Below are 115343 nucleotides of genomic sequence, written 5' to 3'. Positions count from 1 at the left end.
CCTGCAGCTCGCTGCCGTAGTGTGGCCGCTGTGACGACAGGCGTTCGGCAATCCTGGCGGTGGTGACTGTCTGCGCCCATGCGAAGTTGGCGGCTATGTCCCGGGTCTTGTTCGACTGGATCCGGCCGATGAAGTGCCACTGCATGTCGCGATGTCCGGCGGCGATCTTTGGCAAGGCCTCGCGCAGGTAGTTTTCGCCAAACGCCGTCACGCCGGCAGCCCAGGCATCCTGTATGGTCGCCAGATCATGCCCCTTGCTCACGGCCAGCAGGGAGACTGCCTCTGCCGTGCGTCCGGCACGGGTGGCCGCACGGGTGATGCGCGTCCGTATTTCGCCCAGATGATCCGTGAATGCCGTCACGACCCTGCTACCAAGCTGGCTGTACTATGTTCATCGCCGGATCCGGTTATGGAAACCTTGGGCGCCATGCCCGGCTCCGTAATTGCAGATATTTTTTGCCGTTCGCTTGCGGCTGTTCAGGGCGCTGGGGAAACAGATGGCTGTCGATATTGCGCAACTGCTGGCCTTTGCGGTCAAGAGCAAGGCTTCCGACCTGCATTTGTCGGCAGGTGTCCCACCCATGATCCGGGTGGACGGCGACGTCAAGCGTATCAATATGCCGGCGCTCGCCCACAAGGATGTGCATAGCATGGTCTATGACATCATGAACGACAAGCAGCGCAAGGACTACGAAGAATTCCTGGAGACCGATTTTTCCTTCGAGATACCCAAGCTCGCCCGGTTTCGCGTCAACGCCTACAACCAGATGCGCGGTGCCGGTGCGGTGTTCCGTACCATTCCGTCGATCATCCAGACGCTGGAAGACCTGAAAGCGCCGCCGATCTTCCGCGATATCTCCATGTATCCGCGCGGTATCGTGCTGGTGACCGGCCCGACGGGCTCGGGCAAGTCCACCACGCTCGCGGCGATGATCGACTACATCAACGACAACAAGCCCGATCACATTCTCACCATCGAAGATCCCATCGAGTTCGTGCATGAAAGCAAGCGCTGCCTGATCAATCAGCGCGAGGTGCACAGGGACACGCTCGGTTTCAGTGAGGCGCTGCGCTCGGCCTTGCGTGAAGACCCTGACGTGATTCTGGTCGGCGAAATGCGCGACCTGGAAACCATCCGCCTCGCGCTGACGGCGGCAGAAACCGGCCATCTGGTGTTCGGCACCCTGCATACCAGCTCGGCGGCCAAGACCATGGACCGCATCATCGACGTGTTCCCGGCGCAGGAAAAGGAGATGGTCCGCGCGATGCTGTCGGAGTCCCTGCGTGCGGTCATCTCCCAGGCGCTGCTGAAGCGTGTTGGCGGCGGCCGGATCGCGGCGCACGAGATCATGATCGGCACCCCTGCGATCCGCAACCTGATCCGCGAGGGCAAGGTGGCGCAGATGTATTCGGCGATCCAGACCGGTGTGAAGGAGGGCATGCAGACGCTCGACCAGTGCCTGCAGGAACTGCTGTCGAAAGGCGCGATCAGCAAGGAAGAAGCCCGCTTCAAGGCGCAAAACAAGGACGCTTTCTAGTTCTGCGGAACCGGAGACCGTCCCGCAAGGAGATTCGGCAATGGAACGCGATCAGGCGACGAAGCTGGTACACAGCCTTCTGAAGAAGATGGTGGACAAGAACGGCTCCGACCTGTTCATTACCTCGGGCTTTCCGCCAGCCATCAAGATCGATGGCGAGATTCATCGTGCCGCCGAGCAGCCGCTCAGCGGAGATGACAGCGCGATCATCGTGCGTTCGCTCATGAACGACCGGCAGGCCCGTGATTTCGACGCCACCAAGGAATGCAATTTTGCGATTGGCCCGCAGGGTATCGGTCGTTTCCGTGTCAGCGCCTTCATACAGCGTGGCGGGGTGGGTGCGGTCCTGCGGCGGATCGTCACGAAGATCCCGACCCTCGAGGAGCTGGAGCTGCCACCGATCATGCAGGAGATCGCGCTCACCAAGCGTGGACTGGTGATCGTGGTCGGTGCGACCGGTTCAGGCAAGTCCACGACGCTGGCGGCGATGGTCAACCACCGCAACACGAATACGCGCGGCCACATCGTGACCATCGAGGACCCGGTCGAGTATCTGCATCCGCATGGTCGCTGCGTCGTCACCCAGCGCGAAGTGGGGGTGGATACCGAAAACTGGCATGCCGCGCTCAAGAACACCCTGCGTCAGGCCCCGGACGTGATCATGATCGGCGAGATCCGCGAGCGTGAAACCATGGAGTACGGCATCCAGTTTGCCGAGACCGGCCATCTCTGCCTGGCGACCCTGCACGCCAACAGCGCCAACCAGGCGCTCGACCGCATCATCAATTTTTTCCCCGAGGAGAAGCGTCAGCAGGTGCTGATGGACCTGTCGCTCAACATCAAGGGGCTGATCTCGCAACGGCTGATTCCGCGTCTGACCGGAGTCGGGCGCATTGCCGCGATGGAAGTGATGTTGCAGTCGCCGCTGATTTCAGACCTGATCTTCAAGGGCGAAGTGACGCGTATCAAGGAGATCATGGCCAAGTCCACACGCATCGGCATGCAGACCTTCGACCAGGATCTTTTCCAGTTGTACGAGAACGGCAAGATTTCCTACGAAGAGGCGATTCGCAATGCCGATTCGAAGAACGAGCTGCGTCTGCGCATCAAGCTGGAGAGCAAGCGTGACAAGCCGGCCGTGGTCGATGATTCGGGCGGCCTGCAGGTAGTCGAAGAGAAAGAACGGACCATGCGGCGCTAGGCGAACCGGCTCATGAACGTCCAGCCACTCTTCAATCTGATGGTCGAAAAACGGGCTTCCGACCTGTTTCTCACCTGCTTTGCACCGGTCAAGATCAAGATCGACGGCAAGATCATGCCCGTCAACAAGCTCGAACTGACCCCGCAGATGGTGCGCCAGGCGGCGATGGAGCTGATGACCGGTGAACAGCTCGAGGAATTCAACCGTGAACTGGAGATCGACTTCGCGATTTCCAAGCCCGGTCTCGGGCGGTTCCGCGTCAATATTTTTCATCAGCGCAGCAATGTGGCGATCGTCATGCGCTACATCACCCACGACCTGCCTGACCTCGACATACTCGGCATGCCGCCGATCCTCAAGGACCTGATCATGTTCCGGCGCGGGCTGGTGCTGATGGTCGGCGCCACCGGTTCGGGCAAGTCGACCACGCTGGCCGGCATGATCAACTACCGCAACGAGAAGACGGCCTCGCACATCATCACGATCGAGGATCCGATCGAGTATCTGCATTCCAACAAGAAGTCCATCGTCAACCAGCGTGAGGTCGGTGTGGACACCTTGTCCTATGCGCGCGCACTGAAGAGCGCGATGCGTGAAGCACCGGATGTGATCCTGATCGGTGAGGTGCGTGACCGCGAGACCATGCAGGCAGCGATCGACCTGGCGGGTACCGGTCATCTGGCGGTAGCCACCATTCACTCGAACAATGCGCCCGAGACGCTGGACCGGATGATCAACATGTTCCCGGAAGAGCAGCACAGCCAGGTGTTCATGGATCTCTCGCAGTATCTGCGGGCAATCATCTCGCAGCGGCTGGTGCGCGGTACTGAAGGCCAGCGCGTTGCCGCCGTGGAAGTCATGCTGAATACGCCGCGTATCGCCGAACTCGTGCAGCGGGGAGATATCAGCAAGGTCAAGGAATCCTTTGCCGACAGTACCGAACAGGGCATGCAGTCCTTCGATCAGGCGCTGCTCAAGCTGTACAAGGACGGCAAGATTTCAATGGAGGAGGCGCTGGCGAACGCCGATTCCCGCTCGAACCTCGAGGCGCAGATTCACTTCGCGTAAATTGCGGCGCCGTCGAATACCGGGCCGTCTACACATACCCGTTTCATCTGACGCTTGCCGTCGACCATCACCGGTACGACACAGCCGGCGCATCCGCCGACCGCACAGGCCATGAACTCCTCGACGCACAGCTGGCTGGGCAGCCTGAAGCCGACCGCGAGCTGATGTACGGCACGCAACATGGGCGTCGGGCCGCAGGCATAGATGGTCATCGCCGCGTGTTCGTCCGTGCTGCGCGTTTCCAGCCAGCTACGGGCGAGATCGCTGACATAGCCCGGATAGCAGCCAGGCAGTCCGGCGTTGCTGGCCAGCCGCGATGCGATGCCCATTTCTTCGAGGACCGGCATGCAGGCGCTTGCCGTCGCCGGCATGCCCGCGACAGGCAGTTCCGCCGTCTCTTGCGCAAAGGGGAAGGGGCTTTCGGAGCCGAGAAAGGCCACCGCTGCCGGCCTCGGCGCAAGCGCGCCGGCCAGAAACACCAGTGGCGGAATGCCGACCCCGCCGCCGATCAGCACGGCCTGCGGGCGGGCCGGATCGGGCCGGAACCCCCGGCCGATCGGGCCCAGCAGATTCACGATGTCACCCGGTTCGGCCCGGCTCAGCGCCGCGAGGCCAGGGCCGAGCACCTTGTAGAGCACTTCGATCCAGCCCTCACTGGCATCGACGCGCATGATCGAGAGCGGGCGGCGCATCGGAATATCCGGATTGCAGCGGACGTGTACAAACGTGCCGGGGGTGGCAGCGCGAGCACAGTCCGGAGCATGCAGACGAAGGATGAACTGGTTGCCGGGCCATGCCTGCTGCTCAATCACGCGGGCATCGATGCAGTGGATGGTGCCGCGGTGAGGTCGATTCATGGTTCGTCGCTTGTCCGTACTCGGTTGGAGGAGGCGGGTTGGTCCAGCCAGGTCTCGGCGATCACGCAGGCGGCTACGGCATCGACATCACCGCTCCGCACCTTGCGCTGCCGGATGCCGGAACGGCGCTGGTCGCGGAGCCGGTATTCAGCCTCGGCCGAACTCAGCCGCTCATCGACGCGGATCACCGGCACCTGACAGCGGCTTTCCAGTTCAGCGGCGAAGCGTTCCGCGGCCGATTCGCTGTCGGTGGATTCGCTGTTGCCGCCACTGCTCATGCGCCGGCCGGGCTCATTATAAGGAACCCCGACGACCAGACACCCGGGAGACCACTCGCGAATCAGCTTTTCGATCTCCGGCCAGTCGGGCACGCCGTTGCGGGCGGCGATGGTCATCAACGGTGAGGCGAGACGCGGACTGCGACTGGCAAGCGCGACGCCGATGCGCCGTCCGCCGTGATCGAAGACCAGTGCGCTCGCGGCCGCACCGTTCAAGGCCGGGGTCTGCTGGCGGGCGGCAATGACCGGCGGCGCACAAGCTGCAACTCAGGCATGCCCCGCCTCGGAGCTGATCGTGCTCATGTCGATGCCCAGCAGGCGCGCCGACTGCTGCCAGCGTTCCCCGAAAGGCGTATCGAAGATGATGCGTGGCGCGGCGGGTACGCTGAGCCAGGCGTTCTGGGCCATTTCCTGTTCGAGCTGGCCCGGACCCCAGCCGGCATAACCGAGCGCGACCACCACGCGTCGTGGCCCCTGGCCCCTTGCCATCGCCGTCAGGATGTCCTGGGAAGTCGTGACGCGGATCGCATCGGTCACGGCCAGCGTCGCATCGAATTGCGGTTCGGCCGTGTCTTCAGCCTGGTGCAGGACAAAGCCGCGTTCCTGGTGTACCGGACCGCCCTGCAGAACGGGTTGCTGTGCCAGCGACGGGTCTGAGGGATTCAGCGACATCTGTTCGAATACGCTGCCCAGATCGAGGTCCAGCGGCCGGTTGATGACGATGCCGAGAGCGCCCTGTTCGCTGTGCTCGCAGATGTAGGTGACGGTGCGGTGAAAATTCGGATCCTGCATCGCCGGCATTGCGATCAGCAGGTGGCCGGTGAGAAAAGAGGTGTCTGCCATGGGCCCAGTATCAGCGTACCGCCGGCCGCCGACAAGAGTCGGCCAGTGCTTCCCTACCAGGTCGCGGCAGTACGGGCGCCGACCCGGGAACCGCCATCCGAGAAGCGCCATTCGTAGGCAAAGCGCAGCACGTCATAGTCGTTGCGCAGCGATTCCGGAAATGGCTCGAAGGGTGCGGCCATGCGCAGGATCTCCACAGCTGCCCGGTCGAGGCCGCTCTGGCCGGATGAAGTGCGGACCACCACTTCGCGCAGACCGCCATCTGCATTGATCGCGACTTCGAGTACCGGGTAGCTGTCGTTGCTGAAGTCCCGTGTTTCAAAGGGGAAGTGGCGGGTGCCGACGGCCTCGACCTTGCGTTTCCAGATGCTGAGGTAGCTGGCGATGCGCGACTCGCGGGTATTCGCGCTGATCAGCAGTTCGCGTGGTTGCGCATCCGGAATCGCGGTCTGCGTGTCGAAGCGGGCGACGAGATCGGCAGCATGGCTGTCGGCCGGCAGCATGGCCTGCAGGGACTCGGGTGCACGTTCCGGATCACCGGTGTCAGGTATCTGCCGTACGGAATCTCTGGCGAGGACGACGGGCTGCGCATCCCGAAAGGGCTGAAAGGCACCACGCTGCACACTGGTTTCGCTGCCATCCTGCACCGGACCGAGCCGGTCGGTGGGCAGGGTCTGTCCCGGTGAGGTACGCACCACGGCATCTGCTGCTGCGTTGCCGGCACCGGCCAGGTTCCGCTGGGCCAGCAGGACCGCGTTTTCGGGAGCGGTCCGGTCGGACTGTTCACTGGTCACGAGCACGACATCCATCGAGCTGTCCAGGTCATCCTGTTTCAGGACCGGTGCGCTGAAGGTGATGCCGAGAATCAGGATGCCGTGAAAGAGCGCGGCGAGAAATGCGGTGGAGGACAAGCGGTCGCGCGCGGCGGTGGCTGACCACGCCGTCTGGCCAATACTTCCGGCTTGATCATGCACAGCCTGCATATCCAGCGTCAGCGAGTCCTGGTTGCCCGACAGGTGTACGCATGATTATACGCACGCGCCAGCCGGCAATTGGCGCTGCGTCACACTTTTGCCCGGCGCTCAGGGGCGTTTGCCATGCCAGTCAAGCCGGGGCAGCTTGCCGCCGTTCGATTGCCGCAGGCGCTCCTGCATGGCGGGCGTGATCTGCAATGCGCCGGTGGGGCTGACCAGCAAGGCGTAATCGATGCCCATGTCCTTCACGATCTCTGCGAAGCGATCCGGGCCGCCCACCATCAGTGCCGTGGAGCTCACATCGGCGAGCTCGGCATCCATCGCGATTACGGTGACACTTGCTGCGCCGCTCGTCGGCGCGCCGCTGTGCGGATCGAGGATGTGGTGATAGCGGCGTTCGCCTGTCGTATAGGCCCGCTCGTAGTCTCCCGATGTTGACACCCCTTCGCCGGGCGCGAGTTCCAGGGCGGCATAAACCTGGCGGGTGCCGGGATCGAGCAGACCGATGCGCCAGCGTCGGGCCGCCTGGTGTGGCCCGGAGGGGCGATCGCCGATGCCGAGCAGGCTGCTGCCGCCGATATCCACCAGTGCATGCCGGATACCGTGTTTTTCCAGCAGTTGCCGGGCACCTTCGAGGGCCGTGCCCTTGGCCATGCCACCGAGGTCTATGCACAGGGGCCGGCGGCTCTGCAGCGTATTTGCCTCGATCTGCAGATCGGCCACCGAACCCTGACTGTCGTGCAGCTGGTTCACCGTCTCGGCAGGAGGCGGAGTGCCGGCCGGATCGATGTTTTCGCCACGGTCAAAGCGCCACAGTTTCACCAGGGCACAAACACCGGGATCAAACAGGCCCTCGCTGCGCTTCTGGTACCCGATGGCGCGCGCCACCAGCGGCATCAGGGTGGTGGAGACTGCGGCCGGCTCGCCGCGGCTCAGCGCCGCATTCACCCGGGCGAGTTCGCCGTCGCCGAAGGCATACCAGTCGCGGCCGATTTCCTTGAAGTAGCGCTCGATGTCGTCGATGGCGGCGGCGGCACGCGCCGGATCGGCGGCCAGGATTTCGATGCGTACCGGACTGGCGAAGGCATCGAACTCGCGGATCGTCGCGCTTGCAGTGCTGTCGTCGCACCGCGCACCGGTGACGTACAGTCCGCACAGGGAAAGCATCAGGGCTGCAAGGCGCATCCGGGCTTCCTTGTCGTGCGATGACGCGAGGTCTTCAGGCCCGCGAGTGCAGCCGGCTGTCGATGGCGTCGAACAGCTGGCTGGCCACATCGAGTCCGCCGAGTTTCTGCAGTTCGCGGATACCGGTCGGACTGGTGACGTTGACTTCGGTCAGGTAGTCGCCGATCACATCGAGGCCGGCGAAGATCACGCCGCGTTTGCGCAACTCCGGTCCCACCTCGGCGCAGATCCAGCGATCGCGTTCAGTCAGCTCCCGCAACTCGGGCTGTGCACCCATCACCAGGTTGCCGCGGTGGTCATCTTCCGGGGGAATGCGGGCCAGTGCATGACTGACGGGCTCGCCATCGATCAGGATGATGCGCTTGTCGCCCTGCAGGATTTCCGGGATATACCGCTGGGCCACGGCGTGCCGGGCACCTGAGTCGGTGAGCGTCTCGAAAATGACATTGGCGTTGTTGTCGCCCTGGCTGAGGACGAAGATCGAGCGCCCACCCATGCCGTCCAGGGGTTTGACCACGATCTTCCGGTGTTCGGCGAGAAACGCCCGCATCTCGGCCATGGAGCGGGTGATCAGGGTGTCCGGGCAACATTGCGGAAAGCAGGCGGTAAAGGCCTTTTCATTGATGTCACGCAGGCTGGATGGCCGGTTCACGACCAGTACCCCGGCCTGCTCGGCCCGTTCGAGGATATAAGTGGTGTAGATGTACTCGATGTCGAAGGGCGGGTCCTTGCGCATCAGCAGCAGGCCAAGCTCGGCGAGGGGCATTTCGACGCCGGTACCCAGTTCATGCCAGTCGACCTTGCTGTCGGTCACCCGCAGCCGGCGCCCGGTGCCCAGTGGCTCGCCGTTGCGCAGGCGCAGGTCGCTCTGCTCGAAGTACCAGAGCTCGTGGCCGCGGCGCTGGGCCTCGATCAGCATCGCCAGCGTGCTGTCCTTGGCCACCGCGATCCCGGCGATCGGGTCCATCACTACGCCCAGACGCTGCTTGGCCATCCATGTACTCCGTGCTTAGGTAAAACCGGTTCCGCTGCAATCGCGGATATTTCTGTCAGCTTTTGCGACGCCGTGCCTATTCTGGCGTGTGCGTGCTGAAATGGCACGAAGGGCCGGAGTATTATCGGTTCCGGGTTGGGGCCTGATCACAGTGGGTGTGTATCCGGTCCGCTGCTTCGTCTTTTCATTCGGACTGCTGGCAGGCCGCGGATTATCCTGCGGGTATGCGTGGCCGGCACGTGACGGTTATGTTAAAAGTTCAGTCTGTGGCGCCGACCACTGGCATGGAGATACACGTGACGGATAACGCCGCCCAGGAGTTGCACGGGCTCAAGGTGCTCGTCATCGATGACAGCAAGACCATCCGGCGCACCGCCGAGACCCTGCTCTCGAAAGAGGGCTGCACGGTCTATACCGCAGTCGATGGCTTCGATGCGCTGGCCAAGATCGCCGATTACCGCCCGGACATCATCTTCGTCGACATCATGATGCCGCGCCTCGATGGTTATCAGACCTGTTCGCTGATCAAGCACAACCGCACCTTCCGCCAGACGCCGGTGATCATGCTGTCCAGCAAGGACGGCCTGTTTGACCGTGCGCGCGGGCGCATCGTCGGTTCCGAGCACTACCTGACCAAACCGTTTACCAAGGATGAGCTGCTTGGCGCGATTACGCGTCAGGTTGCCCGTTGACAGCACTGCTGAGGAGTTGCCATGGCGCTGGTGCTGATTGCCGATGACTCGCCGACTGACCAGCACGTGCTGGTCAGCGCACTCGAGAAGCACGGTTTCGAGACGCTGATCGCCAAAGACGGACAGGAGGCGATCCGGCTCGCGGCAGAGCGTTCGCCGGATGTGATCCTGATGGACATCGTCATGCCCGGCATGAACGGTTATCAGGCCACGCGCCGGCTGGCGCAGGATCCGGCCACTGCGTCGATACCGATCCTGATCGTCTCGACCAAGACCCAGGAAGCCGACCGCGTCTGGGGCCTGCGCCAGGGGGCGGTACAGTATCTGACCAAGCCGGTATCCGAAGAGGAACTGGTGGCGGCCGTGCGTGCCGTGCTGGGCTGATGGCTGTCGCCGCACAGGACAGCCTGAGGGCGCTGAAGGATCATCCGTTTGATCTGCTGTGCGAGATGGAGCGCCGCAGCCGGGTTGCGGCAGCAGGGGCTCATGGTCATGACGTCAACCTTGAAGAATGGGTGGGCGTAGGCTTCCGGCTGGGACGGGAACGCTTTGTCGTGCCGCGTGACGAGGTTCGTGAGGTACTGATGGTGCCGCCGGCGGTAACCCGGGTGCCGGGAGCCAGGTCCTGGGTCAAGGGGCTCGCCAATGTGCGCGGGCATCTGCTGCCACTGGTCGATCTGCGCGAGTTTCTCGGTTCGGGCATCGGTGGCAGCGAACGCAGTGCCCGGGCGCTGGTGATCAACAGCGATGAATACCCGGTTGGACTGATTGTCGATGAAGTATTTGGTTTCCGCCGCTTTCTGGACAGCGAAATGAACCCGGAAGTGCCTGAAACGGTGATCCGGGCTGACCGGTTTCTGGACGGGTGTTTCCGGCGTGCGGATGAAGTCTGGCCGGTGTTCAGCCTGTCGAAGCTGCTGGACGCGCGGGATTTCCAGCGTGCCGCAGGCGAGTAAAACGGAGCGAATCAACTGATGACAGAACAAACTGACGGAATGCGGCTGTTTCCCGCCCTGGGCGCCACACTGATCGTGGTGCTCGTCGGCTGTCTCGCGCTGCTCCTGCTCCGGCCAGGCGCCCTCACGGCTTCGGGCTCGTCTGGCGGGCCGCTGGCCGAGGCCCACATGGCATATAGCCTGGCTACCGGCGCGATGCGCGGTGAGGCCAAGGCATTCGCCGGGCTGGCGACGGTCAGCAAGCAGCTCAAGGCGGCCGATACCAGTGGTCTGGACAGCGACACCCAGCGCAACCTGGCCCGTATAAGCACCAGCCTCGCCACGATCGAGGCCGGGCGCAGCGAACTGCTGGCCCTGCGCGCCGCTGCCGACCGCCTCGATCGAACGGTGCCGCGTCTCGCGGCCCACATCGATGCCCTGCAGGCCAATCCTGCATTGCGTAACCAGCCGGCCACGATTGCCCAGCTCGAGCGCGTTCGTGTGCTGGCCGACAGCCTCCGGCGTGATCTCCGCGGCCTGTCGCAGGGCTCGGTAAAGGCAGCGGCCCAGAGTTCCACCATGCTCGACTCCGACATGGCGATCACCCAGGTGATCGATGGTCTCGCAGAAGGCAACGCAGAACTCGGCCTGCGTGCGCTGACCGGTACCGAGGCGATCCGTGCTCTGGACGGATTACGCAAGGAGAGCGCTGAACTCAGCAAGACGCTGCGCGATGTGCTGGCCTCTGGCGACCGGCTCAGTGCGCTGCGTCAGTCGATGGTGCAGCTCGATACGCTGGTGGGTGCCTTGCCGGTCAGCACGAGTGGCCCGGCAAAGGGCAAGACGCTGAGTCTGGCGGCAACCATCACCGCAGCATTGCTTGCGCTCGGCATTGCCCTTGCACTTGCCATGATCTGGATTTACCGGCGTGTTGCCGATACGGGCCGGGCTGCCGCACGCCAGACCGCCCAGAATGAACGCAACCAGCAGGCCATCCTGACCCTGCTGGACGAAATGAGCAGCCTGGCCGACGGCAATCTCACCGTGCATGCCACGGTGACCGAGGACATCACCGGTGCGATCGCAGACTCGGTGAACTACGCGATCGAGGCGCTGCGTGAGCTGGTGACGACCATCAACGAGAGCGCGATCCTTGTCGACGGCGCAGCCCGGCAGACCGAGGGCTCGGCCCGCCAGCTCGCTGCCGCCAGCGAAGCGCAGTCCAAGCAGCTCGAGTCGGCCTCACGGGCGATCAACCGCATGGCCTCATCCATTGAGGAAGTTTCGGGCAATGCCGAGCGCTCATCCGACGTGGCCCGCCATTCGGTGGATGTGGCGCACAAGGGCGGCGATGCGGTACGGCGCACCATCGAGGGCATGAACGCGATTCGCGAGACGATCCAGGAAACGTCCAAGCGCATCAAGCGGCTCGGCGAGAGTTCCCAGGAGATCGGCAACATCGTCGAGCTCATCAATGACATCGCCGACCAGACCAACATCCTCGCGCTGAATGCCGCGATACAGGCTTCGATGGCCGGTGAAGCCGGTCGTGGATTTGCGGTGGTGGCGGACGAAGTGCAGCGGCTCGCCGAGCGCTCGGCCAATGCGACCCGCCAGATCGAATTCCTGGTGCGGACGATTCAGGCCGATACCAACGAGGCGATCGTTTCGATGGAACGCAGTACGACCGACGTGGTCGGCGGCGCACTGCTGGCGGAAAACGCCGGTGCAGCGCTCGAGGAAATCGAACAGGTCTCCAACCAGATCGCGGCGCTCGTGCAGAACATCTCGAGTTCCGCCCGCGAACAGGGCAAGGCGGCTTCAGCCGTGACCCGCAGCATGGACGTGCTGGAGGAGATCAACGCCGAGACAGCGGCGAATACCAGCGCTACCACCAGCGCCATCAGCAAGCTGGCCGAACTCGCCACCCAGCTGCGCCGTTCGGTGGCTGGCTTCCGGCTGCCGCCCGTTGCGGCGCTGGCCCAGCAGGGCACATCGGCAACGCCAGCCGATGTGTCGACTGCAGATGCCGCGCGCGGCGGAGCGCCGCACTTTGCCGAGCCGGTGTCCTTCGCGAGCAAACGTACGGCCTGACCGGTGTCCGCCCTGCCCGAGCGCAACGCAATCGACGATCCGGCTCCCCAGCCGTTGCAGCTCGTGGGCGCCGAGTTGGCCGTCACGCTCAACGACGCGCGCGCGGTACTTGAACAGTTTGCCGAGGGCGAAGGCAGTCCGCAGTTGCTGGAGCGGTGTGCGGCGTTGCTGCATACCGCGCGCGGTGTACTGCAGATCACCGAGACCTGGGGCGCAAGCCTGCTCGCCGAGGAGATGGAGCAGACCTGCAGGCACCTGCTGAAGCACAGACGCGACGGTCAGACTGAAGACGGTATCGTGGCGCTGTCGCGGGCCGCCGTGCAGTTGCCTGGCTATGTGGATCGCATCCGCGACGGCAGCCGTGACGTGCCGCTGGTGCTGCTGCCGCTGCTCAACGATCTGCGCGCCGCGCGCGGTCGGCCGCTGCTGTCCGAGAGCACCCTGCTGTTGCTCAATATCGCTCCCGGAGCGATGAGCGAGCCGGTTGCGCCGCCGCGCGAGCCATCCGGCGAAGACGCCGCCGTGCTGGCAAAGCACATGCGGCCGCGCTTTCAGCTGGCGCTGCTGGGCTGGATCCGCGGCGATGCAGGTGGTGATGCGCTGCGCAGGCTCCAGGATGTGGCCGGCCGGCTCGAGGCTGCCTCGGCCAGCGATGTGGTGCATCAGCTCTGGTGGGTGGTCGGTGGAGTCCTCGAAGCGCTTGCCGACGGCGGACTCGAGGCCGGCGTATCGGTAAAGCGGCTGATCGGCCAGGCCGATCGCGAGATGAAGCGGCTGTTTACCATCGGTGAGCAGAAGTTTGCCGCGCAGCCGCCGGTCGATCTGGTCAATAACCTTCTCTACTACGTCGCCCGCGCCACAAGTACCGGCTCGCGGGTAGCGGCGATCCGCGAGGCGTTCAGCCTGTCGGGCCTGATTCCCGGCGACGAGCAGGTGGAATCCGCACGCCAGAGCCTGTCGGCGCCGAGCGCAAAGCTGATGCAGACGGTGTCGGGCGCAATCCGGGAGGACCTGGCGCGCGTCAAGGACGTCCTCGACATCTACGTGCGTACCGGCATGGAGCGCGTCGAAGAGCTTGCCCCGCAGGTCGAGTTGCTCAAGAAGATCGGCGATACGCTCGGCGTACTCGGCCTCGGCGAGTTGCGCGAGATCGTCCAGGTACGGCGTGCGGAACTCGAGGAACTGGTGGCCGGGCGCGGGCGGCCGGACGAATCGGTACTGGTGGCGATGGCCACGGCCTTGCTTGAGGTCGAGGATCGCATCGAGCCCCTGTTGATCGGCATGATCAGCCCCGATGCCGCCACAGCGAACGATGCGGACGGAAGCGAACGGGATCCCGGACAGCAGCTCGTTACCCAGGCGGTGATGCGTGAATGCCTGGCCAACCTGATGCGCGTGAAAGAGGCCATCAGCGTGGTGACCGAGCGCGCAGGCGACGGCGCCGCACTGGATGCCATTCCGACACTGCTGCGCGGGATCACCGCCGCATTGCTCATCGCGGAGCGCGAGCCGGCTGCACGGATCGCGGAGCGAATCGCGGCTGCGGCTTCCGAAGTCGTGCAGCGCGGTACCGGTCCGGAGGCGCGTGCAGCACTCGAGCGCCTGGCTGACGCGATCGTCAGCCTCGAGTACTACATGGAGACGATCCAGGCGGGCCGGCGCGAGCCCGACTGGATGCTCGACAATGCGGGCCGCAGTCTTGATGCGCTGACGCTGCCGGAAATATCCGCACCGGCCGGCAGCGAAGACCTGCCCGCCACACAGGTCATATCGCCGCCATTTGCACCGGAAACAGCTCAGGCGGAGTGGACGGGACCATCTGCCGATCGCCCGGTGGTTGCCGATACCGGTGACGGCATCGATCCGGAGATCCTCGAGCTGTTCATCGAGGAGGCACGCGAGGCCATCGAGTCGATCAACAGCAATTTCCCGCGCTGGGCGCTTGATGACGGCGAGCTGGAAGCATTGCGGACCGTCCGGCGTGCCTATCACACGCTGAAGGGCAGCGGCCGGATGGTCGGTGCCGAGCTGATCGGCGAGTACTGCTGGAGCATCGAGCACCTGCTCAACCGGATCATCGACGGCGCCGTGCTGAACTCCCAGCCGCTGAGCGCATTCATGCAGCGGGCGAATATCGCAGTTGCCGAACTGCTCGAGCAGCTTGAGGTCGGTACCGAGCCCGCCAGTGACATTGCGGCGCTGATGGCGGAAGCGGAGGCGCTGGGCCGGCCAGTCGCCGCGCCGGAGCCCGAGCAGCCGGCTGACAGCAGTGACGCGACTGAAGTGCTGCCCGTGCCCTCGATCGATGCCGCGCTCGGTCGCCAGAAGACGCCGGTTCCAGTCGAAGAGCCCGAGCTCGGGCCGGTCGACGCGACGATGGTCGCGACACACATATCCATGAGTCCGCCGGGCATGGATCCCGTGCTGCTCGATATCCTGTCCCGCGAAGTTGCGGCACATCTGTCGGTGCTCCGGGAGTTCGTGGCCGCTGGCAGCGAATCACTGCGTCAGCCGCTGCCCGAGGATGTGTTCCGTGCCTGTCATACCCTGCACGGAAATCTGACCATGGCCGGCGTTACCGCGGCGGTCGATGTATCGGAGTTGCTCAACGATCTGGTCGGCGTGCTCTACGCGGGTCAGCTGCCGGCTGATCAGGCCGTGCTCGATGCATGTGGTGAAAGCGCCGAGCTGGTGGCGGCGATCATCGCGCAGCTGAGCGATCCGGACCATCCTGTGCCCGATGCGACGGCATTGAAGGCAAGCCTGCAGCAGCTCGCCGTCGCGGCCGCCGAACGTGCGGCCGCGCAGTCCGCCGAGCCGGGCGATGGCGGCACCGTATCCATGCAGTTGCCGGTCATCACCGAAGCCGGGCTGCTTGATGTCTCGCCTGAGCTGGCCGAGATTTTTGCCGGTCAGGACGCCGGTGCCGAAGCCGGACCGACGGTCGAGCCGGAACCGGAACTTCAATCTGAGCCAGAACCGGAACCGGAACCGGAACCAGAACCAGAACGAGAATCTGAACCGGAGCCTGAGACGGAGCCGGTGTCGCAGGACGCCGGTGCCGAAGCCGGTACCCCGCTGACTGCCACGCAGGCCGGCTTCGACGAAGAGGTCGCGGCAATCTATGCCGAGGAAGCTGGCGAGATTCTCGAGGTCTGCGATCAGGCCCTGGCGCGGCTCTCCGCCGGCGAGGACCAGGATCACGCTCTGGCAGAACTGCAGCGCGGTCTGCATACGCTCAAGGGCGGCGCCCGCATGGCCGGGCTGTTTGCCATGGGCGACCTCAGTCACGAACTTGAAACCCTGCTGACCCGGGTGAGCGACGGTCTGCTGCCGAACAACGACGCCACCGCTGCGCTGGTCCGGTCTGCCTTCGATGAACTGCATGCGCTGCGCGATGCGATACCGGCCGGTGCCGTCACGGTGCCACCGGCGACGCTCATGGCGCGGCTGGCGGCGGCCTTGCGCGGTGAATTTGCCGATGAGTCGGCAATGCCGCCGGCTGAAGAGCCGGCTCTGGTGCCGCCGGAGGGCGGACTGCCCGCGCAGCCCGTCGAAGCAGAAACTGTCGGGGAACAACCGCCGGCAGCTGAAGAGCAGCCGGTCGAAGAGCTTGGTGAGCCGCTCGATTTCGATCTGGAAGCCGATCTCGATGAGGTGCTGGCTGGCGATACCGGAACCGGGCTCGACTTCGAACTGCCGCCGGCTGAAGAGGAGATGCTGGCCGACGATTCGGCTGAGATCTTTGCCGGGCCGGCCGTGCCGCCTCCGGCGCTGGAACGGCTGGGCGAGCTGGCCAGGGAGCTTGAGGCACCGCCGGTTCGTCAGCCGTTCACCGAGCCGCCGCCGCCGCGACCGCCGGTACAGTCGCCGCGCACAGTCGAGCCCAGGGATTTCGCGCGTGTCGATTCCGGTCTGCTCGAGCAGTTGCTCAACGGTGCCGGCGAAATCAGCATCGCCAATGCGCGCCTGACCCAGCAGCAGGCGCAGATACAGTTCAATCTGGAGGAACTCAACCAGACGGTGGTGCGGCTGCGCGATCAACTGCGCAAGCTCGAGATCGAGACCGAGGCGCAGATCCTGTACCGGCACCAGGCGGAGACGGAGCGCGAAACCGGATTCGATCCGCTGGAACTGGATCGCTACTCGACGATACAGCAGCTGTCGCGTGCGCTGGCCGAGACTGCCAATGACGTCAGCAGTCTCAAGGACCTGTTGCAGAACGTCAGTGCCGATGCGGAAGGCCTGCTCGTGCAGCAGGCCCGGACTACCACCGAGTTGCAGGACGGCCTCATGCGCACGCGCATGGTGCCCTTCGATCAGCACGGTTCGCGGCTTGCACGCCTCGTGCGGCAGACGGCCAGGGAGCAGGGCAAGCTCGCGGAACTCGGCATCGAAGGCAGCGGTGACCTCGACCGCCAGGTGCTGGAGAAGATGCTGCCGCCCTTCGAGCACATGCTGCGCAACGCCGTGATCCATGGCATGGAGTCACCGGCGGAGCGCGAGATCCTCGGCAAGCCGGCAGCCGGTGCCATCCGGATTGCGATCCGGCGCGAAGGCGCTGAGGTGGTCATCGATATTGCCGACGACGGCCGCGGACTCGACATCGCGGCGATCCGCCGCAAGGCCATCGATCTCGGTTTCGTCAGCAGCGACACACCGCTGACCGACGAAGAGGCGATGCAGTTCATCCTGCGCTCGGGCTTCAGTACGGCCGACCAGCTGACCCAGGCCGCCGGTCGCGGCATCGGCATGGATGTGGTCGCAAACCAGGTGGCCAAACTCGGCGGCACGCTGTCGATTGCCTCGCGGCGCGGGCTGGGTACGACCTTCACCCTGCGCCTGCCGTTTACGCTGGCCGTTACCCAGGCGCTGATCGTGCGCACCGGATCAGAGCTCTATGCGCTGCCCCTGCCGACGGTCGAGGGCATCATCCGCATCGGCCGCGGCGAGTTCAACGAGCGAATGCAGCATGCCGAGCCTGCCATCGACTACGCCGGCCAGCGCTATTATTTCCGTCATCTCGGCCAGTTCCTCGGTCTCGGACCCTCGCGTCTGCCGGATGAGCAGGACCGGATCTCGATCATCCTGGTCCGTGCCGGCGACAACTCAACCGCGCTGATCACCGACGAGATGCTCGACAGCCGCGAGATCGTCGTCAAACCGGTCGGTGCACAGCTGGCGACGATCCGCGGCATATCCGGTGCGACGATCCTCGGCGATGGGCGGATCGTGGTGATTCTCGATGTGGGCGCGCTGGTGCGTTCGGCGCGGCCGGCACCCGACATGCCGGCACCGGTGGTGGTGCCGGAGTCCACGCAGCCCCTGGCGCTGGTCGTGGACGATTCCATCACCATGCGCCGCGTGACGCAGCGCCTGCTGGAGCGCAACGGCTTCCGCGTGCTGACCGCCAAGGACGGGGTCGAAGCCGTGAGCGTGCTGCAGGATCACCGGCCGGACATCATCCTCCTCGACGTCGAGATGCCGCGCATGGACGGCTACGAGTTTGCGCGCCATGTGCGCAACAATGCCGATACCGTGAACGTGCCGATCATCATGGTCACTTCGCGCGTCAGCGAGAAGCATCGCGCGCGTGCCATCGAGATCGGCGTGAATGATTACCTGGGCAAGCCCTATCACGAGCGTGAGCTGATGGAAGCCGTCCAGCAGCAGCTGGCGTCGGTCTGAGTGCACAAACGATGAGCAGCGCGAACGACGAGATCTACAGCCTGCTGGTGCCGCTCAACCAGAAGCGGCTGATCCTGCCGAGAGCCTGTGTTTCCGAGGTAATCCGCTATGCTCCGCTGCAGGCCAGTGACGCCGCGCACCCGGACTGGCTGCGCGGCATGATCAGCTGGAACGGCAAGCACATACCGGTGATCTCCTTTGAAGAGCTGGCCGGCCTCACGCCGGGCGCGATCGGCGGCCGCACGCGCGTGGCGATCATCGCCTCGATCACCGGACGTCTTTCAGCCGGCCACTTCGGTGTGCTGACCGAGGGCTTCCCGCAGCTGGTGCGGGTGAATCGCGAAGTGATCCAGCCGGCCGTCAGTTACCCGTGGCCGGACTACGGGCCGGTGATCTGCCAGATCCGCATGATCAACGAGTACCCGCTGATCCCCGATATCGAAGTGATCGAGGACATGCTGGAAGAAGCCGCGAAGCCGGGACCGGTTCCGCTGTCCTGAGCGGCGTTTTCAAGAGATAAAATGCCCTGGCGCCGCAGACGACCGCGGGTCGTTTCCGTTCACGACGATAATCAGCTAATCAAGTGCTCCGGCCCCGCATATCCCCACGCGCGTACTGCAGGATGCTGAGCGCCGCCAGCGGTGCGGTTTCCGTGCGCAGGATGCGCGGTCCGAGCCGCAGCCGGCCGAAGCCGGCTTGCGTCAGCGCCATGCGCTCGCTTTCAGTGAAGCCGCCTTCGGGCCCGATGGCCAATGCGATGCGCTGGCAATCCGCCGGCAGTGCGGTCAGGGTGGTATCCCCGTCCGGGTCGAGCATCAGCCCGGTGGTTCCGCTCTCGAGGCTGGCAAGCGCGGCCGTGAGTTCCAGCGGCTCGCGCACGTCCGGAACGATCGAGCGCCCGCACTGTTCGCAGGCGCTGATGACGATGCCCTGCCAGTGCTGGCGCCGGGCCGCGCTGCGTTCGGCGTCCAGCTTGACGACGCTGCGTCCGGTGAGCACCGGCTGAATCACGCTGACGCCGAGTTCGGTGGCTTTCTGTACCACCAGGTCCATGCGCGGCCCGCGCGAGACGCCCTGCAACAGGGTCAGCTGCAGCGGCGATTCACGATCCACCGGCTGTCCGTCACCGATCAGCACCGTTACGCCCTTGCGGGCCGGCGTGACGATCGTCGCCGCATAGTCCATGCCGGTGCCATCGAACAGGGTGATAGGATCGCCGGCAGTCAGCCGCAGCACGCGCGTAACGTGGGTGGTGGCGGGTTCCGAAAGCAGCTGCGTCGCACCTGTCCGCAGGGCTTCGGCTGAATAGATACGGGGACGTTGCATGGCGCGATTATCACCGATCAGCAAGGCAAAGCAGGCGCGCAAGCGCCGGCCGGTCCTGCGGGTCGATGCCGGCACCGGCCTGCTGCGCGGCGCGACACAGCTGGCCTCGCCCAATTGCGATGCGCGTCCGCCTGGCATCGAGCCGGAACTCATCGTCGTGCATGGCATCTCCCTGCCGCCGGGTGAGTTCGGCGGTCCGTGGATCGACCGCCTGTTCTGCAATACGCTCGATCCGGCTGCGCATCCGGCTTTCGGCGAGCTGGAAGGCTTGCGCGTATCCAGCCATCTGCTGATCCGTCGTGATGGCGAAGTCGTCCAGTACGTTCCGCTCGATTGCCGGGCCTGGCATGCCGGGCGGTCGCGCTTCGCTGGCCGCGACAACTGCAATGACTTTTCGGTCGGCATCGAGCTGGAAGGTACCGATGAACAGCCCTATACACCTGCCCAGTACCAGCGTCTGTGTGCGACCATAAAGGCATTGCGTCGCGGGATTCCGGCACTGGCCAAAGCGCCGGTCGTCGGCCACTGCGATATCGCGCCGGGACGCAAGACCGATCCCGGTCCCGCCTTCGACTGGCTTCGCCTGGAACGATTGCTTGCCCGCCGCCGGTAAACTGATGTCATGAACTTTCTAGCGCTGTTGCTGGGTCTCGCCACGGAGCGGATGCTTACGCATCTGTTCCACCTGCGCGAATTTCGCTGGCTGGATCCGCTGTTCGACCGGCATCTGCGCCGCTTGCGCAAGGCGCGAAGCTGGCTGGCGGTCAGCCTGACGCTGGTGCTGACACTGCTGCTGGTCGCGCCGGTCGCCGCCGCTTCGCTGCTGCTGTGGGATGAGCTGCTGCGGATTCCGTACTTCCTGTTTGCCGTCGTCGTGTTGCTGTTCTCGCTCGGTCCGCGCGATCTCGATGACGAAGTGGAGGATTATCTCGTTGCGCTGGAGGCCGGCGATGCAGATACACAGCGCCAGGTGGCCGAGGAATTGCTGGAGCGTTCGCCGCCGGAATCGCCGCATGCCTGCCACGAGGCGGTGGAGCGCGCGATCTACACGCAGGCCAACAACCGCATGTTCGGCGTCATTTTCTGGTTCCTGCTGCTGGGTCCGACCGGTGCCTGGGCATTCCGCGTGGTCGACCTGATGAGGCATCGGGTCGAGGTGCGGGCGGCCGGCAAGGGCGCCGGCGACACCATGGTGGGCGAGGCACCCGCGGCGATGGGTGAAGCGGTGCGCACGCTGCACGGCGTGCTCGCCTGGATTCCGTCGCGCCTGTTGACGCTCGGCTACGTGCTGGCCGGGAATTTCGAGGAAGCCATGTCGGGATGGCGCAATGGCGGGCGTGAGGTGACGCTGCCTTTTTCCGAAGGTACGAATGAGGTCGTCGCCCGGGTTGGCATTGCGGCTTCCGGCCGCATGACCCTGGATGTGGGCAACGCCGCGGAAGCACTGGACCGGATCAGGGCGGCGCGCAGCCTCGTGATGCGCACGCTGTGGATGATCTGGTGTCCGGTGATTGCCGTGCTGACGTTGTATGACTGGCTTATCTAGCGAGGCCCGCTGCCGGCTGATGTCGATCGTGCTGCTCGTCGGAGCCTGCCTGCTGGCCGGCTGCGACGCTGACAGGGTGCGCGGCCACGCCGGATCACCCGAGGGGCCGGCAGTGCGAATCGTGACGCTGTCGCCGCATCTGGCTGAACTCGTGTACGCGGCCGGTGCCGGACGACAACTGGTCGGTGCCGTCGAATACAGCGATTATCCCGCAGCGGCCCGGCAGGTGCCGCGGGTCGGCGATGCCTTCCGGGTGGACCTCGAAGCCATCGCTGCCCTGCGACCGGACCTCATACTCGGCTGGCCCAGTGGCAATTCGCAGGCCGTGCTGGACCGCCTGCGCCGGCTCGGTTATCGCGTCGTGGATCTGGAACCGCACACGCTTGACGATATCGGCCGGCACATCCGTCTGATCGGTGCAGCGGCCGGTAGCGCAGAGATAGCCGATCGCGCTGCCGGCGACTGGGATGACGGGCTGGCTGCACTGCGCGGGCGGTACGGGAAGCTGGCGCCGGTCAGGGTGTTTTATCAGATCGCGCCGCAGCCGCTGGTCACGGCCACGGGCAGTCACTTCATCGGTGAGGCGATCCGGCTCTGTGGCGGTACCAATGTCTTCGAGAAGCTGGCGGCGCTTACGCCAGTGATCAGTCAGGAGGCGGTGATCGCCGCTGCGCCGGAGGTGATCGTTGCGGCCGACTTTGAGCCGGGACCGGCCAGTGCGGCGGATGCGTCGCCGCTGCAGATGTGGCGATCCTGGCCGGGCTTGCCCGCCAATTCACTGGACGGGTTGTTTGTCATCGATCCGGATCTGCTCAACGTGCCAGGCCCGCGCATGGTCCGCGGCATCGCCGAGCTCTGTGCGGATATCGATGCGGTTCGCCGGAAAAAAGGAGCACGCACATCGCTGCCGCCGGCGCAACACTGAACCTCTCGGCTTTCTCTTCGGCCGGCTGCGTCCGCGGGCTGAAGGTGAGCCTCGATCGCGGCGCGGACCGGAGCCTCCGCCTGTGTTACCGCCTGGATGCCGATCCGGACCGGCTGCGCTTGCCGGCGCCGATCAGTGATCCGGGACGCGCTGATGAACTCTGGCGTCACACCTGCTTCGAGGTCTTTGTTGCCGGACACCAGTCAACGGCCTATCGCGAGTTCAATTTTTCGCCCTCGGGCGAGTGGGCAGCCTATGCGTTCACGGCGTACCGTGTCGGCATCACACCGCTGGCGCTGCGCAACGCACCGCTGCTTCAATGGCAGCGGGAGGCCGCTCGGCTGGAACTCATCGCGACACTGCCCGCAGAGGCGCTGATTGCCGACAAAGAGGGCATGCGGATCGCCCTGTCTGCCGTGATCGAGGAACAATCCGGCACAATCACCTGGTGGGCGCTGAAGCATCCGGTCGGGCAGCCGGATTTTCATCATCCCGAATCCTTTGTCCTGGAACCCTGAAGCAGGCAAATCATGAAAACTGGCATAGACCGCTTGCTCGGCGATGGCTCGCTGCAAAGAGAATTGCGCGGCCGTCGGCTTGCCCTGCTGGCGCATCCGGCATCGGTGACGGATGGCCTGGTACACAGCCTCGATGCGCTGATGGCCATCGACGGCCTGCGGGTGGAGAGCGCTTTCGGTCCCCAGCACGGGCTGCGCGGCGACAAGCAGGACAACATGGTCGAGTCGCCGGACTTTGTCGATCCGGTCCACGGTATCCCGGTGTACAGCCTCTATGGCGAGGTGCGCCGGCCCACAGCCGCGATGCTGGGGAGCTTCGATGTGCTGCTCGTCGATCTGCAGGACCTCGGTTGCCGTATCTATACCTTCCTGACCACGTTGCGCTATGTACTCGAAGACTGCGCACGTGCCGGCAAAACCGTGTGGCTGCTCGACCGGCCCAATCCCGCCGGACGCCCGGTCGAGGGGCTGACACTGCGCGAAGGCTGGGAGAGTTTCGTCGGTGCCGGCCCCTTGCCGATGCGCCATGGCATGACGCTCGGCGAACTGGGCCAGTGGTTTGTGCGCACACTGCGCCTTGATGTCGATTACCGCGTGATTGCCATGCAGGGCTGGAATCCCGACGCGGCGCCTGGCCATGGCTGGCCGACAGCTGAGCGCAGCTGGATCAATCCCAGCCCCAATGCGCCGAATCTCTCGATGGCGCGCTGCTATGCCGGTACGGTCATGGTCGAAGGCACGACGCTTTCGGAGGGGCGCGGCACGACCCGGCCGCTGGAGCTCTTCGGTGCGCCAGGTCTCGATGCAGATGCGCTGCTGAAAAAAATGCAGCAGCTCGCCCCGGACTGGTTGCAGGGCTGCAGGCTCCGCACATGCTGGTTCGAGCCCACCTTTCAGAAACATGCCGGCCAGCTCTGCAGCGGTATCCAGATCCATGTCGACGATCCGGCCTACGATCACGCGAAGTTCCGGCCGTGGCGTCTGCAGGCGCTGGCTTTCAAGGCGCTGCGCAGTCTGCAGCCGGACTACCCGCTGTGGCGCGAGTTTGCCTATGAATACGAAAGCGATCGGCTGGCGATCGACCTGATCAACGGCAGCGAGTCGTTGCGCCAATGGGTTGATGACCCGCAGGCAGGCGCTGGTGACCTTGATGCCCTGGCGGCGCGTGACGAGGCGGCCTGGCGCGAAGTGCGGCAGGCCTTCCTGCTGTACTGATCAGGCCTGGCCGCGCAGCTGCTCGACGATGGCCGGGTTCTCCAGCGTGGAGATGTCCTGCGTGATTTCCTCATCGCGTGCTATCGAGCGCAGCAGGCGTCGCATGATCTTTCCGGAGCGCGTCTTCGGCAGGTTGTCGGCAAAGCGGATGTCGTCCGGTTTGGCGATGGCGCCGAGTTCCTTGCCGACGAAATCGCGCAGTTCAACCGCCAGCTTTTCAGCCTCTGCGCCCGTCGGACGCGCGCCGCGACAGACGACGTAGGCGAAGATCGATTCGCCCTTGATCTCGTGCGGGCGGCTGACCACCGCAGCTTCAGCCACGCGCGGATGCGCGACAAAGGCAGACTCGACCTCCATCGTGCCGAGGCGGTGCCCCGATACCTTGAACACGTCGTCGGCACGGCCCATGCACCAGAAGTAACCGTCCTTGTCCTGATGCGCGGTATCGCCGGCCACGTAGTAGCGGTTACCGAACTGCGTCCAGTAGGTCGAGATGTAGCGGGCGTTGTCGCCCCAGATCGTGCGCAGCATGCCCGGCCAGGGCTTGCGGATCACCAGCCAGCCGCCCTGATCCGGGTTGGTCACCAGATTGCCTTCGTTGTCGACGATGGCCATGTCGATGCCAGGTAGTGGCGTCGTGCAGGAACCGGGCTTGGTGGCCGTGACACCGGGTATCGGGCTGGCCATGATTGCGCCGGTTTCGGTCTGCCACCAGGTATCGACGATCGGGCAGCGTTGCCCGCCGATTATGGCGTGATACCAGATCCACGCCTCCGGATTGATCGGTTCACCGACACTGCCGAGCAGGCGCAGCTTCGAGAGGTCGTATTTCGCGGGGATCTCGTTGCCGAGCTTCATCAGGGCGCGCAGCGCAGTCGGCGCCGTATAAAAGATGGTGACGCCGAGTTTTTCGCAGATCTGCCAGAAGCGCCCGCCATCCGGATACATCGGTGCGCCCTCGTACATCACGATGGTGGCTCCGGCCGCCAGCGGCCCGTAACAGACATAGGTGTGTCCGGTTACCCAGCCGACGTCCGCGGTGCACCAGAAGATGTCCTCATCGTGCAGATCGAATACCCACTGCGAGGTGAGCTTGGCGCTGAGCAGGTAGCCGGCTGTCGAGTGCTGGATGCCCTTTGGCTTGCCGGTGGAGCCGGAGGTGTAGAGCAGAAACAGCGGATGCTCGGCCCCCACCCATGCCGGTTCGCAGCGATCGCGCTGGTCTTTCACGACGTCCGACCACCACAGGTCGCGTCCTTCCTGCATGGTGACCGGCTCGCCGGTGCGCCTGAATACGATGACCTTCTCGACGGTCTTGCAGCCGTCCGCGAGCGCCGTATCGACTGCCGACTTGAGTTCCACGCTCTTTCCGCCGCGCCAGCCGCCGTCAGCGGTGATCACCATGCGGGCACCGGCGTCCTTGATCCGGTCGCGCAGCGAGTTGGCGGAGAAGCCGCCGAATACCACGGAGTGCGTGGCGCCGATACGTGCGCAGGCCTGCATGGCGATGACTGCCTGGGGCACCATCGGCATATAGATGACGATGCGGTCGCCGGGCTCCATGCCCAACGCTTTCAACGCGTTGGCAAAGCGGCAGACCTCGGCCGTCAGTTGCCGGTAGCTCAGCGTATGGCTGTCGCCGGGCTCACCTTCGAAGATGATCGCCGGCTTGTCGCCGTTTGCAGCCAGATGCACGTCCAGACAGTTGTAGGAGGCATTGAGCATCCCGTCGGCGAACCAGCGATAGTTGGGTGCATGGGTGTCGTCGAGCGTCTGTTTGAATTTGGTGTGCCAACTGAGCTCCTGGCGCGCGAGGCGTGCCCAGAAGGCCACGTTGTCGCGATCTGCCTCGGTATTGAGCGCGGCGAATTCGGCCGGCGTGATGCGGGCCCTGGCGGCGAATTCGGCTGGAGGCGGGAAGCTGCGGTTCTCGTGGAGGATCGATTCGAGATTGCTGTCGGTCATGCCTGGCTCCGAAGTCGGACTTCAGGCCAGTGTGCCAGCTTTCAGGCTCGATGCCAGCCGGTGGTGCAAGGGGCTCGTGCGCGGGATATGCGCGAGCAGAAACTCCATCTGGTCGGCGAGCACGCGACGGCCCTTCAGATAGATGTATTCGGCGTAGGTGGGGGTGAAGGGCACGGCGATGAGCTGCATGCCCGCCTCTTCAGGTGTCAGGCCGCCCTTGTGGTTGTTGCAGCGCCGGCACGCGGTTACGACATTGGTCCAGGTATCGGTGCCTTTTTTCGACAGCGGCTGCACGTGGTCGCGGGTGAGATCGCGCGTGGGATGGAGCTGCCCGCAGTAGAGGCAAAGATTGGAGTCGCGTCTGAACAGCGTCTTGTTGTTGAGTGGCGGGATGTAACAGTCCATCAGGTCAGCCACAGCCGGAGAACGGCCTACAGTGGCAATGATGGAACTCACCTCTATACAGCTCTGCAGGCGCGTCGTCGCGTTGAAGCCGCCGTGAATGCGAAACAGGGGCGAGCCGAAACTGTAAGCGACCTGTTCCAGGTAATAGAGGCGCACGGCATCGCGATAGTCAATCCACTCGAGTGGCATGCCAGCCACGTCCGTGCGCAAGACCTGCTGCGAATAGTCACTGACTTCTTTGTGTAGGTACAACATGAAGAGCTGGCCCTGCCTTTGAGTCAATCATGAGGGTTCTGCAGACAAAAAAACAATTCCCCGTTTGCAGACTTCGGCGTTCCGCGTGCCCGCGAGCGGATTTTCAGCATCGCCTCATGCGCAATGTGCAATGCTTTGTCGCCGTCGACGCCCCGTATCCGCGCGGGTCCCGGAACCCGCCTCGGGAACGGGTAAAAAAAGTGCGGCATTAGCCGGGGATTTTCACTGCTTTTGCTGAAAAACCGCGTTGCGGCAGCAGCAGTTATGCACAATTCCCACCGGGGCTGGCGGCTTAGGAACTTTTTACATTACAAATCTGACGATACACTTGTAACATGCTGTTTTATAAGGATTATAGTAGAAGAGCAAAATCTGCTCAGCTTGTCATAATTGTTGCAATGACGTGGTCGGCAGCCTTTTGGCCCCAAGAAATCAACAGACTTATCCACAGGATCTGTGGATAAATGCGGCGCAGCAAAAGGAGCGGTGGATATCAGTCGCGTGCTTGAAGTCCAGCAGATTCTTGAGGTTGCGGTCGCAGCCCCGGTGATGGGCGTTTTCGACTACCTCGCGCCGGTCAGCGTCGACGCTCCATTGCTCGTCGGTCAGCGCCTGCGCGTGCCCTTCGGGCGCAGTACGCGCATGGGCTGGCTCGTCGGCAGCAAAGCGGTCAGCGAGTTGCCAGCGCATCGTCTGCGCCGCGTGCTGTCGGTACTCGATACGGAGCCGCTGTTGCCGCCGGACCTGTTGGGCATGCTGGTATGGGCTGCGCGCTATTACCAGCATCCGCTCGGCGAGGTACTCACCGCTGCGCTTCCCAGGGCGCTCAGGGAAGGTCGCGATACAGCGAGTGGCGAGACGCTCTGGGCGCTCAATGCCGAGGGCATGAGCGCCGATCCGGAAGTCCTTCGTCGTGCCCCGGCGCAGCTGCGCATCTACAAGGTGCTGCGCGAGCGCCCGGCGCCGGCTGCAGCTGCTGACCTGGAAGCGGTCACCAGTACCTGGCGCCGGGCGGTGGCAGCGCTCGGTGCGCGCGGCTGGCTGACGATCAGTCACGCGACAGTCGCTTTGCCGGTTGCGGATATCGCGCCTGATGTACCGCCGGTGCTTACGGCTGACCAGGCCCGCGCCGTGGAACAGATCAATGCGGCGCAGGGCTTTCAGTGCTTTCTGCTCGATGGGGTGACCGGCAGCGGCAAGACGGAGGTTTATCTGCGCGGCATCGCAAAGGTGCTGGCAGCTGGCAGACAAAGCCTGGTGCTGATACCGGAGATCGGGCTCACGCCGCAGCTTCTCGAGCGTTTCCAGCGCCGCTTTCAGGTGCCTGTTGCCCTGCTGCATTCCGGGCTCAGTGACGGTGAACGTCTGCGTGCGTTTACGGCGGCCAGCGATGGTACGGCGGCGATCGTGATCGGTACCCGTTCGGCGATCTTCGCGCCGCTGGCGCGTCCGGGCCTCATCGTCGCCGATGAAGAGCACGATCCCTCCTACAAGCAGCAGGAGGGCTGGCGGTACTCGGCGCGTGATCTTGCCGTGTGGCGCGCGCGTGAGCTCGGTGTGCCGCTGGTGCTGGGTTCGGCAACGCCATCGCTGGAGTCGATCGAGAATGCACGCAGCGGACGCTATACCCGTCTGGTGTTGCCCTCGCGCACCGGCGTTGCCGGCCAGCCGCGAGTGTCGCTCATCGATTTGCGACAGCACGTGGCCAGAGAGGGGCTGACGCAGCCTTTGCTGGCCGCGATCCGCCGGCATCTCGATGCGGGCGGCCAGGTGCTGATTTATCTCAACCGGCGCGGCTATGCACCAGTGCTGATGTGCCCCGGCTGCGGGGAAGTGGTGGAGTGCAGGCGCTGCGATGCCCGGATGGTGCTCCACCAGCAGCGCGGGCTGCTCATCTGTCATCACTGCGGCCGCGAACGGCCGGTGCCCGCGCAGTGCCCGGAGTGTGCGGCGGAACTCAAGGCAGTCGGGCAGGGCACCGAACGCCTGGAACGGGCGCTCGCTGCCGCATTCCCGGACCAGCAGATCGAACGCATCGACCGCGACACGACCCGGCGGCGCGGCGAGATCGAGCGCCGGCTCAGGCGGGTGCGCGATGAGGAAGCGCGGATCCTGATGGGGACGCAGATGCTCACCAAGGGCCATGACTTTCCGCGCGTGACCCTGGTGGGCATCGTCGATGCTGACCAAGGGCTGTTCGGCAGCGATTTCCGCAGCGCCGAGCGTCTGGCGCAATCATTTGTCCAGGTCGCGGGCCGCGCGGGCCGCGCCCAACACCCCGGCGAAGTCTGTCTGCAGACCATGTTCCCCGAGCATCCGCTGCTGCGCGTGCTGATCAACGAGGGCTATGCACAGTTCGCGACGCTGGCGCTGGAAGAACGGCGGCAGGCCGGCTGGCCGCCCTTCGCCTGTCTGGCCCTGTTGCGGGTCGAGGCGAGCCAGCGCCCGCAGGTTTTCGGGTTTTTGCAGGAAGCGGCAGCGCTCGCCCGCGAACAGGCGCCCGCCGGTCTGAACGTGCTCGGCCCGGCATCGGCGCCGATGGAAAGACGCGCCGGGCGCTATCGTGGCCAGCTGCTCCTCCAGGCCGGCTCGCGGCGCGAGTTGCAGCAGCTCCTGCCAGCATGGCGTGAGGCCGTTGCCGGGATCGAAACACAGCGCCGGGTGCGCTGGAGTCTGGATATAGATCCGGTGGATCTCTTCTGAGATGGCATCCGTGAAACAACAGAGCGCCGCAACCGGCTAGAATCCCCGTCATTCCCCGCCGATATTTTTCGCTATGCAGATTACAGCCCACATCGCGCAGGTCCTGTGCAACGCGCTGGACTGGCCGGTCGAGCGCAGTGCGCAGATCGAAGCGGCGCTGACCACGCCGCCGAATCTGGCTTTGGGCGACTGCGCGTTTCCGTGCTTCCAGCTTGCCAAAGAGCTGCGTATGGCGCCGAACAGGATCGCGCAGGACCTGGCAGCAAAGATCCAGTCGGACCGGCTGATTGCCAGCGCCAGAGCCGAGGGGCCCTACCTCAATCTGTTCCTGAACCGGCGCAATGCGCTCGGTCAGGTGCTCGGCGAGATCCGCGAGAGTCCTGCCACCTATGGTCACACCGATATGGGGCGCGGTCAGCTGCTGGTGCTGGATTTTTCCGCACCCAATATCGCCAAGCCCTTTCACTTCGGTCACCTGCGCTCCACCAATCTCGGTGCGGATCTGGCACGGATCTTCGCGTTCCAGGGCTGGGAGGTGCTGCGCAAGAACTATCTGGGCGACTGGGGCACGCAGTTCGGTTTCGTGATCTATGCCTGGCAGAAGTGGGGCGACGAAGCGGCCCTCGAGGCGCGGGCGATCGACTATCTGGTTGAGCTGTACGTCCGTGCCAACCGCGAGAGCGAGCAGGATCCTTCCGTCCGTGAGCAGGCACGCAGCCTGTTTCTGCGCCTGGAGCAGGGTGATGCGGAGATCCGCGCACTCTGGACACGGTTCCGGGAGTTGTCGCTGGAGGGTTTTACCCGGACCTATACCCGGCTCGGTGTCAGCTTTGATTCCTACGACGGCGAGTCGGCAATCAACCACAAGGTGCAGCCGGTCATCCAGCGCTTCCTGAAAGCCGGCGTGGCGAAGGAGTCGCTGGGTGCGATCGTGGTCGAGGTATCGGACGTGCTCGGGCGGGACATCGCCCCGTGCATGCTGCAGAAATCCGATGGCGCTTCGACCTATGCCGCACGCGACTGCGCCGAAGCCATCGACCGCTGGGAGCGTTACCGGTTTGGCGCCAACCTCTACGTGGTGTCCCGCCAGGAAGACCACTTTGCCCAGGTTTTCGCTGCGCTCGGCAAGCTGGCCGTCGCGGAGAAGTGGCCGGTGAACTGGCCGTCTCGCTGCGAAAACATCAGCTTCGGCTATGTGCGCGGCATGTCCACGCGCAAGGGCGAGGCCGTCTGGCTGGAAGCGGTACTCGACGAAGCGCGTGACCGTGCCGGCCGCTTTCGTGCGCAGCGGGCCGAGGCGAGCGCGCGTGGCACGGTCGGGCTGGCGGCCGGTGAGGCAGATGCGGTCAGCGAGGCGGTGGGGCAGGCGGCGCTCCTGTACTTCGATGTCTCGTCGCGACGCATGACCGACCTCAGCTTCGACTGGGATGCGGTGCTGCAATTCGAGGGCAATACCGGCCCCTACCTGCAGTATGCGCATGCGCGCATGAGCGGCATCTTCCGCAAGGCCGGTGAGCTTGGTCTCGCCGCAATTGACGAACCCGGCGATCTCGCCGCGCTCGGCACTGATGACGAGTGGCTGCTGGTGCAGAAGTTGCGCGGATATGCCGGAGCCCTGCGCCGTGCGGCGGAACTGCGCGAGCCCTTCGAGGTCGCACACTATCTTTACGAGCTCGCCAGCGTGTTCAATACCTTTTATAACCGGCATGTGGTGCTTGATGTGGCCGAGCCGGTCCGCAGTCGTGCGCGGCTCACGCTGGTGCGGGCGACCCGCAGCGTGCTGCGCAGCGGTCTGCAGCTGCTGGGCATTCGCGCCCTGGACCAGATGTAGGGGACGGTATGGCACGCAGACGCAAGACAAGGAAGCGGCGTGCGGCCACCAGGCCGCTCAGCAGCCTGTGGCTGGCCGTGCTGCTGCTCGTCGTGCTCGGTGGCGGCGCCTGGTACTACTTTACGCAGCGCGGGCCTGGTGCCGCGCCGCCGGTGAAGGAAGTGAAGAAGCCCGCGGCAAAGGCTGCGCCTGCAACGCCTGTCGAAGATCCTGACCGCTTCGAGTTTTACGACACCCTGCCCAATGCGGAGGTACCGATAGCAGAGGATGGAAAGTCGTCTGCTGCCGGTATCAGTTTGCCGCCGGTGGTGACACCAGGCACCTACGTCGTGCAGGCCGGTGCCTTCCCGGCCTTTGCCGAAGCAGACAAGGTCAAGGCGCGCCTGGCGCTGCTCGGCATCGTTGCCGAGATCCAGAGCGCCGAGGCTGATGGCCGGACCTTCCATCGCGTCCGTATCGGGCCGATTGACGATCTCGATCAGCTCAACCGCCTGCGGGCCCGGCTGCGCCAGAACCGTATCGACTTCATGGTCATTCCCGTCGTGGAATGATGCCCGGCTTTCGCAGGCGAGCGCATGACGCGTCCTTTTGACCACCGGTTTCCGCAGCTCGCCGCACGGCTGCCGTGGCAGGCGCTTGCTGATCTGCCCACGGCGCTCGAGCCTGCGCCCGGGTTCGGTGCGGCGCTCGGCGTCCCCTCGCTGCTCATCAAACGCGACGACCTGAGTGCATCGCCCTATGGCGGCAACAAGGTGCGCAAGCTCGAGTACCTGCTCGGCGATGCGCTGGCGCGCGGTTGCAACGCGGTCCTGACCTTTGGCGCTGCCGGTTCAAATCATGCACTGGCAACATCGATCTATGCCCGGCAGCTTGGGCTCGACTGTCATGTCGTGACCTCGGACCAGGTGCAGACGCCCTGGGTTGCCGACACGTTGCGCTGGCACCTGCGGCTTGGCACGCAACTGACGCCGGCGGCAGGTTATGCGCAGATGCTGGAAACTGCCGCGCATATCCGCGCGCAGCATCCGGGCGGTGCGGACCTGGTCTATGAAATCCCCTGGGGCGGTTCATCGCCACTCGGCACGATCGGTTTCGTTGCGGCCGGCTTCGAAATCGCGGCAGAGCTTGCGGCGCTCGGGGTACGCGATCCCGTGCGCATCTATGTGGCCTGCGGCACCATGGGCAGTGTTGCCGGGCTGGTGCTGGGCCTGTACCTGGCCGGCAGCGATGCCACGGTGGTCGGTGTGCCGATCCTGCCGCAGGAGCGCGTTTCGGCGCCGGCAGTTGCCGCGCTGTGCAAGGCCGCCGGTGCAGAGATGCAGCAGCGTGATGCCAGCGTATCGTCCTGTCCGGATCCGCAGTCGCGTTTCGAGTTTCGCAGCGGTTTCCTCGGCGCCGGCTATGCGCAGCCGACACCGGAAGGCGTGGAGGCGATGCACCTGGCCCGCGATCTCGCCGGACTCAAGCTTGAAACGACCTACACCGCCAAGGCGCTGGCCTGCCTGATTGCCGATGCGCGCAGCGGACGACTCGCCGGAGCCGTGCCGGTGTTCTGGCAGACCTGGAACTCGCGACCGAAGCCGCCGGGGCTGCAGGAGGTCGATATCCGGCGCTTGCCGGCCAGTCTGCAGAAGTACCTCGCTGCTAGTCGTCCTCTGCCACCTGCCTGAAATCGATGCCGAGCGAACGCAGCTTGCGATACAGGTGCGTGCGCTCCATGCCCACCCGTTTGGCGAGTTGTCCCACGCGTCCGCCGCAGAGCGCAAGCTGCTGGCTCAGATAGCTGCGTTCGAACTGTTCGCGCGCTTCACGCAGGGGCATGCCGAGCAGATCCTGCTGAACGAGCGACGCAGTGTCGGACTGCGGCGGCACGAGTTGCTGCTCGAGTTCAGCCAGGCTGATCTCTTCGGGGCCACCGGCGACCAGCAACCGGCGCACGAGTGTGGACAGTTCACGGACATTGCCGGGCCAGGGGTAATTGCGCAGGCGATTCTGTGCCGCCAGCCCGAAGCGGCGGAATGGCAGGCCTTCCTGCTCGACCAGGTGCTCTGCACATTCGCGCAGCAGTTCGGGAACATCCTCGCGGCGGTCGCGCAATGCCGGTACCCGCAATTCCAGCACGGCCAGACGCGACAGCAGGTCCGGACGCACCTTGTCGGCGCGTGCCGGCGACAGGGAGCCGATGACGCGGAGGTCGACAGGTATGGTCACGGCATGCCCGACCCGTACGAAGCTGCCCTGCTCGAGGGCGCCCGCCAGCAGCCGTTGCGCCACCGGGCACAGTGCATCGAGATTGCGCAAATAGAGTGTTCCGCCCGCCGCCCGCTCGAGAATTCCGGCCTCATCCTGCTCACCGGCGCCGATGCCAAACAGGATCTGCGCCGCGTTCTCCTCCGGGACCGAGCTGCCGACCAGCGTGATAAAGGGGCGATCTGCCCCACCCGCAAGGCTGTGGATGTGTTGCGCAAGCACGCTGCGTCCGGAGCCCGGTTCGCCGACGATCAGCACGGCCTCGGGTCGGGCTGCAACGGCTGCAGCCTGGTCGCGCAACAGGCGCATCGCATCGCTGCGCCCGGTGGGCGCAAGCGATTCCGGCTGCAGCCTGCGCTGCGCTTCGGCGTGCTGCGTGTGGCTCGATGCATCGAGTGCTTTCCTGACCGTCCGGAGCAGCTTGGCCAGTGACAGCGGTTTCTCGACAAAATCGACTGCACCGAGACGCGTGGCTTCCACTGCGGTTTCAACGGTGCCATGGCCGGACAGAATGACCACGGGACAGCCAGGCGTGCCGGCCTCGGTCCATTCGCGCAGCAGCGTGATGCCGTCGATGTCCGGCATCCACACATCGAGCAGGACGAGATCTGGTGCAGTCCGTTGCACTTCCCGGCGTGCTTCCGCGGCATCCGCGGCGACGCTGACGGAATAACCTTCGTCCGTGAGGATGTCGCTGATGGTGCTGCAGATGTCCGCTTCATCATCGACGACCAGGATGTGTGCGGGGCTCATGCTTCACTCCGTGTCGGCAACTGCCGTTCGGCCTTGTCATCCGACCACAGGGCACGACTTTCGCCTGTCATGTCGGTGCTCCGCGCGCGAACGGGCAGGCGCACGGTGAGCCGTGCGCCATGCGGAGGAATGTTCTCTGCCGAAACCGTGCCACCGTGCTCTTCGACCAGCTTCCTGACGATCGCAAGCCCCAGGCCGGTGCCCTTGTTCTTGTTCGTGACATAGGGCTCGAAAAGCCGCGGCAGCAGTTCGGCGACGATTCCCGGTCCGTTGTCGGTAACGCTGATCTCTGCCATGCCGCGGTCTGTACCGGGAACGAAGCCGGCGGCGATTTCAATCTGCGCATCGGCTTGTCCTTCCAGTGCCTCCTGGGCATTCCGTATCAGGTTATGCAGCAACTGGCGAACGCGTACCGCGTCGGCCTCGATCTCGATTTCGTCGTCGAGCCTGAGTTGTACCGCTGGCTGTCCTTCCTGCGCCCGGTACAGCCATGCGACCTCGCTGATCAGCCGGGCCAGATCGACCCGGCCGATACTGATCGCCGGTGCACGCGCATACTCGCTGAAGGCGTTTACCATGTCGCGCATCGCCTCGACCTGCTGCACTATCGTATGGGTCGAGCGGTCAAGTACCTTGCCGTCTTCGTCGCTCATGTTGGGCAGATACCAGCGCCGGATGCGCTCGGCAGCCAGCCGTATGGGTGTCAGCGGGTTCTTGATCTCGTGGGCCAGGCGTCGCGCGACCTCACCCCAGGCCGCATCCCTCTGCGCCAGCAGCAACTCGGTGACATCGTCGAACACGACGATTGCGCCACCGCCGGTTTCCGTATCGCCCGGCAGCGGCGAACTCGCGCAGTTGAGAATCCGCCGGCTGTTTTCCGTACGCAGCACGACCTGTCCGCGCCACCCGGCCGGCTCGCCCTGCAGATGCGGTTCGAGTGCCTCGATGAACTGCGCAACGACAGCGCTGCTGCTGCCCGCATTTTTCCAGGGGGTCCCGGTCAGGGTGGTCAGGTCGAAACCCAGCACCATGCCGGCCGCATCGTTGGCAATGCGCATCGTGCCATCCGGCTCGATCGCGATGACTCCGGTGGAAAGGCTGCCGAGAATGGTGGCGAGATTGGCACGCTCGCTTTCCAGTTGCTGCCGGCTCTTGCGCCCTTCCTCGCGTGCGCTCTTCAGGCGCTCGATCATGCCGTTGAAGGACTCGATGAGGAAGCCGATCTCGTCCGCTGCTCCGCGCGGCAGGTGCGTGTCGAAGTTGCCCTTGGCAACGGCATCGGTGCCGATGGCAAGGGCCTCGATCGGCGCCGAGAGCCGGCGCGAAAAATAAAAGGCGCCCGCCGCTGCAGCCAGCAGCGACAGCAGCAGCACCAGTGACAGCGTCAGGGCCAGGCTGAATTTCAGGGGATTGCGGAGATAGGACAGTTCCGCGTAGCGCATGTAGGTGTCTTCAACCGCATCAGCCAGTCGCCCCTGGCGTTCGCCGACCGGGAATATGGCCTGCAGGTACCGCGGCGCGAGAGCATCGTGGTCGCCCGGAATGGTGGCCGCGGCACGGATCTGGTAGCGGTCGTTGGCCTCTGGTTCGAGCGTGACAAACGTCCGGGTCCGGCGCAGTTCGGCAAGCACATCGTCGGCCAGCCGCGGCGGTAGCCGGGCGCCCTGCATGCTCGAGCCGACAACCTGCAGTTGTCCGTTGAATACGGTCAGCTCCACGGCACCGGCATCGGTGCGCAGTACGCCGAGTGCGCGCTGCAGGGGATCGCCCTCCAGGTTGCCGAGCGCTGCCGCCAGTGCGCCAGTCTGCAGCAGTCGTGAGGTAGCCTGGGTATCGAGCGTTTCGCGGCTCAGCTTCAGCGCCGAAGACAGCTCCGTGCTGAGATCGGTGTCAAACCAGTTGTCGATGCCGCTGTTGATGGAGTTCAGTGCAAACAGGTAAACGATGAACAGGGGCGCGAGCGTCAGTCCCACGAACATCGTGACCAGGCGCAGCCGAAGTCTGGAGCCGGGGGCATGTCGCCGGTAGTCGCGTATCAGCTGGACGAGATTGCCGGCGATCAGTGCCAGCAGCAGGAGTGCCGCGCTGATATTGACGCCGATGATGACCAGGTGACGTCGGCTGAAGCCCTGCAGGCTGGGCGCGGACTGTGCGAGCAGCAACAGGGCCGTGACGCCCAGCAATACCGCTGCTATAGCAATGATCAGGCCGGCGGTTCGGACTACTCTTCGAGTGGCCATTGATGCCAGCCGCTTTCCAGACTGAAGTCATCGTTCCAGAATGCCAGTATGCGCAAGGGGCCCGGCAGGTGCTGCTGGTCGAGCAGGGTACGCAGGCTGACTTCGTAACGCGCATCCGCGTCAAGCACGCTGGCATCGACCAGCGGCAGTTCCGTTATCGTGCCCAGCTCGTGGAGTGCGGCGAACAGCGTGGTGTGAGCGGTCTGTTCATCGGTGCCGAGGTTGCGTACCAGGTAGCCGCGCGACAGCGGCTGCCATGAAAGCTCGTAGTCCCTGTGCAGGGCCACGACCTCAGTGTCGGGCAGCCAGTTCCTGACCTCGTTGACTTCCACCTGCAGGCTGAAGGTCAGGCGGATGCCGTTCTGCAGGGCATCGAGCATCTGCCGGTTCAGCTGGTAGTCGATACGTGCGGACAGGTACCAGACCTTGTCCCTGAGTTCGGTGCGGACATCGCGGATGACGATGTCTGTTTCCTGGGCAACTACCGCTGGCGTGAGACCGACGCCACACAGGATCAGCATGACAACCATAACCAGCCTGCGCAGCGGCCAGTGACACGCGCCCCCGGCTTTTGCCGGTGATGCCGGATATGGAAAGAATTGCATGTACTGCCGCACTGTTCAGATTTCAGACCGGAAACGGGAACTGCCTGGCTGCATCAGTCAGGCGAGAAAGCCATTAAAGCATAGTAGAAGCCGTCGGTATCCGCAGTACCCGGCAGGATCTGGCGGCCGGGATCCGCCGTGACCGTCACGCCCGGCAGATCGTCCGGGAGTGGAATCTCGCGCACTTCAGGATGAGCGGCGAGAAAGCGGCTGACCACCATGCTGTTCTCCGCCCGGAACAGTGAGCAGGTGCTGTACAGCAACTGTCCGCCCGGACGCAGCAGCGGCAGGAGCCTCTCGATCATCAGGCCTTGCCGGGCAGCCAGCACCGGCAGATCCGCGGCGCGGCGCAGAAACTTGATGTCCGGGTGGCGCCGGATCACGCCGGTGGCCGAGCAGGGTGCATCGACGAGAATCCGGTCGTAGGGCCGGCCGTCCCACCACTGCTCCGGTGTCGTCGCATCGCCGGCGATGAGCTGTGCCGTCAGTCCGAGCCGTGTCAGATTGCTCTGAACGAGAGGCAGACGTTCCGCCGACACATCGAGTGCAGTCAGCTCGATCCGGCCCGCTGCATACTCGAGCAGATGAGTCGATTTGCCGCCTGGCGCCGCGCAGGCATCCAGCACGCGCATGCCCGGCTGCGGATCGAGCAGGCGGGCGGCGAGCTGTGAGGCGGCGTCCTGTACGGTGACGAGTCCGGCAGCAAAGCCCGGCAGTCTGCCGGTGGCGACCGCTGTCTCCAGCTTGAGGGCGAGGGCTGCTCCCGCCAGTGTCGTTGAGGCAAGACCCGGTTCGGCCTGCAGCAGGGCTGCGTACTCGCTGACGGTCGTGCGCATGCCGTTGACGCGCAGCCAGAGCGGCGGCTGTCGCTGGTTGGCATCAAGCACATCTGCCCAGCAGTCGGGCCAGTCCTGCTGCAGTTGCCTGATCAGCCAGGCCGGATGTGCATGGCGGCCCTCGGCTGATTCCGTCACGCGCGCAAGTATCGAATCAGCTTCGCGCTGATAGCGGCGCAAGGCGGCATTGACGAGTCCCGCTGCGCGCGGCTGTCCGAGCAGGCGCGTTGCCCCGACGGTTGCGGATACTGCCGCGTAGTCCGGTTGCCCGGGGTCGTTGAGCTGAAACAGGCCGACCGAGAGCAGCGCCTCGAGGATCCGGTCACGGCTGCGCAGCGGCCGGTCGAGCAGTTCGCCGAGAATAGCCTGATGGCGGTGATGCCAGCGCACTGCGCCGAAAGCCAGGGCCTGGATGTGGGCGCGGTCGCGATCCTCGATGCCGGTGGGGTCTTCTGCAGCAAGCGCACTTTCCAGCGTTGCGCCCTGCTCGATGACCCGCAGTACCGCGCGCGCCGCCATCGCCCGGTTGAGCGATCCGGCCGCATCGGACTGGCTGCCGCCAGCCGGGCGCTGCCAGGGGCCACGTTGCTTCACGCGCCGAGTACCGTGCCGGCGAGTGGTCGGCCATGGGCGAGGTCCGCGGCGGCCACCTGCTGTTTGCCCGGCAGTTGCACGGTGCTGAGCTTGAGCACGCCGTCGCCCGTCTGAACGCTGATGCCTTCGCTGCCGGCAGCGATGATCTGTCCGGGTACTGCCTGTGTCGTCCCGGTCGCGTTGCCGGCGCCGCCCACGCTGGCGGCAAAACAGCGCAGCTGCTGTCCGGCGAGCGTGGTTTCGGCTACCGGCCACGGGTTGTAGGCGCGTATCTGTCGGGCAAGCTGTGCGGCCGGCAGTCGCCAGTCGATGCGCCCATCGGCTTTCCTGATACGGCCGGCATAAGTGACGCCGGCGTCCGGCTGGGGTCGGGGCTGCAGACGGCCGGCCAGCAGACCATCGAGCACGTCCGACAGCGCCTCCGCGCCAAGTGCCGCCAGGCGCAGCTCAAGTTCGCCGGCAGTTTCCCGCTCATCTATGACAAGCCGGGCGCAGCTGTAGACCGGTCCCGTATCCAGACCGGCTTCCATCGCCATGATGCTGACGCCGGTTTCGTGGTCGCCGGCAAGAACCGCAGCCTGGATCGGTGAGGCCCCGCGCCAGCGCGGCAGGATCGAGGCATGTACGTTCACGCAGCCATGCGAAGGAATGGCGAGTACCGCCGGGGGCAACAGCAGCCCGTAGGCCACTACCACGAGCAGATCGGGGGCGAGTGCGCGCAGTTCAGTCTGCACCGCTTCGGTTTTCAGTGTCTCCGGCTGCAGCACGGGTATGGCGAGTTCGAGGGCCAGCTGTTTTACCGGACTCGCGCTCAGGTGCCGGCCGCGTCCTGCCGGGCGGTCGGGTTGGGTCAGCACTGCGACGGGCCGATGACCCCTGTCGCACAGCATCTGCAGCGTCGGCGTCGCAAAGGCCGGTGAACCGGCGAAGATGATCCGCGCGTCTTTCGACTTGTCGGGCATGAGTTCGGACGCGCGGCCGGCTGCCGCTCAGCGCACTGCTTCAGGGTGACGGCTGGATGATTCAACGCCGTCCTTGCGCCGGGCCTTGGCTGCCCGCTTCTTCAACCGGTTGCGCTTCAGTTCCGAGAGGTAGTCGACAAACAGCTTGCCTTCGAGGTGATCCATCTCGTGCTGGATGCAGACGGCCAGCAGGCCTTCGGCATCGAGTTCGAAAGGCTTGCCGTCGCGGTCCAGCGCCCGGACGCGGATACGTGCAGCGCGTTCGACCGGTTCGTTGACGCCGGGTACCGACAGGCAGCCCTCTTCGCAGATATCGCTGCCCTCACGGCTCAGGATCTCCGGGTTGATGAAGCACCAGGGCTGGTCGCGGGTTTCGGACACATCCAGGACCAGCAGCCGAATATGCCGGTCTACCTGCGTGGCGGCGAGGCCTATGCCCGGTGCCGCATACATGGTTTCCAACATATTGTCGGCCAGCAGGCGGTGTTCAGCGCCAACTGCCGTGACCGGCTGCGCCTTTATGCGCAGCCGGGGATCGGGATACTCGATGATTTTCAGCACCGCCATGTCGCTTCCTTCACAGTTTGGCGCCAAGTGCTATGTAACTTGCTCAAAATTATGATACATCTGGCAATGGTCAGCCGGGGTCGGGTTTCCCCGGGGTTGTTGTCGCATCTGGTCAGCCGCGCGAGCGCCATGATTATACCGTGGGGCCATTCGTCGTCGGCAGGCCTTCCAAGCAGGGATGGAGTCCCCATGAAAATCTCCCAGTCCGGGCCAGTCCAGCAGCGTGGTTTTCGTGGCCTTCTGGCCGGTGTCTTGCTGGTGACGCTGACCAGCTTTGCGAGCGGCCTGAATGCACAGCAGGGTGGCGGCGTTGAGCTGAACCCCTCGCATCCGGATACTTATGTCGTGAAGCCTGGCGATACCCTGTGGGACATCTCCGCCAGATTCCTGCGCGACCCCTGGTACTGGCCGGAGATCTGGTACGTCAACCCGCAGGTTGCGAACCCGCACCTTATTTACCCTGGCGATGTACTCACACTCGTGTATGTCGATGGCAAACCCCAGCTTCGCCTGGAGCGGGGTACGGTTTCCGGTACCGAAAAGCTTTCGCCGCGCGTTCGTGAAGAATCGCTGGACTCGGCTATCCGCACGCTGCCCTATGGCGCCGTCGCGCCGTTTCTCAGCAAAGGCATGGTGCTGGAGAAGAACGAACTCGAGAAACTGCCCTACATTGTCGCGCTGCGCGACAGTCACCTGGTGGGCGCAACCGGCAACGATGCCTATGTCCGTGGCGACGCCATCGATCCGGACAAGGTCTATAACCTGATCCACCCGGGTGACAAGATCGTCGATCCGGATGACGGTGATGTCGTTGGCTATGAAGGTATTTTTGTCGCCGAGGCCCATGCAAGCCGTACGGGCGACCCGGCGACGATGCAGCTCACTGGTTCAACTCGGGAAGCCCTGGTGGGTGACCGTTTGCTGCCCCAGATGCAGGCGCCGCTGCCCATGCACTTCGTCCCGCGGGCGCCCGACAAGCAGGTCGATGGTCGCATCATCCATGTCGTCGATGGTGTCACGCAGATTGGCCAGTACCAGGTCGTGATCATCAACCGCGGGACCCGCGATGGTCTCGAATCCGGCCACGTGCTGAGTATCTGGCAGGCTGGCAACAAAGTGCACGACCGGGTCAAATCCGGCATCTTCAACCGCAAAGTACAGTTGCCGGATGAGCGTGCCGGGCTTCTAATGGTGTTCAAGACCTATGACCGGATCAGCTACGGCCTGGTCATGAGTGCCGAGAGCGCCATTCATGTACTCGACAAGGTGCAAAACCCGGACTGAGCCGCGGGGCGCTGCTTCCGGGAGGGTACGGTGCCTGACCCGTCGCAAGGAGCGTATTGAGCACTGAAGCAAGGCTGGCCACGGCTCTTGAGGCCTGGCTTTCGGCACCGGACCATCATCTGCTGCGACCAGATGATCCGCACTATCCGCCTTTGCTCAGGGAGATCTCGCGTCCGCCTTCCACGCTGTTCGTGGCCGGCAATCCGGATGTCCTGACCCTGCCGCAGCTCGCGATCGTCGGCAGCCGCAATGCGACGGCCGAGGGCGCGGATACCGCCCGCAGCTTTGCCGCACATCTCGCTGCTGCCGGTTTCTGCATCACCAGCGGACTTGCCGAAGGCATCGATGCCGCGGCCCATCTCGGTGCATTGCATGCGCCGGACGGCCACACCATAGCGGTCTGCGGTACCGGCCTGGACAGCGTGTATCCGCGTCGTCATACCGGGCTCGCCGCGCAGATCGTCGCGGCTGGCGGAGCGATCGTTTCGGAGTTTGCGCCGGGTACGCCGGTCTCACGCAGCAACTTTCCACGTCGCAACCGGATCATCAGTGGCCTTTGCGTCGGTGTGCTGGTGGTCGAGGCCAGCGTCCGGAGCGGTGCACTGATTACCGCACGGCATGCGATGGAGCAGGGCCGCGAGGTGTTTGCCATTCCGGGCTCGATACATAATCCCGTGGCGCGCGGCTGTCATCGGTTGATACGCGAAGGTGCTCGTCTGGTGGAGACGGCAGCGGATATCGTCGATGAGCTGGGTGGTTTGCTGGCCGGTTTGCGGTCTGGTGATGAGCAGGAGCGGCAATCGGCAGATCAGCATGAGGCTGCAGCGGGAGGCGTGATTTCCACGACTGTGTCCGATACGGAACACGCTGATCTGCTGGCCGCGATGGGCTGTAATCCGGTTGCTGTCGATGTACTCGCGTCGCGCTGCGGATTGACGATCGGGGAGCTTTCCTCCATGCTTCTGATCCTCGAATTGCAGGGATTGGTGCGTTCGCTGGCTGGCGGCCGCTATCAGAGGATCAACCGGAGCGTCGAATAATGAGCGATACCGTTCTCGACGTTCTCCTGTACCTCTTCGAGACCTACACGGAGCAGGAGCCGGAGGCAGCAGACCAGGATGTGCTGCGCGACGAGCTTTTGCGGGCCGGTTTCGGTGAGCCTGAAGTCGACAGTGCGCTGGACTGGCTCGATGGTCTGAACGAAACCAGCGCCCCTTACGCGGGCATTCCGGGCGAGCGCTCGGTGCGTGTCTACAACGAGGTGGAGATACGCCGGCTGGATCTCGACTGCCGCGGTTATCTGCTCTATCTGGAGCAGGTCGGGATCCTCTCGGCCGCACAGCGTGAAGTGGTAATCGACCGGTTGATGGCCCTGGGCTCGGATACGGTCGATAAAGAGCAGCTGAAGTGGGTTGTACTGATGGTCCTGTTTGCCCAGCCAGGCCAGGAAACCGCCTTTTCGCGCATGGAAGATCTGGTCTTCGAGGAGAGCGCCGACGCCATGCATTGAGCGTTTATTCGTGTTTCAGCAGTCAAGCCGCGCTAGAGTCGCGGCTTCGTCGTCTGTAGAGTCCGCGTTTTCTGCAGATCTTCAGCCCGGGTTTGGGAGCGCATGACCAGTATCGTCGTCGTGGAGTCGCCGGCAAAGGCAAAGACCATCGAGAAGTACCTCGGCAAGGACTTCAAGGTGTTTGCGTCCTATGGGCATGTGCGCGACCTGCTGGAGAAGGATGGCGCCGTCGATCCGGAGCACGGCTATGAAATGAAGTACGCGGTGGCGGAGGACAAGGAGCGTCATATCGCCGCCATCGCCAGTGCCCTCAAGAAGGCCGATACGCTTTATCTGGCCACTGACCCTGACCGGGAGGGTGAGGCGATATCGTGGCACCTGCAGGAGGTGCTTGGTGAGCGGGGGCTGCTGAAGGACCGTTCCGTTTACCGGGTCGTGTTCTATGAGATCACCGAGCGGGCAGTCCGCGAGGCCATCGAGCAGCCGCGCCAGGTTTCCATGGACCTCGTCAACGCCTACCGCGCCCGGCGTGCGCTGGACCACCTGCTCGGCTTCAAGCTGTCGCCACTGCTGTGGCGGAAGATCAGCCCGAAGCTCTCGGCCGGGCGCGTGCAGAGTCCGGCACTGCGCATGCTGGTCGAGCGTGAGGAAGCCATCGAGGCCTTCCGCAGCCAGGAATACTGGTCCATCGATGCCCTGACCGGAACCGCGCCGCAATTTTTTGCGGCCCGCCTGGTCGAGTATGCGGGCCGCAAGGTCATCGACAGCTTGAATCGCGAGAAGCCGGAGATCTTCAGCTTTCAGAATGCGGCCCAGGCGGAGGAGGCCCGCAGCACGCTTGAAGCCGCTGCCGGAGGCAAACTTCGCGTCAGGGGTGTGGAGCGCAGTCAGCGCCGTCGCCGACCCGCGCCGCCGTTCACGACCTCGACGCTGCAGCAGGAAGCCTCACGCAAGCTCGGCTTCCGCGCCCGCAACACCATGCAGGTTGCGCAGAAGCTGTACGAAGGCGTGGCCATTGACGAAGGCACGGTCGGCCTGATCACCTACATGCGTACCGACTCTGTCGGACTGGCGAAAGAAGCCATCGATGATATCCGCGGCCTGATCGTCGAGCGCTATGGCAAGGCCAGCCTGCCGGCGCAGCCGAACGTCTACAAGACCACGGCGAAGAATGCGCAGGAAGCGCACGAAGGCATCCGGCCGACAAGTATCCGCCGCACACCCGAATCACTGCAGCGCTTCCTGAGTGACGAGCAGTACAAGCTCTACAGCCTGATCTGGAAACGCACCATCGCTTCGCAGATGGAGCCCGCCGTGTACGATCAGCTCGCCGTCGACCTGGTGCCGGCACAACGCGCGGAGGCAGGCCGATTCCGGGCTTCGGGGTCGACGCTGGTGAGCCCCGGGTTCATTGCCGTATACCTTGAAGGTCGTGATGACGACGGTGACGACAATAACGAAGTGAAACTGCCGGCTGTGCATGAGGGCGACATCCTGTCGCTGGAGGCCGTTCGCCCGGAGCAGCATTTCACCGAGCCACCCCCGCGCTTTACGGAGGCAAGTCTCGTCAAGGCACTTGAGGAGCGCGGCATTGGCCGGCCTTCGACCTATGCCTCGATCATTTCGACGCTGCTGAACCGGAAGTACGCCGAGCTGAAGGGCCGGGCGCTCAAGCCCACCGATGGCGGGCGTGTGGTCAGCGGATTCCTGACCAGTCATTTCACCCGCTATGTCGATTACGACTTCACCGCGCACATGGAAGACGAACTCGACCAGATCTCGCGCGGTGAATGTGCCTGGGTGCCGGTGCTGGAAGAGTTCTGGCAGCCCTTTGCCGTCCTGCTCAAGGAAAAGGACAAGTCAGTCAGCCGCGATGAGGCGGTACAGGCCCGCGAACTCGGCAAGGATCCGGCCTCTGACCGGCCGGTGTCGGCGCGTTTTGGTCGCTATGGCGCCTTCATCCAGATCGGCACCCGCGACGACGAAGAAAAGCCGAAGTGGAAGGGCCTCCAGCCCGGTCAGAGCATGTTCAATATCGAGCTGCCCGACGCGCTCGAGCTATTCAAGCTGCCGAGGAAGCTCGGCACCTTGCCGGGCGGTGAACCGGTCAGTGCAAATACCGGGATGTTCGGCCCCTATGTGCAGTACGAGACGGTCGACAAGGAGACCGGCGAGGTCGTCAAGAAATACGCTTCCCTGCAGGATATCGATCCGCTGAAAGTCACGCTCGAGGAAGCCATCGAGGTGATCAGGGCAAAACAGGAAGCGGATGCCAAGAAACTGGTCAAGGACTTTGGCGTGGACGGCATACGCATATTGAATGGCCGTTGGGGGCCGTACCTGGCGGACGCCGAGCGCAATGCCCGGATACCAAAGGACCGGGAACCCGGGTCGATCACGCTTGAAGAGGCGCGCAAGCTGCTCGCGGATGCGCCGGTGCGCAAGCGCCGCTGGGGCAAGAAAATCGTCAAGAAGGCGACGAAAAAAGCGGCCAGGAAGAAGACACCGAAGAAGGCTGCGGCGGACGGCTCTGCGCCGCCTGTTGCTGCAAAGAAGAAGACCGGTGTCCGCAAGAAAGCGGGTGCAAAGAAGAAGGCGGCAAAAAAGAAAGCTGTGTTAGGCTGACCACTTAACAATAAGTGCCAACCCTTTGCCGGGGCACCAGAAAAGCAAGATCCCGGCCGGTCACGCATGAAAAAGCATCTGACATACGCCATTGGTGCTGCGGCAGCATTATTTGTGCATTCGCTGGGAGCGGCTCCGGCTCCTGCCGCGGGTACGCGCCTGAAAGCGATCGCAGCTGCCGACGACGAAGAACACATATACATCGTCCAGCTCGCAGCGCCCCCTGCCGTTGCCGAGCCCGGTCTGCGCCCCGAGCGCCGGAAGGGCGTTCGTGCCCGTCTGGAGACGCAGTCGCCGGCGGTACGGCGTTACACGGACCGTCTCGTCGCCCGGCACGATGCGACGCTCGAGGCAATCGGGGCGCGCCACGCCAAGCTCTACAGTTATCGCTATGCGCTGAACGGGTTCTCCGCACGCCTGACGCCGACGCAGGCGCGCAAGCTCAGGGCACGGAAGGGCGTACTCAATGTCTGGGAAGACCGCAAGCAGCAGGTCAGGACCAGCGACAGTCCGGACTTCCTGGGCCTGACCGCCACAGCCGGCGGTCTCTGGAAAGATCGAAAGCTCAGTGGCGAAGGCGTGGTCATCGGCGTGATCGACAGTGGCATCGCGCCCGGCCACATCAGCTTCAAAGACACCATTCCGGCAAAGCGCCCCCGCCTCTGTCGTTCTGCCTGGGCTGAAAACTCGCTGCTCGGCTTGTGGCTCTGCAAGCGCTTCAAGTCGCGCCCCGACCAGCTGGTCTTTGCGCGGCCCGCCGGCTGGCAGGGCGTGTGCGAGGCGGGCGAGGGTTTTGCGAGCACCGACTGCAACAACAAGCTGATCGGCGCCCGTTACTACATCGACGGATTCCTCGAGCAGTACGCACTGAACGAGAATGAGTTCATCTCACCGAAAGATGCCGATGGTCACGGTACGCATATTGCCTCGGTCGCTGCCGGGAATCGCGTCAATGCAACGCTGGGCGGCGAGTTCGTCGACAAGATCAGCGGCATGGCGCAGCGGGCGCACATCGCCGTGTACAAGGCCTGCTGGCTGGAGCCGGGTGCAGCGCGCGGCTCATGCAGTACGGCGGACCTGACCCAGGCCATCGAAGACGCCGTTGCCGATGGCGTCGACATCATCAATTACTCGGTGGGCACTGACGACGATATCGTCGATGCGGATGACCTTGCGCTGCTTGCGGCCGTGAACGCCGGTGTCCTGGTGGTTGCGGCGGCAGGGAACGAGGGACCGGCACCGGAAACCGTGGACTCGCCGGCAGCGGCGCCCTGGGTGCTGGCGGTGGGTGCTTCGAGCCGGCGCGGTGGACGCTTTCATGATGCGATCCGCGTCAACAGTCCGGCCAGCGTGCAGAACGACTATGTGGCAGTTGAAGCAGACTTCACGCCCCTGCTCAGGGACAAGGGTCCGCTGACGCTGGACCTCGTGCTGGTTGACGATGGCATCTACGGCTTTTTCGACACCACGATCGGTACCACCTTTGATGCCTGCGAGACGGTGCGCAATACCGCTGAACTGAGCGGCAAGATCGCGCTGGTACAGCGCGGCGGCTGCAACTTCGACGTGAAGGTGCGCAATGTCGAGGATGCTGGCGCCAAAGCCGCGCTGATATTCAACGACCAGGGCGAAGCAATCATCATGACCGGTTCGCGCGGCGATATCACTATTCCCGCGCTGATGATCGGCCACGACGACGGCGAACTGCTGCGCGCACGGTTGGTCGCCGGGGACACCGTGGGAGTAACCCTGCAGAAGGGCCTGTTCCTGCGGATTGCTGATTCCGGGAACCTGATGGAGGCGTTCTCCTCACGGGGCCCAAACCACTGGCAGACGGATGTACTGAAGCCCGACCTCACCGCACCGGGCGTGGAGATCCTCGGGGCGCAAACGCCGGATGGGGCCAACAACCTGCGTGGTGAGACCTTCCAGTATCTGTCCGGCACCTCGATGGCGGCCCCGCATGTGGCCGGCGTTGCAGCGCTGCTCAAGGAAGCGCACCCGGACTGGAGTCCGGCGGCGCTGCGCTCTGCGCTGATCACCACGGCGCGCCAGGATGTGCTCAACCAGGACGGCGAAACGCCGGCTGATCCCTTCGACTTCGGGGCCGGTCATATGGTGCCCAATGCAGCTTTTGCGCCCGGACTCGTCTATGACGCGGGTGCAGATGACTACGATGCCTTTCTTTGCGGCCGTGATCAGCCGAGGGACAGTTCGGTCGATTGCGCGCGCCTGGAGGCCGACGGTTACGCGACCGATGGCAGTGACCTCAATCTGCCGACGATCGCCACCGATGACCTGGTCAGTGAGCAAATCATCCGGCGGCGGGTGACCAACGTCGGCGAAGCGGCGCAGTTTGTCGCCAGCGTGGAGATGCCGACCACGATCAACGCGGAGGTCAGTCCCTCGCTGTTGTCACTCGGGGCTGGCGAGAGTGCGGATTTCGAGATCCGGCTCTCGACGCAGTACACCACCTTCGATGCCTGGCAGTTCGGCGCGTTGACCTGGTCGTCCGGAGCAACCAGCGTGCGCTCGCCGCTGGCAATCAAGGCCTTGCGCTTCGCTGCGCCCATCGTCGTCACCGGTAGCGGGGCGGAAGGCAGTCTCGATGTGGTCCTGAAGAGCGGCTACACGGGGACCTATCAGGCGGTGCTGAGCGGACTGGAAGCGGCAAATGAGGGGCAGCCCGAGAACTTGCGTGCGGCATTGACGGATGCAACCGTCGCCGAAGACCCGACCGACAGCTACAGCTTTGTCCAGCCCGGCAGCGGTTCACTGCCGGCCAGCGTGCGCCGCCTGCCGATCATCGTGCCGGACGGCACGCGGTATCTGCGCGTTGCCTTGTTCAACGAGGCGCGCAACGGCAATGCTGATCTTGATCTCTATCTGTATGCCTGTCCGGGCTTTGGCGAGTGCATCGAGGAGGCCACGCCCAGCCAGAATGCCGACTCGGAGGAGGTCATCAACCTGATTCCTGCCGAAGGTCAGAGCTTTGTCACCCCGGGCGAGTACTACGTCGATGTGCATGGCTTCGATACCGATGGCGGCAGTGCGACCTTCAATCTGCTGGTATGGACGGTAGGTGCCGACCGGGCCAATGCAACGCTCACTGCGCCGGGCAGTCTCGGCACCGGCGGTCCGGCCAGCGTTGGCTTGAGCTGGCAGGGCCTGTCGCTGGGGCTGCACCTGGGGCTGATCAGCCACAGTGATGGCGATATCACCTTTGGTCAGACCGTCATCGAAGTCACTCCCTGAGAGCTTGCCGCACGCCGCCGTTGCGCACCCGGTTGCAGTGCCGAGAGCAGCCCCAGCAACCCGGGGTCTGCTCCGGACTCGAACGAGACGCGATAACCACGGATGGTCAGGTAATCGCACGGATCAGGTGCAGGCAGCACTTCGCTCTCGTCTGGGAATGCCGCCATCAGGTAGCCGAGCAGATCTTTGTCCACGTGTCTTGATCTCCATATTGCTGCGGGTCCAGACCTGTGCCGGGCTGCGGGTGGGGAGCGTGAGGGCAGAGGCCTGGCGCAAGGCTTCAGGCCAGCTCGGTAGTGCACTGCCCAGGCTGTGCTGGTTCATGGTGTCTCCGTCAGTGGGTCCGACCAGGAAATCCGGTCGCTGTCCACGGAGCCCAGTATTCGTCCCGCTGTTTGCAGTCTGATCACAGCGCAATTACATTTTTTTGACGGGGTTGCGCACTATGCAGCGCATTAACATCACGTCGAAGTTTGGTTCAAATTGATAAAGATATTTTTATAAACAATATCTTATATAAATACACAGATTCTCTTGCGATGCACAACAATCTGCCCTAGAATGCGTCTTGTCCAGTGCAACCCGCTTTCAAGGAGTCCTGACCATGACCACTCTGAACCAGTTTCCGAATATCCCCGGTTTCCAGAAAGAGGCTCTTGAGCCCCTGCGTGCTTTCAATGGCGTCGCCGTTGAAGCTTTCGAGCGCCTCTCCCAGCAGAACTATGCGGTTCTGGGTGATTGCATCAATTTCGCGGTCGAACAGGCCCGCCTGCCGACCAACGTCGCCAACTACGGCGAGTTCCTGACCCGCCAGATGGAGTTCACCCGCGCTTTCGGTGAACAGCTGGTCCGTCGTACCCAGGAGTACGTGGAAATCGCCGGCAGCGTACAGGCCAAGGCGCAGGCCACGGTGGCTGCCAGCCAGACCAAGGCTGCCTGAATACAGACTTTGCCGATCCGAAGGGGCGCTCGCCGCTGAGGTGAGCGCCCTTTTTCTTTGCGCGACCCCGCCGGAACTGCTTGCCTGCCCGTGTCGCGGTGCACATACCGCTGCCGGAATACCGGGTTAGAATCAAAACCCGAGCGACAGGCACACCCCGATGATCAGGTAGCTGGATCCATGCCGAGGACAGTAAAGAAGTACGCTAATCGCCGCCTCTACGACACCGAGGCCAGTCGTCACGTCACGCTGGACGGCATCAGGCAGCTGGTCGCCGGCGGTGAAGACGTGGTGGTGATCGACGACACGACCGGCGAGGACATCACGCGCAGCATTCTGCTGCAGGTGATCTCCGAGCAGGAGCAGGGCGGCCGGCCGATACTGTCGGCAGAGATGCTCCGCCACATCATCCGCTTCTACGGCAATCCGCTGCAGGAGCTGATGGGTGGTTATCTCGAGCGCAGTCTCGACGTGTTCATGAAGCAGCAGAAAAGCCTGCAGGACCAGATCCAGAAATCGATGGGCGCCTTGCCGCTGGGCATGACACCGCCGCACCTGTCGCCACTCGGCTCGATGCAGGATATGGCGGCAAAGAACATCGAAGCCTGGACCCGCATGCAGAAAACCTTTCTCGACATGATGATGCCGCGTCCCACCGCGGAGAAAAGCAAGGACAAGTCCACCGATCACAAGGAGTAGACGCCCTGCCGCCGGATTGAATGCCGGGCGGCAGTCAGCCCGCAACATGTCCGCAGAACCCAGCTTTCCATCTTACGATCCCGCCGAATTTTCCCGCCAGCTCGCCGAGTACACACAGGCAGCGCAAACGATGTTTGCCGAGATCATGAAGGTGCCCTCCGCCGGTGCCGGACGCGGACTCGATCCGCTCAACGTCGCTCCGGCCATGCAGGGGGCAGCCAGCCAGCTGTCCATGAGCCCGGCGCGTCTGATGCAGGCCAACCTGCAGCTCTGGCAGCAGCACATGCTGCTCTGGCAACAGATGGCTGCCTCGATGGCCACCAAAGCCCGCAGCGGTGATCAGCCGGCAGTTCCGGCATTTCCGCCAGTCGCGGAACCGGAACCGGGCGACCGCCGCTTCCGTCATCCTGACTGGCAGGAAAATGCCCTGTTCGATTACATCAAGCAGTCGTACCTGATCACTTCGCGCTGGCTAGTCGACACGATGTCCGGACTGGAAGGGCTGGATGCGCAGACTGCGAAGAAAGTGAATTTCTACACGCGGCAGTTTGCCGATGCCTTTGCGCCGAGCAATTTCGTGTGGACCAACCCCGAGGTACTGCGCGCCACCTGGGAGAGCCAGGGGCAGAACCTCGCCCGGGGCATCGAGAATTTCAAGCGCGACATGGAGCGTGGCAAGGGCGAACTGCGTGTCACGATGAGCGACCCGGACGCCTTTGAACTCGGCGTCAATCTGGCCACGACCCCCGGCAAGGTGGTCTTCCAGAACGACCTTATCCAGTTGATCCAGTTCGAGCCGACCACGGAACAGGTGCACCGTACGCCGATCGTCATGATTCCGGCGTGGATCAACAAGTACTACATTCTCGATCTCAACGAGAAAAAGTCTTTCATTCGCTGGGCCCTCGGGCAGGGCTATACGGTTTTTGCCGTGTCCTGGGTCAACCCTGACGAGTCACTGGCGGACAAGACCTTCGACGATTACCTGACCGAAGGTGTCGTCGCGGCGCTCGATGCGATCGAGGCCGCTACCGGTGAGCACGAAGTCAGCGCGGTCGGTTACTGCATCGGCGGTACGATGCTGGGCGTTGCACTTGGCTACCTTGCCGGCATCGGTGACCAGCGCATCAAGACGGCGACCATGCTCACCGCCCAGGTCGACTTCTCCGAGCCCGGCGATCTCTCGGTTTTCATCGACGAGAAGCAGCTCGATAATCTCGACCAGATGATGGGGGGCAAGGGCTATCTCGAAGGCCAGGCGATGTTCACCACCTTCAACATGCTGCGCGCCAACGACCTGATCTGGTCCTTCTTCGTCAACAACTACCTGCTCGGCAAGGAAGCGAAGCCCTTTGACCTGCTGCACTGGAATGCCGATGCCACCCGCATGCCACGCAAGATGCATCTGTTCTACCTGCGGCAGATGTACCTGCACAACAATCTCGTCAGGCCGGGCGCCATCGAACTCGCCGGTGTGCCCATCGATCTCGCCAAGGTGACGGTGCCGGTCTACCTCGAGGCCTGCCGCGAGGATCACATCGCGCCCTTCCGTTCCGTGTTCAAGGCGCGTCACAATTTTTCCGGCCCGGTGCGTTTCCTGCTCGCCGGCTCCGGTCATATCGCCGGCGTCATCAATCCGCCGGATGCCCACAAGTATCAATACTGGCGCAATGATGCCGAGCCCTGGGAGATAGACGCCTGGCTGGAAGGTGCCACCGAGCACCCGGGCTCCTGGTGGCCCGACTGGGAAGCATGGCTCGCGCCACAGTCCGGCGAGATGGTTCCCGCGCGCAAGCCGGGCGATGGCAAGCTGGCCGTGATCGAAGATGCGCCGGGGTCTTTTGTGAAGGTGCGGTCAGCCTAAGGCATGCACGACGACACTGTTGACTGCGTCGTCGTTGGCGCCGGTGTGATCGGCCTCGCCGTGGGCCGCGCGCTGGCCCTGTGCGGTCTGGAGGTCGTCGTCGTGGAGGCAGCCGGTGCCACCGGCACGGAGACGAGCAGCCGCAATTCGGAAGTCATCCATGCGGGTATCTACTACCCGTTCGATACGCTGAAGGCGCGCTTGTGCGTCCGTGGCCGTCAGGCGCTCTACGACTACTGCGAGACCAAGGGTATCGCCCACGCCCGGACCGGCAAGCTGATCGTGGCGACGCGGGATGCCGAGATTCCCGTCCTCGACGGTTATCTCGCACAGGCCCGTGCCAACGGCGTCACTGATCTGACAAGGCTCGGTCCTGCTGAGGTCAGCAGACTCGAGCCCGCCGTGCATTGCGTGCAGGCGCTGTATTCGCCATCGACCGGCATCATCGACAGCCGGGACTATCTGCTCGCGCTGCAGGGAGATCTGGAGGCACATCGGGGCACCGTAGTACTCGACACGCGGGTGAGCCGGGTCGTTCGCCGGGAACAGCTCTTCGAGATCCAGGTGGAGGGCGCAACGGTGATGCGCTGCGCCAGCCTGGTCAATGCCGCCGGGCTACATGCGCAGCATCTTGCCCGCAATATCGATGTGCTGCCGCGGGCGACGATTCCGTCACGGCATCTGGCTCGTGGCCACTATTACCGGCTGGCTGGCCAATCGCCCTTCAGCCACCTTGTGTATCCGGTCGCCGGTCCCGCCGACCTGGGTATACACGTCACGCTGGATCTCGGCGGTGCGACGCGTTTCGGCCCTGACCTCCAGTGGATCAGTTCAATCGACTACAGTTTCGATCCGGACCGGCGAGCCGCTTTCACCGCAGCCATCCGTCGTTACTACCCCGATCTCGACGAAGCCCGGCTGCAGCCGGGCCATACGGGTATCCGGCCGAAACTTGCCGGGCACGGCGAAGCTGCAGCGGACTTTGTCCTGCAGGGTGAGGAAGCCCACGGTGTGCCGGGACTGGTCAACCTCTACGGCATCGATTCGCCGGGGCTCACCGCATCACTGGCGATAGCGGAACAGGTCAGTGCGCTTCTCAATCGCGGCTGAAGCCGCTCCTACTTGTCGACATCGTGTCCGCTGATCACATCGCGGAGCGCCGGCGGCAGGTGACCCGCACCCATCTGCCCGGAATCGAGCCGCGCCATGTAGTCGCGATAGGCGCGCATCGCACGGTGACCCATGAACCACATGATCGGAATATTCACGAACAGCATGAGCCCGGTGCCAAGGCCGCTCAAATTGTCGAGCTGTGCGTCGGATTTCAGGAAACCGAGCGTCGAGACGATGGCTAGGCTGCAGTACACATACTTGAATGGCGCGACCCATCGCTCACCAGCGAGGTACACGATGCCCTGCTCGGCGTAGTAGCTGTAGGAAATCATCGTCGAAATCGCAAACAGCCAGACGGCAAGCGTCACCACCCATCGGCCGAGGCCCGGCAACACTGAATCGAATGCAACAGCGGTCAGTGCCGCACCGACATAACTGACGTAGATGCCGTGATCAGTCATCTGCGGGGCCTCCACACTCTGCAGCGTGTTCCAGTGAATGACCGGGCCGCCGGCAGCCGCAATCTCGATGGTCCCCCCCAGCCGGTGCAGGTCATTGCCGGTCTGTTCGTTCGGCGCGCTGCGCAGGATGGTGAAGACGCGCTCACCGCCGGACCAGGCGCTGCCGATACGGGCCGGGGCATCGGTCTCCGGCAGTGTCCATTCGCCGGCTGCAACAGCAATCGGCTGCACGTTGTCAGGCAGGGTCGCTTCCGCGGGGCGGTTCCAGGTACCAGTGACGATGATGACAAGCGCAGTCACCGTACAGGTCACGATGGTATCGATGAAGGGTTCAAGCCCGGCAACGACGGATTCACGCACGGGTTCGCTGGTCTTGGCAGCCGAATGCGCGATCGGCGAGGTGCCCTGGCCAGCCTCGTTGGAAAAAATTGCCCGCTTCATGCCGTAGAGGAAGGCGTAACCCATGGTCCCGCCGATGAAAGCGCCGCTCGCTTCCGTGGGTGAGAATGCCGAGCGGAAGATGAGCCCGAACATGGCCGGAATCTCGCCGGCGTCCATTGCCAGTACATAGACCGCGGCGGCGAAATAGATGGTGATCATGAATGGCACGAGCGCAGCTGCTACTCGCCCGATGCGGTGAATACCGCCGAGGATCACCAGGCCGACGATGATCGCCAGCGCAATGCCCGCAAAGATGCCGGGTACGTCGAAATAAAGCTCGGTCATGTTGCCGACGTTCCAGGCCTGGAACATGTTGCCACCGGTGACTGTCGTGACCAGCAGCGTGACGCAGAACAGGCCACCGATCAGCTTGCCGAGCTTCTGCCGCCAGGGCGGGCCATCCGCCAGCGCCTTGCTGATGACCCACATCGCGCCGCCGTGCGGGTTGTCGGGGTCGGTGGTATTCCGGTAGAGCATTGCCAGCGTGACTTCGGTGGTCTTGAGCGCCATGCCGAAAAAGCCGACCACCCACATCCAGAACACGGCTCCCGGTCCGCCCAGGCTGATGGCGAGCGCCACACCGCCGATATTGCCGAGGCCGACCGTAGCCGACAGTGCGGCCGACAGCGCCTGGAAGTGATTGATGGCGCCGGGGTCGGCCGGATTATCGTAGCGGCCGCGCAGGACGTGCAGGCCGTGCGTCAGCGAACGGAACTGGCTGAAGCGCGTCCAGAGCGTGAAAACGATCCCCGTGCCGAGCACGAGAAACAGGACTGCGTTATGCCAGAGGAAGGAGTTGGCGGTTTCGAGGAAGCTGTTAAAACTGTTCAATTCATCGCTCTATGATTGCGGTGACACCCATACCGCCCGCGGTACAGATGGAAACAAGGCCGCGGCCGCGGCCGCGCAGTTCGAGCTGTCGGGCAAGCGCCCCCAGAATGCGTGCGCCGGTTGCAGCAAAGGGGTGGCCGATGGCAATGCTGCCGCCGCGGGTGTTCAGCCGCGTACGGTCGATCGACCCCAGCGGCTGACTGCGGCCCAGCTTGTCCTTGCAGAACTCAGGTGACTCCCATGCCTTGAGCGTCGCCAGAGTCTGCGCAGCGAAGGCCTCGTGGATTTCATAGAAATCGAAATCGCCGAGGCCCAGATCCGCATCAGCCAGCATTGCCGACACTGCATAGGCGGGCGCGAGCAGCAACCCTTCCTTGCCGACGAAGTCGACGGCAGCCACCTTGCCATAGCGCAACCAGGCCTGGACAGGCAAGCGGTGCGCATTGGCCCAGTCCTCCGATGCCAGCAGCACGGCCGCTGCGCCATCGGTCAGCGGCGTGCTGTTGCCGGCGGTCATCGTGCCGGCCGGCCCGCGATCGAAAGCGGGTTTCAGTTTTCCGAGCCGCTCCAGCGTTGAATCACGACGGATGTTGTTGTCCTCGCTGACTCCCTGCCAGGGCGTGACCAGATCCTTGTAGAAGCCTTCATCGTAAGCGCGCGCGGCTTTCTGGTGACTCTCCAGCGCGAGCTGGTCCTGGTCGCGGCGCGAGATGCTCCACTGCTTTGCGGTGAGTTCGGTACTCTGGCCCATGCTGAGACCCGTGCGCGGTTCGACGACGCCGGGCGTTTCAGGCTTGAACATCCGCGGCCGGAGTCCCAGCCAAGGCCGGAGCTTCTCGCTGACCGAGCGGCCTCGGGCACTGCCGAGCAGAAGCTCGCGGTACTCGTCCGGATAGACGACCGGGAGATCGCTGATCGAGTCCGTACCTGCGGCGATACCGGAGTCGATCTGGCCGAGTGCGATCTTGTTGCCGAGCTGGATGGCCGCTTCAAGGCTGGTGCCGCAGGCGCGGGTCAGGTCATAGGCCGGCGTTTCAGGCGCCAGCGTCGTGCCGAGTACGGATTCGCGCGCGAGGTTCCAGTCACGCGAATGTTTCATGACCGCGCCGAGCGCCACATCGCCGAGGCGCTCGCCGCCGAGTCCGCAGGCATCGACCAGGCTCTGCAGGGTCGCGGTCATCATGTCCTGGTTGGACTGGTGCGTATATGCGGTATTCGCGCGGCAGAACGGTATCCGCCTGCTGTTGATGATCGCGACACGGCGCGGCGCCTGATAATGCATGGTTTCAGGTCTCCTGTTACTGACCGAAAGTCGGGCCGGCAGATTCCAGATATGCGGCTTCGTCAGGCGTGTCTGGCCGGCCAAGAATCCGGTTGCGATGAGGGAACCGGCCGTGGGCCGCGATGATGTCGTGGTGCAGTTCGGCGAACTGCGCAAAGGTGGCGAAAGTCGCCTTGAGGGTTTCCGAGACGCCGGCCAGCAGACCTTCGTAGATCCTGACCGAGCGCTGCTGGATCCGCAGCGACTCGGCGTGCTGCAATGGCATGAAGTAGAAAACCTGTTGCAGTGGCGTGAGCTTCTTGTACGCGCCGGTCGCAGCGCCTTCCACGCAGAGCTTTACCGCCTGGGCGTCTCTGGAGAATGCCTTTGGCGTGCCGCGAAAGATGTTCCGGCGAAACTGGTCGTGCAGGAGGATCAGCGCGAGCCGCCCCTCCGGCTCCTCCGCCCAGCTGTTCAGTGCACCTCTGGCTGCGCGATCCACAAGCGGCCCGAATTCCTGGCGAATCAGCGCATCAAAATCGGGGTCTGCGCTGAACCAGCGGTCCAGGCGGCTGTCGATGGTCGGCTGATCCATGGCGCCGTCACTGAACCAGAAGTCGAGTACGCGGCGGATGTCTGGGTCGCTCATCGTCCGGAGTATAAACGGGCCGGGGCGCGGCTACTGCAGACTGAGTTTCTGTTCGACCGGCTCGCCGCCGATCGTGAATACGGCGTCCTTGTACTTCGGCGGTCCGAACCGCGGCCGTATGTTGTTGGACAGCGCGGCCGGCTCCCTGGGGATGCCGATGAAGTTGCTCTTCAGCTTCGTGTCATCGTCCACATCCTGGAACACTGACAGCGCATACTCGCCAGGTGGCAAGAGCAACTCGAGAGTCACGCTGTCGCCCACCCGGTTGCCGGCGACCTTTACGCTCTTGAAGGTGCGATAGCGGTCGCTCAGCCAGTCATCCGCGTTGTCATACACACGGACGATGACCTGCCCCTTGTCGCTCTGGACATTGGTGGCGATTACCCGCAGGTTCGGGTTCTCAGCAGCCGATACCGTTGCGCTGAAGATCAGCCCGGCAAGCAGTATTGATTTCATGTGTGCATCAATCCGTGTCGATGAGTACTGTGAGCGATATTAGGCCACTCCGGGGCCACTGTCGTCCCGGATGCCGATCAGCTGACGCGCCTTCATCGCGGTCGCGAGCACCGAAGGCAGATCGCTGCCCAATACCGTGAAGTGGCCCATCTTGCGGCCTGGCCGGGCTTCGCTCTTGCCATAGAGATGCAGCCTGAGTTCGGGAATCGCGAGCAGCACGGGCCAGTCAGGCTCGCGTGGCTCGCCGGTATCGAACCACAGGTCGCCGAGCAGGTTGACCATCACGGCAACGCTGCGGGCCGATGGCTCGCCGAGCGGCAAACCGCAGAGTGCCCGCACCTGCTGCGCGTACTGGCTCGTCTGACAGGCATCCAGCGTGTAGTGGCCGCTGTTGTGCGGGCGGGGCGCCATCTCGTTGACGAAGAGCTTGCCGCGGCTGATGAAGAACTCGACAGCCAGGGTGCCGACATAGTCCAGCGCAGTTGCGATCTGCAGCGCACATTGCCGCGCGTTTTCGGCCAGTGCGGCAGGAATGCGCGCCGGCACGATCGAGACATCGAGGATGCCGTTGCGGTGACTGTTCTCCGCGACCGGGAAGCATTCGGTCTGCCCGTCCCTGCCGCGCGCGAGTACCACCGATACTTCAGCGTCGAGCGGCAGCAATGCCTCCAGTACGCAGGCCTTGTCGGCGTTGTGTCGGAAGGCCGCGAGCGCTTCATCACGCGTGTTGACGCGCGACTGGCCCTTGCCGTCATAGCCAAAGCGCGCGACCTTGAGGATGCCCGGGAACAGCGCGCTGTCAGCGGCCTGCAGGTCGCCTGCGCTGCGGATTGCGGCCCAGGGACCATGCGGCAGGCCGTATCGGTGCAGGAATTCCTTTTCGGCAATGCGGTCCTGACAGACTGCAACGGCGGCAGCGGCAGGGGCAACGCAAACGGTACGTGCCAGGTACTCCAGGCTGGGTGCAGGCACGTTTTCGAATTCGGTCGTAATCGCCGCACAGTGCGCGGCCAGCGCATCGAGGGCAGGCTGATCGTCGTATGCAGCAGCCAGGTGCCGGTCGGCAATGTGTCCGGCCGGGCTGTCCGGATCCGGATCAAGCACCCACACCCGATAGCCCAGTTCCCGGGCTGCCTGCACGAAGAAGCGGCCGAGTTGGCCGCCGCCCAGCAGACCCAGGTTGGCAGGCGGGAGAATTGCCGCCATTCAGTCGTGAAGCTTCATGGCCATCACGGTTCTGGCCTGTCGCTGGCGAAAAGCAGCGAGCTTTTTCGCCAGCGCGGGGTCATCGCCGGCGAGTACGGCGACGGCAAACAGTGCGGCATTGGCTGCGCCCGCTTCACCGATGGCAAATGTCGCCACGGGTATGCCTTTGGGCATTTGCACGATGGAAAGCAGCGAGTCCTGACCGGAAAGTGCTTTCGACAGGACCGGAACACCGAGTACCGGGAGCGTGGTCTTGGCGGCAATCATGCCGGGCAGATGAGCGGCACCGCCTGCGCCGGCAATGATCAGCCTGAGGCCACGGCCGCGCGCGGCGGCGGCGTACTCGAACATGAGGTCCGGGGTTCGATGTGCCGAGACCACGCGTTTCTCGCAGGGCACGCCGAATTTCTGCAGGATTTCCACCGCCGCCCGGAGCGTGGGCCAGTCGGAGTCCGAGCCCATCACGACGCCGACCAGTGGCTGCCGGGCCGATGCGGATCTGCTTTTCGCTTTGCTTGCCATCGTTACTCCACCCGTGGTCCGGGGACTGGTAATTCTACAGAAGGCGCTGCCGGTCACGCTGCAAGGCATGCTGTTCCATGGAAAACGGGCGGCAGCATCCTTGTTCATACGTGGTTAAACTCCGGACGGCAAGTCTTGTGCAGCTTCGGCTGCTGCCGCCGGCCCGGTTGCCGGCACGGGAAATTTCAGGAGTTCAAGAGTATGCATACACACGGAACAATCAAACTGACCATGCTGGTGCTCGGTATCAGTCTGGCGCTTGCCGGCTGCCAGTCCGTCGACCCCTATACCGGTGCGCAGAAAACCAGCAATACCACCAAGGGTGCGGCCATCGGTGCAGGTGTAGGTGCTGCAATCGGACTGATTACCGGCGACAGTTCGTCCGAGCGCAAGAGACGTGCGCTGATTCTCGCCGGAGCCGGAGGTCTCGCGGGCGGTGCCGTCGGCAATTACATGGATCGTCAGGAAGCGAAGCTGCGTGAGCAGCTGCAGGGGACAGGCGTGAGCGTGACCCGCAACGGCGACAACATCATCCTGAACATGCCGGGCAACGTGACTTTCATGACCAACAGCGCGGACATCAACGCCTCGTTTTACCAGGTGCTGAACTCGGTTGCGCTGGTGCTGAAAGAGTTCGACAAGACGGTGGTGGATATCGCCGGTCATGCGGACAGCACGGGCCCGGAGGACAAGAACCTCGATCTGTCACAGCGGCGTGCCGGCAGTGTCAGCAGCTATCTTGCCGCCCAGGGCATCAACGCCCAGCGGCTGATCGCGGTTGGCTACGGTGAATCGCGACCGATCGCCAGCAACGACACGAAGGAAGGGCGTGCAATGAATCGTCGCGTGGAAATCACCCTGTTGCCGGTGACGCAGACGCAGTAGCGCCTGCCGGAATCGTTCAGATGGCGGTGCGCAGGCTGCGAATCGCCGTCTGTTCGATCTGCCGGACGCGTTCGGCAGAGATGCCGTAACGGGCCGCCAGCGTCTGCAGCGTGGCTTTCTTGTCGCCGAGCCAGCGCGCTTCGAGGATTTCCCGGCTGCGGGCGTCCAGGCTGTCGAGTGCGTCATGCAGGCGGTCGGCACCCTGTTCGCGCCAGTCGTCGTTTTCCAGCGCCTGGGCCGGATCGCCCGACTCGCTCGCAATATAGAGCGCAGGTGCGTACGGGGTTTCGTCGTCGGTCTCGGGCCCCGGATCGAAGCTCACATCCTGACCGGCAAGACGCTCTTCCATTTCGCCAACCTCGCGGGCGGTGACACCCAGGTCCTTGGCGATGACTTCGCGTTCGGGGGCCGACAGCCAGCCCAGATGTTTCTTTGCCCGGCGCAGGTTGAAGAACAGTTTGCGCTGCGCCTTGGTCGTCGCGATCTTGACGAGACGCCAGTTGCGGAGGACGTATTCGTGGATCTCTGCACGGATCCAGTGCACGGCGAAGGAGACGAGCCGTACGCCCATCTCGGGGTCGAAACGCTTCACGGCCTTCATGAGGCCGATATTGCCTTCCTGGATCAGGTCGCCGAGCGGCAGGCCATAACCGGTGTAGCCGCGCGCGATGTGGACGACAAAACGGAGCTGGGAAAGCACCAGCTGGCGTGCCGCATCCAGATCATCGTCTTCGCGAAACCGCCGCGCGAGTGCAAGTTCCTCGGCCTGGCTGAGGACCGGCACCTGGACAACCTTGCTTATATAGGCGTCGAGACTGCCCAAGGGTCCCGCAAAGGCGAGATCCTTGTGTCCGCTGACCAGCATTGTCGAAGTACTCATGCAGAAACCTCCTCCGGAACGATCTTAGCACTCGCAGGCTTAGAGTGCTAAAGCGCAGTCGAGTTCCCGTTTCTGCGATCAGGAAGCCATTACAAACAAAGACTTGGCCGGCAGCTCAGTACTTTGGGCGCAAGCCCGACAGGTGCCGGGTCACGGCCAGCCAGGCGCCGCACCAGCCCGCCAGAAGCCCGCCCCCGAGTACCGCGCCGAGGGTCGTGAGGCCGAGTCCTTCGAGTGCCAGGCTGCTGCCATACAGGCTCGCGAGGTTCTCGACCGGGCCGCCGAGCAGCCACAGGCTGACGGCCAGGATCAGTACCGCAACGAGGCCGCCGAACAGGCCATACCAGAGCCCCAGATACAGAAAGGGACGGCGCACGAAGGTGTCGGTGGCGCCCAGCAGTTTGGCGACCTCGATTTCCTCGGTCCGGGTCTGTATGTCGAGCCGGATCGTATTGCCGACGATGATGAGCACCGCGCCACCCAGCAGTACGGCAGCGATCCAGCCCAGCCGGGCGAGGAAATCGAGCCCGGCATTGAGTCTCTGCACCCATTGCAGGTCCAGCTTCACCAGGTCCACGTCGGGCGTTTTCTGCAGCTCTGTACTCAGCTTGCCGAGTTGCTCGCTGCCCATGTCCGCGGCCGGGCGCACCACCAGCGTGTGCGGCAAGGGGTTGCTCTCCAGGGCCGCGAGCGCATTGGCAAAGACCGGGTCCTTGCCGAGTTCCGCAACTGCCGCGTCGGCCGTGATCAGCTGCACGGAGTCTATGCCGTCCCGTTTGCGCAGTTCGCGTGCCAGCGCTTCAGCCCGCGCCAGCGGCGTCGCCGGCTGCAGGTAGATGGAGAAGTCGCGCACATCTGTCCAGTTTCCGGCTGCGGATTTGCCCGTCTGGACGAGGACGTTCAGTGCGGCCGGCAGGGCGAGGGCGATCCCGATCACCGATACGGTCAGAAAGGTACCGAGCGGATTCCGGCTCACTGCACCCAGAGCGCCCAGCAGGTTTTGCGCGTGTCGCGCCAGCCAGATACCCGGGCTCACCTGGCGGCTCCGGCTGGCCTGTCGATGGTTTCACCGCTGCTGACCTGGCCGCCGCTCAGCACGATGCGCCGGCTGCCGAAACGCTCGACCAGCGGCAGGTCGTGGCTGGCGATGAGCATCGTCACCCCGACTTCGTTCAGCCGCCGGAACAGGGTCATGATTTCCAGCGACAGCTCCGGATCGAGGTTGCCGGTGGGTTCGTCGGCAATCAGTACGGCCGGGCGACTCACTACCGCGCGCGCGATGGCGAGCCGCTGCTGCTCACCGGCTGACAGCGCTGTCGGCGGGTATTTTTCGCGGTCCAGCAGGCCAACCTGGTCGAGTGCCGCCCGGACGCGCCGGCCGATTTCGCGCTGGCCGGTGCCGCTGATGATGAGCGGCAGGGCCACGTTCTCGTAGGCGCTGCGATCGTTCAGCAGCCGGTTGTCCTGAAACACCATGCCGATCTGCTGGCGATAGGCGGGAACTTCGCGATAGGCGAGCTTGTTGAGCTGCCTGCCGCCCACGATGACCTGACCGCGGGTGGGTCGCTCGATCAGCGCAACCAGCTTCAACACCGTGCTCTTGCCCGCACCGGAGCGGCCGGTCAGGAATGCGAGTTCGCCGGCCGCGACTTCGATGGAGACGCCCGACAGCGCCTCGTGCCCGCCGTCGTAGCGTTTGCTGACGTTTTCGAACCGGATCATCAGCTTTCCGCCGACTGCGTCGCCGATCCGACCAGCGCAGCGGCGAACTCGCCGGCATTGAATACATCCATGTCCGCGGCCTGTTCGCCGACGCCGATGAAGCGCACCGGTACGTCGAGCTTCTCGGCCAGCGCGATCAGCACGCCACCCTTGCCGCCGGCATCCAGCTTGGTCATGGTGATGCCGGTCAGGCCGATCGCGGCGTGAAACTGCAGCGCCTGTGCGACCGCGTTCTGGCCGAGGCTTGCGTCAAGCACGATCATGATTTCGTGCGGGGCCGTCGGATCGAGCCGCCGGGCTATGCGGACGACCTTCTGCAATTCCTGCATCAGATGAGCCTTGTTCTGCAGCCTGCCGGCCGTATCGGCCAGCAGCACATCTATACCGCGTGCGCGCGCCGCTTCAAAGGCATCGTAGATGACTGCCGCCGGGTCCGCGCCGGTCTGCTGCGTGATCACCGGTACGTCATTGCGTTCGCCCCAGACCTGCAGCTGTTCGATGGCTGCCGCGCGGTAGGTGTCACCTGCCGCCAGCATGACTTTCAGGCCCTGCTCGCGCAGGCGTCGCGCGAGCTTGCCGATGGTGGTGGTCTTTCCCGAGCCATTCACGCCCACCATCAGGATCAGGAAGGGGCGGGGTGAGTCCGGAATCACCAGCGGCCGGGCGCGTGGTTCAAGGATTTCGCGAATCGATTCGCGGAGGATCGCGCGCGCGTCCTCGACCGAGGCGATGCTGCGACCGCTGGCTTTCTTGCGGATACGACGGATGATGTCCTCCGCCGCATCAACGCCCACATCGGCTGCGAGCAGACTGGTCTCGAGTTCTTCGATCATCGCGTCGTCGAGCTTGCGGCCGACGAGCCAGTCCAGTGCGCCACCGAGCTTGCTGCCAGTGCTCCTGGCGGGAGAATCCTTGCCGATATTGAGGCGATCCTTGAGGCGGGCGAAAAAGCCCGGACGGGACGTTGTCCCGGAAGTGCTGTCAGATGGCATGCCGGCATGTTAATGATTCCCGGTGATCAGGAAAACTGCAGTTGTCGCTGCGGGCAGATGGGCGGTGAAATCTGCCGGCGGTGACCGGTGACCGGTGACCGGTGCCGTTGACGGCCAGGGTACAGGCAGGAGAGCAGGCGCGAGATGCACAAGCGGCAAACGGGCAAGGCGCCCGGCAACGTACGGATCATCGCCGGCGAGTGGCGGGGCCGGCGCATAGACATAGCGGCGGGCACAGACATCCGCCCGACGCCCGATCGCGTCCGGGAAACGCTGTTCAACTGGCTGGCGCCTGTCCTGCCCGGGATGCGCTGCCTCGATCTCTATGCCGGCACCGGCGTGCTCGGCCTCGAAGCACTGTCGCGCGGTGCGGCCGGGAGCTGGTTCGTCGAGCAGGATGTGGCAGCCGCCAGGGCGCTGGAGGCCACGCTGGTGCGCTTTGGCGGTCAGGGTCAGGACAAGGGCCGGGTGATTCGTGCTGATGCCCGCCGCTGGCTGGCCGGGCCCGTGCCGGGCAGCTTCGATCTGGTATTCCTTGATCCGCCCTACGCGGAGGACGAGCTGGGCAACTTGTGTACACTCCTCGCGCGTGGCTGGCTTGCCCCGCAGGCTTGGGTCTATCTCGAGACGAGCCGCAAGAACGCGCTGCCGGAACTGCCCGAAGGCTGGCAAGTGCACCGGGAGCGCGAGGCCGGTGAGGTGCGTTATGCACTGGCCAGGCTGGTGTAGCGGACCAGCTCGTTCAAATCAGAGGAGCACATAAGGATGTCAGTCGGCGCGATGTATCCCGGAACCTTCGATCCGGTGACCAACGGCCACCTCAACCTGGTGCGCCGGGCCGCGAAGCTGTTCGATCGTGTGGTGGTTGCCGTTGCGGCAAGCCCGAACAAGACACCGATGTTTTCGCTTGACGAGCGGATTGGCATGGCGCGCGCCGCACTTGCCGATGCGCCGAATATCACCGTCGACGGCTATACCGGCCTGACCGTCGATTATGTGCGGCAGCATGGCCTGCACGTGATCATCCGCGGGCTGCGCGCCGTGTCCGACTTCGAGTTCGAGTTCCAGCTGGCGACCATGAACAGGCACCTGCAGCCCGAGATCGAAAGCGTCTTTCTGACGCCGGCGGAGGAATACACCTTCGTTTCCTCAACCTTCGTGCGCGAGATCGGCATCCTCGGCGGGGATATCAGGGCCTTCGTGCCGGAGGTCGTGGCCGCGGCACTTGCGCGCAAGCGGGCCGAGTTGGCGCAGCAGTGAGCAACTTCCTGAAAGGCACCGTCGCACGACACGGCATGCGGCCAGGCACACGATCCGTGCAGCTCAGGGCGTTCGCGCTTCTGGTCTGCGTTTCGATATGGATACTGCCCGCCGGCGCACAGCCAGCACCGGCGAAATCCGCCGTCGCCACGGCACATCCGCTGGCGACCAGGGCCGGTGAGGAGATCCTCGCCGCGGGTGGCAATGCCTTCGATGCCGCGGTGGCGATCAGCGCGGCGCTCGCGGTGGTCGAGCCCTATGCTTCGGGCCTTGGCGGCGGGGGATTCTGGCTGCTGCATGAAGCGGACTCGGGTCGGCAGATCGTCATCGACGGGCGCGAGGTTGCACCGGCGGCTGCCACTCGTGACATGTATCTCGACGCCCAGGGCAATCCGCGCCCCGGCGTCACGATGGATGGCCCGCTGGCGGCGGGGATTCCCGGCGAGCCGGCGGCGCTCGTTCATCTGGCCAAACGCTACGGCCGCCTGCCGCTCGCCACCAGCCTTGCCCCCGCGATCCGCTACGCCGACGAGGGCATCGAGATTTCCCGCGGCATCGGCATGGGTCTCAAGTTCCGGGCAGACGCGGCGCGCAAGTCACCGGCATTTGCCGCCTTGTATCTGCCCGGCGGCGTGCCGCGACAGCCCGGGGCCAAGGTGCGTTTCCGTGACCTGGCCCGTACGCTGCGACGGCTTGCGGCCGATGGCCACGACGGTTTTTATCGGGGTGACGTAGCGCGACGCCTGGTCGCCGGTGTGCAGGCCGGCGGCGGCATCTGGACGCGCGATGACCTGGCCGCCTACAAGGTCATCGAACGTGAACCGATCCGCGTCCAGTATCGGGGTGCGACCCTGGTCATGGTGCCACCGCCATCCTCCGGTGGTGTGGTGCTCGGCGATACGCTGAATATCCTGCGCGCTTACGATCTGGCCAGCCTGCAGCCGGTCGAGCGCAAGCACCTCACGATCGAAGCCCTGCGCCGCGCCTATCGTGATCGCGCCATGTATCTGGGTGATCCGGCCTTCGTTTCGATGCCGATCGATCGCCTGCTAAGCCCTTGCTATGCGGACGGTCAACGCACCTCGATCCGGCTGGATCGCGCCACGCCGAGCGACAACCTGCCCGGCGTCGCGCCCGACACCGGTGGCGGCACGAATACCACGCATTTCTCGGTGCTCGACAAGGCGGGCAATCGTGTTGCCGGGACGCTCAGCATCAACACCTGGTTCGGCGCGGCGTTTATCCCGCCCGGCACCGGCGTGATCCTGAACAACGAAATGGACGATTTCTCGATCAAGACCGGCACGCCGAACGGCTTCGAGCTGCTCGGTACCGAGGCGAATGCCATCGCCCCCGGCAAGCGCATGCTGTCGAGCATGTCGCCCACCTTTATCGAATCGCCACGTGGCGTCGCGATAGTCGGCACACCGGGCGGCAGCCGCATCATCAGCATGGTGCTGCTCTCTGCCCTGGCCTGGATGGACGGTGCCGATGCGGAACAGATGGTCAGTCTGAAGCGCTATCACCACCAGTACTACCCGGATGTGGTGGCTTACGAAGAAGGCGCGTTCACGGCTGAAGAAAAGGCCGGGCTCGAAGCGCGAGGCCACAAGCTTGAACTCAGCCAGCGCAGCTTTGGCAACATGCAGGTGGTGACCTGGGACCGCGAGACCGGCCGGGTCGATGCCGCGTCTGATCCGCGCGGCGGCGGTGAAGTGACCGTCTATTGAGAGGCGCGCGCCTCAGCGCTGGCAGCGTGGACAGTAGTAACTCGATCGCTGGGCCAGTACCAGCTGCTTCAAAGGTGTCCTGCAGACCACGCAGGGCCGGCCGGCGCGACCATAGGCGCGCAGATCCTGCGTGAAGTAGCCAGGCTGCCCGTCGCCCTGCTGGAAATCGCGCAGCGTCGTGCCGCCGGCCCGGATCGCATCCGACAGCACGTCCCGGATCGCCGTGACGAGCAGCCCCAGACGTTTTTCGGCGAGGCGCCCGGCTGCGCGGGCCGGATGAATCCCGGCGCGGAACAGCGCCTCGCTGGCGTAGATGTTGCCGACGCCAACCACGATCTGTGCATTCATGATATGCGGCTTGATGGCGATCTTGCGTCGCTGGCAATGCGCGCGCAGCCAGGCCGTATCGAATCCGGCACCGAGCGGTTCGGGACCCAGCGACGCGAGCAGGGGGTGACGAGCCGGATCCGCTTCAGTCCAGAGCAACGCGCCGAAGCGGCGTGGATCATTGAAGCGGATGACGGTGCCGGCCGCAGTGACCAGGTCGAAGTGGTCATGCCGGCCCGGGGGTGGCGGATCGTGCAGCACGCGCAGACTGCCGGACATGCCCAGATGCAGTAGCGCAGTGCCGCGGTCAGTACAGAGGAGCAGGTACTTGGCGCGTCGCTGCACGGCCAGCACTTCGGCGCCGGCAAGACGTTCGGACAGGACATCGGGAATGGGCCAGCGCAATGCGCGAACCCTGGTCACCAGGCGCGCGATGCGCTGGCCTTCGAGCCAGGGCGCGATACCGCGCCGGGTGGTTTCTACCTCGGGTAATTCGGGCATGAGGCTGCCCGCAGGGTAGCGATTTCAGCCGTTACTTGATCTTGGCTTCTTTGTAGGCCACGTGCTTGCGGACAACCGGATCGTACTTGCTGGTTTCCAGCTTTTCCGGATGCGTGCGCTTGTTCTTCGTGGTGGTGTAGTAGTGGCCGGTATCCGCAGTGGACACCAGTTTGATCTTGTCGCGAATTGATTTGGCCATGGCTGCTTACCTCAGACCTGCTCGCCCTTGGCGCGCAGCTGCTCCAGAACTGTTTCAATGCCGAGCTTGTCGATCGTGCGCAGGCCGTTGTTCGAAACGCGCAGGCTGATGAAACGCTTTTCGCCTTCCAGCCAGAAACGATGGGTATGCAGGTTGGGCAGGAACCGGCGTCGCTTCTTGTTGTTGGCGTGGGACACGGTATTCCCGTAGACCGGGCGCTTTCCGGTTACCTGACAGACGCGGGACATGGCAAACCTCTATTAAGTCAACGGCTTGGTAGAGCCGCCGTACGGCGGAAGGGCACGCTTTATACCAGCGGGACAGGTCCCGTGGCAAGGGCGGGGTGCAGTTCAGAGCATGCCCCGGCTGGCCAGCGACACGCAGCTGCCGTCCCCGATCACGAGGTGATCGAGCAGCCGCACGTCGATCAGCTCGAGTGCATCGCGGACGCGGCGGGTGATCAGCCGGTCCGCATCGCTGGGTTCCGGGATCCCCGAGGGGTGATTGTGGGCGAGGATCACGGCTGCGGCATTGCGGTGCAGGGCCTGGCGGACCACCTCACGCGGATAGACCGTGGTGTTGTCGATCGTGCCGCGAAAGAGTTCCTCGAAGGCCAGTACCCGGTGGCGGTTATCCAGAAAGATGCAGCAAAACACCTCGTAGCTGCGGTCGCGCAGGCGGGCGAGCAGGAAATCCTGGCTGTCGGTCGGGGCGGCGATTGCCCGGCCGGGCGCCAGCTTTTCGCCCATATAGCGGCAACAGCACTCACGCGCGGCGGTCAGGACTGCAGACTTGCCGGGCCCCACGCCGTGCAGGGCCTCCAGTTCGCTGGCCCGCGCGTTGAGCACACCGCGCATGCCGCCAAACTGCGTGAGCAACTGGCGGGCCAGGTCGAGTGCCGACACACCGGCCGTACCGCGGCCCAGCATGACGGCCAGCAGCTCGGCATCGGAAAGGTGAGCAGGTCCCGCATGCGCCAGGCGTTCGCGTGGCCGTTCCAGTACCGGCCAGTCTTTTATGGAGTGGTGCATGAACGGCCATTTTCGGGCTTGTCTCAGGTCTGACCAAGCGCCGAAACTGATGGTCTGATCGACAAAACGCCGCGACAACTGCCGCTTTACGGTAATCTTTGGCGCCTGTCCTCCCGCGTCAGGCGGACCCGTTTGGGCCATTTGCAAAAAAAACGCATTCTGCTGGGCATCACAGGCGGTATCGCTGCCTACAAGAGCCCCGATATCGTGCGGCGTCTGCAGGACGCCGGCGCCGAAGTGCGGGTGGTAATGACCGCAAGCGCGGCACGCCTGATCACGCCGACGGTTTTTCAGGCAGTCTCCGCTCATCCGGTCCGCGTCGATCTCTGGGATGCGGAGGCCGAAGCGGCGATGGGACATATAGAGCTCGCGCGCTGGGCTGACTACGTGCTCGTTGCTCCCGCAACGGCCCATTTCATGTCGCAGCTTGCGGCCGGCGCCGCCGGCAATCTGCTGAGTACCCTGTGTCTGGCAACCGAGGCGCCGATTCTGCTCGCGCCGGCCATGAACCAGGTGATGTGGCGTCATCCCGCCACCCAGGCCAACCGGGCCACCCTCGAGTCGCGCGGCGTGCGCTGCATAGGCCCTGCCGTCGGCAGCCAGGCCTGCGGCGATGTTGGTCCCGGCCGGATGGTGGAGCCGGCGGAACTCGTCGAGGCATGCGTCGCGGCGGTGGCGCAGCACGAGGGGCGAACCGCAGTCAGCGGCCTGCTCGCCGGACTGCGGGTACTCGTCACGGCTGGCCCGACGCGCGAACCGATCGACCCGGTGCGTTTCATCAGCAACCGGAGTTCCGGAAAGATGGGCTTTGCGGTCGCACAGGCGGCTGTCGAAGCGGGCGCAGATGTGACGCTGATCGCGGGGCCCGTGAACCTGCCCGCGCCGCGCGGCGTGCGGCGCACCGACGTGGAGACAGCGGGGCAGATGTGCGCTGCGGCGCTCGACTGTGTCGCCGGTGCGGATATCTATATCGGTGCGGCGGCGATTTCCGACTATCGTCCCGAGGCTGCGCCGCAGAAGATCAAGAAGCGCAGCGACCGTCTGGTGCTGGAAATGGGCAAGTCGCAGGATCTGCTCGCGACGATCGCCGCCTTGCCGAAGCCGCCATTCACCGTCGGCTTTGCCGCCGAGACCGAACGGCTCGAGGAATATGCCCGGCAAAAACTCGAGGGCAAGCGCCTCGACATGATCGTCGCCAACCTGGTCGGTGCGTACCTCGGCTTCGATGAAGACGACAACAGCGCGCTGGTGCTGTGGCGCGATGGCCGCGAAGAGCTGTCGCGCATGTCCAAGTCCGAGCTGGCGCGGCAGATCATCCGGATCGTCGCCGCCCGGTACACGGCATCACGGGCCGGCAGCGTGACGCCGTTGCGCCGCCCGGCCGGCAACTGAGACTTTCCATGCAAATCAGACTGCGCATACTCGATCCGCGGCTGGGCCGTGACTTCCCACTGCCTGACTACGCAACCGCAGGTTCCGCCGGCGTCGATTTACGTGCCTGTGTGGATGCGCCGCTGCAGGTGGCGCCCGGCCAGACTGTCCTGGTACCGACCGGCATGGCCATGCACATAGCCGATCCGAAGCTCGCTGCGGTGATCCTGCCGCGCTCCGGACTGGGCCACAAGCACGGTATCGTGCTCGGCAATCTGGTTGGCCTGATCGACTCGGATTACCAGGGCCAGATCATGGTTTCCTGCTGGAACCGCAGCAGCGAAGCTTTTGAAATCGAACCCGGCGCCCGCCTGGCACAGATGGTTTTCGTGCCTGTCGTGCAGGTGCAGTTCGACGTGGTGGATGAGTTCAGCGCATCGTCGCGCGGCGCCGGCGGCTTTGGCCACACCGGCCGGCAGTAGCCGCTCTGCCTAGAGTCCCTTGAGTTCCTTGAAGCGGGCGATCGCCGCATCGAACTCGCTGATCAGGCGCGTTTGCCGTGTGCGCGTATCCAGCAGGGTTTTCTCATACAGAGAGATCGAGTCGAGCGTGTCTGACAATTCCTGGGCCAGTGCGGCGTCGATCGGTTCGGCCTCGGGCTCCTGGCTGTAGGGTTTGAAGGCGCTCGCCTCCTTCTGCAGTTTCTCCAGCTTCTCGCGCAGGGTCTGCAGGTAGTTTTCGGTCAGCGAGATCTGTCCCTGCATGAGGTCCACGCGCCGGTTCCGCAGCGCCTCGATTTCGTCCACCGAGAGATAGGTGCTGAGCAGAACGGCATCGCGCTCGGCGGCCGCACGCGCGGCCTCGCGTTCGTCACTGGCGCGTTTCGCGGCTTCTATTTCAGCCTGCGACATCGCGCCCTGCTCGGCCTTGATGGGCACACCGTACTGATTGAGGATCTGCCGGTCGGCCGGCGCCTGTTCCGGCGGGATCTGGTCGCTGTAGTGAACGACGCCATTGTCATCGACCCAGCGATAGACTTTGGTGCTGCTCGTGTTGCTGCTTGACGTGGTCTTTTTCCTGGCCGCCTCTGCCGGCCCCGGCAAGGCCGAGAGCAGAATCAGGATGCCGGCCATGAACAGGCTTGCCAGTCGCACGGCGTCACGACCGCGCATATGCGCGGCTGCCTGGCCGCCGAAAGCAAAGCCTCGAGCCTGCATGTCTGATCCCACTGCCCCGAACCCACCGGTCTGGCCCGATGCAAGGCCATCCCGAGCCAGATTATCCTGTCAGACACCGAGCAAAAACAGTGACCTGCTGCGCAGCTTCACCGCTGATGCAAAGCGTCAGGCTTCAGCTTACCCCGTACCGCTCCCGGTAGTCCTGAATCAGCGGCAGGAACTGGCTGTGTACGCTGCTGCCTTCGAGGTGTTCCACCAGATCGTCGAGCCGGATGATGCTGGTCACCGGGATGCCGTAGTTCTTTTCGACTTCCTGGGTCGCTGACAGTTCGCCGCTGCCGCGTTCCTGCCGGTCCAGCGCGAGTACCACGCCGGCCGGTGTGCCGCCGGCCTGTTGCAGCAGGGTGATGGTTTCGCGGATTGCCGTGCCCGCGGTGATCACATCGTCGAGTATCAGTACGCGGCCATGGACCGGCGCACCGACGATCGCACCGCCCTCACCGTGATCCTTGATCTCTTTGCGGTTGAAACAGAATGGCGCGTCCACCCCGTAGTGTTCGGCCAGAGCGGCGGCGGCCAGCGATACCAGCGGAATGCCCTTGTAGGCCGGGCCGAACAGCATGTCGAAGGCGATATCGGCGGCATCCACGGCCGCCGCATAACTGCGACCCAGTTTTGCAGCGGCGTAGCCGGTGTTGAACAGCCCCGAGTTGAAGAAGTACGGACTGATGCGTCCGGACTTGAGTTTGAACTGGCCGAATTTCAGCACCCCGACCTCTACGGCGAGTTCGATGAACTGTTGCTGATAAGCGTGCATGACTCTCTACCGCTGGGCCTTTCCCTTTTGCGGTATCGTACACCGCCAATGCGCATCGTTACCCTCAACGTCAACGGCATCCGCTCAGCTGCGCGCAAGGGCCTGTTCGACTGGCTCCCGCAGCAGGGCGCTGATGTGATCTGCCTGCAGGAAGTCCGCGCGCAGCCCGGGCAGATTGCGGATGAGCTCTATCATCCCTCCGGCTTTCATTGCTATTACGAATCGGCCAGGCGCAAGGGCTATAGCGGCGTGGCGCTCTACGCCCGGCGCAAGCCGGACGAGTTGCTGCGTGGATTCGGTTCGGCCGAGTTCGATGCCGAAGGGCGCTATCTCGAGGCCCGTTTCGGTGACCTCAGCGTCATCTCGGTCTATCTGCCCTCAGGTTCGGCGAGCCCCGAACGCCAGGAGGCAAAATTCCGCTTTCTGGATGAGTTCGGCCACCACCTCGACCGGCTCCGGCAGGATGGTCGCGACTATCTGCTCTGCGGTGACTGGAACATCGCCCATCAGCCGATCGATCTGCGCAACTGGCGCGCCAACCAGAAGAACTCCGGCTTCCTGCCCGAAGAGCGGGCCTGGCTCGACGAGCTGTTTGGTCCGCGCGGTTTCATCGATTGCTTCCGGCAGGTCAATGCGGAGCCGGACCAGTACACCTGGTGGTCCAACCGTGGCCAGGCCTGGGCGAAGAACGTCGGTTGGCGCATCGACTACCAGATCGGCAGCGCCGGCCTCAGCGGCACGGCGCGCAGCGCTGAAATCTACAGGGACGAACGTTTCTCAGACCACGCACCGCTGTCGATGGACTATGCACTCGGCTGAAAAAACGCCAAGCTCGGTGTTGGGCATTTATACCCAGCCGCGCGTGCTGGCCATGCTCGTGCTCGGCTTCTCGTCGGGGCTGCCCTTTCCGCTGGTGTTCACCACGCTCACCGCCTGGCTCACTACCACCGGTGTCAGCAAGAGCCAGATCGGCATGTTTGCCTGGGCCGGCATCGCCTATTCGGTGAAATTCGCCTGGGCGCCGCTGGTCGACCGGCTGGGCATCCCCGGTCTGACGGCCTGGTTTGGCCGGCGCCGCAGCTGGATGCTCCTGAGCCAGTGCGGTGTCATCGCGGTGCTGTTGCTGATGTCTGTTACCGACCCGGCTGCCCGGCTCACGCAGGTCGCCCTGCTGACAGTGGTGCTGGCAGTCTGCTCCGCGACGCAGGACATCGCGGTCGATGCCTGGCGCATCGAAGCGGTGGCCGAGCGCCTGCAGGGGGCGATGGCGGCTGCCTACCAGGTTGGCTATCGCACAGCCGTGCTGGTCGCCGGCGCCGGCGCGCTGTATATCGCCGACCTCGGCTCCTGGGGTCTCGCCTATCAGGTCATGGCGGCCCTGATGTTGCCAGGCGTGCTCACTGCCTTGCTGGTCGCCGAACCGGCCGTGGCGATCGGCGTGGCCGGTGCGAACTCGCTCACCGACTGGTTCAGCACGGCGGTAGTCGGGCCGTTCAGGGAATTCTTCCAGCGCGTCGGCGGCTTCGGTTTCGTGCTGCTGTTGTTCATCGGCAGTTACCGGATCAGCGACATGGTGCTCGGCGTAATGGCCAATCCCTTCTACATCGACACCGGTTTCAGCCTGTCCGAGATCGCGACCGTAACCAAGGTTTTCGGTTTTGGCATCACGCTGGTCGGCGCCGCGCTTGGCGGGGTTGCGGTGGCACGCTACGGAGCTGCGCGTCCGCTCGTTGTGGGTGCGATACTGCTGGCGGCCTCGAACCTGGTGTTCATCGGCCTGGCGCAGGCGGGCCCGGATCTCGGCTGGCTGATCGCCGCGATCTGCGCAGACAATCTGGCCGCCGGTTTTGTCGGTACCATCTTCATCGCTTACCTGTCGAGCCTGACCAACGTGGCCTATACCGCGACCCAGTACGCATTGTTCACTTCGCTGATGTCGCTGCCGGGGCGGTTGCTCAGTGGCTTCTCGGGCCAGGTCGTGGAGATGTCGGGCTGGGTGAATTTCTTCATCTATACGACTGCAGCGGGCATTCCGGCGGTTCTGCTTGCCATGGTTGTCGTGCGGCGCCAGCGGAAATCGGGATGAGTGCAGCATGACCGGGCTTCATGTCGTGCGCGTTTGCAGCCTCGATGCGCTGGGTGATCCCGGCGCCCGTGAGTTCTTTTCCGGTGAGGGCGACTGGCCGTTCCGGGGCTTTGTGGTGCAGATCGGCGGCCAGCTGCGTGCCTATACCAACGTCTGCCCGCACAAACGCCATCCCCTGAACATGGATGACGATGACTTCCTGATACCAAAACTCCGCCTGCTGCGCTGTGCCTCACATGGCGCGCTGTTCGAGCCGGAGAGCGGCCTGTGCATCCATGGCCCCTGTGCGGGGCACTCCCTCAACAGTCTGGAGTGCTGGGCAGAGGGCGGATATGTGCTGGTGCGCGCACCGGCTTCAGCCTGATTCAATGGAGACCATTACGATGAAAGAATTGTGGGCGTCGATGCTCGTGACTGCAGTGGCGGCTTGCCTCACCGGCTGCGCGGCGAGTGGTCCCGCTGCATCGGCTGCTGATACGGGGCTGCTCGGCGCAAGCCCGGCGGAGTTCTGTGCCGAGGCACAACGTATCGTCAGCCGCACCGACAAGCTGGGTGAGTTCGTGGTGCATCCCGATTTTGACGGCTTCGTCAAATCCAAGACCAACATCGATCCGCTCACCCTGCACGTTTATGTCTGGCCCGCGGCGGATGATCCGGACCGGGCTGTCGCGATCTCCTGCAAGATGAAGAGTGCTGATCACCTGAACGCAGCCTTCGGTCCGGGCACTGCCGGGCCTGACGGGCTTTGCCAGGACATGAACCGGGAAACGCTGCGCCAGGTACGCGCCTCATTGCCCGACGCTGCCGACCGGCAGGTCGTGCTCGACCCGGGCGAGAACGTTTTCAATGAAAAGCAGCCGGCTGCGACCGGACCAGACTGGCTCGCGCCGTTCCAGCTCACGACAGAGGATGAATCCGGCGCGTTGACGATTCACAGCAAGGGCTTTCGGGTGGACTGGCTCGATCCGCGTTTTGCACGCTTCGATGCGCGTGTCCGCGGTGTTCATTACTGTCATCTGATTGCGCCCGCCTATCTGCGCGATTTGCTGGCGGGGCGGGCGGCAGCAGGCGTTACGATCGGGCGCGAATGGTCGTCGCCGCCGTCACGCCAGTAGAAGCGTGCCCTGTACGGCGTTCGTCCGGCTAACTGCCTTCGTAGTCGTCGACAAAATCGAGTGGATCGCTGAATTCGCGATGCGGCTCCTCGCCGGGCGGCAGGTCGGCCTCGTCCACGTCCATCGAGCCGGACCAGTCTTCCGGTGGATCGATCGCTTCTGCTGCGAGTTCCAGCCAGGCCGCGAGCTCGATTTCCTCGAGCGTGCCGTCGAAATGCTGGAGTTCGATGGTGCGATCACCCTCATCGACGGCAACGATCTCGAAGGTGCTGCCGTCGACGCGCCGAAACCAATCGCCTACCTCGGGGAATCCAATGCCGGTGGTCATTTTCCCGGTATCCGCTTGTTGACTGCAAAGAAGGTCCTTGCCACGGGATTTATATAGCGCAATTGGCGCCGATTGGGTACACCCGGGTTTAATCCATGCGGTGCGGATAGATCCGTTCCCAGATGGGATGGCCCAGCCGCTGGCCCCGCGCTTCGAAGCGGGTCAGCGGGCGCGAACTGCCGCTGGCCGGATCGACGCCCTCGCCAAAGTCGCCGCTCGCCGCCAGCACCGCAGCGATATGTTCGGCATAGGGTGGCCAGTCCGTCGCGACATGGAAGTAGCCGTCCGCGGCCAGCTTGCGTGAAAGCAGCGCCACAAACGGCGCTTGCACCAGCCGTCGCTTGTGGTGGCGCTTCTTGTGCCAGGGATCGGGAAAGAACAGGTGCAGCCCGGCAAGGCTTGCGTCGGGCAATCTGTCGCGCAGCACCCCGACGGCATCTTCCATTAACAGCCGGACATTGCCGAGCCCGAGACGCTCGATCTCCAGAAGGCAATGGCCGATGCCCGGCGCATGGACCTCGGCGCCCAGATAATCGCGGCCGGGGTCATGCGCGGCCATGCTGAGCAGCGCAGCACCGTTGCCGATGCCGATCTCGAGTATGCGCGGTGCCTTGCGGCCGAACAGGGCATCGAGATCCAGCGGTCCGGTATCGCGCTTCGCAGCGGGAATGCCAAAACGTGGCCAGAGTTCGGCAAGCGCGCGTTGCTGCGCGCTCGTCAGCCGCCCCGCGCGCAGCACGTAGCTGCGGATCTCCCGATGTCGGGATTCCGGGTTCGCAGCCAAGTCATCGCTGTCCATGGTTGCCAGACCGGGACCCCGGCAGCTACGTCTGCGCGTTCCTGTTCGTGTCAATCAGGTATTGCCTGAGCGTGGCAGAGCCATAGCCCGGGGCGCGCATGTCGTTGACCATGTAGTAATGCACAACGTTGAGGAATCCTGAAAAGACCGCGACCCGCCTGATGAACAGCCCGATAAACCAGCTGATACGGACCAGTGCCTTGAACACCCAGTCCGGGATGCTGATGATCCGCGGTTCCCTGCCCAGTGCCTCGAAGGTCATCAGGAGCGCCTCCCTGTAAGTAACGATGTTGTCGGGAACCTCCGGCCCGCCCAGGATGAAGATCCGGTTCCTGCGTTCGTTGTCGCCAATGCTGCTCACCATGAACTCGGCCAGGTCCTCTTTCGCGATGGGATTGTGGCGGGACTGATCACCTGTGCCCACCACGAAACCCGGGTGCCCCCGTGCGATCCGCCTGGTTTGCGAGTCGAATACCCAGAAGTACGCGGTGGGCCTGACGATCGTGTAGTCGATGCCCGATCGCATCAGGGCGTCTTCCATTTTCAGCTTGGCAAGCTGCAGCGGCAGTTCCGGCTTCCTCACGCAGATTGCCGACAGGAGAATGAACTTGCCCGTGCCGCTCTTCTGCGCGGCATTGAGGACATTGAGCGTTGCCTTGTAGTCGATGTCGTCGAAGTCCCTGGGCAAGCCCGATCGGGTGGCCAGGCATGAAATGACCACATCAACCTTTCGCTCAAACAGTTTCGCGATCGATGCAGGGTCGGCTACATCGGCCACGACGACTTCCGCGCCGTCAAATGCGCTGTCTTTTTTCGGGGACCGGGTTACCGCAATGACGTCGTAACCTTGCCGCACCGATTCCGCAACGACGGCCCTGCCGATGTAACCTGTCGCGCCGACGATCAGCACTGTTTGCGCGCTTTTGTTGTCGTGATTCATGTCGATTAAAGCTGCCTTGGATCCGGTCCTACACTATATGTTCGATCCGGCTCCAATCCATCCGGATCGTTCCCGGAAACCATTCCACGGCCGGCAGTATTGGGTTCGGCAAGGGTGGCAGGTACACTGTTCGAGGCCTGACCAGGCGGGTGTAGTTCAATGGTAGAACTGCAGCTTCCCAAGCTGCTAACGTGGGTTCGATTCCCATCACCCGCTCCACTCATGCTCAGTTCTGCACTTCAGGCAGCAGCGAAAGGAATTCCTCGAATTTGCCACCGGCGCCGCGCGGGATTTCGCTGACCGGCACCACCACCACCTTGTAGGGATGGCCGAGCGCCGCAATGGTGCTCTTTACCGCGTCGAGCCGTTCCTGTTCCCTGAGCGGCCGCGACAGCACGGCGCGCATCTCGATGGTGTCGATGGCGGTCTGCACGTACTGCACCTGTTTGATCGGTGTCACCGTGCGCATTCTGTTCAGTCTGGTTGGCCAGTAGCGTTGCCCGTCCGGTGAAAGTGCGGCATTGCGCGTGCGGCCAAGGATCTGGCTGACGACCGGCAGTCCACGGCCGCAGGGGCAGGGCTCGCCGACCGTGGCGTAGTCGCCGAGGTCATAGCGCAGCAGGGGCGTCGCCAGATTGTGCAGGGAGGTCACGACCACGCGCCCGGACTCCCCGGGCACGCAGGGTTGTCCCTGATCATTGATGATCTCCACCAGCAGCGATTCGGACTGCACATGCAGCGCGCCGTGTTCAAGACAGCGGAAGGCGATGTAACCGACCTCGTTCGCCGAGTAGATATCGGTACTCTTGACCTGCCACTCTTCAGCCAGGCGCGCTTCAAGCGCCTTGTCCAGCGGCTCGGAGATAAAGCGGATCTCGCGCAGGGATTGCGGGCGGTCGCCGGTCTCCGCCATGTAGTCCATGAGCCAGGGCATGATGCTTGGATAGGTCAGCAGGTAGTGCGGATCGAAGTCCTTGAGCCACATGGCCAGTTCAGCGACGGGCCGCCCGATGTGTATCGCCGACGAGGGCCCGGTCGGGAACATGTGCGCAACCGGCGCGCCCCAGTTGGGCTGGATCTGGTCAATCGCATCTCGTGATTCCTTGCGCGATCGGATGATTCCGAGCCGCTTGCTGAAGTCGCGCTGCGACCAGAGATGTTCGCGGAGGGTGAGCGCCTCCCAGAGTCGGTGGGTGGTGGCGGTGGTGCGGAGTTCCACCGAGATGCCGGTGGAGCCCGACGTCCTGATCGAGCCGAAAGGCAACTGGGCAGAGGGCACGGACCGCGCATAGAGCTTCGCGCCGAGCGCACGCAGTTCCGGCTTGGCAAGCGTCGGTATTTCCCGCCAGATGTCCCAGAACTGCCCGGGGTTCCGGGCGAGCCGGGTGGCAAACTGCGCCGGCCATTTTTCCCGCTGATAGCAGGGAACCTTTGCGGCTGCCCAGCCCACCAGCCAGGCGAGCTGTGCCTGCTGTGCCGCGCGCAGATCCGCCGCCGGCCACCACTGCGACACCTTGAGCCCGCCGAGCAGGGCGCGCAGGCTGGTCTTGTCGCCGGCCGGAAATGATGGCCAGCCAGGAGCGGGATTGGTCTTCGCCATCGTCTAGACTGTCTCCTGTTAATGCAAAGCCATCCAGCGTTTCAGCCGCGATGATGACAGTAGCGGAAATCGGCGTCGATCTGCTTGCCCGGCTGTTTGCCGGAAGCGGACTCGGCGTGGTTCTGGTCGCGGCCGGTGCACCGATCCCCGGCAGCTACTGGGGCGAGTCGGAAGCCGGCCTGATCCGGCATCGACTGTTCGTCCGGCTGGATACGCCTTTGCACTCCGCACTGCATGAGGCCGCGCACTACCTGTGCATGGATCCGCAGCGCCGGGAGGTGCTGGATCGTGATGCTGGCGGCGACTATGCCGAGGAAGATGCGGTGTGTTACCTGCAGGTGCTGCTGATCGACCGGATCGCTGCCTTGACTGATTCCAGTCGTTTCAACCGGCTGCGGCTCTTCGCCGATATGGATGCCTGGGGTTATACCTTCCGGCTTGGCTCGGCGCAGCGGTGGTTCGAGACCGATGCCGATGAGGCGCGGTCATGGCTTGAGCAGCGCGGGATGCTGGCCCCGGATGCTCGTGCAGCATCCTGAGTTGCGCGCCGGGCTGCGCTTGGCCAGAATCTTTACTCCGGGACAGGGAGATCAGTCATGAGCAATCGTTTCCAGTTTGGACGCTTCAGCCGGACGGGCGTGCTGACCGCGGCCCTGTCATTGGGGGCCTGGTTCGCGGCCGGGCCGGTACTTGCCGAGGACGCGGGCGATGCTGCACAACGGCCGGTCTTCGACGCAGAGATCTGCAAGGTCGATGGTCTCGATGCCCGGCAGTGCCAATGTGTCTGGGACTTTCTCAAGCGCAAGCTTCCGGCCGCCGATCTCAAGCTCGGACTGCTGCTGGTCGCCTCCAATTCAGATGACAGCGCGACGGCAAAGAAGGCCGACGATCAGCTCGACAAGAGCAATGCATCCGACAAGCGCCGCGACGAGATCTCTTCGGAGATGAGCGCGCTCATCATCGAAGGCGAAGACGCCTGTCCGTAGGCAGTGCCGGTCCTGCTTCAGAGCATGCCGCGGCTGTCTGCACTGACCACGGCGCCCGCCCTGACCGGTCTGGCTGGCGCGCCGCCAGAGGACTTGCACGGAAATTCCATCACCCGCCAGTAGTTGTCCACCAGTTCGACGGCTTTGACGAAGCTCTGGCCGATGTCCGACTTCAGCATGTAACCGGCAACATTGAGGTTGAAGGCCTCGATCTTGTCCTCCTCGTCGTTCGAGGTGGTCAGCATGAACACGATCGAGTCATGGAGTTCGGCATCTTCACGGATCCGCTCGAGCAGCTCGAGTCCGTTCATGCGCGGCATGTTGATGTCCAGAATCAGCAGGTTTGGCCGCGCCAGCGGCGGCTTGCCGTTGAGACCCTTCAGTATCTCCCATGCTTCCAGGCCATCCTTGGCGACGGTGACCGGGTTCCTGATGCGCAACCTGGCGAAGGCGCGCAGAAAGGCCTTCTGGTCGATCTGATCGTCTTCAGCCAGCAAGATATTGACGGTTCGTTCCGGATCGCTCATCGCTCACCTCATTGCTGATTGCGCCGGGTACCTGTCCGGGCAGTTTTTTCCATGTGAATTTGAATACGGTGCCGCTGCCGCCAGGCCCGCCGTGAAACCAGATACGGCCGCCCTGCAACTCCACGATTCGCTTCACGATCGCGAGTCCCATGCCGCTGCCTTCCATTTCGTCTCGCGGCTGCAGGGTCTGGAACATCTCGAATATTTTTTCGGAATATTCCTGCGGTATGCCTGCGCCGTCGTCCTCGACGGCAAACAGCAGTTCGTCGTCCTTGTCCTGTGCATAGACCCGGACATGACCCTGTTTCGTCGGGTGGTGCTTGATCGCGTTGTTGATCAGGTTGCGCAGCACCTGCTCCAGCGGCGCCTGATGGGCGCGGATAAGCGGCAGGGAAGTGCTGGCCTCCATGCGCATCGTGGCCGGCGGTGCGAGCAGCGTGAACAGGTCGGTGGCCAGCAGCCGGGTGTCCACCTCGGTGATCTCACCCGGCTTCCGGCCGGCGCGCGAGTAGGCCATCAGATCGTCGAGCAAGCGGTGCAGACGTGTGGTGCGTTGTTTCAGCAGGCCGAGGTTCTGCTGGACTTCGCCGCCCTCAAAGCTGCTCAGATCCTCCCGCAGCCAGTCGACCAGGATGTCGATGGCCCGCAGGGGTGCTTTCAGATCATGTGAGGCGACATAGGCAAACTGTTCAAGATCCTTGTTGGAGCGCTCGAGTTCCTCGGACTTGCTCTCCAGCGCACGCTCTATCGCCCGTCGATCCGTGATGTCCATCGCCAGCGAAAGGATGCCGACGATATCGCCCGCCGCATTGTGGTCCGGCTGATAGGTCACGGCATAAAAGCGCTGCTCACCACTGGCCATGGTGCGCGTCTCTTCGTACTGGATGATTTCGCCAGCCAGGCAGCGGTCGTAAAGTGGTTGGCGTTTCAGCCAGGTTTCAGCACTGATTACCGCGGTAATCGCTTCGTTCAGATGCCGGGTTCGCGAGTAGCCGTACCACTGGTCATACTCGCTGCTCAGAAAGCGGATGATGTAGTTGCGGTCCACGTAGGCAAACAGGCCCGGCACCCCGTCGGCCAGATGCTGCATGCGCGCCTGGGTGGCTTGCAGTTCCGCCTCCAGGGCATGGCGTGCCGTGACATCCACACAGACGCCCAGAAGCCGCCGGCTTGATCCGTGGACATTGCCGCGTCCACTGACAAGGTGCACCGAACCGTCGCGGTGGACCACGCGGTAATCGCAGGCAAAGCTGCCGGTCTGCATGCTCTCGGCCGCCGCCGCCCAGTAGCGTGGTACGTCGTCGGGGTGAATTCGCGACAGCATGACATCCGGTGACAGGGGGATTCCGGGATCGAGGTCAAACAGCTTCCGGCAGGTGTCATCGACCAGGAAAGCGTCGGTTTCCGGATCAAAGGAGTAGAGGCCAATGCCGCTGGCCGTCAGGGTGGCCTGCAGCGCAGGGCTGATATCAGTGGCAGCAGCGGTCAGTGAGTGCATGCTGGCTTGTCCGCTGCGTTGCTGTCAGTGACCGTTCGCCGCGGCGAGGGCGCGCCGGGTTGCGGTGGAGTCCACGCCGTTATCGAGCTCGGCCAGCAGCGGTTCGATGAGCGCCTTCTCCATCGGCACGCCGAACAGATAGCCCTGCACGATATGACAACCGTGCTCGAGCAGGAAATTGAGCTGCTCGGTGGTCTCCACGCCTTCTGCGACCGTTTCCAGTCGCAGGCTGCGTGCCAGCGAGATGATCGCGTCGATGATGCTCTCGCCGTCCTGGCTGACGCCGATCTCCATGATGAATGAGCGGTCTATTTTCAGCACGTCGATCGGGAAGCGCCGCAGATAACTCAGGCAGGAGTAACCGGTGCCAAAATCGTCGATGGAGATGCGCAGCCCGATCCGCTTGAGGCGCAGCAGCTCCATCTGTGCGGCCTCGCTGTCTTCCATGACCAGTCCTTCGGTCAGCTCGATCTCGATGAGCCCCGGGTCGATGTCATGGGTGGCGAGTATCTGCGCCACGCGCTTGTGGAAGTCCGGCTGCTGGAACTGCCGTGCCGAGACGTTCACCGATACCGGCACGCGTGGCAGCTCCATCTGCTCCCAGATCTTCAGCGTCTGGCAGACCTGCTCGAGAATCCAGTAACCCAGCGGGATGATGTGTCCGCTTTCTTCGGCCACCGGAATGAAGGTGCCGGGGCTGACCTTGCCGCGCGTCGGGCTGGTCCAGCGCAACAGCGCCTCGAGCCCCTGCAGGCGGCGGGTGTTCGCATTCACCTTGGGCTGATACACGACGTGAAATTCTTCGAGCCGCAATGCTTCGCGGATATCCCGTTCAAGCTCGTGATACTCGATCAGCTCGGCGTGCATGCGCTCGGTGAAGAAAGTGACGTTGTTGCGGCCGTTCTCCTTGGCCTGGTACATGGCGATGTCCGCGTTCTTCAGCATCATCTGCGTATCGGCGCTGTCGTTCGGGTACATCGTGATGCCGATGCTGGTGGTGATGTCGAGCTGCCGGTCAACGATGTGGTAGGGCTGCGAGATCAGTTCAAGCAGACTGTTCGCCATGGTCTCGACTTCCAGCGGCCCCTGCAGTCCCTCCAGCAGCACCGCGAACTCGTCGCCGCCGAGCCGGGCCACCACATCGCCGGTGCGTACCGAGCGCCGAATGCGGCTCGCCACTTCCTTCAGCAGGCAGTCGCCGGCATCGTGGCCCAGCGTGTCGTTCACCACCTTGAACTCGTCCAGATCGAGAAACAGCAAGCCCACCTTGCGGCCGTCGCGGCGCGCTCTCGCCGTGGCGCGGGTCAGCTGGTCGTTGAAGAACTGGCGGTTCGGAATGCCGGTCAGGGCATCGAACTGCGCCATGTAGTTGAGTCGCAACTCCGAGCGCTTGCGCTCGATCGCATAGCGCACCGAGCGCAGGATGGTGCGTCCCTGGCCTTCCCATTTGACGAGATAGTCCTGGGCGCCCTTGTTGAGAATGTTGACGGCAAATTCCTCGTCGTCCTGGCCGCTCAGCACGACGATGGGGATCTCGTTGTCGACTGCCTGGATGGCGTCTATGCATTCCAGGCCGGAAGCATCCGGCAGATGCAGATCGAGGAGCACGATATCGAACTTCTCGCTGGCCAGACGCTCGGTTGCGCCGCCCAGAGACTGCACGTTGACCATCTCCACGTCACTGGCGCGCTGACGCCGCAACGATGCGGCGAGAAATTCAACGTCAGCCGGATTGTCTTCAACCAACAGAAGCTTCATTGCTGCATGATTGGCCCGCGTAGCCGGGCATGCCCGGCCGGCCAGTTCGTCCCCACGGATAGATGTGGGGTTAGCCTAAGGCCCGACTATGACAAGTCGATGAGACCGGGGTCACATCCGCGGGCCGGATGGGCTGCGCGAGCGCACAGTTCAGGCCGATTTGTGCCAATGAACGGATCTATATTTCGATCACGGTACTGACGATCACCACGCGCCGCAGTGGCATGCCGAAGAACTCGGCAGCGCCTGTCGAGCGACGCTGCAGCCAGGCAAACAGCTCCCGCTGCCAGAGCCGGGCACGTCGCCGGCGGATCGGGACCACGACGTGTTGACCGAGGAACAGCGTGTAGTCGCGGGAAGCGATGCGCAGACCCTGACGCACGCATTGCTGGATGACGGCGGCCACATCCGGGGTTTCCATGAAGCCGAAACGCGCCTGAACCGTGTAGATCGAGTCGTGCAACCGTTCGATGGTCAGGCGTGTTGCAGCATCGGCTTTCGGCACCCGGAGAAAGTTGAGGTGCAGGAACACCACGTTCTCGTGCACCACATGGTTGTGCTCGATGTTGCGCAGGAACGCGCCGGGTATGGAGTCAGGGCGGCTGGCAAGAAAAATCGCGGTGCCGCTGACCTGCCGGGTGCCGGTCAACAGGCCTTCCAGCTCTCCTGTCCTGACGACGGCGGCATCGAGTTTGCGGCTCAATTGTTCCCGGCCGTCGTGCCAGGCCACGAACACCAGGAACAGCAGTGCCGCCATGAGTACCGGTACCCATGCGCCGTCGTCAATCTTGGTCAGGTTGCCGAATACAAACGTGGTGTCGATGACAAGGAAGCTGCCGAAGGCCACGGCGAGCAGGGGCCATGACCATTTCCATTCGATCCGCGCCAGCACGGCGGCAAGTACCGTGGTAATCCACATCGTGCCCGCGACGGCTGCCCCGTATGCCGCCGACAGCGCGCCAGAACTGCCAAAGCCGAGCATCACGCTGATGACCAGAACCAGCATTACCCAGTTGGCAACCGGCACGTAGATCTGGCCGCGTTCCTGTTCTGAAGTCTGGACAATCCGCACACGTGGCATGAGATCGAGTTGTACCGCCTGCTTGGTGATGGAGAACGCACCGGTAATCGTTGCCTGGGAGGCAATGATGGTGGCAGCCGTGGCAAGGATGATCAGGGCCGCAAGCAGCGGTTCCGGTGCGAGCCGGAAGAACGGGCTGTCCAGCGAGCCGACGTCACGCAGCGCGAGTGCGCCCTGGCCGAAATAGTTCAGCACCAGCGCAGGCCAGACAAATCCGAACCAGGTCACCCGCACCGCCGATCGCCCGAAATGCCCCATGTCGGCATACAGGGCCTCGCCGCCGGTCACGGTGAGAAAGACCGCGCCGATGATCGCCATGCCAATCCCCGTTTCATGTGACAGCAGTGCGAGTGCGAACATCGGGTTCAGAGCCAGCAGGATCTGCGGTGTATGGGCGATGGAAATCACGCCGAGCACGCCCAGTGCGCCGAACCACAACAGCATGACGGGACCGAAGTAGCGACTGATGCTGGCAGTGCCGTTGCGCTGGAGCAGGAACAGCCCGAGCAGAATGCCGCAGGCCAGTGGCAGGATGGCCCCTGAAAAGCCGGGGTCCAGCAGTTCCAGGCCTTCAACCGCGCTGAGCACCGAGATCGCGGGCGTGATGACGGCATCGCAATAAAAGAGCGCTGCACCGAGCGCACCGGCCAGCAGCAGCTTCCGCGACCAGTAACTCCAGCGGAAGAAATGCTGTTCGAGCCTGGCCAGCAGCGCGAGAATGCCGCCTTCGCCTTCATTGTCTGCCCGTACCACGACGACGAGGTACTTGAGGCTGACGACCAGCACCAGGCTCCAGAAAATCAGCGACAGCGAGCCGAATATCGCCAGCCCGACGGGCGCCGGGCGGGAGGCCTTTATCGCTGCACCGAAGGCGTAGAGGGGGCTGGTGCCGATGTCTCCATAGACAACCCCGATGGCGCCAATGATGGCCGGAGCTTTGAGGCGGGATGGCGACATCGGTCAATGTGATCGTGCAGCCCCCCGGGGGGCGACGGTGGCGGAGTCTGCGCCGCCCGCTGGTGGCGGGCAAGTCCCCGGCCGGCTGCAATCGCTCACTCCCGGCAGGCAACTTGTTAGGCTCTGCCGTCATGAAAGCCGACTTCGCTGAAAAGCTGGCTCCCTTGCTCCTCGCCTGGTGGGACCGGCACGGCCGCAGGGATCTGCCCTGGCAGCAAGAGCCCACGCCCTACCGCGTCTGGGTGTCGGAAATCATGCTCCAGCAGACCCAGGTCGCGACCGTCGCGCGTTACTACGACATCTTCATGGCCGCCTTCCCCGATGTGCGGGCGCTGGCCGATGCACCGGCCGATGCAGTGCTGCATCGCTGGTCGGGTCTGGGCTACTACGCTCGCGCGCGGAATCTGCATCGCGCCGCGCAACAGGTCCGCGACCAGCATGAGGGCGTGGTGCCGGCGGATTTCGATGCCTTGTCGGCGCTGCCCGGTATCGGCCGCTCGACGGCTGCCGCGATCCTTGCGCTGTCTGCCGGCCGGCGCCACGCGATCCTCGACGGCAACGTCAAGCGCGTGCTCGCCCGCGTGTTCCGCATCGAGGGGCCGCCATCTGAATCAGCCGTGCAGCGTGAACTCTGGGCGCTGGCCGAGCGCTGCACGCCCGCGCAGCGCGTCGCGCACTACACCCAGGCGATCATGGATCTCGGCGCATCGGTCTGCGCGCGGCGCAAACCGGCCTGCCAACAGTGTCCCTTGCGCGAAGGCTGTCGCGCATATGCGGAAGGGCTCACCGGACAACTGCCGGCGCGCAAGCCGGCCAGGGCGCGACCGCTGCGCAACTGCGTGCTGCTCTTGTGCGCCCGTGCCGATGGCGCGGTACTGCTCGAACGGCGGGCCGATACCGGCATCTGGGGCGGACTCTGGGGCCTGCCCGAAATCAGCTCGGTCGATGCGGCGGGCGAGTGGTGCAGCGCGCAGTTTGGTGCCGCGCCCGATGCGACGCATGTGCGCAAGGTCTTTCGCCACGGCTTCACGCACTTCGACCTCGACATCACGCCGGTCGAATGTCGCCTCGGCAGCGTGCCGCTGCGCGCGATGGAGAGCGACCGGTGGCTCTGGTATAACAAGAGCGCGCCGGCACAGGTTGGTCTTGCCGCGCCGGTTTCGAAGTTGCTCAACGCTCTCCCGTAGGAGCGGCTTCAGCCGCGATCCCACCTAAACAACAGAAGGCCCCCAAATGCCCCGCCAGGTCAATTGCGTACTATTGAAAATCGAAACCGATGGTCTCGACTACGTTCCCTATCCCGGCGAGCTCGGCAAGCGCGTCTACGAGAATGTCTCCAAACAGGCCTGGCAGCAGTGGCTCGCCCACCAGACCATGCTCATCAACGAATACCGCCTCACGCCCTTCGAGCCCAAGGCCCGCAAGTTCCTCGAAGCGGAAATGGAGAAGTTCTTCTTTGGCGGCGGCGCAGCCCCGCCGCCCGACTTCAAGCCCAAATAGGGTTTTTTGCAGCCGGCACCGGGATTCCTTGACGGCAAGCCCGGCCGACCGCGTAAAATGCCCCCGCCTCCCGCAGGCGCGGCTTCAGCCGCGATCCCGCCCAGATGGCCAGGTAGCTCAGTTGGTAGAGCAGCGGACTGAAAATCCGCGTGTCGGTGGTTCAATTCCGCCCCTGGCCACCATCCATTAGCGATATAATGTTTTCAGCATCAAGAGTGGGCCACGAGGCCCCGCCAACCTGCCAACCCAGGCAAGGTGGACACCCGAAAGGGGATGCGGCTGACACAGCAACCAAGTGGGCCCTGTCTCTACCGCCTCCCCGATCCGGACCTTGTTCCTGCTCCGATGCTGACCGGTGCCGCCAGTCTTGCTGCTGGCGGTGCCGCCCAGGAGTCACTCAGGAGCGCAGGCCATGTCAGATCCCAAGCCGCCGACCCCGGATTCGTCCGATACCCGTTCAGAGCCCCTGAATGGCACTCCCGATCTCAAGCCGGGCAACCCACCAACGTCGCTGGTGATCCGGGAGGTCACCGAGACGGGCAGAAGCGTGACTATCCTCGGCGTGAGGATGCCGGCCAGGAACGCTCCGTAATTGGGCCCCTTTGCAGAGGGCAGTCGGCCGCATTGGGCGATGTCGCGCACAAGGCGCGCTTCGATTCATTTTTTTGGACGGAATACATACAGGAGGTGATAGCGATGTCAGAACGGAAATCAAAGGCCTTAGTGCCGGAGATCTCGGCACCTGAAGGTGACGTTGGTGCTCACGCAGACCATGATGCCAATAAGCCAACGCCGATGAGTCCAGAGGCGTTCAACGCTCTTGCAGATGCCCTGTTCGAGGCCATGTTGAAGAACCTGAACTACAACGTAAAGAATGGGGTGGATACGCCGTAGGCGCCGTTGGGCCAACTCGGCGTTTGCCTTGCGGCTTTCGGGCCATCGGCCTGCCTAACCTCGATGTTGGAGATCTCAGGGCAAGGCCAGACCTAATGGCTGAGATGCAGAAGGTCATAGACGCTGAGAACAGCGATCTGTTCGACGTGCTGGCGTATGTGGCCTTCACCATGCCCCCCATCACCCGGGAAGTCCGGGCCAGTGCTGCCCGTAACCGCGTCCATGACCAGTTTGACTATCGGCAGCAGCAGTTCATCGAGTTCGTCCTGGGCCAGTATGTCAAGCAGGGTGTCGGTGAGTTAGATCAGGAGAAGCTCTCACCGCTGCTCAAGCTGAAGTACCGCGACGCCATACAGGACGCTGTAAGTGACTTGGGGCCAGCCGAGGAAATCAGAGCGGTCTTCGTCGGCTTTCAGAAGTACCTGTACCTAGGTGAACCTGCACCGAGGCAATCCACTTAGCGCCGAAACTACCAATCGCGGGCGCTTCTCTAGTGTACGTTTGACGCAGAGACCTTATTATTTGCATCCGCGTCGATAACGACAATGTTCGGATCGCCAGTGAGGCGGAGGTCGTTGAGGATACGAGATACCTTCAATATCTCTCCCTCCGAAAAGCACATGATTACCTTTATACCTCTGCTTCTCGGATTCGCCGCTTGGTAGATCTCAACTTGATTTTCTAAATTCCTCTTCAGTTTTGAATTGCTTGCAAGCTTGAACTCAACGACCGTACTGTCCCTTGAGCCGCGAGAAATCTTAAAGTCGACCGGTCCACGCCCGTTGTTGACCTCGCTGTCTGCTGCAAAATCGCTCGCGTACCAAGTGAGCTTGAACATGATCTGAAGGTCTGCTTCACGCTTTACCGGCTTCCCATTGACATAGAAGACTCGATAGCCATCGTTGTTCTCGATCACTTGCTTTAGAAACATCACGCGATCATAGGCGTTCTGATAGGATTTGTCTGGGCGCTCATAGAACTGAGTTAGAGCGGCTAGTTGCTGCGAAAACCGGCCAACCTGCTCGATGAAGATCTGCTCGGTTTCGAATACTCGTTCTTCACTAAGTGTCTGCGCTTCCTCGCCGTGCTCCTCCTTGTAACGGATGAAGTAGTCGATCAGTGTTGGGTATTGCCTGATCGTAGCGATGATAGCCTCGCCTTCCTCCTTCTTATTGGCATCCCTGGGTAGCATTCGGAGGAAGTAGTCATTTATCTGCGCTCGAAGTTCCTCGTTCGGGATGCTGCTCGCAATATCTCTAAAGTTGCCGATCAGATCATGCTTGTTGATCCACGCGTCATCTTTGGTGAGGATTTCTTTGGGCGTTAGCAGGACGAAATCACCGTCAATGTACGGCAGAGCAAAGTTCTCGGTCATCCAACTCCGGGTTTCGTAGTTGAATGAGACATGCCGTACGGGAACCCGCCGAAGGCGATCCGGGTCGATGTGTGTTTGTGCGAACTGTTGGGTGTAGCGACAAAGAAAGCCCTTCACGAGGTTTGTCGTGAAGTCGCTGATATTGTCCCTTCCGACGTTGTCTTTAATCAGGCACAGCTTTTCAAGGTGGCTGCCGCGAGTGACGCGTTCAGTGCCGAAATCTCGGAAAAGGGAGTTGAGATTCTCATTTAGCGCCGCCGCGAAGTGAGCCCCAAGACCTGACCCTCTATTCCCGACCTTGCTATAGCCGAGCCAGTTCTGCTTGACCTCTGGGAACCTGTACCAACTGCTAAGGAGTCCATTGTTGACGTACCCACTGTTGGAGATGTCGCGCAGGAATCGGATATACCCAATAATCTCGTCGTGAAGCGACCGGTACTCGGCTTTCTCGCTGTTGAAGAGCAGGAAGGGATCAATGAATACGGGCAGGTCGTTGATCAGCGAAATGTTAAACGCGCCGTACTGGTCCAGCACTACTGGATCGACGTCAAAGAAGTCTGAGAAGTAGATTTTCATGCGCAGCGCCGCTTCGGTCCTCGACGGAAGTGCTGACGCGCAGCATACTGCGCTAGATAGTCGGCAGGCGACACGTACAAAGAAAACATGGAAGGCAGGCCCAACTTGCCTATGGGGGAGCGTTGTTCAACCTCTTAATGTTTAGCGTTGATTGGCCTTCGGGTAGGGTCAACGTTCCGATGGGGCGGATGTTTGAGTACACCGAAGCCCAAATTACGGCCCAGTACCGCGAGGGTGGAAACCCTCTGCTAGAAAGCCTTACTTCGTTTCCGTGTCTGTTTTGCGTGGAAGGCATAACGGATGAAGTTGCCTATATCGGCCAGATCAACCGAGCGCGCATCGTCGGCGGGGAGGTGGCGTTGGAACTTAGCTTCGACACCGACGTGCCCCCGCTCCAAAATAGCATGATCTACACGAACCGGGCCGAATTACACATGCCCAACGACTTTGAATTTTCGCGGAATCACTGGGCAGTTAAGGACGTGGACCTTTATCGCTTTCTACTCCGTAACGTGCGCCCACGCAGACAACGCCCGAGCGTGTTCCAGATTACCGAGCACGAAAACATCGAACGCGCCCTAGCGTCGGCAATGATGCCATTTGACGCCGGGTTTAACGCGACCTATGACGCCATCAGGCAAGCCGCTGAAAACGCGGGCCTGCGGTGCAGACGCGCTGACGACATTTGGGAAAACGCAGCGATCATTCAGGATGTGGTCGCCTTGATCGACCGATCTCGCATCGTGGTGTGCGATTGCTCGGGTCGAAATCCCAATGTGTTTTACGAAGCCGGTATTGCTCACACGCTCGGGCGCGAAGTGATCCTCATCACGCAGAACGACCAGGATATTCCGTTTGACCTGCGTCACCTCCGCTACATCCGCTATCTTGATAATGCCGAAGGACGCGCAGCGCTGACACAGCAATTGCAGGCAAGGATGCAGACGTTGCTTGGGAACTAAAAGGCCGGGCGCTGTTCACGCCCGGCTTGTATGTCTTCAGTCTTGCACAGCTTGTTGGGGTCGATGGCGTAGTCCTTGGCTAGCGCGATGACTTCTTTGCGATTGACGTGCTCGTGGCCAGCAACGTCGTACCGTTGCCGGCTAGTAGCTGGCTCCAGGCCACTGCCGCCGGACTGCTAATCTGCAGGCGGGGATTGAAGACGTCTTTGGTGCGAGCCAAAACGTGACATCGTGGGCGGGAGCCGCTTCTTTGTAAGCTTGCTAGTGGGTCGACTCCGGCTTCTACGAGACGGCCACAACCCGACGTAGGACCTCGTTGAATAGTTGCGCGAGTTTTGCGTGGATCAGTCCTGCCTAGTCCTGCGTCGTGGGGCAAATCTGCAACGGACGCCCCGACCAACTCATTGATGCTATTACTGTTTCCACTTGCAGCCAGCGACTGAAAATCCGCGTGTCGGTGGTTCAATTCCGCCCCTGACCATCCCCAAAGCCCAACGGACCATGTCGATGAAACGCCCAAACGTCGACATGTGCCTCCAAATATGTCGATGGCATCGACCCGGCGCCTTGGGCGACTCGCAGGGGATCTATCAGTTATTTATCAGATTCTCGTAAATTGATAAATAAATCAGTCCGCCATAGTATCTATCACTTCCCCGAAAACTGATAGATTCCGACTGTGAAGCCCATACCGCCAGCCCCCACCCTCGACGAGCTGCTGCACCGCGGCCTGCAACGGCGCATGGCAGCGATCATTGAGGCACGCCATAACCTGGGCGTCGCGGGTGGTCGTTACCTCCACTGGGACCAACTGAAGCACCGCGCCCCGCCAGCCGGCTTCACCGTGGAAGAGTGGTGGTTGGGCATCAAGCTCTCCCGCTTCGCCTTGCTCCGCGACCTTCCCCTGGAGGATGCAGCGGGCAAGCCGTTCCGCTTTGCGGCCGTGGATCAGGTGCAACGCATGCTCCACCAGATCGACCAGCGCGCTGCTGGCCGGATTGCGTTCCCGGATGCCCTGACCAACCCGGAGACCCGGGATCGCTACATCGTCAGTTCCCTGATCGAGGAGGCCATCACTTCGAGCCAGATGGAGGGCGCTTCGACTACCAGGAAGGTTGCCGCTGACATGCTGCGCCAGGGACGCCCGCCCTCCGATTCCAGCGAGCAGATGATTCTGAACAACTACGAGGCCATCCAGTTCGTACGTTCCATCAAGGATCGGCCACTCACTCCAGACGACGTCCTTGAGTTGCACAGAATCACCACGACCGACACGCTCGACGACCCCGCTGCAGCAGGGCGGCTTCAGCAACCAACAGACGAGAGGGTGGCGGTTGTCGATCGTGGTACCCGAACCGTGCTCTTCAATCCGCCGCCCGCGGAACAGCTGCCGGCGCGACTCGTCAAAATGTGCCGCTTCGCCAATGGCGAGATTCCGGCTGGCCAGTTCCTCCATCCCGTAGTCCGGGCCGTGATGCTGCACTTCTGGCTGGCCTACGACCACCCCTTCGAGGATGGCAATGGCCGGACGGCTCGCGCGCTTTTCTACTGGGCAATGCTTCGCGCCGGCTACTGGCTGTTTGAGTACGTCTCCATCTCGTCGATCCTGAAGAAAGCCTTTGCGCAGTACGGCAAGTCCTACCTGTATTCGGAGTCCGACGAAAACGACGCCACCTATTTCCTGATCCATCAGCTCGAAGTCATGCTCCGGGCCATCGACAACCTTGACGAGTATCTGCAACGCAAGCTCGCCCAGATCCGCGCTGTAGAAAGCCGCCTGAAGAACGTGTCCCGATTCAATCACCGCCAGCTTGCTCTTTTAGGTCACGCCCTGCGGCACCCGGGAACCGAGTACACAATCAAGTCGCACCAGCGCAGCCACAACGTGGCTTACGCTACGGCTCGCTCGGACCTTCTTGCCCTGAGCAAGGCAAAACTGGTAATCGAACGCAGGATTGGCGCCAAGACCATGACATTCATCGCTCCTGAAGATCTGGAAGTACGCCTGGCGGGGCAGAGCAACGGGCATGCCCGCAGACAGGCAAGCTCATGAAGCTCGTCCGTAACTCCGGCAACGACCGCGTCGCCGATCTGATCCAGCCGCTGTTCGGTGCTGGTCGGACTCTCGACGCGGTTACACCAGGCCTGTCAATCTTCGCCTTTGCGGAGTTGCTCGTCGGCCTGCAGCGTGCCGCCCGGTGTCGGTTCGTGCTGCCGGGCGACCCTGCGACTCTGCCGCTGCTCGGGACGACTGCCGATCGCCCTAATCGCAATCGTCTGCAATCCCGCTGGTTGGCCGCTCGCCTCAAGGACTGGTTGGGCGGCAACGCAGACATCCGGCTCGCACGGGACGGCGTGCCACAGGGTGCCTTGGTGATCCGGGACGAAGCCGGCCAGCCCTTGCAGGCGCTGCTCGGCTCCCTCTCTCTGACCACCGACGGCCTCGGACTGACGCCGGGCAATCCGCTCAATCTGGTCCAGGCCTCCGAGACGCCGGACGAGGCGTTGCGCCTCAGCCAGTGGTTCGAATCCCAGTGGGCCAGCCTTGCCGCCGATCCAGGCGCGAAGCTCGCAGTGCTCGAGGCACTGGACGCAATTGCGCAGCACCGCGATCCGTACCTCGCCTATACGCTGATACTCCACCACGTCTTCCGTGACCGCGGCGACGATCTCGACGAGGAGAAGATCGTCAAGTCAGCCACGGGTATCCGCAAGACGGTGGTTTGGAACAAGCTCTACAAGTTCCAGCGTGACGGCGTCGTCGGGGCGATCGACAAACTGAACCGCTACGGCGGCTGCATCATTGCTGACAGCGTTGGACTTGGGAAGACATTCGAGGCGCTCGCCATCATCAAGTATCATGAGCTGCGCAATGATCGTGTGCTGGTGCTCTGCCCAAAGCGCTTGCGGGACAACTGGACGCTCTACAAAGCCAACGATCGGCGCAATTTCCTGGCGCCCGACCGTTTCAATTACGACGTTCTCAACCACACGGACCTTTCACGGGACGGTGGGCTCTCCGGTGACATGGATCTCGCCTACGTCAACTGGGGCAACTACGACCTGGTGGTGATCGACGAGTCTCACAACTTCCGCAACAAGAAGACGCCCCAGGCAGGCGGAGAGACCCGCTATGATCGACTGATGCGCAAGATCATCCGCGAGGGCGTGAAAACCCGCGTGCTGATGTTGTCGGCAACGCCCGTCAACAACCGCATGGCGGACCTCCGGAACCAGATCGTCTTTGCCACCGAAGGCGACGACGCCGCGCTCCTTGAGCACGGAATCGGCAGCATCGACGCCACCACGCGCCTCGCCCAAAAGCAATTCAACCGGTGGCTGGATCTGGAGGATCCCGACCGCTCGCCGTCCCGGCTCGTCGAAATGCTGGGCTTTGACTACTTCACGTTGCTCGACCTGCTCACGATCGCTCGTTCGCGAAAGCACATCGAAAAGTACTACGGCATCGCCGAGACCGGACGCTTTCCGGACCGACTGAGGCCGATCAACATCAAGGCGGACGTGGACCGGGCCGCGGCCTTTCCGCCCATCCGGGATATCAACCTGGAGATCCGACGCCTTAACCTCGCCGCCTATGCGCCGCTCCGCTACGTGTTGCCGCACAAGCAGGAGGCGTACGACAAGAAGTACAGCACCGAGGTCAAGGGTGGCACGGGATTCTTCCGGCAGGTTGATCGCGAAGAGAGTCTGATCCACCTGCTGCGCGTGAACGTGCTGAAGCGCATGGAGAGTTCCGTGGTGTCCTTTGGCCTCACGATCGAGCGCCAGCTGCGCGACGTGGAGGCAACGCTTGCCCGAATCGAGTCCCAGGCCGAGGACCTGGAGGAGATCGACATCGAGGACGTGGATATCGAGGATCCCGCCTTCGAGAGCCTGCTGGTCGGCCGAAAGGTCAAGGTGCTGCTGGGCGACGTCGATCTGGTGCGCTGGAAGCAGGACCTCGTCGAGGACCGCAACCGCCTGGCGACCCTATTGGCAGCAGCGCGGGATGTCACTGCCGACCGCGACGCCAAACTCGCGGAGCTGAAGGAAGTGATCGCCGGCAAGTGCCGCAGCCCGATCAACCCGAACAACCACAAGGTGATCGTCTTCACAGCCTTCGCTGACACAGCCCGCTACTTGTACGAACAACTGGCCCCGTGGTCCCAGGCAGAGCTGAAGGGCGAGACGGCCCTGGTGACCGGAACCGGCCGTAACCAGGCGACGTTGCCCAAGCTGCGCCGGGATCTGGCCTCGATCCTCACGGCTTTTGCTCCACGATCCAAGGAACGGCCCGAAGAACTGGCCGGTGACGGCGACCTCGACCTGTTGATCGCTACCGACTGCATTTCCGAAGGCCAGAACCTCCAGGACTGCGACTGGCTCATCAACTACGACATCCACTGGAACCCGGTGCGCATCATCCAGCGCTTCGGCCGCATCGACCGCCTAGGCTCGCCCAATGAACGCATCCAGCTCGTCAACTTCTGGCCCAACATGGAGCTGGAGGAGTACATCAACCTGGAGCAGCGCGTCAGCGGCCGCATGGTGTTGCTGGACGTGTCAGCCACCGGCGAGGAAAACCTGATCGAGCAGCAGTCCGGCGACCCGATGAACGACCTGGAGTATCGGCGCAAACAGCTCCTGAAGCTGCAGGATGCGGTCATCGACCTGGAGGATCTGTCGACGGGCGTTTCCATCGCTGACCTCACGCTCACCGATTTTCGCATCGACCTGGCCGAGTTCCGCAAGGTGCATCCTGGGGTCCTCGAGGGACTTTCGCCAGGTACGTTTGCCGTGACCACTAGCCCGGAGGCCGAGATTCCGCCCGGCATCGTCTTCTGTCTGCGTGCCGAGGGCGAGGCAGCCGCGAGGATCGAGAGCGGCAACTATCCGCTGGCACCGCACTTCCTGGTGCACGTCAGTGACGATGGAGCAGTGCTGCTGCCCTATACGCAAGCCAAACAGATCCTCGACCGGCTCAAGCGCGCCTGTCTCGGGCGGGATCTGCCCGACGCCGGCGCCTGCGCACGCTTTGACCGTGCCACCAAGCAGGGCGAGGACATGTCTCATGCCCAGAGCCTGCTGGCCGCCGCGGTGGCCTCGGTGGCCGGCAAGAGCGAGGAACGTGCCGTGGCAAGCCTTTTCCAGCCCGGCGGCACCCACGCCCTCAAGGGAGAATTCGCCGGGAGTGACGATTTCGAAGTGGTGGCGTTCCTGGTGATCCTGCCGGTGGAGGCCGAATGACGGCGGACGATGTCATCGCCGCCCTGGACCTGCCCCCGACAGCCCGGGTGGATCGTCGCGTCCCGAAGACCTTGCTCCTCGATCACGGGGCGCCGACAGCCGCAGACAAGCGCCACATCAACGGGGGCATCGAGCAGATTCAGTGGGTGGCCGCCCTGAAGCCCACGACGATCGGCGTTGCCGCGCATCGGGACGACGTGCGCGAGTACTTGGAGATCGCGGTGCTTCGCGTCGCGCTCCGGGCCGATGCGAAGTCACCCCGGCTGATCGAGCTGCTGCACCGGGCCGTGCCGTACCCGATGCTCGCCGTCACCGAGCTGGACGACCGCGTGAACCTTTCTCTCGCGCACAAGCGCTGGTCGCAGGGCGAGGCCGGCAAGACTGTGCTCGAAGGAGAGCCGGTGGTCGTCGACTGCCCGTGCGACGAGGACCCGCACGGACCCGCGCTCCTGGGTGCCCTGGCGCTCGGCCGTCAACCGCAGGCCTCTTTGCTGACGCTGTATCAGGGTTGGGTAGACGTGCTGCTCGCGCTCGATGCCGCCCGACGGACGGGCCGGTTCGAGATCTTGGGCATCGCTGAACGCCGTGCCGCTCGTCGCGAGGCGCTGCGGGACTGCGCGCGTCTCGACGCCGAGATGGCGCGACTGCGCACAGCAGCGGCTAAGGAAAGGCAGATGGCCAGGCAGGTCGAGCTCAACCTGGAACTCAAGCGCGCCGAAGTCGCCCGCAAGGCCGCGCTCGCACAATTGTGAGGAACGAGATGACGATGAAAAAACTGACCGCCGACGATCCCGCAAGCCGCTCGCCCGATCTCGTCGCCGAGAACCTCGAGCGGCTGAAAGTGCTCTTCCCCGAACTGGTGACGGAGGGGCCGAACGGCGCCGCGGTGAACGTCGACGTGCTGAAGGCGCTGGTCGGCGACGCCACCGTTACCGATGCGGACGAGAAGTACGGTCTCAACTGGCACGGTAAGCGCCGCGCCCGGCAGCTCGCGCTGACGCCTTCGACCGGCACTCTGCGGCCCTGTCCGGAGGACAGTGTCGACTGGGACACCACACAAAACCTGATGATCGAGGGTGACAACCTGGAGGTGCTGAAGCTCCTGCAGAAGAGCTATGCGGGGAAGGTGAAGCTCATCTACATCGACCCACCGTACAACACGGGCAAGGACTTTGTGTACCCGGATAGCTTCCAGGACAGTATCAAAAACTATCTGAAGCTGACGGGGCAGGTGGAGGCCGGCGCGAAGATCAGCAGCAACACTGAGGCCAGCGGGCGGTTTCATACTGACTGGCTGAACATGATGTATCCGAGACTTAAGGCAATGCAAAGTTTATTGGAAAGAGACGGCGCAATCTTTGTCTCATGCGACGAGACCGAACAGGCGCGTCTGCGCCTCGCTATGGACGACATCTTCGGCAGTGAGAACTTCGTTGCAGATATGGTCTGGGCAGCCGGGCGCAAGAACGACTCCAGGCTCATCTCGGTCTCGCATGAGTACATCGTGTGTTATGCCCGTGACGCTGGGTATCTGACGTCTAAGAAGGTCGAGTGGCGCCAGCGCAAAAAGGGCCTCGCCGATATCTATCGCCGATATGAGCAACTCAAGACGGAATTCGGATCTGACTACGCCACGATGACCGCGGGAATGAAGGAATGGTACAAAGGTCTCGCAGACGCGCATCCGGCAAAGGCGCACAAGCACTACAACCACGTTGACGCCCGAGGAGTCTTCTTCCCAGCTGATATATCGTGGCCCGGCGGCGGAGGACCCATGTATGAGGTGCTACACCCTAAGACCAAACGACCCGTTAAGGTGCCCGCTCGAGGCTGGATTACGCCCGACCCGGCGAAGATGACCACTTGGATTGACGAAGACCGCGTTCACTTTGGCGAGGACGAGGCGAAGGTGCCCTGCCTTAAAGCCTATTTGAGGGACCAAGAGTATCAGGCGCCCTACAGTGTCTTCTACCAAGACGGACGATCCGCGACGAAACGCCTGCGGGGTCTGATGGGCGGAGACTGCTTCGACTTTCCCAAGGATGAAACCGTCTTGCAGGAAATTGTCGAAATGCTGACATCAGGCGACGACGTTGTGATGGACTGTTTCGCTGGCTCGGGAACGACGGGACATGCAACTATGGCTCAAAATGCGATCGATAGTGGCAACCGCCGCTACATCCTCGTCCAATTGCCAGAGCCTCTCGACCCTGAGAACAAGGACCAGAAGGCTGCCGCCGGCTTCTGCGACAACCTTGGCAAGCTCCGCAACATCGCCGAGTTAACCAAGGAACGCCTTCGCCGTGCCGCGAAGAAGGTCAAAGACGACAACCCAATGTTTGCAGGCGACCTTGGCTTCCGTGTCTTCAAGCTCGACTCCAGCAATATTCGCGCGTGGGTGCCGGACTGCGATGATCTCGACCAGGGGCTCCTCGATTCCGTGGACCACCTGGAGCCGGACCGCACCGAATTCGACGTTCTCTACGAGCTGCTGCTGAAGCGCGGGCTCGATCTGTGCGTGCCGATAGAGACGCGGGTCTTCGCCCGTATGGAGGTCCACGCGGTCGGCGGTGGTGTGCTGATGGCGTGTCTCGCCGAGAAAATCGAGGTCAGCCAGGTGGAGGCATTGGCTCAGGGAATCGTTGAATGGCACCAGGCGCTCATCCCGGCCGGCGACACGACCTGCGTATTCCGCGATAGCGCTTTCGCCGACGACGTGGCCAAGACCAACATGGCTGCGATACTTGAGCAGCACGGCATCGCCCATGTGCGGAGCCTTTGATCCCATGGCGTCGAGTGATTCCAATACTGTTTTAGTGTTCTGCTACGGGTCGAACATGCTTACAGCCAGGATTCAGGCGCGCTGCCGCTCTGCAAGTTGCTTGGGAATCGCGGAGCTGAGGGGCTATGAGCTTCGGTGGCACAAGCGCAGCATCGATGGGTCCGGCAAGTGTGATGTGGTCGCTGGATCCGCTCACTCCGCAGTCTTTGGAGTTGTGTATACCGTGCCGTGGTCAGAGAAGGCAGATCTTGATCGTGCGGAAGGCCTTGGTAACGGCTATGACGAGCGAACGGTCTCCGTACGGTTGCAAGGCAACCCGATAGATGTCGCGCTGTATAGCGCGACAAACACCGATGCCGCGCTGAAACCGTACACGTGGTACGTCGCGCTGGTCGTTGAGGGCGCTCGACAGCATGGCCTGCCTCCCGACTATGTAAGCCAGCTCGCAGCAACTGAGGCGGTGCAGGACGCTAATTGCGAGCGGCACGACCTCCATATGGCCATTCTTCAGGAAGGAGCTGGCCGGTGAAGCTGCATTTCGAGCCCAACCTTGACTACCAGCTGCAGGCCATCGAGGCAGTCTGCGATCTGTTCCGTGGCCAGGAGATCTGTCGTACGGAATTCACCGTCACCCATGATCCCGCAGACAAGCAGATTCGTATGGGCTTCGCCCAGAATGACCTCGGTGTCGGCAACCGGCTGACCCTGCTGGACGACGAACTGCTGGCGAATCTCAATGCCGTGCAGCTCAGGGGTGGTCTGGCACCCTCCGCGGCGCTAGCCTCCGGTGACTTCACCGTCGAGATGGAGACCGGAACCGGCAAGACCTACGTCTACCTGCGTACCGTCTTCGAGCTGAACAAGCGCTTTGGCTTCACCAAGTTCGTCATCGTGGTGCCATCCATCGCCATCAAGGAGGGGGTCTACAAATCGCTCCAGATTACGGAAGACCACTTCAAGGGGCTCTACGCTGGCGTACCGTTTGACTACTTTCTCTACGATTCCGCGAAGCTCGGCCAGGTGCGTAACTTCGCGACCAGCGCACAGATCCAGATCATGGTCGTCACGGTCGGCGCCATCAACAAGAAAGATGTGAACAATCTCTACAAGGATAGCGAAAAAACTGACGGTGAGAAGCCGATCGACCTGATCAAGTCCACCCGGCCGATTGTCATCGTGGATGAGCCGCAAAGTGTGGATGGTGGGCTGTCCGGTGCTGGCAAGACAGCCCTCGACGCAATGAACCCACTCTGCACGTTGCGCTACTCGGCGACCCATGCGGACAAGCACCACATGGTGTACCGGCTGGACGCCGTGGATGCCTACGAGCGAAAGCTGGTGAAGCAGATTGAGGTCGCCTCCGCCACGCTGCAGGATTCCTTCAACAAGCCCTACGTCCGCCTCATCTCCGTAAGCAATAGGCGCGACAGCATCACGGCGAAGGTGGAACTGGACAAGCAGACCGCCACCGGTGTTCGGCGCATGGAGGTTGTGGTCCAGGACGGTGACGACCTGGAGCAGACGACCGAACGGGCAGTTTACGCCGATTGCCGGGTCGGGGAGATCCGGGTCGCCAGGGGCGACCAGTTCATGGAACTGCGGGTTCCCGGCGGCGAGCAGTATCTCAAGCTGGGGCAGGCCTGGGGCGACGTGGACGCGCTGGCCGTCCAGCGCGAAATGATCCGGCGCACGATCAAGGAGCACCTGGACAAGGAGAAGCGGCTGCAGCCGCAGGGCATCAAAGTACTGTCGCTCTTTTTCATCGACGAGGTGGCGCGTTACCGGAAGTACGACACCGATGGCCACCCGCAGAAGGGTGACTACGCGCGGATATTCGAGGAAGAATACCGGCGCTTCGCCAATCATCCTGACTACCGGACACTTTTCCAGGAAGTGGACCTGTCGCGCGCCGCTGAGGAGGTCCACAACGGCTACTTCTCCATCGATAAGAAGGGCGGCTGGACCAACACCGCCGAGAGCAACCAGACCGGACGAGACGATGCCGAGCGCGCCTACAACCTGATCATGAAGGAGAAGGAGAAGCTGCTCTCCTTCGTGACGCCCCTCAAGTTCATCTTCTCCCATTCGGCGCTGCGCGAGGGTTGGGACAATCCCAATATCTTCCAGATCTGTACGCTGCGTGACATCCGGACCGAGCGTGAGCGGCGCCAGACCATCGGGCGAGGGCTGCGGCTGTGCGTCAATCAGGACGGCCAGCGCCTGCACGGCTTTGAAGTGAATACGCTCACCGTCGTCGCTACCGAAAGCTACGAGGAGTTTGCGGAGAATCTGCAGAAGGAAATCGAGGAGGAGACCGGCATCCGCTTCGGGATTGTCGAGCCACACCAGTTCGCTGGCGTGACCGTGACGGCGGAGGATGGCAGTTCCGCGCCCCTCGGCATCGACCAGTCGAAGGTCCTGTGGGAACACCTCAAGGCACAGGGTTACATCGACGCAAGGGGGAAGGTAGAAGACACACTGAGAGTGGCCCTGAAGGAAGATGGTTTGGTGTTGCCTGATTCTGTCGCGCCGCAGGCTGGCCAGATCACGCAGATCTTGCGCAAGCTCGCGGGTCGCCTGGAGATCAGGAACGCTGACGAGCGGCGCCAGGTCCGACCTCGCCAGGCGGTGTTGCACAGCCCCGAATTCAAGGCGCTCTGGGACCGCATCAAGCACAAGACCACCTACCGCGTGCAGTTCGACAACGAGATGCTTGTCGAGGCCTGCATCGTGGCGCTGCGCGATGCGCCGCCGATCCCCAGAACACGCCTGCAATGGCGCAAGGCCGACCTGGCGATCGGCAAGGCGGGTGTCGAGGCCACTGAGCGCGAGAGCTCGGCGCCGATATCGTTGAACGAAGCCGATATCGAGCTTCCGGACGTGCTGACTGAATTGCAGGACAGAACGCAACTCACGCGCCGTACGATTTATCGGGTGCTCACCGCGAGCGGTCGTCTGGACGACTTCAAACGCAACCCGCAGGCGTTCATTGCGCTGGCCGGGGAGGCCATCAACCGTTGCAAACGGCTTGCCGTCGTTGACGGGATCAAGTACCAGCGCCTCGGCGACCAGCACTATTACGCGCAAGAGCTGTTTGAGCGGGAGGAGCTGACCGGCTACCTCAAGAATCTGCTGGACGTGAAGAAGGCTGTCTACGAACAGGTGGTCTACGACTCCCCGACCGTTGAGAAGCCCTTCGCCGAAGACCTTGAGCGGAACGACGCGATCAAGCTGTACGCCAAGCTTCCGGGATGGTTCACCGTGCCAACACCGCTCGGTACCTACAATCCAGACTGGGCAGTTCTCGTGGAGAAGGATGGCACCGAGCGGCTGTACCTGGTCGTGGAGACCAAGAGCAGCTTGTTTGCCGATGACCTGCGCGACCAGGAGGGGGCGAAGATCACCTGTGGCAAGGCGCACTTCAGGGCGCTGGAGGTGCAGGAGGAACCGGCCCGGTATGTTGTGGCGAGGTCAGTCGACGACGTCCTGGCGATATGACCGAGCCAACGCGAACTGAGCTGGAGCCTGTCTTCGGAATGTTCGGCGTCGCCGTGCATCAGGCCCAGCAACTGGAACACGGTCTGCAGTTGCTGCTCCAGATCATTGATGAGCAGCGTCAACGAGACGGCAAGCCGCCGCGTCAGCGGCCCAATCTCGACGCACCGGATGCGCCCAGAACAGCCGGGTGCCTGCTCAAGGAACTTGATGCCGCCACTCACCTCACGGATGCAGAGCGAAAGGCCATTCAGGCCGGGATCCGCAAGAGGAATTTCCTCGTGCACTCATACTGGCACGGTGACCGCATCCTGGCGATGCTTACCGTCAAGGGAAGGCGGTGGCTCATCGACGATCTCGATAAGCTGCGTGAGGTGTGCCGGAAGGCCAGCCGGATAGTGGACTGTCTGATCAATGACTGCCTGCGGGCATACGGACTCACAATTGATCAACTGTCCGAACCCCGAATCAGGGAGTACGAGGGTGACCAGGACGTTCCGCCGGAAGTCCTGCACTAGCGCCACCTGTGGTCGGGCTATGTCCTGATGATCATCCACGCCACCCGCAAGCTTGCCGCCCGTCTCCCAGACGTCTCGCCCGACGCACTGCGGGAAGACAGCCCGCTCGGCAGCTGGCACGCAGACCGGCTAATCATCGACCGTCGTCAGTGCGTGCTCTTCTGCCACGACGAAACCCGAGCCGCCCTGTTCGTGCCAGGGCTAAGAAAGGAGCTGTTTGCGGACCTGGGTGCCCGGAGCTTTCGGCCCCTGTTCTCCGCCACGCTGGCTGCCATGGGCTGCCCACCTCACCAAGTCTCCCAGGCGGAGCTCGCCCTGGGGCCGATCCGCTTCGATACGGCAACCGACCGTTCCGTGCTGAGTTCGATGCGCATCGTCCGGCAGGACCTCGAAGGACATCTCGCGAGGGTGCCGAACTTCCTGATGCTGGACCCATTGGCGGTTGCTTTGGACCTGTGCGATCGGCCCACAAGCGTTCGGGGCAAGTGGATTCGGCCAGACCGGCTGCTGCTCGAACTGGTGGCGATGATTAGCACTCGCCACACCGGCCGTTTAACCTAATGCTGCCATCACCCGTTCTAGGTGATGACAGCCCAAGCCCAACAATGTAGCGTTCTCACGGGGGCCTGCTTTCGTCACGTCGACGAGACCAGTTGGCCACGTGGCCGGGAAAAAACCACAAGAACAATCGGGGGGATGGACTATGGCCATTAGAGCGGGGCTTCTGCATCGTTTGGTACTGCTATTCGGGTTGAGCCTGCCCGGGATCTGTCTGGCCGCGCCGGCCACATACGTGCAGGACAACTTCATCGGATCACCGAGCAGTCCTGCCCAACTCATCTACTCACCCGGCTACGGATCTTTGGTGCTGCGGACGGCCAGCAGCGTTCGTGTCATGACGACAGGCACAGGGTCAGTAACCACATTCACGCCGAACAGCCAGTTCACCGATATGAGCCTGACGCCGGACGGGCGGTACGTCGTATTGGCTGACTATGGTGTCTCCGCCGGTCGAGTCGGTCGCATCGATCTGCAGACGGGCACCTATGACAGCAAGCCCGTCACGGCCGTACCCTATCGCATCGAGGCCATCGATGCGGAGAGATTCATCCTGGCCTCGCAGGACCAATGGATTTCCTACTGGTTGTGCGGTTGGGGAAGTGGATCCGGCATCAGCGTCCTGAACTCGAACCCGAACGGGTTCTACGCATCCGTCTACTATGGCGATATCGAATACGACCCCGTCGGTGCCCGGGTAATACATGGCAACAGCGGCTCGTCATCCCACGAAGTAAGGGTGTACACGGTCGTCGGCAACAACTTTGTGGCGGCGGAAGGCACGGGCACTTACGGCACCGCAGACGCCTACGGCGGTACTTCGGTATTGGCGACGGACCGGAGCCGGTTCTACTACGGCCGGCTTCAGGTTCTGGCAAGTGATGTACGGCAGAACCAGCTGGTATTTCCGGCCAACATCATTGCGGCGACAGGCAACGAAGCGTTCGTCAGCGGCGGAACGTACTACGATGCCTTCACCGCGGCCTATGCGGGATCGCTGGGATACCCGGTGACCGTCTACGGCCTCGCTGCCAACGCCCCGGACTTCTGGGCCTACGACCCGGGCAGCGCCATGCTCAGGCACTTTGCTCCGGAAGGCGGACCAGTCCTGCCCGATGCGCATCCTGACTACATCAGTGTCGCACAGGGCTACGCCGCGACCATCGACATACTGGCAAATGATGCGGGTTTCGGGGCGTCCGCAGCGGTGGAAATCGTGACGCCACCTCTCCACGGGACAGCCACCGTCATCGGCTCACCGGGGGACAAGGCCGCCATTCGCGTGCGGTATACCGCCACTGCCGGCTACGTGGGCCCCGACAGCTTCGAATACTCAGTCTCGGATGGCAGCAACAGTGACACGGCGCGCGTGGGCATCGACGTGGTGGCGGCGAAGGCTTTCAATGACAGCTATGTCGTGCTCAACGGAAGCTCGCAATCACTCCACGTGGCAAGAAACGACGTGGGATTCGGCGCGCAGTTGACCCTGTCCATCGTCGCCTCTCCCCAGATCGGCTCCGCCTACACTTCCACGTCCAGCGGTACCAGGGACAGCGTATCGATCTCTTATTCCCCCGCATACAACCGGCCTGCACCGTACACGGACACGTTCAGCTATCGAATTACCGATGGGGCTCGAGCTGACAGCGCCATCGTCTCGGTCCGGGTCGTCGACTATGCGGCGCTCGATGACGAGGTGGTTACCGGCATGGACCTCCCGGTGAGCATTGACGTCGCCGCAAATGACCTGGGGTTCGGCTACGGGAAGATGATCGGCATATACACCCACCCGCTGCACGGGACGGTTGCCATCGTCAATGGAATGGCCAATTACTCGCCAGGTCCCGGCTATCAGGGCCCGGACAGCTTCGAGTATTTCATTGAGGACGGAGCGCGCATTGCCGTCGCCAGGGTCACCGTGTCGATCATCCTGGACAGTGATGGAGACAAGGTTTCGGACACGGTGGACAACTGCCTCGGACAGGCCAATGCCGACCAGCGAGACTCGGATGGCGATGGTTTTGGCAACTGGTGCGATGCGGATCTGAACAATGACAATCGGGTCAACTTTGCCGACCTCGCCATATTCCGCACGAAGTTCGGGACCAGCGACCCGGACGCGGATTTCGATGGCAATGGCAGCGTCGGATTTTCGGATCTCGCCAGGCTCAGAGCCCTGTTTGGTGGCACACCGGGACCGTCGGCAGTCGCACCCTGATGAATGGCATCCGGTTCATGCAGACACCAGCCATTCGAGCCACGGCATGAACGCCTGGTGTGGCATCAGCGGCCAGGCCCGCCACCCGATCCACGCGGCGCCGATCAGCGCACTGATGCCGATCGCGATGCGGACCGGTCCGGGCCGTGGCACGAGCTTTTCGATGGTGACCGCAATCGTTATGCCGGCCACCCAGGCGAGATTCATGACGCCGCCGACGAACAGCAGCAGCATCAGCGCTCCGCAGCAGGCGACACACCAGCTCCCATGGGCGAGACCCGCACGCAGATCCCGCAGCGGGCCGCGTCGGCGGCGCACGATGAAGGCCAGCGGCGAGTGGCAGCGATCGAGGCAGGCTGTTTTTGCGGCAGACCACTGGTAGATCGCGACCGCCAGCAACAGCAGCGCCGCCACCCGGCCGTCGCTGATCACGCCCATGGCATCGATGACGCCGCTGCGAATCAGTGCTGACTGGGCGAGGGTTGCCGCTGCGGAGAAGGCTGCCCAGACAATGAAGTAGCCGAGCAGGAAGGCGAGGGTGCGCCGGTGCCAGCCCGGCTGGCCACGGTGCATGACGCGGTCATGGAGCAGCACGACGGGTGCCACCGATGGCGTCATCATCGCCACCATCATGATGAACCACATCAGGAACGAGGCGAGCAGATAGCCTCGCGCCCAGACGCCGCCGGCTCCGGGCATCGCCATCGGTGCGGCACGGAGATACCACCAGCCGAGCAGGGTGAGCAGGGCCAGTGCAGCAATGACGATCGCGCGCTGCCGGCGCAGGCCTGCGATCAACAATCCACCCGGGCCAGCCGCCTGCGAAGCTGCTGGCTGCTCAGGCAGCGCGCACCACTCCCTGACCGGTTATGTCGAGATGCGTCAGGTGCGCATGCCGGCCCTTCCATGCCAGTTCGATGGGCGAGTCGCTGCGCGTCATGACCGTGCTGCTCGCGAGCTCTGCTTCGGAGAACTCGAAGCCCTCGGGCAGCACGAGCCTCGCACGCTGCGGTGCGCCGGTGACAGGGTTGCGGATCGGCTCGGCCCGCGCCTCGACCAGCCCCTCCACGATGAACTGCGCGGTGCGTTGCTCGAGATCTATCGCGAAACGGATCGGCACGAAGCGGGGCTCGTGTACCTTGCTGAGCGTGGAGAAGAACACCTGAAAGAAGGTCGCGCCCGGTTCGGTTTCCTGGCCTGACATGATCTTGAGCAGGGCCTCGCGCTGTGCAGGCGTGGCCCGCACATCGATCAGTGGCAATGCTTCGCCGTTACCTTCATGAATGGCCCCCGGCCAGGCAAACAAGCCGCCGAAACACAGGCCGTCGAGCCGGGTGTCGCCAAAATGGCCGCGACTGATCTCGAAGCCGGCTGCCGCCCGGCAGGTGCCATCGGTAGGTGGTGCCATCACCTGGCAGGGGCAGCCCCAGGCGCAATTGCAGCTTGAGTAGTCGTAGCCCTGTATCCGCCAGTCAACCATCGCCATGGCAATACTCCCGGGAATAGTTGCAACTCCGTGTCGAGACTGCCCCGATGACAGGCGCTTGTCCAGCGCGAATCCTGACTGCACTGAAGCATGGCGACGCCGGTCAGGTCGTGGCAGCAGCCTTGCTTTGGCCGGCCCGGCAGCGCACTCTGGCCATGCGTTTCTCGTGGCCCGACTGCGGCCTTGAATCTGCACGGTGTTCCCAGCCGAACATTCACCACGCTCCCTGTGTTTGTTGCCCGGAGGATCTGATTCCAATGTCTATTCAACCGATACGTTTTCTTGCCGCTTTGTCGGTCGTGATGGCACCGGTCGTTTTCTCGGGCCCGGCGCTCGCGCAGGATCAGCCGAAGTCCAACCAGTTCTGGTGGCCTGAACAGCTGAATCTCGCGCCTCTTCGCCAGCACGCTGCCGAGTCCGACCCCTTGGGCAAGGACTTCAACTACGGCGATGCCTTCGCAAGTCTCGATATCGATGCCGTGAAGAAAGATATCGAAGCGGTGATGACCACATCCCAGGACTGGTGGCCCGCAGACTATGGCAACTATGGGCCGTTTTTCATTCGCATGGCATGGCACAGCGCGGGCACTTACCGTGTGGCTGATGGTCGCGGCGGTGCGGGTGGTGGCCAACAGCGCTTCGAGCCGCTGAACAGTTGGCCGGACAACGCAAACCTCGACAAGGCGCGACGGTTGCTCTGGCCGATCAAGCAGAAGTATGGCCGGAGCATTTCCTGGGCCGACCTCATGGCCCTCACGGGCACTGTCGCCATGGAATCCATGGGCTTCAAGACTTTCGGTTTTGCCGGCGGGCGCGAGGATGACTGGGAGCCCGACCTCGTCTACTGGGGACCGGAGAACGAGTTCCTCGCCGACAAACGCTACAGCGGCGACCGGCAGCTGGAGAATCCTCTTGCCGCGGTCCAGATGGGCCTGATCTACGTGAATCCGGAGGGCCCGAACGGCAACCCTGATCCGCTTGCCGCCGCGAGGGATATCCGCGAGACCTTCGGGCGGATGGCGATGAATGATGAAGAAACCGTTGCGCTTATCGCCGGCGGTCACACCTTCGGCAAGGCTCACGGTGCCGCTCCTCCTGCCGATTGCGTCGGCGTCGAGCCGGCGGCAGCAAGCATCGAGCAGCAAGGCCTGGGCTGGAAGAACAAGTGCGGTAGCGGCAATGCCGGCGACACGATCACCAGCGGGCTGGAAGGCGCGTGGACATCCACCCCGACAGCCTGGACGATGCAATACCTGAGCAACCTGTTCACGTTTGACTGGGTGCAGACGAAGAGCCCTGCAGGCGGGACCCAGTGGATTCCCGCTGATGGAGCGGCAGCCAATCTGGTGCCCGATGCTTTCGATCCGGCCAAACGCCATGCGCCGATCATGTTCACGACGGACCTGGCGCTGAAATTCGATCCGGCCTACCGGAAAATTTCGCAGCGCTTTCTGAAAAATCCGCCGGAGTTCGAACTCGCTTTTGCGAAGGCATGGTTCAAGTTGACACACCGTGATCTGGGCCCGCGTGCGCGCTACGCCGGCAATCTCGTGCCGAGCGAGGAACTGCTTTGGCAAGATCCGCTTCCCGCGGTCGACCATGAGCTGGTTGGTGCCGAGGACATTGCGCGGCTGAAGACGGAGATCCTCGCGTCGGGGCTGACCATACCGGAGCTCGTGAGAACTGCATGGGCATCGGCGGCAAGCTTCCGCGGCACCGACATGCGCGGTGGGGCCAACGGTGCGCGCATTCGTCTCGCGCCGCAGAAGGACTGGGCTGTCAATGATCCGGCCGAGTTGTCGAAGGTGCTGAAGCGCCTTGAGGGCATCCAGAAAAGCTTCAACCGTGCGCAATCAGGCGGCAAAGAGGTATCGCTCGCCGACCTGGTCGTTCTGGGTGGTGCCGCGGCCATCGAGCAGGCCGCGAAAAACGCCGGGCACAACGTGCAGGTTCCGTTCATGCCGGGGCGCACGGATGCATCACAGGCCCAGACCGATGTGAAATCCTTCGCGGTTCTCGAGCCGACCGCCGACGGGTTCCGCAACTACTTCGCCGCGGCTAACCGTCGATCGCCACCGGAAATGCTCGTCGACCGGGCCAGCATGCTGACGCTGAGCGTTCCGGAAATGACCGTTCTCGTCGGTGGCATGCGGGTCCTGAATGCAAACGCCGGGCAGTCCTCGGCGGGTGTGTTGACCGGTCGGCCCGGAACGTTGAGCAACGATTTCTTCGTGAACCTGCTCGACATGTCGACGCAATGGTCGAAGTCATCCGCAACCGAGGGTGTTTACGAGGGCCGTGATCGCCGCACGGGGGACCTCAAGTGGACGGCGACCCCGGTGGACCTTGTTTTCGGGTCCAACTCGGAGCTCCGCGCAATCGCAGAGGTCTACGCAGCTGACGACGCACGCGAGAAATTCGTGCGGGACTTTGTCGGTGCGTGGTCCAAGGTGATGACCCTGGATCGTTTTGACAGGCGTTGATCCCCGCGCGTGAGCGGGACCAGCGCTGCCCAATCTATGTAGAATCCCCCCGAACGATCAGTCGATGGTCCGTGGAGGAATCTCTGGCATGAGCAGCAATGAAAATGTCGCCGGCGCGCCGGTCAGTGTGGTGGTGATCGGTGTCGGCAACCTCGATACCTCGCTGAAGTTTTATGCCGGCACCCTCGGCCTGAACATTGCGCAGACCTGGACCTGGCAGGGGCCCGACTTCGAGCGTTACTGGAAACTGCCGGCGGGAAGCAGGGCGCGCTGCGCGTTTCTCGAACACGGCGCTGATCCCGTCGGGCGCATCCAGCTCATGGAGTTCGATGCGCCCAACCGGAAACTGGTGCGGCCGGCGAATATTCGCCGCGCCACGGGCCTTTTCAACCTGAACATCTACGCCAGTGACATCAGGAAGGATTACGAACGGCTGAAAGCGCAGGGATTCACGTTCTGGAGCGAGCCGGCGCACAACAATTTTGGTCCGGTGGTCGGCGAAACGCTGGAAGCTTCATTCGACGGGCCGGACGGCGTGGTGATCAACCTGATCCAGCTGGTCACCGAGGACCCGAAAACGGTGATCGGGCGCATCGTCAGCTTCGTTGCAAAATATGGCCGCACGCCGACCGGTTTTACCTCGGTGGTCACCACGGCGGCCACCGTGTCCGACATGGAGAAGGCGCTCGCCTTCTATTACGGCCCGCTGCACATGTCGCTCTTCATCGAGTCTGTGCTGCAGGGTGCGGAAACGAATCGCGCCCTGAGCCTGCCCGAGCACGCGCAGACCCGGAGCGTGATCATCCAGGGCGACCACGAGTACGGCAAGATCGCGCTGGCCACGCCGATGAACTACGAGATTCCGAGCCTGGTACCCGACGCCGTACCACCCAATATCGGTTACCTGGCCCAGTCTTTCGAAGTTGCCGACCTGAACGAGACCGCTCGTGGCTGCGCTGCCGTGGGTGCGGAAGTGTACTCGGGCCCGATGGAAATCGATCAGCCGGGCCGCGGCAGGTGCAGGACGATGATCGTCCGCAATCCGGGCAGCGGTTTTCTGCAGGAATTGTTCCAGGTCCTGTAATTCTGCCGGCTCGGCGCGGGTTGGCTAACCGCATCGAATTGACAATTGCTAAGTAGCCCCGGACCCGGGACGCCGTAGAATCATGTCCAGCGGCTGGAACTCCAGTGTTCGGCTGCGCGTTCGATTCATGAAGGCTGCGACGTAGCGACTTTCGCGCCTGCTTCAGGAGAGTGACATGAAATTATCGGTCATATTGTGGGGTATCCCGCAGTCCATGCGCGCATGTGCCGCCGTATACCCGAAATTTGCGGAACGTCTGAAAGAGCGTGATTGCATCGCGCAGTTCCAGTTGAAAGACCAGCCCAAGGGTCGCTGGATACAGATCAGGAACGGCAAGATCTCCAGTCGTGCCGGCATCCACAAGAATCCGGATTTCAGACTGTTCTTCAAGAACGAAAAGATTGCCGCGAATTTCCTCACGCCGCCTTTCGACCAGCTCGAGCGCATCGATGCGGCCAAGAACTTCAAGCTGACCATGCAGGGTCCGGATGCCCTGGTGGACTGGTTCATGGCGCTGGTGGCGAGCATGGAGTCCTACACCTGGACAGCCGGCACCGACATGGGCAACGGCGTCACGCGCTACACCAATGGCACCAACGGTGGACCGATCTTCGTCTATGTGAAGGACGGCAAGATACTCCGCACCACGCCGATGGATCTCGACGACAGCGATGCGGGTTCTTACTCGATCAAGGCGCGCGGCAAGACCTTTGTGCCACCGCGCAAGACGACGCTCGCGGCACACGGCCAGTGCCAGAAGTCGATGGTTTACTCGAAAAACCGCATTCTCAAGCCGATGAAGCGGGTGGACTTCGACCCGAACGGCGAACGCAACATCCAGAACCGCGGCAAGTCGAAGTTCGTGGAGATCAGCTGGAAGGAAGCGCTCGATATCGTTTCCGGCGAGATCAAGCGTTGCAAGGCGGTTGGTCCGGGCGCCATCTGTGTGGCCAACGGTTCGCATCACCAATGGGGCAACCTCGGCCACTACCTGAGTGCCTTCAACCGTTTCTGGAACCTGATCGGTACCACCAAGCTGGTGCACAACCCCGACAGCTGGGAAGGCTGGTTCTGGGGCGCGATGCATCACTGGGGCAACAGCATGCGTCTCGGTGCGGCCGAGCCCTATGGCACGGTCGAGGACTGCCTGAAGGAAGCCGACATGATGGTGTTCTGGTCCAGCGACCCGGACGCTGCCTACGGCTTCGAGGGAACGCAGCGCCGTCGCTGGGCCAAGGAGCTTGGCATCAAGATGGTGCACATCGACCCGTACATGAACCACACGGCTGCGCATCTCGGTGGCAAGTGGTTCTCGCCGAAGCCGGGCACTGATGCCGCATTTGCCCAGGCGCTCTGTCACGTCTGGATCACCGAGGGCACCTACGACAAGGAGTTCGTGGAGAAGCGCACCACGGGCTTTGCAGAATGGAAAGCGCATGTGCTCGGTGAGGACGACGGCATCCCCAAGACACCCGAGTGGCAGGAAACCGAAACCGGCATTCCGGCGCGCGAGGTGCGGGCCCTGGCCCGCGAGTGGGGCAGAAAGAAAACCTATCTCGGTGTGGGTGGCTGGGGTTGCGGCGTTGGCGGTGCCTGCCGTGGACCGACGGGCACGCAGTGGGCGCGGATGATGACCATCCTCGGTGCCATGCAGGGCATGGGCCGTCCGGGTTCCAACTTCGGCAACCTGCAGTTCGGTGCGCCGGTCGACATGAACTTCTATTTCCCCGGCTATGCCGAGGGCAGCATGTCGGGCGACCTGGCCTACAGCGCCAACTCGACCAACAACTACCAGCGCATGCCGCACATCATCACCATGAGCACGGTGAAGCAGGCGATTCCGCGCATGTGGCTGCCCGAGGCGATCACCAGGGGCAAGGCGATGGGTTACCTGACCGCGGTTGATTCCGTGCAGGGACAGTTCTTTCCCTTCGGTTATCCCTCGCCCGGGCACGTACCGGTGCAGATGCTCTACAAGTACGGCAGCGCGTCCTTCGGCACGATGGTTGACGCGAACCGCTGGGTCAACATGTACCAGCACGACAACCTCAAGTTCGTGGTGAACCAGTCGGTCTGGTGGGAAGGCGAGACGCCGTATTCGGATGTCATCCTGCCGGCCTGCACGGTGTTCGAGCGCTGGGATATCGGCGAGTGGTACAACGTCGGCCCCGCGTACGTGCACCACATGTATTCGATGAACAACCATCGCGTGATCTCGATGCAGCACAAGTGCATCGAGCCGCTGGGTGAGTCGAAGTCCGACTACGATATCTTCCTGGCCATTGCCGAGCGGCTGGACCTGGGTGCGGTCTACTCCGAGGGCGGCAACTCCGAGTTCGAGTGGTGCAAACGCGCATTCGATTCATCGGACATGGCGAAGAACATCTCCTGGCGCCAGTTCCTCAAGAAAGGTTACTACGTGGTGCCTCCCGAGCCTGAAGGCTCGCGAGCGCCTACGGCCATGAAATGGTTTTATGAGGGTCGCAAGAAGGACGTGCCGGAGCCCTATCCGCTGCCGTCGGATTTCGTGAGCAACTACGGTGAGGGGCTGCAGACCCCGTCGGGCAAGTACGAGTTTGTACCCACGACGCTGAAACGCTTCGATGATCCCGAGCGCCCGCCGATGAACAGGTACATGCGGACCTTCGAGAACCCGGAAAACAACCCGGAACTCGCGAAGTATCCGCTGCAGCTGTTGTCGCCGCATTCGCGTTATCCCTTCCACGTCATGGGTGATGATGAAGGCTGCTTCCTCCGCGACATCCGCGAACATCGCGTCAAGGTCGGCGAGCACTATTACTTCGTGGCGCGCATCAGCCCGGAGGATGCGAAGGCGCGCGGCATCAAGGACGATGACCTGATCCGCTTGTGGAATGATCGCGGCTCGGTCGTTTGCGCGGCGCAGGTTACCGGCCGGTTGCGGCCGGGCGTCATCAGTGCGTCGACGGCATCGGCCGAATACCGGCCGATGGGTGAACCTGGCAAGTCCACCGACCTGGGTGGCTGCGTCAATCTGCTGAACTCGAGTAAATCCATCACCCCGAAAAGCCATGGTATCCGGCCGAACACGACCCTGATCCAGGTCGAGAAATGGACCGGTGTGGATACCTGGAAACCGGCGGAGGTCGCCTGAGATGGCCAAGAAATGGAACATGATCGTCGATGTCGAGCGCTGCAATAACTGCCGCGCCTGCTTCCTGGCGGTCAAGGACGAACACACGGGGAATACCTTCCCGGGCTATGCGGCGGAACAGCCGGCGATGGGCGCCAACTGGCTGGATATCGAGCGCAAGGAACGCGGCAGCTATCCGATCGTCGATGCACACTTCATGCCCGTGATGTGCAACCACTGTGATGATGCACCCTGCATGAAGGCTGCGAAGAACGGTGCGGTTACAAAGCGTGCCGATGGCATCGTCATCATCGACCCGGAAAAGAGCAAAGGGCAGAAGCAGATCATGGAGGCCTGTCCCTACGGTGCGATTTCCTGGAACGAGGAGAAGCAGATTCCGCAGGCGTGGATCTTCGATGCGCATCTGCTCGACCAGGGCTGGACCAGGACCCGCGCCGAGCAATGCTGTCCCACCGATGTATTCAGGTCGGTCAAGGTCGATGACGAGGAGATGCAGCGGATCCGGGAGCAGGAAGGTCTCGAGGTACTGAAGCCGGAGCTCGGCACGAAGCCTCGCGTCTATTACAAGAACCTGCACCTGATGACCAAATGCATGATTGGCGGATCGGTGGCAGCCGATATCAAGGGCGTCGATGAATGCGCCGAAGGCGCCGAGGTTGTGCTGAAGCAGAATGGCCGCGAGCTTGGCCGGACGACGACCGATACCTTTGGCGAATTCAGGATCGACCGGCTCGAACCGGACAGCGGGCAATACCAGCTGGAAGTGAGCGGCGCATCGGGTCGGGCAACGATGGTTTTCGAGCTGGGCCGTGAAAGCCTCTATCTGGGCGTGATCAGGCTCGGGGGCGCGGCCTGACGCTGCCCGCGCTCTGGAGTACGAAGATGATCCTGTTGACGGGTGTGACCGGCAAGATCGGTGGAGAGACCGCGAAGCAACTGATCACCAAAGGCGCGAAGTTGCGCGCTCTGGTCCGCGATGCGGCCAAGGCGGCAGATCTGCAGGCGGCCGGTGTGGAACTGGTGGTCGGCGATATCGCCGATGCCGATACCGTCAGGAAGGCGCTGAAGGGAGCCGGGAAAGCCTTTCTGCTCTTGCCGAACGGCGAGCAGCAGGAGGCGAACGAAAAGCAGTTCACCGATCTGTGCGTGGCTGCCGGCGTGAAGCACCTCGTCAAGATGTCCTCGATGGAGGCGGTCGCGACAGCCAGGACCCCGATCCCCCGCGCCCACTGGGCAGTCGAAGAATATATTCGCGCCTCCGGACTTGCCTGGACCATGGTGAAGCCGAACTTCTTCATGCAGAACCTGCTCGCCAGTGCGAGCTCCATCAAGGAGCAGGGCAGGTTCTCCCTGCCGATGGGTGACGGGACTACCGGCATGGCAGATGCGCGCGATATCGGTGCCGTGTGCGCCGAGGTGCTCACCGGCAACGGGCATGGCGGCAAGAGTCATGAGATCACCGGGCCGGAAGTGCTGACTTTCAAACAGGTGGCTGAGCGCTTTT

General features: G+C 63.2%; 102 protein-coding genes, 2 tRNA genes and 1 riboswitch (2 of these 105 running past the window's edge). Of the genes, 60 read left to right on the top strand and 44 right to left on the bottom strand.

Features of this window, described 5'->3' with window-relative positions; genetic code table 11:
• Positions 1–361 carry the 5' portion of a YggS family pyridoxal phosphate-dependent enzyme gene (locus H6979_07215; protein MCP5139628.1) on the bottom strand. The gene continues 350 nt to the left of window position 1, outside the view, so 361 of the gene's 711 nt are visible here — the first part of the coding sequence; it begins with the start codon at positions 359–361; its stop codon lies beyond the left edge, outside the window.
• 136 nt (positions 362–497) lie between these two features.
• Here H6979_07215 and H6979_07210 point away from each other — a divergent pair, with 136 nt between their 5' ends.
• From H6979_07210 to H6979_07200, 3 genes are read left to right on the top strand one after another with little or no spacing between them, the layout of a single operon-like run.
• A complete protein-coding gene (locus H6979_07210; GenBank protein ID MCP5139627.1) occupies positions 498–1538 on the top strand; it encodes a type IV pilus twitching motility protein PilT in 1041 nt (346 codons plus the stop codon).
• 40 nt (positions 1539–1578) lie between these two features.
• A complete protein-coding gene (locus H6979_07205) occupies positions 1579–2739 on the top strand; it encodes a PilT/PilU family type 4a pilus ATPase (GenBank protein MCP5139626.1) in 1161 nt (386 codons plus the stop codon).
• A gap of 12 nt (positions 2740–2751) precedes the next feature.
• Complete coding sequence (locus H6979_07200; protein MCP5139625.1) at positions 2752–3807, top strand: PilT/PilU family type 4a pilus ATPase; 1056 nt, start codon at positions 2752–2754, stop codon at positions 3805–3807.
• Here H6979_07200 and H6979_07195 read toward each other — a convergent pair.
• The 6 genes from H6979_07195 to gshB all read right to left on the bottom strand — a co-directional run bounded on the left by H6979_07195 (position 3795) and on the right by gshB (position 8938).
• Positions 3795–4664 carry a dihydroorotate dehydrogenase electron transfer subunit gene (locus H6979_07195; protein MCP5139624.1) on the bottom strand — a complete coding sequence of 290 codons (870 nt, stop codon included), beginning with the start codon at positions 4662–4664 and terminating at the stop codon, positions 3795–3797. The two genes, H6979_07200 and H6979_07195, sit on opposite strands and share 13 nt — an antisense overlap.
• Entirely contained in the window at positions 4661–5158 is a 498-nt protein-coding gene (ruvX, locus tag H6979_07190; protein MCP5139623.1) for a Holliday junction resolvase RuvX, read from the bottom strand. Before ruvX ends, H6979_07195 begins: the two co-directional genes overlap by 4 nt.
• 51 nt (positions 5159–5209) lie before the next feature.
• Complete coding sequence (locus tag H6979_07185; GenBank protein MCP5139622.1) at positions 5210–5785, bottom strand: YqgE/AlgH family protein; 576 nt, start codon at positions 5783–5785, stop codon at positions 5210–5212.
• A 53-nt stretch (positions 5786–5838) separates the two neighbouring features.
• A complete protein-coding gene (locus H6979_07180; protein MCP5139621.1) occupies positions 5839–6759 on the bottom strand; it encodes a TonB family protein in 921 nt (306 codons plus the stop codon).
• A 108-nt stretch (positions 6760–6867) separates the two neighbouring features.
• On the bottom strand, positions 6868–7944 hold the full coding sequence (locus tag H6979_07175) for an FAD:protein FMN transferase (protein ID MCP5139620.1): 1077 nt from the start codon (positions 7942–7944) through the stop codon (positions 6868–6870).
• A 34-nt stretch (positions 7945–7978) separates the two neighbouring features.
• Entirely contained in the window at positions 7979–8938 is a 960-nt protein-coding gene (gshB, locus tag H6979_07170) for a glutathione synthase (GenBank protein MCP5139619.1), read from the bottom strand.
• A 284-nt stretch (positions 8939–9222) separates the two neighbouring features.
• On the opposite strand from gshB, the gene pilG reads away from it, so the two are divergent.
• From pilG to H6979_07140, 6 genes are read left to right on the top strand one after another with little or no spacing between them, the layout of a single operon-like run.
• Positions 9223–9630 (top strand): twitching motility response regulator PilG, encoded by a 408-nt coding sequence (gene pilG / locus H6979_07165; protein ID MCP5139618.1) that lies wholly within the window; start codon positions 9223–9225, stop codon positions 9628–9630.
• A gap of 21 nt (positions 9631–9651) precedes the next feature.
• Positions 9652–10014, top strand: a complete 363-nt coding sequence (locus H6979_07160) for a response regulator (GenBank protein MCP5139617.1) — start codon at positions 9652–9654, stop codon at positions 10012–10014.
• Complete coding sequence (locus tag H6979_07155; GenBank protein MCP5139616.1) at positions 10014–10586, top strand: purine-binding chemotaxis protein CheW; 573 nt, start codon at positions 10014–10016, stop codon at positions 10584–10586. Before H6979_07160 ends, H6979_07155 begins: the two co-directional genes overlap by 1 nt.
• 18 nt (positions 10587–10604) lie before the next feature.
• Positions 10605–12659: a methyl-accepting chemotaxis protein gene (locus H6979_07150; protein ID MCP5139615.1), complete on the top strand. Its 2055-nt coding sequence runs from the start codon at positions 10605–10607 to the stop codon at positions 12657–12659.
• A 3-nt stretch (positions 12660–12662) separates the two neighbouring features.
• Positions 12663–18347: an Hpt domain-containing protein gene (locus H6979_07145; protein MCP5139614.1), complete on the top strand. Its 5685-nt coding sequence runs from the start codon at positions 12663–12665 to the stop codon at positions 18345–18347.
• Between the two features lie 11 nt (positions 18348–18358).
• Positions 18359–18847, top strand: coding sequence for a chemotaxis protein CheW (locus H6979_07140; GenBank protein MCP5139613.1), 489 nt, complete (start codon positions 18359–18361; stop codon positions 18845–18847).
• 79 nt (positions 18848–18926) lie between these two features.
• Here H6979_07140 and H6979_07135 read toward each other — a convergent pair whose 3' ends face one another.
• A complete protein-coding gene (locus tag H6979_07135; GenBank protein MCP5139612.1) occupies positions 18927–19673 on the bottom strand; it encodes a 16S rRNA (uracil(1498)-N(3))-methyltransferase in 747 nt (248 codons plus the stop codon).
• Here H6979_07135 and ampD point away from each other — a divergent pair.
• Genes ampD through H6979_07110 form a run of 5 tightly spaced genes read left to right on the top strand, consistent with a single transcriptional unit; the run spans position 19672 to position 23877 of the window.
• Positions 19672–20286, top strand: a complete 615-nt coding sequence (gene ampD / locus H6979_07130) for a 1,6-anhydro-N-acetylmuramyl-L-alanine amidase AmpD (GenBank protein ID MCP5139611.1) — start codon at positions 19672–19674, stop codon at positions 20284–20286. The two genes, H6979_07135 and ampD, sit on opposite strands and share 2 nt — an antisense overlap.
• A gap of 9 nt (positions 20287–20295) precedes the next feature.
• Entirely contained in the window at positions 20296–21219 is a 924-nt protein-coding gene (gene ampE / locus H6979_07125) for a regulatory signaling modulator protein AmpE (protein ID MCP5139610.1), read from the top strand.
• A complete protein-coding gene (locus H6979_07120; protein ID MCP5139609.1) occupies positions 21203–22144 on the top strand; it encodes a cobalamin-binding protein in 942 nt (313 codons plus the stop codon). Before ampE ends, H6979_07120 begins: the two co-directional genes overlap by 17 nt.
• A 44-nt stretch (positions 22145–22188) precedes the next feature.
• A complete protein-coding gene (locus tag H6979_07115) occupies positions 22189–22662 on the top strand; it encodes a DOMON-like domain-containing protein (GenBank protein ID MCP5139608.1) in 474 nt (157 codons plus the stop codon).
• 12 nt (positions 22663–22674) lie between these two features.
• Positions 22675–23877, top strand: a complete 1203-nt coding sequence (locus H6979_07110; protein ID MCP5139607.1) for a DUF1343 domain-containing protein — start codon at positions 22675–22677, stop codon at positions 23875–23877.
• On the opposite strand, the gene acs is transcribed toward H6979_07110, so the two are convergent.
• A complete protein-coding gene (acs, locus tag H6979_07105) occupies positions 23878–25842 on the bottom strand; it encodes an acetate--CoA ligase (GenBank protein MCP5139606.1) in 1965 nt (654 codons plus the stop codon). It abuts the gene before it with no gap.
• Positions 25843–25863: 21 nt separating this feature from the next.
• Complete coding sequence (locus H6979_07100) at positions 25864–26502, bottom strand: HNH endonuclease (GenBank protein ID MCP5139605.1); 639 nt, start codon at positions 26500–26502, stop codon at positions 25864–25866.
• A gap of 549 nt (positions 26503–27051) precedes the next feature.
• Here H6979_07100 and H6979_07095 point away from each other — a divergent pair.
• The 4 genes from H6979_07095 (at position 27052) to H6979_07080 (ending at position 32706) form a co-directional block, all read left to right on the top strand.
• Positions 27052–29205, top strand: a complete 2154-nt coding sequence (locus H6979_07095) for a primosomal protein N' (GenBank protein MCP5139604.1) — start codon at positions 27052–27054, stop codon at positions 29203–29205.
• Between the two features lie 73 nt (positions 29206–29278).
• On the top strand, positions 29279–31036 hold the full coding sequence (argS, locus tag H6979_07090) for an arginine--tRNA ligase (GenBank protein ID MCP5139603.1): 1758 nt from the start codon (positions 29279–29281) through the stop codon (positions 31034–31036).
• An 8-nt stretch (positions 31037–31044) separates the two neighbouring features.
• Positions 31045–31587, top strand: a complete 543-nt coding sequence (locus H6979_07085; protein ID MCP5139602.1) for an SPOR domain-containing protein — start codon at positions 31045–31047, stop codon at positions 31585–31587.
• 24 nt (positions 31588–31611) lie between these two features.
• A complete protein-coding gene (locus H6979_07080; GenBank protein MCP5139601.1) occupies positions 31612–32706 on the top strand; it encodes a pyridoxal-phosphate dependent enzyme in 1095 nt (364 codons plus the stop codon).
• Here H6979_07080 and H6979_07075 read toward each other — a convergent pair.
• From H6979_07075 to def, 6 genes are all read right to left on the bottom strand, one after another.
• Positions 32681–34039 carry a sigma-54-dependent Fis family transcriptional regulator gene (locus tag H6979_07075; GenBank protein ID MCP5139600.1) on the bottom strand — a complete coding sequence of 453 codons (1359 nt, stop codon included), beginning with the start codon at positions 34037–34039 and terminating at the stop codon, positions 32681–32683. The genes H6979_07080 and H6979_07075 overlap by 26 nt on opposite strands.
• Complete coding sequence (locus H6979_07070) at positions 34036–36279, bottom strand: HAMP domain-containing protein (protein ID MCP5139599.1); 2244 nt, start codon at positions 36277–36279, stop codon at positions 34036–34038. Before H6979_07070 ends, H6979_07075 begins: the two co-directional genes overlap by 4 nt.
• The gene (locus H6979_07065; GenBank protein ID MCP5139598.1) at positions 36261–36809 is read right to left on the bottom strand and encodes a DUF4390 domain-containing protein; all 549 of its coding nucleotides are present in this window, start codon (positions 36807–36809) and stop codon (positions 36261–36263) included. The genes H6979_07070 and H6979_07065 overlap by 19 nt, the downstream gene beginning before the upstream one ends.
• Before the next feature lie 128 nt (positions 36810–36937).
• A complete protein-coding gene (rsmB, locus tag H6979_07060) occupies positions 36938–38239 on the bottom strand; it encodes a 16S rRNA (cytosine(967)-C(5))-methyltransferase RsmB (protein ID MCP5139597.1) in 1302 nt (433 codons plus the stop codon).
• A 71-nt stretch (positions 38240–38310) separates the two neighbouring features.
• Positions 38311–39276, bottom strand: a complete 966-nt coding sequence (locus tag H6979_07055) for a methionyl-tRNA formyltransferase (protein MCP5139596.1) — start codon at positions 39274–39276, stop codon at positions 38311–38313.
• A 27-nt stretch (positions 39277–39303) separates the two neighbouring features.
• Positions 39304–39843, bottom strand: a complete 540-nt coding sequence (def, locus tag H6979_07050) for a peptide deformylase (GenBank protein ID MCP5139595.1) — start codon at positions 39841–39843, stop codon at positions 39304–39306.
• 189 nt (positions 39844–40032) lie between these two features.
• On the opposite strand from def, the gene H6979_07045 reads away from it, so the two are divergent.
• The 5 genes from H6979_07045 to H6979_07025 all read left to right on the top strand — a co-directional run bounded on the left by H6979_07045 (position 40033) and on the right by H6979_07025 (position 48517).
• On the top strand, positions 40033–41127 hold the full coding sequence (locus H6979_07045; protein ID MCP5139594.1) for a LysM peptidoglycan-binding domain-containing protein: 1095 nt from the start codon (positions 40033–40035) through the stop codon (positions 41125–41127).
• A 56-nt stretch (positions 41128–41183) separates the two neighbouring features.
• On the top strand, positions 41184–42167 hold the full coding sequence (gene dprA / locus H6979_07040) for a DNA-protecting protein DprA (protein MCP5139593.1): 984 nt from the start codon (positions 41184–41186) through the stop codon (positions 42165–42167).
• On the top strand, positions 42167–42637 hold the full coding sequence (locus H6979_07035) for a DUF494 domain-containing protein (protein ID MCP5139592.1): 471 nt from the start codon (positions 42167–42169) through the stop codon (positions 42635–42637). The genes dprA and H6979_07035 overlap by 1 nt, the downstream gene beginning before the upstream one ends.
• A 102-nt stretch (positions 42638–42739) precedes the next feature.
• Positions 42740–45262 (top strand): type I DNA topoisomerase, encoded by a 2523-nt coding sequence (topA, locus tag H6979_07030; GenBank protein ID MCP5139591.1) that lies wholly within the window; start codon positions 42740–42742, stop codon positions 45260–45262.
• Positions 45263–45328: 66 nt separating this feature from the next.
• On the top strand, positions 45329–48517 hold the full coding sequence (locus H6979_07025; protein ID MCP5139590.1) for a S8 family serine peptidase: 3189 nt from the start codon (positions 45329–45331) through the stop codon (positions 48515–48517).
• Here H6979_07025 and H6979_07020 read toward each other — a convergent pair.
• A complete protein-coding gene (locus tag H6979_07020) occupies positions 48490–48711 on the bottom strand; it encodes a hypothetical protein (protein ID MCP5139589.1) in 222 nt (73 codons plus the stop codon). The genes H6979_07025 and H6979_07020 overlap by 28 nt on opposite strands.
• Before the next feature lie 410 nt (positions 48712–49121).
• On the opposite strand from H6979_07020, the gene H6979_07015 reads away from it, so the two are divergent.
• The 4 genes from H6979_07015 to H6979_07000 all read left to right on the top strand — a co-directional run bounded on the left by H6979_07015 (position 49122) and on the right by H6979_07000 (position 53130).
• Complete coding sequence (locus H6979_07015; GenBank protein MCP5139588.1) at positions 49122–49457, top strand: phasin family protein; 336 nt, start codon at positions 49122–49124, stop codon at positions 49455–49457.
• 180 nt (positions 49458–49637) lie between these two features.
• Positions 49638–50156: a polyhydroxyalkanoate synthesis repressor PhaR gene (gene phaR / locus H6979_07010; protein ID MCP5139587.1), complete on the top strand. Its 519-nt coding sequence runs from the start codon at positions 49638–49640 to the stop codon at positions 50154–50156.
• 130 nt (positions 50157–50286) lie between these two features.
• Complete coding sequence (phaC, locus tag H6979_07005; protein ID MCP5139586.1) at positions 50287–52020, top strand: class I poly(R)-hydroxyalkanoic acid synthase; 1734 nt, start codon at positions 50287–50289, stop codon at positions 52018–52020.
• 3 nt (positions 52021–52023) lie between these two features.
• Positions 52024–53130, top strand: a complete 1107-nt coding sequence (locus tag H6979_07000) for an NAD(P)/FAD-dependent oxidoreductase (GenBank protein MCP5139585.1) — start codon at positions 52024–52026, stop codon at positions 53128–53130.
• A gap of 8 nt (positions 53131–53138) precedes the next feature.
• Here H6979_07000 and H6979_06995 read toward each other — a convergent pair whose 3' ends face one another.
• From H6979_06995 to purE, 6 genes are read right to left on the bottom strand one after another with little or no spacing between them, the layout of a single operon-like run.
• Positions 53139–54866, bottom strand: coding sequence for a sodium:alanine symporter family protein (locus H6979_06995; protein ID MCP5139584.1), 1728 nt, complete (start codon positions 54864–54866; stop codon positions 53139–53141).
• 1 nt (position 54867) lies between these two features.
• Positions 54868–56148, bottom strand: coding sequence for an acetyl-CoA C-acetyltransferase (locus tag H6979_06990; protein ID MCP5139583.1), 1281 nt, complete (start codon positions 56146–56148; stop codon positions 54868–54870).
• Between the two features lie 16 nt (positions 56149–56164).
• On the bottom strand, positions 56165–56776 hold the full coding sequence (locus H6979_06985) for a DUF924 domain-containing protein (protein ID MCP5139582.1): 612 nt from the start codon (positions 56774–56776) through the stop codon (positions 56165–56167).
• Positions 56777–56806: 30 nt separating this feature from the next.
• Positions 56807–57232 (bottom strand): DUF2141 domain-containing protein, encoded by a 426-nt coding sequence (locus H6979_06980; GenBank protein MCP5139581.1) that lies wholly within the window; start codon positions 57230–57232, stop codon positions 56807–56809.
• Positions 57233–57271: 39 nt separating this feature from the next.
• Positions 57272–58438: a 5-(carboxyamino)imidazole ribonucleotide synthase gene (locus tag H6979_06975; GenBank protein ID MCP5139580.1), complete on the bottom strand. Its 1167-nt coding sequence runs from the start codon at positions 58436–58438 to the stop codon at positions 57272–57274.
• Positions 58439–58960: a 5-(carboxyamino)imidazole ribonucleotide mutase gene (gene purE, locus H6979_06970; GenBank protein MCP5139579.1), complete on the bottom strand. Its 522-nt coding sequence runs from the start codon at positions 58958–58960 to the stop codon at positions 58439–58441.
• 231 nt (positions 58961–59191) lie between these two features.
• On the opposite strand from purE, the gene H6979_06965 reads away from it, so the two are divergent.
• Positions 59192–59845 carry an OmpA family protein gene (locus tag H6979_06965; protein MCP5139578.1) on the top strand — a complete coding sequence of 218 codons (654 nt, stop codon included), beginning with the start codon at positions 59192–59194 and terminating at the stop codon, positions 59843–59845.
• Positions 59846–59861: 16 nt separating this feature from the next.
• On the opposite strand, the gene rpoH is transcribed toward H6979_06965, so the two are convergent.
• The 4 genes from rpoH to ftsY form a co-directional block, all read right to left on the bottom strand.
• Entirely contained in the window at positions 59862–60725 is an 864-nt protein-coding gene (gene rpoH / locus H6979_06960; protein ID MCP5139577.1) for an RNA polymerase sigma factor RpoH, read from the bottom strand.
• A 115-nt stretch (positions 60726–60840) separates the two neighbouring features.
• Complete coding sequence (locus H6979_06955; protein MCP5139576.1) at positions 60841–61761, bottom strand: hypothetical protein; 921 nt, start codon at positions 61759–61761, stop codon at positions 60841–60843.
• The gene (ftsE, locus tag H6979_06950; protein MCP5139575.1) at positions 61758–62447 is read right to left on the bottom strand and encodes a cell division ATP-binding protein FtsE; all 690 of its coding nucleotides are present in this window, start codon (positions 62445–62447) and stop codon (positions 61758–61760) included. Before ftsE ends, H6979_06955 begins: the two co-directional genes overlap by 4 nt.
• Entirely contained in the window at positions 62447–63439 is a 993-nt protein-coding gene (gene ftsY, locus H6979_06945; protein ID MCP5139574.1) for a signal recognition particle-docking protein FtsY, read from the bottom strand. Before ftsY ends, ftsE begins: the two co-directional genes overlap by 1 nt.
• A 144-nt stretch (positions 63440–63583) precedes the next feature.
• Between ftsY and rsmD the strand changes: the two genes are divergently transcribed.
• The 3 genes from rsmD to ggt are packed head-to-tail and all read left to right on the top strand — an operon-like array spanning position 63584 to position 66429.
• Positions 63584–64168, top strand: a complete 585-nt coding sequence (gene rsmD, locus H6979_06940) for a 16S rRNA (guanine(966)-N(2))-methyltransferase RsmD (protein MCP5139573.1) — start codon at positions 63584–63586, stop codon at positions 64166–64168.
• Positions 64169–64204: 36 nt separating this feature from the next.
• Positions 64205–64699: a pantetheine-phosphate adenylyltransferase gene (coaD, locus tag H6979_06935; GenBank protein ID MCP5139572.1), complete on the top strand. Its 495-nt coding sequence runs from the start codon at positions 64205–64207 to the stop codon at positions 64697–64699.
• Between the two features lie 35 nt (positions 64700–64734).
• Positions 64735–66429 (top strand): gamma-glutamyltransferase, encoded by a 1695-nt coding sequence (gene ggt / locus H6979_06930; GenBank protein ID MCP5139571.1) that lies wholly within the window; start codon positions 64735–64737, stop codon positions 66427–66429.
• 12 nt (positions 66430–66441) lie between these two features.
• On the opposite strand, the gene mutM is transcribed toward ggt, so the two are convergent.
• From mutM to radC, 4 genes are all read right to left on the bottom strand, one after another.
• A complete protein-coding gene (gene mutM / locus H6979_06925) occupies positions 66442–67257 on the bottom strand; it encodes a bifunctional DNA-formamidopyrimidine glycosylase/DNA-(apurinic or apyrimidinic site) lyase (protein ID MCP5139570.1) in 816 nt (271 codons plus the stop codon).
• A 31-nt stretch (positions 67258–67288) separates the two neighbouring features.
• Positions 67289–67456: a 50S ribosomal protein L33 gene (gene rpmG / locus H6979_06920; GenBank protein ID MCP5139569.1), complete on the bottom strand. Its 168-nt coding sequence runs from the start codon at positions 67454–67456 to the stop codon at positions 67289–67291.
• A gap of 11 nt (positions 67457–67467) precedes the next feature.
• Positions 67468–67704: a 50S ribosomal protein L28 gene (gene rpmB, locus H6979_06915; GenBank protein MCP5139568.1), complete on the bottom strand. Its 237-nt coding sequence runs from the start codon at positions 67702–67704 to the stop codon at positions 67468–67470.
• 102 nt (positions 67705–67806) lie between these two features.
• A complete protein-coding gene (gene radC, locus H6979_06910; protein ID MCP5139567.1) occupies positions 67807–68487 on the bottom strand; it encodes a DNA repair protein RadC in 681 nt (226 codons plus the stop codon).
• A gap of 141 nt (positions 68488–68628) precedes the next feature.
• Between radC and coaBC the strand changes: the two genes are divergently transcribed.
• On the top strand, positions 68629–69879 hold the full coding sequence (gene coaBC / locus H6979_06905; protein MCP5139566.1) for a bifunctional phosphopantothenoylcysteine decarboxylase/phosphopantothenate--cysteine ligase CoaBC: 1251 nt from the start codon (positions 68629–68631) through the stop codon (positions 69877–69879).
• 8 nt (positions 69880–69887) lie between these two features.
• Complete coding sequence (dut, locus tag H6979_06900) at positions 69888–70340, top strand: dUTP diphosphatase (GenBank protein MCP5139565.1); 453 nt, start codon at positions 69888–69890, stop codon at positions 70338–70340.
• Positions 70341–70349: 9 nt separating this feature from the next.
• On the opposite strand, the gene H6979_06895 is transcribed toward dut, so the two are convergent.
• Together H6979_06895 and pyrE are read right to left on the bottom strand one after the other, a co-directional pair.
• Positions 70350–71030 (bottom strand): DUF4124 domain-containing protein, encoded by a 681-nt coding sequence (locus tag H6979_06895; protein ID MCP5139564.1) that lies wholly within the window; start codon positions 71028–71030, stop codon positions 70350–70352.
• Positions 71031–71208: 178 nt separating this feature from the next.
• Positions 71209–71853 carry an orotate phosphoribosyltransferase gene (pyrE, locus tag H6979_06890; GenBank protein MCP5139563.1) on the bottom strand — a complete coding sequence of 215 codons (645 nt, stop codon included), beginning with the start codon at positions 71851–71853 and terminating at the stop codon, positions 71209–71211.
• Between the two features lie 48 nt (positions 71854–71901).
• Here pyrE and xth point away from each other — a divergent pair, with 48 nt between their 5' ends.
• From xth to H6979_06870, 4 genes are read left to right on the top strand one after another with little or no spacing between them, the layout of a single operon-like run.
• Positions 71902–72672 (top strand): exodeoxyribonuclease III, encoded by a 771-nt coding sequence (xth, locus tag H6979_06885; GenBank protein ID MCP5139562.1) that lies wholly within the window; start codon positions 71902–71904, stop codon positions 72670–72672.
• A gap of 52 nt (positions 72673–72724) precedes the next feature.
• Positions 72725–73939: an MFS transporter gene (locus tag H6979_06880; protein ID MCP5139561.1), complete on the top strand. Its 1215-nt coding sequence runs from the start codon at positions 72725–72727 to the stop codon at positions 73937–73939.
• 7 nt (positions 73940–73946) lie between these two features.
• Positions 73947–74303: a Rieske 2Fe-2S domain-containing protein gene (locus H6979_06875; GenBank protein ID MCP5139560.1), complete on the top strand. Its 357-nt coding sequence runs from the start codon at positions 73947–73949 to the stop codon at positions 74301–74303.
• A 19-nt stretch (positions 74304–74322) separates the two neighbouring features.
• Positions 74323–75054, top strand: coding sequence for a hypothetical protein (locus tag H6979_06870; protein MCP5139559.1), 732 nt, complete (start codon positions 74323–74325; stop codon positions 75052–75054).
• Positions 75055–75082: 28 nt separating this feature from the next.
• On the opposite strand, the gene H6979_06865 is transcribed toward H6979_06870, so the two are convergent.
• The 3 genes from H6979_06865 to H6979_06855 all read right to left on the bottom strand — a co-directional run bounded on the left by H6979_06865 (position 75083) and on the right by H6979_06855 (position 77121).
• The gene (locus tag H6979_06865) at positions 75083–75382 is read right to left on the bottom strand and encodes a hypothetical protein (protein MCP5139558.1); all 300 of its coding nucleotides are present in this window, start codon (positions 75380–75382) and stop codon (positions 75083–75085) included.
• 88 nt (positions 75383–75470) lie between these two features.
• On the bottom strand, positions 75471–76181 hold the full coding sequence (gene trmB / locus H6979_06860) for a tRNA (guanosine(46)-N7)-methyltransferase TrmB (protein MCP5139557.1): 711 nt from the start codon (positions 76179–76181) through the stop codon (positions 75471–75473).
• A gap of 25 nt (positions 76182–76206) precedes the next feature.
• Entirely contained in the window at positions 76207–77121 is a 915-nt protein-coding gene (locus H6979_06855) for an NAD(P)H-binding protein (protein MCP5139556.1), read from the bottom strand.
• A 145-nt stretch (positions 77122–77266) separates the two neighbouring features.
• Between H6979_06855 and H6979_06850 the strand changes: the two genes are divergently transcribed.
• Positions 77267–77340 (top strand) — tRNA-Gly (locus H6979_06850).
• Positions 77341–77347: 7 nt separating this feature from the next.
• Here the strand turns inward: H6979_06850 and H6979_06845 are convergent.
• Positions 77348–78721: a phenylacetate--CoA ligase family protein gene (locus H6979_06845; protein ID MCP5139555.1), complete on the bottom strand. Its 1374-nt coding sequence runs from the start codon at positions 78719–78721 to the stop codon at positions 77348–77350.
• A gap of 50 nt (positions 78722–78771) precedes the next feature.
• Here H6979_06845 and H6979_06840 point away from each other — a divergent pair, with 50 nt between their 5' ends.
• Positions 78772–79260 carry a hypothetical protein gene (locus H6979_06840; protein ID MCP5139554.1) on the top strand — a complete coding sequence of 163 codons (489 nt, stop codon included), beginning with the start codon at positions 78772–78774 and terminating at the stop codon, positions 79258–79260.
• A gap of 57 nt (positions 79261–79317) precedes the next feature.
• Positions 79318–79707: a hypothetical protein gene (locus H6979_06835; GenBank protein MCP5139553.1), complete on the top strand. Its 390-nt coding sequence runs from the start codon at positions 79318–79320 to the stop codon at positions 79705–79707.
• A 17-nt stretch (positions 79708–79724) separates the two neighbouring features.
• On the opposite strand, the gene H6979_06830 is transcribed toward H6979_06835, so the two are convergent.
• The 4 genes from H6979_06830 to H6979_06815 all read right to left on the bottom strand — a co-directional run bounded on the left by H6979_06830 (position 79725) and on the right by H6979_06815 (position 85528).
• On the bottom strand, positions 79725–80234 hold the full coding sequence (locus tag H6979_06830; protein ID MCP5139552.1) for a response regulator: 510 nt from the start codon (positions 80232–80234) through the stop codon (positions 79725–79727).
• Positions 80194–81732 carry a PAS domain-containing protein gene (locus H6979_06825; GenBank protein MCP5139551.1) on the bottom strand — a complete coding sequence of 513 codons (1539 nt, stop codon included), beginning with the start codon at positions 81730–81732 and terminating at the stop codon, positions 80194–80196. The genes H6979_06830 and H6979_06825 overlap by 41 nt, the downstream gene beginning before the upstream one ends.
• Before the next feature lie 24 nt (positions 81733–81756).
• Positions 81757–83490 carry an EAL domain-containing protein gene (locus H6979_06820; GenBank protein MCP5139550.1) on the bottom strand — a complete coding sequence of 578 codons (1734 nt, stop codon included), beginning with the start codon at positions 83488–83490 and terminating at the stop codon, positions 81757–81759.
• A gap of 178 nt (positions 83491–83668) precedes the next feature.
• Positions 83669–85528: a KUP/HAK/KT family potassium transporter gene (locus H6979_06815; protein ID MCP5139549.1), complete on the bottom strand. Its 1860-nt coding sequence runs from the start codon at positions 85526–85528 to the stop codon at positions 83669–83671.
• 131 nt (positions 85529–85659) lie between these two features.
• Between H6979_06815 and mutY the strand changes: the two genes are divergently transcribed.
• The 5 genes from mutY (at position 85660) to H6979_06790 (ending at position 88383) form a co-directional block, all read left to right on the top strand.
• The gene (gene mutY / locus H6979_06810; protein ID MCP5139548.1) at positions 85660–86715 is read left to right on the top strand and encodes an A/G-specific adenine glycosylase; all 1056 of its coding nucleotides are present in this window, start codon (positions 85660–85662) and stop codon (positions 86713–86715) included.
• Between the two features lie 46 nt (positions 86716–86761).
• Positions 86762–87028, top strand: a complete 267-nt coding sequence (locus tag H6979_06805; GenBank protein ID MCP5139547.1) for an oxidative damage protection protein — start codon at positions 86762–86764, stop codon at positions 87026–87028.
• A 106-nt stretch (positions 87029–87134) separates the two neighbouring features.
• A tRNA-Phe gene (locus H6979_06800) sits at positions 87135–87210 on the top strand.
• 19 nt (positions 87211–87229) lie between these two features.
• A riboswitch (SAM riboswitch) is annotated at positions 87230–87333 on the top strand.
• A gap of 391 nt (positions 87334–87724) precedes the next feature.
• Positions 87725–87922 carry a hypothetical protein gene (locus H6979_06795; GenBank protein MCP5139546.1) on the top strand — a complete coding sequence of 66 codons (198 nt, stop codon included), beginning with the start codon at positions 87725–87727 and terminating at the stop codon, positions 87920–87922.
• A 95-nt stretch (positions 87923–88017) separates the two neighbouring features.
• A complete protein-coding gene (locus tag H6979_06790; protein MCP5139545.1) occupies positions 88018–88383 on the top strand; it encodes a hypothetical protein in 366 nt (121 codons plus the stop codon).
• A gap of 29 nt (positions 88384–88412) precedes the next feature.
• On the opposite strand, the gene H6979_06785 is transcribed toward H6979_06790, so the two are convergent.
• Positions 88413–89873, bottom strand: coding sequence for a hypothetical protein (locus H6979_06785; protein MCP5139544.1), 1461 nt, complete (start codon positions 89871–89873; stop codon positions 88413–88415).
• Positions 89874–89995: 122 nt separating this feature from the next.
• On the opposite strand from H6979_06785, the gene H6979_06780 reads away from it, so the two are divergent.
• The 10 genes from H6979_06780 (at position 89996) to H6979_06735 (ending at position 105653) form a co-directional block, all read left to right on the top strand.
• On the top strand, positions 89996–90835 hold the full coding sequence (locus H6979_06780; protein ID MCP5139543.1) for a hypothetical protein: 840 nt from the start codon (positions 89996–89998) through the stop codon (positions 90833–90835).
• 742 nt (positions 90836–91577) lie between these two features.
• On the top strand, positions 91578–92888 hold the full coding sequence (locus tag H6979_06775; protein MCP5139542.1) for a Fic family protein: 1311 nt from the start codon (positions 91578–91580) through the stop codon (positions 92886–92888).
• Complete coding sequence (locus tag H6979_06770; GenBank protein MCP5139541.1) at positions 92885–96082, top strand: helicase; 3198 nt, start codon at positions 92885–92887, stop codon at positions 96080–96082. The genes H6979_06775 and H6979_06770 overlap by 4 nt, the downstream gene beginning before the upstream one ends.
• A complete protein-coding gene (locus H6979_06765) occupies positions 96079–96834 on the top strand; it encodes a DUF4391 domain-containing protein (GenBank protein ID MCP5139540.1) in 756 nt (251 codons plus the stop codon). The genes H6979_06770 and H6979_06765 overlap by 4 nt, the downstream gene beginning before the upstream one ends.
• Before the next feature lie 14 nt (positions 96835–96848).
• Complete coding sequence (locus H6979_06760; GenBank protein MCP5139539.1) at positions 96849–98864, top strand: site-specific DNA-methyltransferase; 2016 nt, start codon at positions 96849–96851, stop codon at positions 98862–98864.
• Positions 98865–98868: 4 nt separating this feature from the next.
• On the top strand, positions 98869–99393 hold the full coding sequence (locus H6979_06755; protein ID MCP5139538.1) for a gamma-glutamylcyclotransferase: 525 nt from the start codon (positions 98869–98871) through the stop codon (positions 99391–99393).
• Positions 99390–102362, top strand: a complete 2973-nt coding sequence (locus H6979_06750) for a DEAD/DEAH box helicase family protein (protein ID MCP5139537.1) — start codon at positions 99390–99392, stop codon at positions 102360–102362. Before H6979_06755 ends, H6979_06750 begins: the two co-directional genes overlap by 4 nt.
• A 38-nt stretch (positions 102363–102400) precedes the next feature.
• Positions 102401–102877 (top strand): hypothetical protein, encoded by a 477-nt coding sequence (locus H6979_06745; protein ID MCP5139536.1) that lies wholly within the window; start codon positions 102401–102403, stop codon positions 102875–102877.
• A gap of 27 nt (positions 102878–102904) precedes the next feature.
• Entirely contained in the window at positions 102905–103438 is a 534-nt protein-coding gene (locus H6979_06740; GenBank protein ID MCP5139535.1) for a hypothetical protein, read from the top strand.
• A gap of 334 nt (positions 103439–103772) precedes the next feature.
• Complete coding sequence (locus H6979_06735; GenBank protein ID MCP5139534.1) at positions 103773–105653, top strand: hypothetical protein; 1881 nt, start codon at positions 103773–103775, stop codon at positions 105651–105653.
• Between the two features lie 15 nt (positions 105654–105668).
• Here H6979_06735 and H6979_06730 read toward each other — a convergent pair whose 3' ends face one another.
• Both H6979_06730 and H6979_06725 read right to left on the bottom strand, forming a co-directional pair.
• A complete protein-coding gene (locus tag H6979_06730) occupies positions 105669–106451 on the bottom strand; it encodes a DUF2182 domain-containing protein (GenBank protein MCP5139533.1) in 783 nt (260 codons plus the stop codon).
• Between the two features lie 40 nt (positions 106452–106491).
• Complete coding sequence (locus H6979_06725; GenBank protein MCP5139532.1) at positions 106492–107139, bottom strand: DUF1326 domain-containing protein; 648 nt, start codon at positions 107137–107139, stop codon at positions 106492–106494.
• A gap of 248 nt (positions 107140–107387) precedes the next feature.
• Here H6979_06725 and katG point away from each other — a divergent pair, with 248 nt between their 5' ends.
• The 5 genes from katG to H6979_06700 form a co-directional block, all read left to right on the top strand.
• Entirely contained in the window at positions 107388–109622 is a 2235-nt protein-coding gene (gene katG / locus H6979_06720; protein MCP5139531.1) for a catalase/peroxidase HPI, read from the top strand.
• Positions 109623–109710: 88 nt separating this feature from the next.
• Positions 109711–110706, top strand: coding sequence for a VOC family protein (locus H6979_06715; GenBank protein ID MCP5139530.1), 996 nt, complete (start codon positions 109711–109713; stop codon positions 110704–110706).
• 175 nt (positions 110707–110881) lie between these two features.
• Positions 110882–113839 carry a molybdopterin-dependent oxidoreductase gene (locus H6979_06710; GenBank protein ID MCP5139529.1) on the top strand — a complete coding sequence of 986 codons (2958 nt, stop codon included), beginning with the start codon at positions 110882–110884 and terminating at the stop codon, positions 113837–113839.
• A gap of 1 nt (position 113840) precedes the next feature.
• The gene (locus tag H6979_06705) at positions 113841–114695 is read left to right on the top strand and encodes an oxidoreductase (GenBank protein ID MCP5139528.1); all 855 of its coding nucleotides are present in this window, start codon (positions 113841–113843) and stop codon (positions 114693–114695) included.
• A gap of 26 nt (positions 114696–114721) precedes the next feature.
• Positions 114722–115343: the 5' portion of an SDR family oxidoreductase gene (locus H6979_06700; GenBank protein MCP5139527.1), read on the top strand. The gene runs 233 nt beyond the window's last position; only the first 622 of its 855 coding nucleotides appear in the window; the start codon lies at positions 114722–114724; its stop codon lies off the right edge, out of view.

The organism is Chromatiales bacterium (assembly GCA_024234935.1).
Taxonomy (GTDB): Bacteria; Pseudomonadota; Gammaproteobacteria; order Steroidobacterales.
The sequence above is the reverse complement of the archived record's forward strand: the minus strand, read 5'-3'. Positions and strand labels throughout refer to the sequence as shown.

Bases quoted from the DNA above. Each gene is read 5' to 3' on its own strand.
- H6979_06980 (MCP5139581.1), bottom strand. From the start codon at position 57,232: ATGAAATCAATACTGCTTGCCGGGCTGATCTTCAGCGCAACGGTATCG.
- H6979_06895 (MCP5139564.1), bottom strand. From the start codon at position 71,030: ATGCGCGGTCGTGACGCCGTGCGACTGGCAAGCCTGTTCATGGCCGGC.
- H6979_07210 (MCP5139627.1), top strand. From the start codon at position 498: ATGGCTGTCGATATTGCGCAACTGCTGGCCTTTGCGGTCAAGAGCAAG.
- H6979_06795 (MCP5139546.1), top strand. From the start codon at position 87,725: ATGTCAGAACGGAAATCAAAGGCCTTAGTGCCGGAGATCTCGGCACCT.
- rsmD (MCP5139573.1), top strand. From the start codon at position 63,584: ATGCACAAGCGGCAAACGGGCAAGGCGCCCGGCAACGTACGGATCATC.
- dut (MCP5139565.1), top strand. From the start codon at position 69,888: ATGCAAATCAGACTGCGCATACTCGATCCGCGGCTGGGCCGTGACTTC.
- phaR (MCP5139587.1), top strand. From the start codon at position 49,638: ATGCCGAGGACAGTAAAGAAGTACGCTAATCGCCGCCTCTACGACACC.
- H6979_06985 (MCP5139582.1), bottom strand. From the start codon at position 56,776: ATGAGCGACCCAGACATCCGCCGCGTACTCGACTTCTGGTTCAGTGAC.
- phaC (MCP5139586.1), top strand. From the start codon at position 50,287: ATGTTTGCCGAGATCATGAAGGTGCCCTCCGCCGGTGCCGGACGCGGA.
- coaD (MCP5139572.1), top strand. From the start codon at position 64,205: ATGTCAGTCGGCGCGATGTATCCCGGAACCTTCGATCCGGTGACCAAC.
- H6979_06765 (MCP5139540.1), top strand. From the start codon at position 96,079: ATGACGGCGGACGATGTCATCGCCGCCCTGGACCTGCCCCCGACAGCC.
- H6979_06845 (MCP5139555.1), bottom strand. From the start codon at position 78,721: ATGGCGAAGACCAATCCCGCTCCTGGCTGGCCATCATTTCCGGCCGGC.
- H6979_06990 (MCP5139583.1), bottom strand. From the start codon at position 56,148: ATGCATTATCAGGCGCCGCGCCGTGTCGCGATCATCAACAGCAGGCGG.
- H6979_06770 (MCP5139541.1), top strand. From the start codon at position 92,885: ATGAAGCTCGTCCGTAACTCCGGCAACGACCGCGTCGCCGATCTGATC.
- H6979_06785 (MCP5139544.1), bottom strand. From the start codon at position 89,873: ATGAAAATCTACTTCTCAGACTTCTTTGACGTCGATCCAGTAGTGCTG.
- ampE (MCP5139610.1), top strand. From the start codon at position 20,296: ATGAACTTTCTAGCGCTGTTGCTGGGTCTCGCCACGGAGCGGATGCTT.
- H6979_07150 (MCP5139615.1), top strand. From the start codon at position 10,605: ATGACAGAACAAACTGACGGAATGCGGCTGTTTCCCGCCCTGGGCGCC.
- ftsY (MCP5139574.1), bottom strand. From the start codon at position 63,439: ATGCCATCTGACAGCACTTCCGGGACAACGTCCCGTCCGGGCTTTTTC.
- H6979_06840 (MCP5139554.1), top strand. From the start codon at position 78,772: ATGATGACAGTAGCGGAAATCGGCGTCGATCTGCTTGCCCGGCTGTTT.
- H6979_07200 (MCP5139625.1), top strand. From the start codon at position 2,752: ATGAACGTCCAGCCACTCTTCAATCTGATGGTCGAAAAACGGGCTTCC.
- H6979_06880 (MCP5139561.1), top strand. From the start codon at position 72,725: ATGCTCGTGCTCGGCTTCTCGTCGGGGCTGCCCTTTCCGCTGGTGTTC.
- purE (MCP5139579.1), bottom strand. From the start codon at position 58,960: ATGGCAAGCAAAGCGAAAAGCAGATCCGCATCGGCCCGGCAGCCACTG.
- H6979_06715 (MCP5139530.1), top strand. From the start codon at position 109,711: ATGAGCAGCAATGAAAATGTCGCCGGCGCGCCGGTCAGTGTGGTGGTG.
- H6979_07175 (MCP5139620.1), bottom strand. From the start codon at position 7,944: ATGCGCCTTGCAGCCCTGATGCTTTCCCTGTGCGGACTGTACGTCACC.
- argS (MCP5139603.1), top strand. From the start codon at position 29,279: ATGCAGATTACAGCCCACATCGCGCAGGTCCTGTGCAACGCGCTGGAC.
- H6979_06760 (MCP5139539.1), top strand. From the start codon at position 96,849: ATGAAAAAACTGACCGCCGACGATCCCGCAAGCCGCTCGCCCGATCTC.
- ampD (MCP5139611.1), top strand. From the start codon at position 19,672: ATGGCGCGATTATCACCGATCAGCAAGGCAAAGCAGGCGCGCAAGCGC.
- H6979_06975 (MCP5139580.1), bottom strand. From the start codon at position 58,438: ATGGCGGCAATTCTCCCGCCTGCCAACCTGGGTCTGCTGGGCGGCGGC.
- H6979_06830 (MCP5139552.1), bottom strand. From the start codon at position 80,234: ATGAGCGATCCGGAACGAACCGTCAATATCTTGCTGGCTGAAGACGAT.
- rpmB (MCP5139568.1), bottom strand. From the start codon at position 67,704: ATGTCCCGCGTCTGTCAGGTAACCGGAAAGCGCCCGGTCTACGGGAAT.
- pyrE (MCP5139563.1), bottom strand. From the start codon at position 71,853: ATGCACGCTTATCAGCAACAGTTCATCGAACTCGCCGTAGAGGTCGGG.
- gshB (MCP5139619.1), bottom strand. From the start codon at position 8,938: ATGGCCAAGCAGCGTCTGGGCGTAGTGATGGACCCGATCGCCGGGATC.
- H6979_06820 (MCP5139550.1), bottom strand. From the start codon at position 83,490: ATGAAGCTTCTGTTGGTTGAAGACAATCCGGCTGACGTTGAATTTCTC.
- H6979_07085 (MCP5139602.1), top strand. From the start codon at position 31,045: ATGGCACGCAGACGCAAGACAAGGAAGCGGCGTGCGGCCACCAGGCCG.
- H6979_07035 (MCP5139592.1), top strand. From the start codon at position 42,167: ATGAGCGATACCGTTCTCGACGTTCTCCTGTACCTCTTCGAGACCTAC.
- H6979_06740 (MCP5139535.1), top strand. From the start codon at position 102,905: ATGATCATCCACGCCACCCGCAAGCTTGCCGCCCGTCTCCCAGACGTC.
- H6979_06755 (MCP5139538.1), top strand. From the start codon at position 98,869: ATGGCGTCGAGTGATTCCAATACTGTTTTAGTGTTCTGCTACGGGTCG.
- H6979_07205 (MCP5139626.1), top strand. From the start codon at position 1,579: ATGGAACGCGATCAGGCGACGAAGCTGGTACACAGCCTTCTGAAGAAG.
- H6979_07000 (MCP5139585.1), top strand. From the start codon at position 52,024: ATGCACGACGACACTGTTGACTGCGTCGTCGTTGGCGCCGGTGTGATC.
- H6979_07135 (MCP5139612.1), bottom strand. From the start codon at position 19,673: ATGCAACGTCCCCGTATCTATTCAGCCGAAGCCCTGCGGACAGGTGCG.
- H6979_07015 (MCP5139588.1), top strand. From the start codon at position 49,122: ATGACCACTCTGAACCAGTTTCCGAATATCCCCGGTTTCCAGAAAGAG.
- H6979_07185 (MCP5139622.1), bottom strand. From the start codon at position 5,785: ATGGCAGACACCTCTTTTCTCACCGGCCACCTGCTGATCGCAATGCCG.
- H6979_07055 (MCP5139596.1), bottom strand. From the start codon at position 39,276: ATGCCCGACAAGTCGAAAGACGCGCGGATCATCTTCGCCGGTTCACCG.
- rpoH (MCP5139577.1), bottom strand. From the start codon at position 60,725: ATGAGTACTTCGACAATGCTGGTCAGCGGACACAAGGATCTCGCCTTT.
- H6979_06870 (MCP5139559.1), top strand. From the start codon at position 74,323: ATGAAAGAATTGTGGGCGTCGATGCTCGTGACTGCAGTGGCGGCTTGC.
- H6979_06805 (MCP5139547.1), top strand. From the start codon at position 86,762: ATGCCCCGCCAGGTCAATTGCGTACTATTGAAAATCGAAACCGATGGT.
- H6979_07045 (MCP5139594.1), top strand. From the start codon at position 40,033: ATGAAAATCTCCCAGTCCGGGCCAGTCCAGCAGCGTGGTTTTCGTGGC.
- rpmG (MCP5139569.1), bottom strand. From the start codon at position 67,456: ATGGCCAAATCAATTCGCGACAAGATCAAACTGGTGTCCACTGCGGAT.
- H6979_07140 (MCP5139613.1), top strand. From the start codon at position 18,359: ATGAGCAGCGCGAACGACGAGATCTACAGCCTGCTGGTGCCGCTCAAC.
- H6979_07110 (MCP5139607.1), top strand. From the start codon at position 22,675: ATGAAAACTGGCATAGACCGCTTGCTCGGCGATGGCTCGCTGCAAAGA.
- H6979_07080 (MCP5139601.1), top strand. From the start codon at position 31,612: ATGACGCGTCCTTTTGACCACCGGTTTCCGCAGCTCGCCGCACGGCTG.
- H6979_07025 (MCP5139590.1), top strand. From the start codon at position 45,329: ATGAAAAAGCATCTGACATACGCCATTGGTGCTGCGGCAGCATTATTT.
- mutY (MCP5139548.1), top strand. From the start codon at position 85,660: ATGAAAGCCGACTTCGCTGAAAAGCTGGCTCCCTTGCTCCTCGCCTGG.
- def (MCP5139595.1), bottom strand. From the start codon at position 39,843: ATGGCGGTGCTGAAAATCATCGAGTATCCCGATCCCCGGCTGCGCATA.
- H6979_07160 (MCP5139617.1), top strand. From the start codon at position 9,652: ATGGCGCTGGTGCTGATTGCCGATGACTCGCCGACTGACCAGCACGTG.
- H6979_06710 (MCP5139529.1), top strand. From the start codon at position 110,882: ATGAAATTATCGGTCATATTGTGGGGTATCCCGCAGTCCATGCGCGCA.
- topA (MCP5139591.1), top strand. From the start codon at position 42,740: ATGACCAGTATCGTCGTCGTGGAGTCGCCGGCAAAGGCAAAGACCATC.
- H6979_07065 (MCP5139598.1), bottom strand. From the start codon at position 36,809: ATGGTTGTCATGCTGATCCTGTGTGGCGTCGGTCTCACGCCAGCGGTA.
- H6979_06865 (MCP5139558.1), bottom strand. From the start codon at position 75,382: ATGACCACCGGCATTGGATTCCCCGAGGTAGGCGATTGGTTTCGGCGC.
- ftsE (MCP5139575.1), bottom strand. From the start codon at position 62,447: ATGATCCGGTTCGAAAACGTCAGCAAACGCTACGACGGCGGGCACGAG.
- H6979_06775 (MCP5139542.1), top strand. From the start codon at position 91,578: ATGGCAGCGATCATTGAGGCACGCCATAACCTGGGCGTCGCGGGTGGT.
- H6979_06855 (MCP5139556.1), bottom strand. From the start codon at position 77,121: ATGAATCACGACAACAAAAGCGCGCAAACAGTGCTGATCGTCGGCGCG.
- trmB (MCP5139557.1), bottom strand. From the start codon at position 76,181: ATGGACAGCGATGACTTGGCTGCGAACCCGGAATCCCGACATCGGGAG.
- H6979_06705 (MCP5139528.1), top strand. From the start codon at position 113,841: ATGGCCAAGAAATGGAACATGATCGTCGATGTCGAGCGCTGCAATAAC.
- acs (MCP5139606.1), bottom strand. From the start codon at position 25,842: ATGACCGACAGCAATCTCGAATCGATCCTCCACGAGAACCGCAGCTTC.
- H6979_06965 (MCP5139578.1), top strand. From the start codon at position 59,192: ATGCTGGTGCTCGGTATCAGTCTGGCGCTTGCCGGCTGCCAGTCCGTC.
- H6979_06825 (MCP5139551.1), bottom strand. From the start codon at position 81,732: ATGCACTCACTGACCGCTGCTGCCACTGATATCAGCCCTGCGCTGCAG.
- pilG (MCP5139618.1), top strand. From the start codon at position 9,223: ATGGAGATACACGTGACGGATAACGCCGCCCAGGAGTTGCACGGGCTC.
- H6979_07075 (MCP5139600.1), bottom strand. From the start codon at position 34,039: ATGAGCCCCGCACACATCCTGGTCGTCGATGATGAAGCGGACATCTGC.
- H6979_07070 (MCP5139599.1), bottom strand. From the start codon at position 36,279: ATGGCCACTCGAAGAGTAGTCCGAACCGCCGGCCTGATCATTGCTATA.
- H6979_07120 (MCP5139609.1), top strand. From the start codon at position 21,203: ATGACTGGCTTATCTAGCGAGGCCCGCTGCCGGCTGATGTCGATCGTG.
- H6979_06835 (MCP5139553.1), top strand. From the start codon at position 79,318: ATGAGCAATCGTTTCCAGTTTGGACGCTTCAGCCGGACGGGCGTGCTG.
- H6979_06790 (MCP5139545.1), top strand. From the start codon at position 88,018: ATGGCTGAGATGCAGAAGGTCATAGACGCTGAGAACAGCGATCTGTTC.
- H6979_06815 (MCP5139549.1), bottom strand. From the start codon at position 85,528: ATGTCGCCATCCCGCCTCAAAGCTCCGGCCATCATTGGCGCCATCGGG.
- H6979_06735 (MCP5139534.1), top strand. From the start codon at position 103,773: ATGACGACAGGCACAGGGTCAGTAACCACATTCACGCCGAACAGCCAG.
- H6979_06725 (MCP5139532.1), bottom strand. From the start codon at position 107,139: ATGGCGATGGTTGACTGGCGGATACAGGGCTACGACTACTCAAGCTGC.
- ggt (MCP5139571.1), top strand. From the start codon at position 64,735: ATGCGGCCAGGCACACGATCCGTGCAGCTCAGGGCGTTCGCGCTTCTG.
- H6979_06875 (MCP5139560.1), top strand. From the start codon at position 73,947: ATGACCGGGCTTCATGTCGTGCGCGTTTGCAGCCTCGATGCGCTGGGT.
- xth (MCP5139562.1), top strand. From the start codon at position 71,902: ATGCGCATCGTTACCCTCAACGTCAACGGCATCCGCTCAGCTGCGCGC.
- mutM (MCP5139570.1), bottom strand. From the start codon at position 67,257: ATGCCCGAATTACCCGAGGTAGAAACCACCCGGCGCGGTATCGCGCCC.
- radC (MCP5139567.1), bottom strand. From the start codon at position 68,487: ATGCACCACTCCATAAAAGACTGGCCGGTACTGGAACGGCCACGCGAA.
- H6979_07095 (MCP5139604.1), top strand. From the start codon at position 27,052: ATGGGCGTTTTCGACTACCTCGCGCCGGTCAGCGTCGACGCTCCATTG.
- H6979_06745 (MCP5139536.1), top strand. From the start codon at position 102,401: ATGTTCGGCGTCGCCGTGCATCAGGCCCAGCAACTGGAACACGGTCTG.
- H6979_07195 (MCP5139624.1), bottom strand. From the start codon at position 4,664: ATGAATCGACCTCACCGCGGCACCATCCACTGCATCGATGCCCGCGTG.
- rsmB (MCP5139597.1), bottom strand. From the start codon at position 38,239: ATGGCGGCGCGCGCGGTACTGCGGGTCATCGAGCAGGGCGCAACGCTG.
- H6979_07100 (MCP5139605.1), bottom strand. From the start codon at position 26,502: ATGTTGTACCTACACAAAGAAGTCAGTGACTATTCGCAGCAGGTCTTG.
- H6979_07155 (MCP5139616.1), top strand. From the start codon at position 10,014: ATGGCTGTCGCCGCACAGGACAGCCTGAGGGCGCTGAAGGATCATCCG.